Source organism: Streptomyces sp. NPDC044061, from assembly GCF_056434305.1.
Genome location: NZ_JBWKFL010000031.1, coordinates 1,765 through 108,204, shown reverse-complemented (window position 1 = coordinate 108,204; position 106,440 = coordinate 1,765). Strand labels below are relative to the sequence as shown.

At 68.7% G+C, this 106,440-nt stretch carries 107 protein-coding genes and 6 pseudogenes; 57 read left to right on the top strand and 56 right to left on the bottom strand.

Annotation, left to right across the window (positions count from 1 at the left end; all coding sequences use genetic code 11):
- The first annotated feature begins 394 nt into the window (after positions 1-394).
- The 3 genes and pseudogenes from AC07CM_RS37055 (at position 395) to AC07CM_RS37045 (ending at position 1,162) form a co-directional block, all read left to right on the top strand.
- Complete coding sequence (locus tag AC07CM_RS37055; protein WP_478880888.1) at positions 395-670, top strand: zinc ribbon domain-containing protein; 276 nt, start codon at positions 395-397, stop codon at positions 668-670.
- On the top strand, positions 628-852 hold the full coding sequence (locus AC07CM_RS37050) for a hypothetical protein (RefSeq protein WP_478880893.1): 225 nt from the start codon (positions 628-630) through the stop codon (positions 850-852). Before AC07CM_RS37055 ends, AC07CM_RS37050 begins: the two co-directional genes overlap by 43 nt.
- Before the next feature lie 211 nt (positions 853-1,063).
- A pseudogene (locus tag AC07CM_RS37045) lies at positions 1,064-1,162 on the top strand.
- Between the two features lie 335 nt (positions 1,163-1,497).
- On the opposite strand, the gene AC07CM_RS37040 reads toward AC07CM_RS37045, so the two are convergent.
- From AC07CM_RS37040 to AC07CM_RS37030, 3 genes are all read right to left on the bottom strand, one after another.
- Positions 1,498-2,169, bottom strand: a complete 672-nt coding sequence (locus AC07CM_RS37040; RefSeq protein WP_478880887.1) for a hypothetical protein — start codon at positions 2,167-2,169, stop codon at positions 1,498-1,500.
- Between the two features lie 561 nt (positions 2,170-2,730).
- On the bottom strand, positions 2,731-3,045 hold the full coding sequence (locus AC07CM_RS37035) for a hypothetical protein (protein ID WP_478880886.1): 315 nt from the start codon (positions 3,043-3,045) through the stop codon (positions 2,731-2,733).
- A gap of 166 nt (positions 3,046-3,211) precedes the next feature.
- Positions 3,212-3,337, bottom strand: a complete 126-nt coding sequence (locus AC07CM_RS37030; RefSeq protein WP_478880885.1) for a hypothetical protein — start codon at positions 3,335-3,337, stop codon at positions 3,212-3,214.
- Positions 3,338-3,448: 111 nt separating this feature from the next.
- Here AC07CM_RS37030 and AC07CM_RS37025 point away from each other — a divergent pair, with 111 nt between their 5' ends.
- Positions 3,449-3,898 (top strand): hypothetical protein, encoded by a 450-nt coding sequence (locus tag AC07CM_RS37025; RefSeq protein ID WP_478880884.1) that lies wholly within the window; start codon positions 3,449-3,451, stop codon positions 3,896-3,898.
- 221 nt (positions 3,899-4,119) lie between these two features.
- Here the strand turns inward: AC07CM_RS37025 and AC07CM_RS37020 are convergent, their stop codons facing one another.
- Both AC07CM_RS37020 and AC07CM_RS37015 read right to left on the bottom strand, forming a co-directional pair.
- A complete protein-coding gene (locus AC07CM_RS37020) occupies positions 4,120-4,569 on the bottom strand; it encodes an RICIN domain-containing protein (protein ID WP_478880883.1) in 450 nt (149 codons plus the stop codon).
- A 146-nt stretch (positions 4,570-4,715) separates the two neighbouring features.
- Positions 4,716-6,539, bottom strand: a complete 1,824-nt coding sequence (locus AC07CM_RS37015; protein ID WP_478880882.1) for a PQQ-binding-like beta-propeller repeat protein — start codon at positions 6,537-6,539, stop codon at positions 4,716-4,718.
- A gap of 206 nt (positions 6,540-6,745) precedes the next feature.
- Here AC07CM_RS37015 and AC07CM_RS37010 point away from each other — a divergent pair, with 206 nt between their 5' ends.
- A complete protein-coding gene (locus tag AC07CM_RS37010; RefSeq protein ID WP_478880881.1) occupies positions 6,746-7,375 on the top strand; it encodes a class I SAM-dependent methyltransferase in 630 nt (209 codons plus the stop codon).
- A gap of 19 nt (positions 7,376-7,394) precedes the next feature.
- Here the strand turns inward: AC07CM_RS37010 and AC07CM_RS37005 are convergent.
- The 3 genes and pseudogenes from AC07CM_RS37005 to AC07CM_RS36995 all read right to left on the bottom strand — a co-directional run bounded on the left by AC07CM_RS37005 (position 7,395) and on the right by AC07CM_RS36995 (position 9,535).
- Positions 7,395-8,397: pseudogene (locus AC07CM_RS37005) on the bottom strand (IS5 family transposase).
- 84 nt (positions 8,398-8,481) lie between these two features.
- Positions 8,482-8,748 carry a hypothetical protein gene (locus AC07CM_RS37000; RefSeq protein ID WP_478880880.1) on the bottom strand — a complete coding sequence of 89 codons (267 nt, stop codon included), beginning with the start codon at positions 8,746-8,748 and terminating at the stop codon, positions 8,482-8,484.
- 163 nt (positions 8,749-8,911) lie between these two features.
- Positions 8,912-9,535 (bottom strand): TetR/AcrR family transcriptional regulator, encoded by a 624-nt coding sequence (locus AC07CM_RS36995; protein WP_478880879.1) that lies wholly within the window; start codon positions 9,533-9,535, stop codon positions 8,912-8,914.
- Between the two features lie 126 nt (positions 9,536-9,661).
- Between AC07CM_RS36995 and AC07CM_RS36990 the strand changes: the two genes are divergently transcribed.
- From AC07CM_RS36990 to AC07CM_RS36980, 3 genes are all read left to right on the top strand, one after another.
- A complete protein-coding gene (locus AC07CM_RS36990; RefSeq protein ID WP_478880878.1) occupies positions 9,662-10,336 on the top strand; it encodes a hemerythrin domain-containing protein in 675 nt (224 codons plus the stop codon).
- Entirely contained in the window at positions 10,333-11,019 is a 687-nt protein-coding gene (locus AC07CM_RS36985; RefSeq protein ID WP_478880877.1) for an SDR family oxidoreductase, read from the top strand. Before AC07CM_RS36990 ends, AC07CM_RS36985 begins: the two co-directional genes overlap by 4 nt.
- Positions 11,020-11,458: 439 nt before the next feature.
- A complete protein-coding gene (locus tag AC07CM_RS36980) occupies positions 11,459-12,415 on the top strand; it encodes an IS481 family transposase (RefSeq protein WP_478880876.1) in 957 nt (318 codons plus the stop codon).
- A gap of 643 nt (positions 12,416-13,058) precedes the next feature.
- Here the strand turns inward: AC07CM_RS36980 and AC07CM_RS36975 are convergent.
- On the bottom strand, positions 13,059-13,403 hold the full coding sequence (locus AC07CM_RS36975) for a hypothetical protein (protein WP_478880875.1): 345 nt from the start codon (positions 13,401-13,403) through the stop codon (positions 13,059-13,061).
- A 92-nt stretch (positions 13,404-13,495) separates the two neighbouring features.
- On the opposite strand from AC07CM_RS36975, the gene AC07CM_RS36970 reads away from it, so the two are divergent.
- Positions 13,496-13,957: a MarR family winged helix-turn-helix transcriptional regulator gene (locus AC07CM_RS36970; RefSeq protein ID WP_478880874.1), complete on the top strand. Its 462-nt coding sequence runs from the start codon at positions 13,496-13,498 to the stop codon at positions 13,955-13,957.
- Between the two features lie 230 nt (positions 13,958-14,187).
- On the opposite strand, the gene AC07CM_RS36965 is transcribed toward AC07CM_RS36970, so the two are convergent.
- Positions 14,188-14,655 carry a hypothetical protein gene (locus AC07CM_RS36965; RefSeq protein ID WP_478880873.1) on the bottom strand — a complete coding sequence of 156 codons (468 nt, stop codon included), beginning with the start codon at positions 14,653-14,655 and terminating at the stop codon, positions 14,188-14,190.
- Positions 14,656-15,278: 623 nt separating this feature from the next.
- Positions 15,279-15,620 (bottom strand): hypothetical protein, encoded by a 342-nt coding sequence (locus AC07CM_RS36960; protein WP_478880872.1) that lies wholly within the window; start codon positions 15,618-15,620, stop codon positions 15,279-15,281.
- 153 nt (positions 15,621-15,773) lie between these two features.
- Between AC07CM_RS36960 and AC07CM_RS36955 the strand changes: the two genes are divergently transcribed.
- Positions 15,774-16,121: a hypothetical protein gene (locus tag AC07CM_RS36955; RefSeq protein ID WP_478880871.1), complete on the top strand. Its 348-nt coding sequence runs from the start codon at positions 15,774-15,776 to the stop codon at positions 16,119-16,121.
- Positions 16,122-16,777: 656 nt separating this feature from the next.
- Here the strand turns inward: AC07CM_RS36955 and AC07CM_RS36950 are convergent.
- Complete coding sequence (locus tag AC07CM_RS36950; RefSeq protein WP_478880870.1) at positions 16,778-17,854, bottom strand: fatty acid desaturase family protein; 1,077 nt, start codon at positions 17,852-17,854, stop codon at positions 16,778-16,780.
- A 450-nt stretch (positions 17,855-18,304) separates the two neighbouring features.
- Between AC07CM_RS36950 and AC07CM_RS36945 the strand changes: the two genes are divergently transcribed.
- Both AC07CM_RS36945 and AC07CM_RS36940 read left to right on the top strand, forming a co-directional pair.
- Positions 18,305-18,679: a roadblock/LC7 domain-containing protein gene (locus AC07CM_RS36945; RefSeq protein ID WP_478880869.1), complete on the top strand. Its 375-nt coding sequence runs from the start codon at positions 18,305-18,307 to the stop codon at positions 18,677-18,679.
- A 195-nt stretch (positions 18,680-18,874) separates the two neighbouring features.
- Entirely contained in the window at positions 18,875-19,261 is a 387-nt protein-coding gene (locus AC07CM_RS36940) for an ArsR/SmtB family transcription factor (RefSeq protein WP_478880868.1), read from the top strand.
- Between the two features lie 288 nt (positions 19,262-19,549).
- Here AC07CM_RS36940 and AC07CM_RS36935 read toward each other — a convergent pair.
- Positions 19,550-19,821, bottom strand: a pseudogene (locus AC07CM_RS36935) (restriction endonuclease); the annotation flags it as partial.
- A 456-nt stretch (positions 19,822-20,277) separates the two neighbouring features.
- Here AC07CM_RS36935 and AC07CM_RS36930 point away from each other — a divergent pair.
- A complete protein-coding gene (locus AC07CM_RS36930; RefSeq protein ID WP_478880867.1) occupies positions 20,278-20,820 on the top strand; it encodes a DUF4328 domain-containing protein in 543 nt (180 codons plus the stop codon).
- Positions 20,821-22,330: 1,510 nt separating this feature from the next.
- Here AC07CM_RS36930 and AC07CM_RS36925 read toward each other — a convergent pair.
- Positions 22,331-22,969 (bottom strand): VOC family protein, encoded by a 639-nt coding sequence (locus tag AC07CM_RS36925; RefSeq protein ID WP_478880866.1) that lies wholly within the window; start codon positions 22,967-22,969, stop codon positions 22,331-22,333.
- Positions 22,970-23,901: 932 nt separating this feature from the next.
- Here AC07CM_RS36925 and AC07CM_RS36920 point away from each other — a divergent pair.
- Positions 23,902-24,021: pseudogene (locus AC07CM_RS36920) on the top strand (IS5/IS1182 family transposase); the annotation flags it as partial.
- 94 nt (positions 24,022-24,115) lie between these two features.
- On the opposite strand, the gene AC07CM_RS36915 reads toward AC07CM_RS36920, so the two are convergent.
- Positions 24,116-24,286 (bottom strand): hydrophobic protein, encoded by a 171-nt coding sequence (locus tag AC07CM_RS36915; RefSeq protein ID WP_478880865.1) that lies wholly within the window; start codon positions 24,284-24,286, stop codon positions 24,116-24,118.
- 517 nt (positions 24,287-24,803) lie between these two features.
- On the opposite strand from AC07CM_RS36915, the gene AC07CM_RS36910 reads away from it, so the two are divergent.
- On the top strand, positions 24,804-25,844 hold the full coding sequence (locus AC07CM_RS36910) for a vWA domain-containing protein (protein WP_478880864.1): 1,041 nt from the start codon (positions 24,804-24,806) through the stop codon (positions 25,842-25,844).
- 552 nt (positions 25,845-26,396) lie between these two features.
- On the opposite strand, the gene AC07CM_RS36905 is transcribed toward AC07CM_RS36910, so the two are convergent.
- Positions 26,397-27,242, bottom strand: coding sequence for an SDR family NAD(P)-dependent oxidoreductase (locus AC07CM_RS36905; protein WP_478880863.1), 846 nt, complete (start codon positions 27,240-27,242; stop codon positions 26,397-26,399).
- Positions 27,243-27,438: 196 nt separating this feature from the next.
- On the opposite strand from AC07CM_RS36905, the pseudogene AC07CM_RS36900 reads away from it, so the two are divergent.
- Together AC07CM_RS36900 and AC07CM_RS36895 are read left to right on the top strand one after the other, a co-directional pair.
- A pseudogene (locus AC07CM_RS36900) lies at positions 27,439-27,516 on the top strand (IS5/IS1182 family transposase); the annotation flags it as partial.
- 486 nt (positions 27,517-28,002) lie between these two features.
- Positions 28,003-28,554: a hypothetical protein gene (locus AC07CM_RS36895; RefSeq protein WP_478880862.1), complete on the top strand. Its 552-nt coding sequence runs from the start codon at positions 28,003-28,005 to the stop codon at positions 28,552-28,554.
- Positions 28,555-28,989: 435 nt separating this feature from the next.
- On the opposite strand, the gene sigJ is transcribed toward AC07CM_RS36895, so the two are convergent.
- Positions 28,990-29,907 (bottom strand): RNA polymerase sigma factor SigJ, encoded by a 918-nt coding sequence (gene sigJ, locus AC07CM_RS36890; protein WP_478880861.1) that lies wholly within the window; start codon positions 29,905-29,907, stop codon positions 28,990-28,992.
- A gap of 97 nt (positions 29,908-30,004) precedes the next feature.
- Between sigJ and AC07CM_RS36885 the strand changes: the two genes are divergently transcribed.
- Positions 30,005-30,379 carry a hypothetical protein gene (locus AC07CM_RS36885; protein ID WP_478880860.1) on the top strand — a complete coding sequence of 125 codons (375 nt, stop codon included), beginning with the start codon at positions 30,005-30,007 and terminating at the stop codon, positions 30,377-30,379.
- Positions 30,380-30,603: 224 nt separating this feature from the next.
- Here the strand turns inward: AC07CM_RS36885 and AC07CM_RS36880 are convergent, their stop codons facing one another.
- Genes AC07CM_RS36880 through AC07CM_RS36870 form a run of 3 tightly spaced genes read right to left on the bottom strand, consistent with a single transcriptional unit; the run spans position 30,604 to position 32,894 of the window.
- Positions 30,604-31,323, bottom strand: coding sequence for a L,D-transpeptidase family protein (locus AC07CM_RS36880; RefSeq protein ID WP_478880859.1), 720 nt, complete (start codon positions 31,321-31,323; stop codon positions 30,604-30,606).
- Entirely contained in the window at positions 31,316-31,822 is a 507-nt protein-coding gene (locus AC07CM_RS36875; RefSeq protein ID WP_478880858.1) for a SigE family RNA polymerase sigma factor, read from the bottom strand. The genes AC07CM_RS36880 and AC07CM_RS36875 overlap by 8 nt, the downstream gene beginning before the upstream one ends.
- A gap of 58 nt (positions 31,823-31,880) precedes the next feature.
- Positions 31,881-32,894: a L,D-transpeptidase gene (locus AC07CM_RS36870; protein ID WP_478880857.1), complete on the bottom strand. Its 1,014-nt coding sequence runs from the start codon at positions 32,892-32,894 to the stop codon at positions 31,881-31,883.
- A 506-nt stretch (positions 32,895-33,400) separates the two neighbouring features.
- Here AC07CM_RS36870 and AC07CM_RS36865 point away from each other — a divergent pair.
- Positions 33,401-34,192, top strand: coding sequence for an alpha/beta fold hydrolase (locus AC07CM_RS36865; RefSeq protein WP_478880856.1), 792 nt, complete (start codon positions 33,401-33,403; stop codon positions 34,190-34,192).
- Here AC07CM_RS36865 and AC07CM_RS36860 read toward each other — a convergent pair.
- Positions 34,134-34,925 carry a bestrophin-like domain gene (locus AC07CM_RS36860; protein ID WP_478880855.1) on the bottom strand — a complete coding sequence of 264 codons (792 nt, stop codon included), beginning with the start codon at positions 34,923-34,925 and terminating at the stop codon, positions 34,134-34,136. The two genes, AC07CM_RS36865 and AC07CM_RS36860, sit on opposite strands and share 59 nt — an antisense overlap.
- A gap of 139 nt (positions 34,926-35,064) precedes the next feature.
- Between AC07CM_RS36860 and AC07CM_RS36855 the strand changes: the two genes are divergently transcribed.
- Both AC07CM_RS36855 and AC07CM_RS36850 read left to right on the top strand, forming a co-directional pair.
- Positions 35,065-35,202 (top strand): hypothetical protein, encoded by a 138-nt coding sequence (locus tag AC07CM_RS36855; RefSeq protein WP_478880854.1) that lies wholly within the window; start codon positions 35,065-35,067, stop codon positions 35,200-35,202.
- A gap of 1,067 nt (positions 35,203-36,269) precedes the next feature.
- Positions 36,270-36,623: a hypothetical protein gene (locus AC07CM_RS36850; RefSeq protein ID WP_478880853.1), complete on the top strand. Its 354-nt coding sequence runs from the start codon at positions 36,270-36,272 to the stop codon at positions 36,621-36,623.
- Positions 36,624-37,109: 486 nt separating this feature from the next.
- Here AC07CM_RS36850 and AC07CM_RS36845 read toward each other — a convergent pair whose 3' ends face one another.
- The 6 genes from AC07CM_RS36845 to AC07CM_RS36820 all read right to left on the bottom strand — a co-directional run bounded on the left by AC07CM_RS36845 (position 37,110) and on the right by AC07CM_RS36820 (position 44,141).
- Complete coding sequence (locus AC07CM_RS36845) at positions 37,110-40,214, bottom strand: CHAT domain-containing protein (protein WP_478880852.1); 3,105 nt, start codon at positions 40,212-40,214, stop codon at positions 37,110-37,112.
- Positions 40,215-40,972: 758 nt separating this feature from the next.
- Complete coding sequence (locus AC07CM_RS36840) at positions 40,973-41,737, bottom strand: DUF3592 domain-containing protein (RefSeq protein WP_478880851.1); 765 nt, start codon at positions 41,735-41,737, stop codon at positions 40,973-40,975.
- A gap of 443 nt (positions 41,738-42,180) precedes the next feature.
- Positions 42,181-42,354 carry a hypothetical protein gene (locus tag AC07CM_RS36835; protein WP_478880850.1) on the bottom strand — a complete coding sequence of 58 codons (174 nt, stop codon included), beginning with the start codon at positions 42,352-42,354 and terminating at the stop codon, positions 42,181-42,183.
- A gap of 18 nt (positions 42,355-42,372) precedes the next feature.
- Positions 42,373-42,720, bottom strand: coding sequence for a hypothetical protein (locus tag AC07CM_RS36830; protein ID WP_478880849.1), 348 nt, complete (start codon positions 42,718-42,720; stop codon positions 42,373-42,375).
- A gap of 407 nt (positions 42,721-43,127) precedes the next feature.
- Positions 43,128-43,658, bottom strand: a complete 531-nt coding sequence (locus AC07CM_RS36825; protein ID WP_478880848.1) for a GNAT family N-acetyltransferase — start codon at positions 43,656-43,658, stop codon at positions 43,128-43,130.
- A 276-nt stretch (positions 43,659-43,934) separates the two neighbouring features.
- The gene (locus AC07CM_RS36820; RefSeq protein ID WP_031174240.1) at positions 43,935-44,141 is read right to left on the bottom strand and encodes a cold-shock protein; all 207 of its coding nucleotides are present in this window, start codon (positions 44,139-44,141) and stop codon (positions 43,935-43,937) included.
- A gap of 1,305 nt (positions 44,142-45,446) precedes the next feature.
- On the opposite strand from AC07CM_RS36820, the gene AC07CM_RS36815 reads away from it, so the two are divergent.
- Together AC07CM_RS36815 and AC07CM_RS36810 are read left to right on the top strand one after the other, a co-directional pair.
- Positions 45,447-48,365 (top strand): SpoIIE family protein phosphatase, encoded by a 2,919-nt coding sequence (locus tag AC07CM_RS36815; RefSeq protein ID WP_478880847.1) that lies wholly within the window; start codon positions 45,447-45,449, stop codon positions 48,363-48,365.
- A gap of 45 nt (positions 48,366-48,410) precedes the next feature.
- A complete protein-coding gene (locus AC07CM_RS36810) occupies positions 48,411-48,869 on the top strand; it encodes a type II toxin-antitoxin system Phd/YefM family antitoxin (RefSeq protein WP_478880846.1) in 459 nt (152 codons plus the stop codon).
- 446 nt (positions 48,870-49,315) lie between these two features.
- Here AC07CM_RS36810 and AC07CM_RS36805 read toward each other — a convergent pair whose 3' ends face one another.
- The 6 genes from AC07CM_RS36805 to AC07CM_RS36780 form a co-directional block, all read right to left on the bottom strand.
- Positions 49,316-50,539 (bottom strand): esterase/lipase family protein, encoded by a 1,224-nt coding sequence (locus AC07CM_RS36805; RefSeq protein WP_478880845.1) that lies wholly within the window; start codon positions 50,537-50,539, stop codon positions 49,316-49,318.
- A gap of 412 nt (positions 50,540-50,951) precedes the next feature.
- Positions 50,952-51,236 (bottom strand): hypothetical protein, encoded by a 285-nt coding sequence (locus AC07CM_RS36800; RefSeq protein ID WP_478880844.1) that lies wholly within the window; start codon positions 51,234-51,236, stop codon positions 50,952-50,954.
- Positions 51,237-51,893: 657 nt separating this feature from the next.
- A complete protein-coding gene (locus AC07CM_RS36795; protein WP_478880843.1) occupies positions 51,894-52,310 on the bottom strand; it encodes a DUF6233 domain-containing protein in 417 nt (138 codons plus the stop codon).
- 38 nt (positions 52,311-52,348) lie between these two features.
- Positions 52,349-52,552: a hypothetical protein gene (locus tag AC07CM_RS36790; RefSeq protein WP_478880842.1), complete on the bottom strand. Its 204-nt coding sequence runs from the start codon at positions 52,550-52,552 to the stop codon at positions 52,349-52,351.
- Between the two features lie 188 nt (positions 52,553-52,740).
- Complete coding sequence (locus AC07CM_RS36785; RefSeq protein ID WP_478880841.1) at positions 52,741-54,201, bottom strand: FG-GAP-like repeat-containing protein; 1,461 nt, start codon at positions 54,199-54,201, stop codon at positions 52,741-52,743.
- A 510-nt stretch (positions 54,202-54,711) separates the two neighbouring features.
- Entirely contained in the window at positions 54,712-55,980 is a 1,269-nt protein-coding gene (locus AC07CM_RS36780; protein WP_478880840.1) for an MFS transporter, read from the bottom strand.
- A gap of 134 nt (positions 55,981-56,114) precedes the next feature.
- Between AC07CM_RS36780 and AC07CM_RS36775 the strand changes: the two genes are divergently transcribed.
- Positions 56,115-57,050, top strand: coding sequence for a LysR family transcriptional regulator (locus AC07CM_RS36775; RefSeq protein WP_478880839.1), 936 nt, complete (start codon positions 56,115-56,117; stop codon positions 57,048-57,050).
- A gap of 90 nt (positions 57,051-57,140) precedes the next feature.
- On the opposite strand, the gene AC07CM_RS36770 is transcribed toward AC07CM_RS36775, so the two are convergent.
- The gene (locus AC07CM_RS36770) at positions 57,141-57,575 is read right to left on the bottom strand and encodes a contact-dependent growth inhibition system immunity protein (RefSeq protein ID WP_478880838.1); all 435 of its coding nucleotides are present in this window, start codon (positions 57,573-57,575) and stop codon (positions 57,141-57,143) included.
- A 181-nt stretch (positions 57,576-57,756) separates the two neighbouring features.
- Between AC07CM_RS36770 and AC07CM_RS36765 the strand changes: the two genes are divergently transcribed.
- From AC07CM_RS36765 to AC07CM_RS36750, 4 genes are all read left to right on the top strand, one after another.
- A complete protein-coding gene (locus AC07CM_RS36765) occupies positions 57,757-58,293 on the top strand; it encodes a cysteine hydrolase family protein (RefSeq protein WP_478880837.1) in 537 nt (178 codons plus the stop codon).
- 143 nt (positions 58,294-58,436) lie between these two features.
- Positions 58,437-58,661 carry a hypothetical protein gene (locus AC07CM_RS36760; RefSeq protein ID WP_103778748.1) on the top strand — a complete coding sequence of 75 codons (225 nt, stop codon included), beginning with the start codon at positions 58,437-58,439 and terminating at the stop codon, positions 58,659-58,661.
- 364 nt (positions 58,662-59,025) lie between these two features.
- The gene (locus AC07CM_RS36755; protein WP_478880836.1) at positions 59,026-59,898 is read left to right on the top strand and encodes an LLM class F420-dependent oxidoreductase; all 873 of its coding nucleotides are present in this window, start codon (positions 59,026-59,028) and stop codon (positions 59,896-59,898) included.
- Positions 59,899-59,981: 83 nt separating this feature from the next.
- Positions 59,982-61,070 (top strand): MerR family transcriptional regulator, encoded by a 1,089-nt coding sequence (locus AC07CM_RS36750; RefSeq protein ID WP_478880892.1) that lies wholly within the window; start codon positions 59,982-59,984, stop codon positions 61,068-61,070.
- A gap of 191 nt (positions 61,071-61,261) precedes the next feature.
- On the opposite strand, the gene AC07CM_RS36745 is transcribed toward AC07CM_RS36750, so the two are convergent.
- Together AC07CM_RS36745 and AC07CM_RS36740 are read right to left on the bottom strand one after the other, a co-directional pair.
- On the bottom strand, positions 61,262-62,392 hold the full coding sequence (locus tag AC07CM_RS36745; RefSeq protein ID WP_478880835.1) for a hypothetical protein: 1,131 nt from the start codon (positions 62,390-62,392) through the stop codon (positions 61,262-61,264).
- A 337-nt stretch (positions 62,393-62,729) separates the two neighbouring features.
- The gene (locus AC07CM_RS36740) at positions 62,730-63,593 is read right to left on the bottom strand and encodes a LysR family transcriptional regulator (RefSeq protein WP_478880834.1); all 864 of its coding nucleotides are present in this window, start codon (positions 63,591-63,593) and stop codon (positions 62,730-62,732) included.
- Positions 63,594-63,647: 54 nt separating this feature from the next.
- On the opposite strand from AC07CM_RS36740, the gene AC07CM_RS36735 reads away from it, so the two are divergent.
- From AC07CM_RS36735 to AC07CM_RS36725, 3 genes are all read left to right on the top strand, one after another.
- Positions 63,648-64,250: a nuclear transport factor 2 family protein gene (locus tag AC07CM_RS36735; protein WP_478880833.1), complete on the top strand. Its 603-nt coding sequence runs from the start codon at positions 63,648-63,650 to the stop codon at positions 64,248-64,250.
- A 9-nt stretch (positions 64,251-64,259) separates the two neighbouring features.
- Positions 64,260-64,682, top strand: coding sequence for a VOC family protein (locus AC07CM_RS36730; protein ID WP_478880832.1), 423 nt, complete (start codon positions 64,260-64,262; stop codon positions 64,680-64,682).
- A gap of 81 nt (positions 64,683-64,763) precedes the next feature.
- Entirely contained in the window at positions 64,764-65,237 is a 474-nt protein-coding gene (locus AC07CM_RS36725; protein ID WP_478880831.1) for a cupin domain-containing protein, read from the top strand.
- Positions 65,238-65,461: 224 nt separating this feature from the next.
- On the opposite strand, the gene AC07CM_RS36720 is transcribed toward AC07CM_RS36725, so the two are convergent.
- The gene (locus AC07CM_RS36720) at positions 65,462-66,826 is read right to left on the bottom strand and encodes a pyridoxal phosphate-dependent decarboxylase family protein (protein WP_478880830.1); all 1,365 of its coding nucleotides are present in this window, start codon (positions 66,824-66,826) and stop codon (positions 65,462-65,464) included.
- Positions 66,827-66,939: 113 nt separating this feature from the next.
- Between AC07CM_RS36720 and AC07CM_RS36715 the strand changes: the two genes are divergently transcribed.
- The 6 genes from AC07CM_RS36715 (at position 66,940) to AC07CM_RS36690 (ending at position 71,942) form a co-directional block, all read left to right on the top strand.
- On the top strand, positions 66,940-67,431 hold the full coding sequence (locus AC07CM_RS36715; protein WP_478880829.1) for a MarR family winged helix-turn-helix transcriptional regulator: 492 nt from the start codon (positions 66,940-66,942) through the stop codon (positions 67,429-67,431).
- Between the two features lie 229 nt (positions 67,432-67,660).
- Positions 67,661-68,311, top strand: coding sequence for a carbonic anhydrase (locus AC07CM_RS36710; RefSeq protein ID WP_478880828.1), 651 nt, complete (start codon positions 67,661-67,663; stop codon positions 68,309-68,311).
- A 320-nt stretch (positions 68,312-68,631) separates the two neighbouring features.
- A complete protein-coding gene (locus AC07CM_RS36705) occupies positions 68,632-69,327 on the top strand; it encodes a DUF899 domain-containing protein (protein WP_478880827.1) in 696 nt (231 codons plus the stop codon).
- 529 nt (positions 69,328-69,856) lie between these two features.
- Positions 69,857-70,267, top strand: a complete 411-nt coding sequence (locus AC07CM_RS36700; RefSeq protein ID WP_478880826.1) for a hypothetical protein — start codon at positions 69,857-69,859, stop codon at positions 70,265-70,267.
- Positions 70,268-70,572: 305 nt separating this feature from the next.
- On the top strand, positions 70,573-71,187 hold the full coding sequence (locus AC07CM_RS36695; RefSeq protein ID WP_478880825.1) for a DUF1326 domain-containing protein: 615 nt from the start codon (positions 70,573-70,575) through the stop codon (positions 71,185-71,187).
- Positions 71,184-71,942 carry a DUF2182 domain-containing protein gene (locus AC07CM_RS36690; RefSeq protein ID WP_478880824.1) on the top strand — a complete coding sequence of 253 codons (759 nt, stop codon included), beginning with the start codon at positions 71,184-71,186 and terminating at the stop codon, positions 71,940-71,942. Before AC07CM_RS36695 ends, AC07CM_RS36690 begins: the two co-directional genes overlap by 4 nt.
- 58 nt (positions 71,943-72,000) lie before the next feature.
- On the opposite strand, the gene AC07CM_RS36685 is transcribed toward AC07CM_RS36690, so the two are convergent.
- From AC07CM_RS36685 to AC07CM_RS36675, 3 genes are all read right to left on the bottom strand, one after another.
- Positions 72,001-72,480 (bottom strand): nitrilase-related carbon-nitrogen hydrolase, encoded by a 480-nt coding sequence (locus AC07CM_RS36685; RefSeq protein WP_478880823.1) that lies wholly within the window; start codon positions 72,478-72,480, stop codon positions 72,001-72,003.
- Positions 72,389-72,862, bottom strand: a complete 474-nt coding sequence (locus AC07CM_RS36680; RefSeq protein WP_478880822.1) for a VOC family protein — start codon at positions 72,860-72,862, stop codon at positions 72,389-72,391. Before AC07CM_RS36680 ends, AC07CM_RS36685 begins: the two co-directional genes overlap by 92 nt.
- Positions 72,863-73,102: 240 nt before the next feature.
- Positions 73,103-74,008 carry an NmrA family NAD(P)-binding protein gene (locus AC07CM_RS36675; RefSeq protein ID WP_478880821.1) on the bottom strand — a complete coding sequence of 302 codons (906 nt, stop codon included), beginning with the start codon at positions 74,006-74,008 and terminating at the stop codon, positions 73,103-73,105.
- Between the two features lie 547 nt (positions 74,009-74,555).
- Between AC07CM_RS36675 and AC07CM_RS36670 the strand changes: the two genes are divergently transcribed.
- On the top strand, positions 74,556-75,008 hold the full coding sequence (locus tag AC07CM_RS36670) for a MarR family winged helix-turn-helix transcriptional regulator (protein ID WP_478880820.1): 453 nt from the start codon (positions 74,556-74,558) through the stop codon (positions 75,006-75,008).
- 176 nt (positions 75,009-75,184) lie between these two features.
- Positions 75,185-75,928, top strand: a complete 744-nt coding sequence (locus tag AC07CM_RS36665) for an SDR family oxidoreductase (RefSeq protein WP_478880819.1) — start codon at positions 75,185-75,187, stop codon at positions 75,926-75,928.
- Between the two features lie 598 nt (positions 75,929-76,526).
- Here AC07CM_RS36665 and AC07CM_RS36660 read toward each other — a convergent pair.
- The gene (locus tag AC07CM_RS36660; protein WP_478880818.1) at positions 76,527-76,739 is read right to left on the bottom strand and encodes a hypothetical protein; all 213 of its coding nucleotides are present in this window, start codon (positions 76,737-76,739) and stop codon (positions 76,527-76,529) included.
- A gap of 291 nt (positions 76,740-77,030) precedes the next feature.
- Positions 77,031-77,981 carry a helix-turn-helix transcriptional regulator gene (locus AC07CM_RS36655; protein ID WP_478880817.1) on the bottom strand — a complete coding sequence of 317 codons (951 nt, stop codon included), beginning with the start codon at positions 77,979-77,981 and terminating at the stop codon, positions 77,031-77,033.
- A 71-nt stretch (positions 77,982-78,052) separates the two neighbouring features.
- Between AC07CM_RS36655 and AC07CM_RS36650 the strand changes: the two genes are divergently transcribed.
- On the top strand, positions 78,053-78,439 hold the full coding sequence (locus AC07CM_RS36650) for a VOC family protein (RefSeq protein WP_478880816.1): 387 nt from the start codon (positions 78,053-78,055) through the stop codon (positions 78,437-78,439).
- A 119-nt stretch (positions 78,440-78,558) separates the two neighbouring features.
- Here AC07CM_RS36650 and AC07CM_RS36645 read toward each other — a convergent pair whose 3' ends face one another.
- A complete protein-coding gene (locus tag AC07CM_RS36645) occupies positions 78,559-79,209 on the bottom strand; it encodes a CatB-related O-acetyltransferase (protein ID WP_478880815.1) in 651 nt (216 codons plus the stop codon).
- A gap of 292 nt (positions 79,210-79,501) precedes the next feature.
- On the opposite strand from AC07CM_RS36645, the gene AC07CM_RS36640 reads away from it, so the two are divergent.
- Positions 79,502-80,236, top strand: coding sequence for a DUF6082 family protein (locus AC07CM_RS36640; RefSeq protein ID WP_478880814.1), 735 nt, complete (start codon positions 79,502-79,504; stop codon positions 80,234-80,236).
- A gap of 302 nt (positions 80,237-80,538) precedes the next feature.
- Here AC07CM_RS36640 and denD read toward each other — a convergent pair whose 3' ends face one another.
- Complete coding sequence (denD, locus tag AC07CM_RS36635; RefSeq protein ID WP_478880813.1) at positions 80,539-81,540, bottom strand: D-erythronate dehydrogenase; 1,002 nt, start codon at positions 81,538-81,540, stop codon at positions 80,539-80,541.
- 220 nt (positions 81,541-81,760) lie between these two features.
- On the opposite strand from denD, the pseudogene AC07CM_RS36630 reads away from it, so the two are divergent.
- Positions 81,761-81,861: pseudogene (locus tag AC07CM_RS36630) on the top strand.
- Between the two features lie 102 nt (positions 81,862-81,963).
- Here the strand turns inward: AC07CM_RS36630 and AC07CM_RS36625 are convergent.
- Complete coding sequence (locus AC07CM_RS36625) at positions 81,964-82,887, bottom strand: NADP-dependent oxidoreductase (protein WP_478880812.1); 924 nt, start codon at positions 82,885-82,887, stop codon at positions 81,964-81,966.
- Positions 82,888-83,019: 132 nt separating this feature from the next.
- On the opposite strand from AC07CM_RS36625, the gene AC07CM_RS36620 reads away from it, so the two are divergent.
- A complete protein-coding gene (locus AC07CM_RS36620; protein ID WP_478880811.1) occupies positions 83,020-84,069 on the top strand; it encodes a GlxA family transcriptional regulator in 1,050 nt (349 codons plus the stop codon).
- Positions 84,070-84,111: 42 nt separating this feature from the next.
- On the opposite strand, the gene AC07CM_RS36615 is transcribed toward AC07CM_RS36620, so the two are convergent.
- Positions 84,112-84,786, bottom strand: a complete 675-nt coding sequence (locus AC07CM_RS36615; protein WP_478880810.1) for an HAD family hydrolase — start codon at positions 84,784-84,786, stop codon at positions 84,112-84,114.
- A gap of 115 nt (positions 84,787-84,901) precedes the next feature.
- A complete protein-coding gene (locus AC07CM_RS36610; protein ID WP_478880809.1) occupies positions 84,902-85,252 on the bottom strand; it encodes a PadR family transcriptional regulator in 351 nt (116 codons plus the stop codon).
- Positions 85,253-85,472: 220 nt separating this feature from the next.
- Between AC07CM_RS36610 and AC07CM_RS36605 the strand changes: the two genes are divergently transcribed.
- Both AC07CM_RS36605 and AC07CM_RS36600 read left to right on the top strand, forming a co-directional pair.
- Positions 85,473-86,030 carry a pyridoxamine 5'-phosphate oxidase family protein gene (locus tag AC07CM_RS36605; protein WP_478880808.1) on the top strand — a complete coding sequence of 186 codons (558 nt, stop codon included), beginning with the start codon at positions 85,473-85,475 and terminating at the stop codon, positions 86,028-86,030.
- 225 nt (positions 86,031-86,255) lie between these two features.
- Complete coding sequence (locus AC07CM_RS36600) at positions 86,256-86,702, top strand: hypothetical protein (RefSeq protein ID WP_478880807.1); 447 nt, start codon at positions 86,256-86,258, stop codon at positions 86,700-86,702.
- Positions 86,703-86,808: 106 nt separating this feature from the next.
- On the opposite strand, the gene AC07CM_RS36595 is transcribed toward AC07CM_RS36600, so the two are convergent.
- Positions 86,809-88,536: a SpoIIE family protein phosphatase gene (locus tag AC07CM_RS36595; RefSeq protein WP_478880806.1), complete on the bottom strand. Its 1,728-nt coding sequence runs from the start codon at positions 88,534-88,536 to the stop codon at positions 86,809-86,811.
- A 237-nt stretch (positions 88,537-88,773) separates the two neighbouring features.
- A complete protein-coding gene (locus tag AC07CM_RS36590; RefSeq protein ID WP_478880805.1) occupies positions 88,774-89,307 on the bottom strand; it encodes a MarR family winged helix-turn-helix transcriptional regulator in 534 nt (177 codons plus the stop codon).
- A 248-nt stretch (positions 89,308-89,555) separates the two neighbouring features.
- Between AC07CM_RS36590 and AC07CM_RS36585 the strand changes: the two genes are divergently transcribed.
- The 4 genes from AC07CM_RS36585 (at position 89,556) to AC07CM_RS36570 (ending at position 94,121) form a co-directional block, all read left to right on the top strand.
- Positions 89,556-90,626, top strand: a complete 1,071-nt coding sequence (locus AC07CM_RS36585) for an alkene reductase (RefSeq protein WP_478880804.1) — start codon at positions 89,556-89,558, stop codon at positions 90,624-90,626.
- Between the two features lie 83 nt (positions 90,627-90,709).
- Positions 90,710-91,615, top strand: a complete 906-nt coding sequence (locus AC07CM_RS36580; RefSeq protein WP_478880803.1) for an NADP-dependent oxidoreductase — start codon at positions 90,710-90,712, stop codon at positions 91,613-91,615.
- Between the two features lie 446 nt (positions 91,616-92,061).
- Positions 92,062-93,780: an aa3-type cytochrome oxidase subunit I gene (gene ctaD, locus AC07CM_RS36575; protein ID WP_478880802.1), complete on the top strand. Its 1,719-nt coding sequence runs from the start codon at positions 92,062-92,064 to the stop codon at positions 93,778-93,780.
- Entirely contained in the window at positions 93,777-94,121 is a 345-nt protein-coding gene (locus tag AC07CM_RS36570) for a cytochrome C oxidase subunit I (RefSeq protein WP_478880801.1), read from the top strand. The genes ctaD and AC07CM_RS36570 overlap by 4 nt, the downstream gene beginning before the upstream one ends.
- A gap of 221 nt (positions 94,122-94,342) precedes the next feature.
- Here AC07CM_RS36570 and AC07CM_RS36565 read toward each other — a convergent pair whose 3' ends face one another.
- Positions 94,343-94,687, bottom strand: a complete 345-nt coding sequence (locus AC07CM_RS36565) for a helix-turn-helix transcriptional regulator (protein ID WP_478880800.1) — start codon at positions 94,685-94,687, stop codon at positions 94,343-94,345.
- A gap of 87 nt (positions 94,688-94,774) precedes the next feature.
- Between AC07CM_RS36565 and AC07CM_RS36560 the strand changes: the two genes are divergently transcribed.
- From AC07CM_RS36560 to AC07CM_RS36550, 3 genes are all read left to right on the top strand, one after another.
- Entirely contained in the window at positions 94,775-95,560 is a 786-nt protein-coding gene (locus AC07CM_RS36560; RefSeq protein WP_478880799.1) for an anti-sigma factor antagonist, read from the top strand.
- 808 nt (positions 95,561-96,368) lie between these two features.
- Positions 96,369-97,337, top strand: coding sequence for a ligand-gated ion channel (locus AC07CM_RS36555; RefSeq protein ID WP_478880798.1), 969 nt, complete (start codon positions 96,369-96,371; stop codon positions 97,335-97,337).
- Between the two features lie 61 nt (positions 97,338-97,398).
- Positions 97,399-98,334 carry a hypothetical protein gene (locus AC07CM_RS36550; RefSeq protein ID WP_478880797.1) on the top strand — a complete coding sequence of 312 codons (936 nt, stop codon included), beginning with the start codon at positions 97,399-97,401 and terminating at the stop codon, positions 98,332-98,334.
- Positions 98,335-98,378: 44 nt separating this feature from the next.
- Here the strand turns inward: AC07CM_RS36550 and AC07CM_RS36545 are convergent, their stop codons facing one another.
- Together AC07CM_RS36545 and AC07CM_RS36540 are read right to left on the bottom strand one after the other, a co-directional pair.
- Positions 98,379-98,825, bottom strand: a complete 447-nt coding sequence (locus tag AC07CM_RS36545; RefSeq protein ID WP_478880796.1) for a cupin domain-containing protein — start codon at positions 98,823-98,825, stop codon at positions 98,379-98,381.
- Between the two features lie 30 nt (positions 98,826-98,855).
- Positions 98,856-99,587, bottom strand: a complete 732-nt coding sequence (locus AC07CM_RS36540; protein ID WP_478880795.1) for an SDR family oxidoreductase — start codon at positions 99,585-99,587, stop codon at positions 98,856-98,858.
- Positions 99,588-99,800: 213 nt separating this feature from the next.
- On the opposite strand from AC07CM_RS36540, the gene AC07CM_RS36535 reads away from it, so the two are divergent.
- On the top strand, positions 99,801-100,367 hold the full coding sequence (locus AC07CM_RS36535) for a hypothetical protein (protein ID WP_478880794.1): 567 nt from the start codon (positions 99,801-99,803) through the stop codon (positions 100,365-100,367).
- 20 nt (positions 100,368-100,387) lie between these two features.
- On the opposite strand, the gene AC07CM_RS36530 is transcribed toward AC07CM_RS36535, so the two are convergent.
- Together AC07CM_RS36530 and AC07CM_RS36525 are read right to left on the bottom strand one after the other, a co-directional pair.
- Complete coding sequence (locus tag AC07CM_RS36530; protein WP_478880793.1) at positions 100,388-100,816, bottom strand: VOC family protein; 429 nt, start codon at positions 100,814-100,816, stop codon at positions 100,388-100,390.
- Positions 100,817-100,968: 152 nt separating this feature from the next.
- A complete protein-coding gene (locus AC07CM_RS36525) occupies positions 100,969-101,976 on the bottom strand; it encodes a sigma-70 family RNA polymerase sigma factor (RefSeq protein ID WP_478880792.1) in 1,008 nt (335 codons plus the stop codon).
- A gap of 147 nt (positions 101,977-102,123) precedes the next feature.
- Between AC07CM_RS36525 and AC07CM_RS36520 the strand changes: the two genes are divergently transcribed.
- A complete protein-coding gene (locus tag AC07CM_RS36520; RefSeq protein ID WP_478880791.1) occupies positions 102,124-102,441 on the top strand; it encodes a hypothetical protein in 318 nt (105 codons plus the stop codon).
- 76 nt (positions 102,442-102,517) lie between these two features.
- Here AC07CM_RS36520 and AC07CM_RS36515 read toward each other — a convergent pair whose 3' ends face one another.
- Together AC07CM_RS36515 and AC07CM_RS36510 are read right to left on the bottom strand one after the other, a co-directional pair.
- Positions 102,518-103,666, bottom strand: a complete 1,149-nt coding sequence (locus AC07CM_RS36515) for an RNA polymerase sigma factor (protein ID WP_478880891.1) — start codon at positions 103,664-103,666, stop codon at positions 102,518-102,520.
- An 8-nt stretch (positions 103,667-103,674) separates the two neighbouring features.
- Complete coding sequence (locus AC07CM_RS36510; protein ID WP_478880790.1) at positions 103,675-104,082, bottom strand: YciI family protein; 408 nt, start codon at positions 104,080-104,082, stop codon at positions 103,675-103,677.
- 815 nt (positions 104,083-104,897) lie between these two features.
- Here AC07CM_RS36510 and AC07CM_RS36505 point away from each other — a divergent pair.
- The 3 genes from AC07CM_RS36505 (at position 104,898) to AC07CM_RS36495 (ending at position 106,383) form a co-directional block, all read left to right on the top strand.
- A complete protein-coding gene (locus AC07CM_RS36505) occupies positions 104,898-105,389 on the top strand; it encodes a DUF2975 domain-containing protein (protein ID WP_478880789.1) in 492 nt (163 codons plus the stop codon).
- A complete protein-coding gene (locus tag AC07CM_RS36500; protein WP_478880788.1) occupies positions 105,389-105,610 on the top strand; it encodes a helix-turn-helix domain-containing protein in 222 nt (73 codons plus the stop codon). Before AC07CM_RS36505 ends, AC07CM_RS36500 begins: the two co-directional genes overlap by 1 nt.
- A gap of 191 nt (positions 105,611-105,801) precedes the next feature.
- Positions 105,802-106,383 (top strand): hypothetical protein, encoded by a 582-nt coding sequence (locus AC07CM_RS36495; protein ID WP_478880787.1) that lies wholly within the window; start codon positions 105,802-105,804, stop codon positions 106,381-106,383.
- The last annotated feature ends 57 nt before the right edge of the window (positions 106,384-106,440 follow it).

The following is a 106,440-nucleotide window of genomic DNA, read 5'->3' as shown; positions in this document are numbered from 1 at the left end:
CCCGATCTTCGACCTCGTCGACTACGGCGTCGTCGGCGACCTCTTCGACGTCGTCCCGCAGCTCACCGAGGAGATCAAGACCCGCAAGGGCTGAGGCCTCATCAAACTCATCGGTTCTCGGCAGGAGCCCTTCGGGCGACACCGCGTCTCAGCGGCGCCTCGGGCTCCTCGGAGGCGCCGTCACGTGCCGACGGTCGGCGCTGGACCTGCCGAGAACTTGCCGACGGCGTTGAAGCCGTGACGCCCCGGCCTCTTCGAGTTCGGTGTGCACCAGGGGAACTCGGTGGGCGTCGGTGGTGAGGAAAGGGCTGTGCGCTGACTGTGCTCCCGGCCTCGCCCCCCTGCGCACATAGACATACGACACCGGCAGCTCCCCGAGGTGACATACGTGTCCATGATGTCCCCCATTGAAATCGTCAGCATGTTCTGTGCGCCTCTGATCGCCAAGCGGTCAGCGGTGAGCGTCGCCCCAGGCCGACCGACAGAGACCGAACTCGCCGACGGTGGCCGGCGGAACTGGTTCGGCGGACTCCAGGACGGTGCCCTGTACTTCCAGCGCTGTCGCTGGTGCCGGTCACCCGCCTTCCGGCGCGTCTTCTGCCCTGCCTGCAGCTCTTCCGACCTGGAGTGGAGCGCAGTCACGGCACCGGAACCGTCAGCCGCTCGTTGAGGCGCCGGAACAACGCCTCCCACAAGCTCTTCCTGATCGACATGCGCGAGGGATTCCGGCTGCAAGCCAGCATCGTCGGCGTGGCGCCCCACACGGTGCGCGGCGGGACCCGGGTCCGCGTAGTGGCGGACGTCGATACCGGCTCCGGGGACCTCACCTTCATACTCGCCGGCTTCTGCTGAAGCCGTAGACGGCATCCGAGGTCGATCCCGCATCTCGCCGCCCCCGAGCTGCTGGATTCGACCACGCCGGCATCCCACCGGCTTCTTCCACCTCGAGGCACCGGCGTCGAGTGACCGGCGACCGCGTCAGGAGCACATCAGAGACCCGTCAGGGGCTACTGCCAGTCTTCTTCACGTGAACGGTCCGGCACAGACATCGGGCCGGGAACGAGGAGAGGTGCCCGGAGTGGTTGATCGGGGACCAGCGAGCTCGCCTCACGGTCGGGCCCCTCGGGGGCCCACGCAGGTTCGAATCCTGCCCTCTCCGCCACAGGGATCGCCGGCCAACTTCGGGAAACCTTCTGCGCGCCGGTCACGGGTCACGGCGCCCGGGTGGACGTACAGGCGCGTCCAGCGGCACATCGACGCCGCTCAGGACGTCCATGAACCGCACCGGCTGATCCCGCACGTGCCAGCGCGTCGCCTACTGGCCGGGGTCGCGGCCGACGCCATGTTGTCCCACGTCCAACGTCGGTGCGGGCAGCACCGACGAGGACCTGGCGCAACTCGCCCTTCAGCGTGACGGCGAGATTCTCGCCGGCGGCAGCACCGCACGGACAATGCAGCGGAGGGTGCGCATCCACCCATGTGCACTCCTGCGCTTACTCACCACCGGTCGCGGCCACGGCCCGCATCGGTCACCCAGAAGCTGGCCAGTGCGCCGTTGGGCGTCACGCCGAAGGCGTCGTCGTGGGGTCCCACCGTGGCGATGGGGGCACCGTTGTCGCACACAGGTCCGTCGAAAACTTCGACGGCACGGCGGCTGTCGTTGCGGATGTTCAGACTGTTGGCAGAATTCAGGAGGACCACGGCGATGCAGTCGCCCGGGTTACTGGAGTACGTCCGCTCGTTGATCTGAATCCGGCCTTCCTCCTCCTCATGGCCCCTCTCACCCCGGTGGCCCTCGTTGTTGTTGCGACCCACGTTGCCCAGGTTGCCGATATTGCCCGAAACACCTCCGATGGCGACGGTGCCCTCGTTGCCCTTCCCAGCGGTGCCGGTGCCGGGGGCGATGCCGATGCCGGTGCCGGTGCCGGTGCCGAGGAAAGATCCGTTGGGGGCCACCGGTTGCGGGGCGCCCGGCCCCCCGGGGGCCGGCGGCGGGACATCCCCTTGCTGGGCATCCGGCTGGGCATCTCCTTGCTGGGCATCCGGCTCGGCGGCCGGTGTCTGGGCGGTCGGCCGGGAGGACGCCGAGGCGTAGGTGATGCCGCCTGTGGCCAGGGCCACGACGGCGATGGCGGCCGCGGTGACAGTGGTGGACCGGGTCTTGCGCATGCATCTCTCCCGTCTGAGAGGGGTCGGCCGGGGCAGTCGGCACGTCATTGAACGTACTAACTATCTCCGGAAAGGGCATATCCCACATGTCAGGACATGCCCTCCCCAGGGGCCGAACGAGGGACAGAGGCGCACCAGCCTCCTGGCTGAATTTCGATCAAATCCCATGGAAGTGGGGTGAGTTGTTCCCCACCCAGCCCGAAGAGTGATTATCTGACTTATCGTCACCCATTCGGAGCTGAGCGAATGTCAGGCCCGGGACGTTTCAAGGGCAGAGCCCTGACCCTTCGGGTGCGCGCCAAGTCGGCGCAGTGGCCGTTCGCAGGGAGCTCCCGGAGAGGCCGCCGACAGCAGGACTGCCGCACAGGGAGCGGCTGAGGTCTTCGTCGTGGGCCGGCTGCCGGCCTCCCGGTCGGCACCGCCCGTACAGCCGCTGCCGGCGGCCGCTCCTTTCCGGGAGCAGATCCCGGAAGGATGACTATGCAAACTACTTGCGCGCCGGTGCCGCACCGGCGCAGTGAGGTGCGTTTCTGGAGCAGGTGGGCAGTGGGCCGAAAAGGGTCAGGCGTTCGGCGTCAGCGGTCCCGCAGCGCGCGGAACCGGCCAGTGCGGCGCCCGAGGCCTTTCCGGCCGAGGTTCCCCCACCTTGATGTTCGCCTTCAGGGTGGCGTAGGCGTCCACCACCTTCTTGATCACGCGGACAGCGGGCTGTGCGGCGAGATCAAACGTGGCCTTGGTGTCGTAGTACACCGCCTCCTGCAACTCATTCCGGCGGAACAGGCCCCGGGCGTATGCCGTTTCGGACACCCAGTTCGCGGCCTTGCAGGCGCGCAGGGTCGCTGCCAGTGCGTCCGCGTCATAAGCGGACGCAGGCACCAACTTCACCTACGCAACAATTTCCACACAGGTCACACCAGGAGGACTGATCACGAGAGGACAAGTTGCCCTACAGACACAACGAAGCGAACTCCGCCGCTGCGCGGCTCCGCACCGAGGAAGCCATTCTTCCCGGGGCTGAAGCCCCGGGCTTCCTGGCCAGAAATCAGGTGAAGATCGTCGACGAGTACGGCGACGAGAGCGACTGGCTCAACGGCCGCGAATACGGCACCCGCGGCATCACCATGGCCTTCAGGCGGGTCAGGCCGAGCAGACCATACGCGTCCGGCACAAGGGCCAGTGGACGCTGCGCCTGCTCCCCGAAGAAGAGGCGCCCCTGCTCACCGGCCCCACCGAGGGCAAGGGATCCGCGGTCCTGCGTTATCAGGGAGCTCCCACTCTGATGACCGTTCGGCGCACATCACTGGGCGAGGACGACAACCTGGTCGCCGTCGCCCTGAACCACCCGTACGGAAAGTGGGCGGTCATCGCCGACACCAACCGTCGCCGCCGTCCCGTCCTCGGCCCCGTATGGGTCGATCCGGGCGGCTCCTGCTTCGTGGTCGTCAAGGCCGTCGAGGGCACGAAGTGGCGTCTTGAGCCGGCACCGCTCAGCACGGCCCCGGTGCTCGGCGCACGCACCCACGGGGCCTGGTACGAAGTCGTACGTCACACCGGGCCGGAATGCGAGCTGGTGACCGCCGGGTCGGGCACCATGTTCCATGTCTTCGTACTGGACGAGAACCTATTCCCTCACCGCAAAATCACCGCAACGTCCGGCCCGTACCGCATATCGAACTCGCTCCTGCACGTCAGATCACTCGGCGAATGGACACTCGAACTACGCAACTGACCGGAACACACATCCGCTGTCGGGCACACCACTTGGACGCACCAGCCGAGACCTCAACTCCCTCTCCAGCAGCCACTCCCGGGACAACCTCTCCCTGCTGGAAACCCCGACGCACTCGCGCCGACGGGCGGGCGCCGGCAGCCCCTTCAGGGGGCCGCCTGTGCGATTGCGGGACTGCATCAGCGGCGACGGTGACGACACGATCAGCTCGTGTGTGTTCGTCAGGCGATCTTCCAGCGCTGGGAGTTGCCTCCAGTGCAGTTCGCCGCCGAGACCAGATGGTTCGCCAACTGCGCGAGGCAGTAGCCGGTGTCCATGTTGACGATCATCGGGATGGAGCTTCCCGTCGTGTACCGCAGGATCCACTGCTGGTGCGACCCGCCGCACTTGGACAGCGTCGGCCTGTTGTTGCTCAGCCCGAGGCACAGACCGCTCGCATCCTGCTTGAGCGGGGTGGAAGTACCGGCGTCACGGTTCCACCACCACTTCTGGTAAGCGCCGGTGTTGCAGCCGGTGACGTAGACGCCCCAGTCAGCCCGGTAATCGAGGCACAGCCCTCCGACCTGGTTCTGGAACCTGCTGCTCCCCACTGTCGCGTTGGCCGGTGTGCTGACTACACCCAGGACCAGCGCGGCGGCAACGCCCACGGACGCCAGTAATCTCGACAGCATGGATCCGCCTCCAGTTGCCCCAGTAACCATGTGTTACCGGAAGCTAACTGGTAGGGAACAATGGCTGTCAACCATCGCGCGGTCCGGAGTCTGCCGTGGCCGCCGCAGAGACCTCGACGTGCCACGGCCTTCCGTGCAGGAGTTCGTCAGACAGTCGAGCAGTCCAGGAGTCGCCCGTCGGTGGTGCCGATGAGCAGCCGACCGGGATCGGCAACGGTCAGCGTGGTCGCCACGACGGGCACTCCGGCAACAGCCAGGTGCCGACGCCGGCGAACGCTGCCGTCACGGAGGTCGAGCCCGACGATCTCGCCGTCGTCGTACGTGACATAGGCGGTCTCCGTGTCGTGGTCGAGATCCGTGGCCTTGCGGTCTGTCCGAAAGACCCAAGTCGGCTCTGCACTGGTCACCGCGCGCCGCACGACGAACGAGCCGCCGGGCTGCAACCCGTGGCCGTGGTAGACGGTGCCGGCGTATATCAGGTCACCGTCTGTGGTCTCCACGCCGGGGCCGGCGAAATGTGTCTCACCTGGCTTCCAGGAGTAGGGAAACAACCGATTGACCTCCGCGCCAGTCGGCTCACACGGACGTTCGGCGACCGGTATGGACTTCAGTTCCGCTGCCGCAAGCCAGGCTTCACCCGGTCCAAGGTTCTGCCCGTCCTTCGTACAAACGGTTTCCCTAAAGTAGATCCGGCTGCCACGCCGGATACGCAACCTGCTCCGCTCCCCGTTGCGCCCGGCGGGTGCGAGGGCGGGCAGGCCGTCGGCACATCGCACCAGGGACACCGGGCCGGAGGGAGTGAGGTGGTCGAGCTGCGCCCCGTCCTGGAGCGCGAGCCGGACCACGGCCTGGGCATCCTCCCCCCAAGGAGGCCGCACCAGACCGACCCAGGCCGATCGCCCATCCGCGGCGACGACAATGTCACGGCCGCCCCCATCGTCATCCCGGACAGACCACTGCCGTCGCCCCGAGGGCAGCCAGGACTCCAGCTGGACCCCGTCGAGCGTCGCCACGATCCTGCCGTCGGACAGTTCCTCGACCGCGCGGACGTTGCGGCGTGGGTCCCAGCTCGTACTCAGACCGGAGACCGTCCGGCGGGCGTCCTCTCGACGGTCGGTTCGCGGGGCCGCTACCCGTGGTCCGGCCAGGTCAGGTCCGGTGATCGACCGAGGCGGTACGACCCTCCAGTCAGCACGACGAACCACCGCGACGTGCCCCTCGCTCCACGCCTCCTTGTCCTGCCAGTCGTCAGGCGGTGCCATCAGCACGCGCATTTCCTGTTCGTCGAGCCATTCCAGGCCCAGGACCTGGCGGCCCAGCTCGTGTTCGATGAGCGACGTGGCGCCACCCGTTTCCAGATCCAGCAGGAGCAGTTCCCCTTCGAAGAAGTAACCGCCGTCGTAGCCGCCCGTGCCGACGGCCAGGAGGGGGAGCGTGGGGTGGAAAGCCATCGCGTGTACGGGGTAACGCGCACGGAGAAGGGCACGGCAGGCCAGATCATCGGTGCCGTAGACACCAACCGGCGCAGTACTGCCGAACTCGGGCACGCCCGCCACTGCCACGTGCGTGCCTGCCACTGCCAGCAGGCCGCGGCCCTCGTCGTCGACGGCGAGGACGGGTTCACCGACCTCAGCGAAGGCACGGTCACCGAGGATTCGGGCGATGCGGAACGAGATGGTCATGGTGGTGATCTTCTCAACGGTCAGAAACGGCGTGAAGTCTTGGACTTCAAGTAGCCGCACAGCGCTTGGCCATGACGACCAGACCCGGCCCGCTTCGCTCATCCGTAGGGAGCCGCAGTTCTCGGCAAGGCAGGCGGTCACCGTTCCGGGCCCGCGGCCGACGTCGAGGCCAGGCCCGAGCCCGCGCACGCTGTCAGCGAAGGTCGATTGATGCCTTTTGAGCCATGGAGGCTGCGGAAGTCGCCAAATCCCGTCGTCACCACCATGGTGGGCATAGTTGTCGGCCACACGGTCAGAGGACTCACGTACCGCGTCGAGATCGGCTGGGCGGTCGATATGGTGTGCGCACATCACCCAACGATGGGACTGTGCAACCGCCTTGAGGCCGGGGCCAGTTCCCGTGATGACGTGACCGGACACCCATTCCCCAAGGGATGCGGGCGGCACAAGGCCGGAGAAGCTGCGAACGTGCGCGGATGCTAGCTTCCTTCCCCGTGATGGAGCACCAGGACGAGACCAGGGCGGCCTACGACGGGGTCGTCGAGCTGTATGCGTCGATGTTCGCCAATCAGTTGGAGACGCGGCCGTTCTCGCGGAACATGATCGGCACCTTCGCCGAGCTCGTGCGCGGGACGGGGAACCCGCGTGCGGTCGACGTCGGGTGCGGGCCTGGACATCTGACGGCCATGCTGCATGACCTGGGGGTCGACGCCTTCGGGCTCGACCTCTCCCCAGCCATGATCGACCACGCCCGGCGGTCCCATCCGGCGCTGCGCTTCGACGAGGCGCGGATGGAGGCCCTGCCGGTCGAGGACGGCACACTCGGCGGCGTGCTGGCCCACTACTCGATGATCCATACCCCGCCCGGGGAATTGCCCGCGCTGCTCGCCGAACAGGTACGTGTCCTGGCGCCAGGGGGCCTGCTCCTGGTCTCGTTCTTCGCGACCGACGGACCGGAGCCGGTCCGCTTCGACCACAAGGTGACGCCCGCCTACAGCTGGCCGGTGGACCGGTTCGCCGAGTTGCTGGCCGGGGCCGGGCTCGTTCCGTTCGCCCGGCTGCTCCACGATCCGGCCTCCGAGCGGGGCTTCCTCGACGCGCACTTGCTGGCCCGCCTCCCCTAGGGCCTGTGTGATGTCGTGATCAGCCAGTTGCCTCCAGGAGGTCGCTGATCCAGATCATCGAGGCACGGAGGTGGAGGCCGGCGAGGTAGCTCTCGGGCGTCTTGTCATATCGAGTCGCGATGCCCCGCCAGGCCTTCAGCTTGTTGATCAGATGCTCGACAGTGTTCCGCTCCTTGTAGAGATCGGCGTCGTGGCAGACGGGCCGACCGCCCGTGAAGTCCTTCTTCTTCCGTTTGGCGGCCTGGTCCTTCTTCTCCGGGATGACCGCTTTGATGTTGCGTTTACGCAGGTAAGAGCGGTTGGCGCGAGATGAGTAGGCTTTGTCTGCGGCCACAGCATCAGGCCGGGTTCGGGGCCGGCCGACGGGAAGACGGATGCGCACCTTCTGCAGCACGGGGACGAACTGAGGGCTGTCAGTAGCCTGTCCTGCGGTCAGCACGAGGGACAAGGGACGGCATTTGCGGTCTGCGGCGAGATGAACCTTGCTCGTCAGCCCACCACGGGATCTGCCGAGCAGAGCTTCCTTCAAGCGGAGCTTGCGCCGTCGCCTGATGTGCCGCCGCTCTTCCCGCTCGGGCTCGGCACAGCCGTCCTGACTGTTCTGTTCCGGCGGGCCGCCCCCTTTTGCCGGTCCGCTCCTGCTCGGCAGCGGCTTCCGCAAGGGCGTCCATGACCTCCTTGCCGACAGCCATCCCCGCGGCGTCGTGGTGGGCGCGGGCGGTGGTGGAGTCCACGCTGACCAGGGACAAGTCCGTCTTGCCCTGGCGGGCGGCCTCGGCGATCACGCCTTCCAGCAGTGCGGTGAAGACACCGGCGTCCCTCCACACCCGGAAGCGGCCGTAGACCGTCGGCCACGGGCCGAACTCGCCGGGCATCTCCCGCCACTGGCTGCTGGTGCGGAACCGCCAGATCACCCCCTGGAACTGCTCCCGCAGCCGCTCGGGATACGGGCCGTACTCGCCAATCGGCAGGAACGGCTCGATCAACTCCCACTGCTCGTCGGTAAGTTCCCTGCGCGTCACACCTCTCTCCCTACCGGACCCACCCTCCATGCGGATCCGGTTCGGCAAGATTGATCACGACATCACGCAGGCCCTAATCCGGCCCTACAACCGTGGGTCTCTTCGGGGAATGCTTTCTCCGCGTCTGCGGTCGGCGAGGAAATACCAGAGCGGCAGCGGGACCATATAGCGGAACGCGGCCAACAGCAGGTACCAGCCACCGCCGAAGGTGGTGACAGCCCAGGCGAGGACGGCCGTGAAGAGAACCAGGGCCGAGGCCAGGATCCACAAGAATCCACGGGCCAACCACGTGCCCACGGTTCGTCTCTGCTGCAACTCAGTTTCGGGCTGGTGGAGTTTGTCGTCGACCATTGCGTACCTGCTTTTGCCTCACCGCGGAAGGTGTCCGCCACTTGCCGGAGAGGCGATCTCTCCTTGCCCCGCAACAGTGGCTTCCCCGAAGAGGCCCCGCAAGGACATCGGTTCGGATTAAATCGACCGACTGTCGGAATAAATCACCTTCCCGGACAGGAAGTCAGCCGAAGAGAATCTGCCGCAGTATCCGGGTAAAGTGCTCGGTGAGTCGGTCGGGCGGCATCGAGGCGAGCGGTTCGGTGCGCGCGATATAGCGACTGAAGGCCACTCCGATCATCTGCGCCCCCACCAACGCCACGCGCGTGTCCAAGTCGTCGTCCGGCAGCTCGGATTCACCGGGTGACAGGACGGAGCGGTAGACGATGGCACTGTGCTCCTGCATCGCCACAAGGAGATGGGCGGCGGAGCGTTCGTCGGACGCGGCACTGCGCAGAAGGGCGATCAGCGGGTCGTTGACGGCGCCGGTCTCCAGGCGCCGTACGAAGGCGTCGGCGATCCGGTCCGGCAGCGTCTCGGGGTCACCTGCCGCGACTTGCTCCAGGTCACGATTGCCCGGCACCGCCGCGAGGAAGAGCCGTTCCTTGGAGGCGAAGTGACGTGTGATCAGGCCGTGTGTGACTCCGGCCCGGCGCGCGATCTCCCGGAGCGTCGTACGGGCGTAGCCGCGCTCGGCGAAGGTGTGGCGGGCCGCCTCGATGATGGCCGCCCGGTGCCCCTCGGGATCCCGACGGCGCCTGCGTGGCGGCTCGTCGGCCGACTCGCTCGCTGGCTCTGCGTCGTTCACGGCGCCTCCTTCATGTGATCACTCTACGGCGCTGCGACACGTCGCCTGTCGCCACTGCTACGTTAGTATCCATGTGGATATTAACGAGCGGGGAGGGAGCCCATCGTGAGCGTTGGGGAGACTGTGGTGAGCGTTCAGGGGCCGGAATCAGCGGCGGCCGTCGAGACCCGGCTGCTGCACAAGATGCATCGGGCGGCGACGTCCTTGCTGGCGGAAGCGGCGCAGAGGCCTGCCGCGCCCTCCGCCGCGCTGGAGGAGTTGCGTGACTTCGTCGTTGCGGCGCTGCGGCACCATCACGAGAGCGAAGACGACGTGCTGTGGCCGCAGTTGACTGCCGCCGATCCCGCTGCCGCCACCAGACTGGCCGGGCTCGAAGCTGAGCACGACGCACTGGATGCGTCGCTGGACGCGCTGGCCGCCGCTCCCGTGCGCGACGACGCCGGCCGGGCGCCGCTGATCTCCGCGGCCGTGGCCATACGCGACCTGGTACACACCCACCTCGAACATGAGGAGCCGCTGCTCCTCCCTGCCCTTGAGGCGCACATGTCCGACGACGCCTGGGCGCAGTTCTCCCGTGCGGTCATCGCCTCGGCCCCACCTGTGGGCGCGCACCTCAACATCGGCTTCTTCGAGCAGGTGGGCTCCCCCGCCGAACTCGCGGTGGTCACGGCGAATCTGCCACCGGCCGCCCTGGACCTCGTCCCGGCCATGCGCGAGCAGGCCGAAGCCACCCTGAGAAGCCTGAAGGCCACCGAGCAGGATCTGAAGGCCACCGAGCAGGAAAGGACGGTCACCGCATGACCAGCACCCTCATCGTCGGCGGAAGCGGCGGGCTGGGCAGTGTCATCGCCGAGCACTTCGCAGGCCGTGGCGACGACGTCATCGTCACCAGCAGGGACAAGGCGCGCGCCGAGGTCGTGGCCGCCCGGATCGGGGGCAGCACCCGCGGGCTGGCCCTCGACCTCGCCCACCCCGAGACGATCAGCGCCTCGCTGGCGGACGTGACGGAGGTGGACCACCTCGTGATCACCGCTGTCGGCCAAGCGGCAAACACCCTGGCGCAGTTCAGCATCACGGATGCGGTTTCCGCCGTGACCATGAAACTCGTCGGCTACGCGGAGACCGTCCGTGTGCTGCGCGACCGGTTCGCCCCGCACGCCTCCGTCGTACTCTTCGGCGGACTCGCCAAGGAGCGCCCCTACCCCGGCTCGACGATCGTCTCCACCTTCAACGCCGGGATCACGGGCCTGATCAGGACACTCGCGGTGGAAATCGCGCCGCACCGCGTCAACGCCCTCCACCCGGGCCTGATCGGCGACAGCCCCAAGTGGCGCGACGTCCCCAACCCACCCCACTCGGCGCAGACGCCGATCGGACGGCTGGTCACCATGGCCGAGATCGCCGACGCCACGGACTTCCTTCTCCGCAACACCGGTATCAACGCCCACGACCTGCACATCGACGGCGGCCTGCTGGCCACCTGAGCCCACAGGACGACCGCTACTGAAGCGCGCGGGCGGCTCCGCCGAGGACCCTGCTGCCTCGAAGCAGTGGGCTCTGGGGCCCGGCGGCAAGGCCTGTGTCCAAACGGTGGCATCGACGACGGCAGTGCTCGGCGCCTACCGTCCCGCAGCGGGCCTAGCGGAGTTGGCGGTGATCGCTCATTCCAACAGCGCCGGATTGGCCAGCACGTCGGAGTAGCTGCTCCATCGCCCACCGCTGTTGGTGCACTCCGTGGCCGGCGACGCGAGATCGGGGTCTGCTCGGGCTCCTCCGTCATCGATCACGGCGGACTCGTCCGGGTAGTCACCCCGGACCTAGGTGTATTGATCACGAGCGTTGTTAACAGGGCCGGGGTCTTGATCATGGCGAAGACCTCCGGTGTGGTGGAGCTGTCTAGGACTGCACCACACGGAGGTCTTCGTGTCCCGCCGTAATGCCCGGCTGACCGCGTTTGGCAGGCGACTGCTTGTCGAGCGTGTCCGCTCCGGCCGAGCCGTGGCACATGTCGCGGCAGAGATGGGTATTTCCCGCACCACGGCACACAAGTGGGTGCGCCGGTTCAGGCAGGAAGGGGAAGCCGGACTGACCGACCGTTCCAGCCGTCCGCGCAGGACACCGCACCGGACCGCGGCCGCCACCGAGGCGCGCGTCTGCCGGCTGCGGCGGGACCGCAAGCTGGGCCCGGCCCGCATCGGCCCGATTCTGGGCCTGCCCGCCTCCACTGTGCACCGCATCCTGACCCGGCACCGGCTGAACCGTCTTGCCTTCCTGGACCGGCCCACCGGAGAAGTGATCCGACGCTACGAACGGGCCAGGCCCGGCGAGCTGGTCCACGTGGACGTCAAGAAACTCGGCCGCATCCCCGAGGGCGGCGGCCACAAAGCTCTCGGCCGCCAGACAGGCCGGGCCAATCGCAACGGCATGGGCTTCGACTACGTCCACTCCGCCGTCGACGACCACACCCGCCTGGCCTGCAGCGAGATCCACAGCGACGAGAAGGCCGCCACCTGCGCAGCCTTCCTGCGGCGGGCGGCCGTCTTCTTCGCCACCTGCGGCATCGACCGCGTCGAAGGGGTCCTGACCGACAACGCCTGGCCCTACCGCAAGAGCTTCGCCTGGCAGCAGGCACTTGCCGACCTCGGCGCGACCGGCAAGCTCACCCGCATCTACCGGCCGCAGACCAACGGCAAGGTCGAACGCTTCAACCGCACCCTGCTCGACGAATGGGCCTACGTCCGCCCCTACACCAGCAACACCGAACGAACGACGGCCCTGGCAGACTTCCTCCACACCTACAACCACCACCGCTGCCACACCGCACTCGGCGGCCAGCCACCGATCAGCCGTGTGAACAACGCTTCAGGTCAATACACCTAGATCGTGCCCGTGGTCTTTGGGCGCGGGCTGGTGCAGATCATTCCTGTGGACGAAGGGCTGTGGTGCCGGAATCCATCCGCGTCCGTCGTCGGGGCGTCGGCCGTCCCCGCAAACGGCCTGCCCGTGTCCTGGCCGACAAGGCGTTACCCCTCCCGTCGTAATCGCGCTGCCTGCGCCGACACGGCATCAAGGCCGTCATCCCTTAGGGAAGGACCAGGCCGTCCACCGGCGCAACCGCGTCTCCCAAGGAGGACGCCCCCGGTCTTCGACCGTCCGGCCCGAGCCACTGGCACCGAGCCCTACGCGCTCAACCATCGGTGATGATCTCTCAAGTTCGCTGCGAAAGGTCACCAGACAACCGTGGGCTACCGGCCGGGCACCTGACGCGGCCCTATTCCGCCACCTCGCGAACCCAATTCGCCGGTGACCTGGAACGGGGTGACGGGCCGTCGGCGCGGGGCGCACCCGACCGCCGCGAACGCGTTCACCCGAAAGTGAGTAGCAGGGGTCTCCAGCGATGGGAGTGAGGGGCAGCCGGCGGCGTATCGAGATCGCGTCCCCGACCCGGCTTGCGGCCTGGGGCTCGACACGCGAGACGGCCCGGGTGCCCGGGCCACACGGCGCGCCGCTCTCTGCTGAGCGTTCAGTGCGCGTGGAACCAGCTCGCCGACGTCAGGTGAAGGATGCCAAGGACGCCGGCACTGACGGCCATGCCCTTGTTGCGCTGCTGCACGCCGATCGCGGCGTCGCCGATCTGGGCCAGGCCGGCGACGGCGAGCACGGGGGCGACGGTGGAGCGGTCGGCACCCATGGCGAACAGGGCGAGGGTGACAGCCGCAAGGGGGATCGCCCGGGCTCCGTAGGCGTTCGCGTAGAGATGGGTGCCTCCGTTGACGGCCGTGCCCCCGGGCAGGGCGAGGCCGGGCCTGATCATTCCGGCGAGGCAGAAGCCTGCCGAGATGAGGGTGGCGAGGCTGTTGGCCGCCACGAGGACACTCTGGACAGTGGACACACTCACAGTTACATCACCCCGTGAATCATTCTGGCCGTGAACGATAATGAGAAGTTACCATTCTCCGCATGAGCGATGTCAACAGGGCGGCGACCGCCGGTACTTCGGGCCTGACCTCAACCATGGTGTTCAGGCTCGGCATTCTGGGCACGAGGGCCACCGAGCGGTTCGCAGAAGAAGTCGAAGAGCTGGGACTCAAGCCCAAGCACGTCGGCCTCATGACCGCTCTCAGCCTCGCCGCCGCGGCATCCCAGCAGCAACTGGCCGCACGGATGGGCATCGCGCCCAGTCTCGTGGTCTCCCTGGCCGACCACTTGGAGAACCTCGGCGCGGTTCAGCGAGTCCGCGATCCACAGGATCGCCGACGGCAGGTACTGACGCTCACCGAAGACGGTCAGGGCCTGCTGGACCGGTGCTCGATGCTGGCGCAGGACCTGGACGAGGAGCTCATGACCGGTCTGACGCAGGACCAGCGCAGCGCGCTGGGCGAGGCGCTGCGGGTGATGGCCAAACGTGCCGGCCTGCCATAGACCAGTGACGTTCGCTCCATGTTCCTCGACCAACCGGTGGAAGATTCCGGTGACGGTGTGCCGCTGCCTGTCCGGCGTATGAAGGCCCTCTCGGAGCATCTCGTCGATACAGTCGCACACCGGGCCACCCTGGCTTCGGCACCCCACCGGCCTCTGACCCAAGGGAGCAACGCGCACCGCTGTGACGTTGGACTGGACGGCTGCACTTGGGTTTCCTGCTGAGGCGTGAGTCAGATGTGCGCTCTGATCTGCTTCACGGGGTGCCCCAGCGCGCCGGCGATGGTGGCCAGTTCCTCGTTGCCGAACCAGGCACGCTCGGGGTTCCAGATGGCGATCTCGAACCGGGCGAAACCGCACGGCCAGTCGTAGTCCAACACGTCCAGCGATGTCGCGGCGCCACAGCAGGGCACTTCCACGGCCAAGGTGGTGAAGCCGTCCTCACAGTGGATTTCGAGCAGGTCGGCGTACCACTCGGTGTCGATCGAGGCACCGCAGTGCCGGCAGCCGATCCGTTTCAGGTTGGCGCCGCAGTCGACAGGGGCGAGGGTGTCGTACCAGGTGACGTCGATCTCGACCTCGGCGCCATCGGGAAGGCCGGGAGCCAGGTCTGTGACGAGGGCAGCGGTCCGCTCGGCCGCCGCCCGGTCGGGCTGCCACTGGGGGTCGGTCGGAATGATCGACAGAACGTCATCGCTCATGGGCTCACTCAATTCGTCCGACACAAGCGTTCGGCTGGGCGCCGCGATCGTAGGGCCACTTGGCACGCTTATTGTTCCCAGGGCTCGTGACTCATGGACGGTGAGGCCCGGTGCCGGCGAGGCAACCGTCGACCAGTGGCCTCGCGACAGCATCGGCCGACAACCGGCGTCGGCACATCCCCCAGCCCCGGGCCGACTCGCCTCTCCCGTCTCGCTCAGGGACTCTCGTGGTCGCAGGCGCAGGCGGCCAGGACCTGCTGCCGCGTACCTGCTGCGTGCAGGAAGCGCTGGTCGAGCACTGTGGCGAGGTCGTCGAGGTCGGTGGCGAGCACGCCCGCGATGCTCCTGGCATCGGGGCACTGTGTTCGCTTTGCCCGTTGAAGGCGATCGCGTCGATCGCCTGAAGGCAATCCCGCCACCGGCCACCCCGCTTCGACGTCCGGGACGGGAGCAACGGCTCGATCCGCACCCATTGCACGTCCGTCAATGGCACGTCCGGACGAACGACCGATCCAAACGAAACTACCTCGGGCGTGTTGTGAAAGTGCTGGTCACGCGGTGGCGCCGCCGCCCTGCCAGACGACGACCCCACCCGCCTGGTCCCGCTGCGCTTCGTGACCGGCCTAGGCGTGCCCGGAGGCGCGTTTGTACTCGTTGTACTTGCCGCCCAGCAGGAGCCGGATGTCCTCGTTCAGCGCAGCCACCACCTCGCGCGGTGGCCTTTCCGGGCCCTGCCCTGCGACCGTGGCGAACCATTCCGCCAGCACATCTCCTACGCTGGGCGAGCGGCGCACCAGGCAGGGCCAGGCGGGAATGCAGATCGGATCGTCCGGGGCTGCCCCGAGTTCCTCGAACTTCGAAGCGGGGTAGGTGAGATGGACGTTCCACCCCCCGGGCATCGGCTGGGCGCTGTAGATACGGATGCCGTCCCGCTCTGCGAGCCGCTGTAAGGCCTGTGAAGACATGGCGACCATGATGGCATCGGCGCGCCGTGGGCTGAAGGGATTGAGCCGACCGGTCGTCAACTCTCGCTCTGCAAAACGGACTTGGCCGCGACCGGTTGCAACCGTCCCCACCCGCCGCCCAGACTGTGATCGGCCACCAATGGGGTGGACCCGGTGAGCCTGGTGGTGCTTGCAATGGCAGCAGTGGACGTGTCGAAGATCGATCGTCGGGTGCGCGACGAGGTGGATCGGAGGGATCTGTTCCTCGTCTCGCCCGATCCGGAGCCCGGCATGCTGCGGAATACCAACTTCGTGTTCGTGTGCACCGACCCGGACCCGGGAGACTGCGGCTTCACCAGGGTGGGACACGTGTCCACAGAGACGTCGTTCAACCACGTCGTCCACGCGATGGACGGTCGCGATCGCCGGCAGGCGGTATCACTCTCCCAGATCCGGGGCTTCTTCCCCACTTGGGAGGATGGGATCAAGGCTGTACTTGCCGCGTTCGATCAGTGGTCCTGAACGCGGTACGACAGTGGCGGGTGAAGGATCCCCTACCACCGGGGCACCATCGTTCAGGACCGTGACGAGTGAGTGTCTGCTCCGCAGCACGGTCGAACGGTGCACCAATCGCCTGAAGCAGTGGCAAGGCACCGCGCCCCGCTACGAGAGGACCGCGATGATCTACCGAGCCGGACGGACTCCACATCGCCGGCGGCTTCCTCTGGTCGGCCCCGTGATCCAAACGAAGGATCCCAGTGCCGATGCTGTCCGGGATTGCTGCTCGTCCTGGCGGGGGGGTGGAAGCATCTGCGCGCCCAGAGCGCTGTCGGCGGCGGCCGGTGCGCACGCCGGTCGGTGTCCTTGTACAGTGCAGCGCCGACGTGTGGTGCACAACTGGGCGGTGAGGACAGGGACGGCGTGAGGGCGCAGTCATGGCGCAGCGGCACACGCGGGATGTCCCACTCCCCCGGCTCCACGGGCAGGAAGGGCGCGGTGTGGTCGGCGGCCGGCCGGCCTCCGGTTGCGGCTGGGCACGGAACCTGATGCCCGGGAATGCAGCGGGACGGTGGCCACTAGCGGGCGGTGCAGCGGCGGTAACCGGCCGGACGGGATTGCCCGCACCCGTAGGAACCCGTCCCCCGCAACGAGGTTTCTGACTCACTCGGCCCGACGTGTCACCGTGCCCTGCGCTGCTGCCTGATCGGCTCTCCCACCCGGTGCAGGTGGGTCAGGGCCTCTCGGTAGGAGCGGATCAGTCCGGTCTCGTGGTAGGGCACCCCGATTTCGGCGCAGTACTGCCGCACGATGGCCTGGGCCCGGCGCAGATGGGGCGTGGGCATGCTGGGGAACAGGTGGTGTTCGATCTGGTAGTTGAGGCCTCCGAGCATCACGTCGGTGAACAAGCCGCCACGCACATTGCGGGAGGTGAGGACCTGGCGTCGCAGGAAGTCGGGCCGCTCGTCACCGGTGAAGGTGGGCATACCCTTGTGGTTCGGGGCGAAGGTGCAGCCGAGATACACACCGAACAGGCACTGATTCAGCGCCAGACACGCCAACGCCTTGCCCGGCGAGAGAACCAGGAACAGGGCGGACAGCAGACCCGCGATGTGCAGCAGGAGCAGGGCTCCCTCCAGCGCTCGCTTCTTCATGTACGGCGAACGCAGCGCCCGCAGGCTCGCCACGTGCAGGTTGAAGCCTTCGAGGGTCAGCAACGGGAAGAACGACAGGGCCTGGTGGCCACCGATCACACGCGCCACACCATGGCTGGCACGCGCCTGGTCGGTGGACCACACCAGGATGTCGGGGGCGACATCGGGGTCCAGGTCCTCGTGATTGGGGTTGGCGTGGTGCCGCGTGTGCTTGTTCATCCACCAGCCATAGCTCATGCCGACGCCGAGATTCCCGAACAGCCTGCCCATGATCTCGCTGGGCCGGCGCCGCCGAAAGACCTGCCGGTGGGCCAGGTCATGCGCAAGCAGGGCGACCTGGCCGAACACGAAGGCCAAGAAGGCCGCCACGGCCAGTTGCCCCCAGGTGTCACCCAGAACGAAGAAGGTCCCCCAACCTGCGGCGTACAGTGCGCCCACCAGGCCGATGCGCGCTGCGTAGTAACCGGAACGCCGACGCATCAGGCCGGCCGCGGCTATGCGTTGCGAGAGCCGTGCGAAGTCGCTGCCGCCCTCGGCACCAGACCCCTCTGTGAAGGCAGGAGCAGACTGGGGCGTCAAGGAGACATCGGGCGTTGTCGTCATGCCCGAAAGTCTTTCGTCGGCCCCGCGACCTGAAGAAGCCTGCCAGCCACCCTCTGCGTGCGAGGCATTCCCCAGGGCCGCCCGGGGGTTATCCCCCGGGTGCGACAGCAGCCCAGGCCCCTGCCCGGGCTCCCGCCAACCGGCCCTCGACGAGCGGCATCAATACGGGAGCACGGCACACCGACGCCACCCCCTCCGCAGCCCGCCGCTACAGATTTTCCGGCGGAGAACTGTGACCCTCACGGCGTCGAACCCAACGGCAGCCCCATTCCCCACCCCCGGACGATCCGACAATTCCGATCGCCGGATTACCGCATTAGAAGTCTCATCGATCATCTTGGGCCGTTCTTGATCAGGTTTCTCCCGCGACGGGCCGGTGCGCATACGGTGCGATCACGGGCGGGCCCGGAAACGGAGCCAGCCGCAGCCGAAACCAAGGGGAGGGCGCCAATGGCGACTGTGGAAGTGGCGTTGAAGGAAATGGTGACCGGGGTCGAGGGGGCGCTGGGGGCGGCTGTCGTCGACTACACCAGCGGCATGGCCCTCGGCACCCTGGGCGGGGGCAAGGACCTGGACCTGACGGTCGCCGCGGCCGGGAACACGGACGTGATCCGCGCCAAGGTGCGCACCATGGAGCTTCTCGGGCTCAAGAGCCAGATCGAGGACATCCTGATCACGCTGGATGGGCAATACCACCTCATCCGACTGGTGACCGGCCGGGACGGAAACGGCCTGTTCCTCTACCTCGTGATCGACAAGGCCCGCTCGAACCTGGCCATGGCACGCCATCAGCTCAAGCGGATCGAAGAACAACTCGAGGTCTAGGCCCCCTCCTGGAGGCCGGGCTGACGCACGCTCACAAATTGAAGACTTCTTCAAGCCATCATATGGAGAGGACGACAATTGATGAACGGGAGCCGCCCGGACCGAGAAAAATGAACAGGCAGGACTCATGGCGCGGCTGCGTCCCCGGAGCACGGCCGCGCCATGAGAGGCCACTAGACAGGCAGGAAGAACGCTATGCAGGTTCCTCTTTATCAAGCCAAAGCAGAGTTCTTCCGCATGCTTGGGCATCCGACGCGCATCAGGGTCCTGGAGCTGCTGCAGCACGGCCCAGTGCCTGTACGGGACTTGCTCGCCGACATCGAAATCGAGCCCTCCAGCCTCTCGCAACAGCTGGCCGTCCTGCGTCGTGCGGGCATCGTCGTGTCCACACGGGAGGGCTCCACCGTCACGTACGCGCTCGCCGGTGGCGATGTAGCCGAACTCCTGCGTGCGGCTCGCCGCATCCTCACTGAGCTCCTGGCCGGACGGAACCAGCTCCTGGCCGAACTGCAGCAGACCGACACCTCCCCGCCACGAGCGACAGAGGCAACCAGACCCTCCATTGAGTCCGGCGCCCGCTGAAGGGGCGCGCTGCTGCAACTGACGCCCTGTCTGTGGGGCCGAGGTGCCGGTTGGACGCGTCCATGCGGGTTGTCCGTGCGGCGCGAACGAACCGAAAGTCGGACCGTCACCGTTGTCCACGGCAGCCAAGACCCACGTGAGAAAGGCCGGCCGATGCACCGCAACACGTTCTTCCTCTCCCTGTGTGCCCTTATCACTGCCGCCGCGACAGGATTCCTCGCGACCACCGCTCTGCGCAGTCGTTACGACATGCGCTGACGGTGGCTCAGCCAAGGGTTGTTCACCTTGGGAGGGCTTGGGCAGGGGCGGCACGGCCCACAGCGGACAGGAGTCGGCCGCCCACAGCCCGAGTGTCTGCCCCTCCACCACATGCAGCCGCTGCTCCTGCGCGAAGACCACGGCCGGCACCGCCACCCGAGTGACCGTGACGATCACTGCGACGTCCGCGTGTACACCTGGCGGGCGGTGCCGTTGAGGACCTGCAGATCCGGGGTGCCCACGGCCGAGCCGCTGGCACCGTTACGGCGGTGCTTGCACTGGATCACCCAACGCCGCCCGTATCACGGCGCCGTTCCCTCACCGCCCGCCGAAGCAGTGTTCCCGCGGCCCAACCCAGCCACGGCATCCGCACTCTCGCGAGCCGCATGCCTCCGGTCGGCCCACCAGCCCTCCCAAGGGCAGCTCCGGCGCGACAGTGCTTGAGCGGCGGTCCTGGACGGGAGGGCCGGTGCTGAGGCCAGGATTTCAACGAGGTGTGATCGGCACGGAGAGGCAGGGCTGGGCGCGCGGCGCCTCGGTCGGCACGGCTCGGTATGCCGGCCCGTGACTTCCGCAGCCCCGTGAGGTTAAGATCCCCCGCCGACCTGCAGGAAGTTCCAAAAGGCGGCTCCAGGAGGTGTGGGGTGGGCAGGGCTGCAGGGACACGGAGCGGGCTGACCCGATGGACGTGCGGCATACTCGCCGCCTACGCAGTGCTGACTGCGGCGGCCGCGATAGCGGCGTGGCACAAGTACCAAGTGCTGCACGCACCGCCACTGCCGGCTCAGCCGGACGGCAGCGAGGCGCTGCCGCTGATCAACGCCGACATATGGTTCGGAAATCTGAGGGGCTGGTGGAACGGCGCCACCCTCGTGACGGTGCTGGTCTTCAGCATCTGGATGTCCCGCATGCGCGACCTCGCGGAGCTCCTCTGGCCTGAGGGACAGCGACGCAGCCGTGCCTGGTTGTTCTTCGGCTGGGTGGTTCCCATTGCCGATGTGTTCGTGCTGAAGATGTTCGTCAACGACCTGTGGGCCGCCGCCCGGCCGGCGACACGGCGTGAGCGCGGTCACCCACTGCTTACCTTCTGGTGGTTCTCCGTCCTCGCCGCGGGCGCCGCAGGCACCGACGCCCTGTCCGCGCTGAAGCAGGCACACACTGTCAGCCAGACCAGCCAGGCATTGCAGCAGGTCATGGAGAGCAATCTCCTGTACATCTGCGCTGCCGCCCTGTCAGCCGCCGTAGTCTGGCAGCTCAGCGGCAAGCTGAAGAAAGCCATGCAGGCGACTTTGGCGTCGTAACACCTGAGGTCGGTCCTCAAAAGATCCTGCTACGAAGACGGCCGCCTGGTGAAGGCCAGGCTCGGCGCGGTCGACCCCGACCCGGCGCGGCCCCAGCCTTCGACACTCCCGTGGCCTTACCGCGGCGACAAACGTCATCTACTGCGTACGCACCACAGCCACTGATTCACGTTGCCTACGCTCATCGCCGTTCCTGCGCAAAGTCCCACGATCCCCGATATCAGGCCAAGCAGCAGACCGGCCCAGTGCGGTACGACACCCAGTAGGTACGGGATGGCGAGGAGAGCGCCGACCGCCGCAACGCCAAGGGCGGGGAGTGTGCATTCTCGGGGAGTACCGGGAAGGCCGAGGAAGCGGCCCGACGGAGAGCGTGGTGTCGGTCTCCCGCACGGATGCGGCACCGGCACGCAGATACTTCCCGTGGTCCGTGTCCGGCGTCACACCCCAAACGACTTGACCGGAGTCGGAGACGAAGGCGGCCGCGGCCCTGCGCTGCCTGTCGGTGCCCGCACTGCCCCGCCAACGGGTGGGCCAACACAGCCAGCCGCTGTGACCCACGAGCCGGGCAGCAGCCTGAGCGAGGTGTTTGTCGCCGACGGCTGTGCGGAAGTTGGCGCCGGGCATGGCCTGTAGCCGGATGGTGCGTTGCATGTCGGCGTCATTCTCGGGCTCCGGTTCGATGCAGTAGGCGCCGCTTTCCCGTGCCGAGCCACGGAACCGAACCCGAATCGCGTGCACGCTGCCCGCGGCCGCGTCGCGCCTGAGGATGCGCTGTCCTGGACCGAGCTGGTTCCTGAGCAGGACGAAGGCGTACAGGGACAGTACCGCGCCAAAGGCCCAGATGAGCAAGACGTACAGGTCTCCCAGGATCGCCATATGGCTGCCGTTGGCGGTGCAGGCGGCCACGAACGGTACCCAGACGGTCAGGTAGGCCGCGACGACGTATCCCCAGTCGCGGCACCGCCCCCAGCCTGCCCGGAACCCCCTCTCGGGGAGGATCGGTGGCCGCTAGCGGCTCCACGGGGAGCGCTGACCGAGAGGCCGGCAGCCAGCCCACGACGAACAGCCCCGCCATGGCCAGCGGCACCAAGAGGTCCAGACGCGGGGCGTCCCCGCCGGATCGATACCAAGCCGTGCCCCATGCCGCGGCTGCGGACAGCAGGGCCGCCGCGCCCAGAGTCGTGGCGAGCGGTGTAGATCTGCGCTGCATGCGATCTCCCCCGACCGTAAGGTGAAGACCTTGTGCCAGGCGAGGAGATTACGCGCTGTTGATCAGTTGCCCGAAGCCGAGGCGAACCGCGGTGGGGTACTGCTGAAGATCTTCGTCATGTCTCTGGCCGAGGAAAGCCCGGGGTGAGGGGAAGGGTGTTCGGGATGGAGTCCCGCACGTCGACGGGCGTGACCGCCTCGGCCTCGGCTCGACGCCGAAGGTCCCAGGACCTGTTCAGCTGTTGGACGTCGGCAGTGCTGATCCGGACGCTGTCCCGCAGCCAGGAAGTGGTTGTTCCGCTCAGGCCGTAGCGGTCAGCGGGGTACTGGCGCCGGCTTCCCAGACGAAATCGTCCAGATCTCTGCAGGGGCCGGCAGCGCCTGAGAGCGCGAGCCGGTGCGAGCCGGTGCCCTCGGCGGAGACGCCCGCGTCCTTGGCAAGAGCGCGGCGCTTGTACAGGGCGAGCTTGACATGGCTCGGGTCCGTCGCGAACTCGACGTACTTGCCGCCGAAGCTCTTGCCCACACTCAGGCCCCGGTCGCTGTAGAACTGCTTGCTGGCCTTCACGTCCTCGACACCCAGCAGCAGCACGAACTCCTCGAAGTCCTGGGTGACCGGGCCGATGTCCTTCTTCGCGGACGTCGCGATCTTCACAATCGCACCGTCCGGGGCCTGGACGACCCCGCCGTAGCCCCACAGCGACTTCGCGGCGGCCTTGAGGGGGGTGGCACCGGCATCGAGGGCAGCAGCGATGAGGGCGTCGACGTTGCCTGGCTGGGACACCACCAGCGACAGCGTGAAGCCGCGGAAGCCGGCCGTGGCGTCCCCCGACGCGCGAAGGCGCAGGTGCGGCGAGTCCGGCCCGAGGAGAGTGGAGTAGAAGCGGGTGGCGACCGTGAGGTCGGCCACCTCCAGGATGACGGCGTCGATGGAGTTCATGCCTACGACGGTAGGGGCGGCCGGGTGACCGGCGCTTCTCGAAAACTGACCAGTTCTGACGGAGTCATCCACCGGAAGGCGCAGGACGGCGACACCCGCACGGATGGCTGTTGCACCTCGACGGCTCATGGGCCGCGCCACGGCCACCGGGCCCCTCGACGTCCCGGTCGCACACGAGGGCGGTCCCCGGCGACTCGGGTCGGAGCTGCGCATTCGCAACCGTCTCAACCGTGAAGGCGTCCTGCCCGTACACGGTGCCCAAGCAACCATCGGCCCGGACTGCTCCACCACCCTGACGCACGGATACTGGAAGACCATGTGTCGGACCGCAGTTGCCGGCCTGGTTCAGGCTCAGGATGTCGGCGAAGCCGTCGAAAGGCTCAATCGGCCGCTGCGTCGGGAACGCTCGGGTGTCGGCCGCGTGAGGACAGCGGGAAGCGCAGGTGAGTGCGGTCTGTGTGCGCTCGTGTTCCCCGCGGTGAGGCCGGCTCCCAGGGCGCGGGAGCCGATGCACCGGTCCCGCAGGCATTGGAGGTGCAGGTTCCACTGCTGAGCCTGCGGGGCCGGCACTCTGTGCGCGTACCCTGCGATGTGCCCGATACGCCCGATCTTTCCCCTCCTTGTGAGGAGAGTGAGCCTTTTCCAACCTCGGCTCGAGGTGTTGAGTGGACGCCTTGAGGCTTCCGGGCCAACGGCCGTTGGATGCGCGAAGGGAGAAAAGTTGCACATCGAGTGGATCTGGGTGCTACCGGTGGGTGCGCTGCTCCTGGTGGCGTGCGACTACGGGGGTGTGGCGCGGCTCATGTGGGATTTGCAGCCGGCGGCCAGGCGGCGCACATGGCCCGGTCCGACGGGGTTCCGTGTGATCGCCGGGATCTTGGCGGTCGTCGCCATCGTGACTTGTCTCATTCAGCCGGCCCACGGCTGAAGGTGAGCAGGCCATCGCCACCCTCAAGGCCTGGCGACTCTTGCGCAAACTCCGCTGCTCGACCACGCGCATCACCGCCCTCGTCCAAGCTGTCCTCTCCCTGCATCCGGCCGGCTCGGACTGAGAGTGGAAAAGGCTCAGTGTCTTTTCCCGCGCACGTGGGGCCCGGCCGTTTCCGGCCGGGCCCCTCGTCACATCCCTCGTAAGGCGCCTGGTGCCTACCAGCGGTACCAGCGACCCCTGCGGCCACCGCTACCAGCGGGCCGGACCACGAAGCCCAGCAGCCACAGCGCCAGGACGATCACAGCGATCCACCACAGCGCCTTCAACGCGAAGCCCGCACCGAAGAGGACCAGAGCCAGAAGAAGAACCAGAAGCAGGGGAACCATTGTTATCAACCTCCTGGCCACCGAATGCCCTTACTCAGCCCCCACAAGCTGGCAAGAGTGGAGTTACTTCCGCGAGTTGCAGGGCATACGGGCGCTCATTGCGCTTCCCCCTTACTCCCTCGCGCAGTCTGTGCTCTGTTCGCCAGGACAGTGCCCAGTGCTCCTCCACGGCACGGAACCGCTCCACCGCCGCACTCACCCACGCTCTCGGTGACTGTGCCCCGACGAGATGCAGCGGCCGGTGCGGCCCGCTCGAACCACACCACTCGCCGGACGCCCGGAGCGCGGCCGGGTCAGGCGGGTGCTCGCGGCTCAGCCGTACACCGGCGCGTCCGGCAGGCCGATGCACCTGCCGGACAGACCGGTGCACAGACAGGCCCAGGACCGCGAGAGCGCCCGGGGTCGCCCGGCCGCGCCCATGGTCGGGTGAGCTCCTCATGCGGCCTGGCAGCCAAGATCCATTGTCAGTGGTGGGTGAGACAGTAGGAGCATCAAGTCGGAAAGAGGGGGAGCTGTCATGGCCGGAAACCAGAACTACATCAATCACGTTGCTCTTGTACTGGATGCCAGTTCGTCCATGTCACACCTGAGCCGCAAGGTCGTCGACGTCGCCGACCAGCAGATTGCGTATCTTGCCCGCCGGTCCAGGGAACTGGACCAGGAAACCCGTGTCACGGTGTACGTCTTCGCAGACAAGGTGGAGTGCGTCATCTACGACAAGGACGTGCTGCGGATGCCGTCGCTGAAGCAGCTGTATCGGGTCGGTGGAATGACGGCTCTGCTGGCGGCCGCATTGAAGTCTCAGCGGGAGCTGGCGCAGACGGCTCAACTGTACGGCGACCACAGCTTCCTGACGTTCATACTCACCGACGGGCAGGAGAACGCAAGTCACCGCTGCCCGGATGCCCCTACCAAGGACCCGCGTGAACTGGTTGAGGCAGTGGCGGAGATGATGAAGACCCAGGAGGACAACTGGACCCTGGCTGTCCTCGTGCCGGACCAGATGGGCAAGCGCGAGTCCATGCAGTGCGGTTTCCCCAAGGACAACATCGCCATTTGGGACGCCACGAGCACACAGGGCCTGGAGGAGGCCGGACAGGTCATCCAGGAGGCCACCGAGAAATTCATGGTGGGTCGCACCCAGGGCATCCGAGGGTCGCGCGCGGTGTTCTCCACCAGTGCGGAGGCGGTCAACAAAGACACCATCAAGGCGGCCGGCCTCACCCCGGTGAATCCGTCGGAGTATCAGCTGATCCCGGTGACTCGTGACGCGGCGATCCGGGACTGGGTCATCGAATCCGGACACACCTACCGCACCGGTGGAGCGTTCTACCAGCTGAGTAAGTCGGAGAAGATCCAGGCGCAGAAGCAGATTGCCGTGCTGGAGAAGAAGACGGACCGGGTGTACACGGGGCCCGAGGCCCGTGCCCTGCTCGGCCTGCCAGACGCGGAAGTTCGCGTCAAGCCGAACCACAACGACGACTTTACGATCTTCGTCCAGAGCACCAGCGTGAACCGGAAGCTGATACCGAACACGCGGCTCCTGCTTATGCTCTGACGACCTGAAAACACCCTCGGGTCCTGAGGCTTCGTAGTCCCGACACAACACCAAAGACGGAATCGGCGGCTGCGGGCACGGCACAGGCGAACGCGTTGCTGAGACCGCCGCCGCCCGCACGCCGACCTCCTCAACAACCGCGCTCTGGCGCCCAACACGCATACCGTCAACGCGGGGAACAGCAAGAGTGCGGGCCACGATCTCTCCCGTCGGTATGGCTATGGCCCTTTCTTCGGGACCAGGCACATCTGCCATGGCGCTCAACATCGCCGGTTCGGTCAAGTCTCGAGCCCCGACCGAGCTGCTCGACGAGGCCGTGCCGACACCACCGGGCAGCGACAGCCTCCTCGCTTGGAAAATGAGGTTCGGCAGCGCTACGACGAGGCCCGCTCGACGAGGCGCCGCGGGCAGATCCGTGACACCCGCGGGGAGTCGAAACACTGCTGGAGTGAGCTCATGGCCGTCGAAGCTCCGTCTGCCGAGGACGCCTCCCTGCTCGCCGGACCGCCGACGAGCTACGACGGACTACGGGCCCTCCTCCAAGGCTCGCTCTCATCCTCGAGCTTCCCCCCGCCGAGGGGCGCCGTATCCGATCAGGACGTGGGTCAGCTCCATGAGGCGCCGACGGGCCTCGTCGTCGTAAGCCTGCTCGTGCGCGCGAGTGTCCGTGAACTGATCGAAGTAGCGGCCGGTGGTGGATCGCAGAGCCGGATCGGTGATCAGCCGCACGGTCGGCCGTACACCCTCGTCGATGCTTGTCACCGGGGTGAGGCCGTATGCCCGTACGCCCTCGGTGTCCATCAGGTGAGCTGGGTGGAGGGCATTCACGGTGACACCGGCGCCGTCGAGCTCGGCTGCCAGCTCGAAGGTCGCCATGATCATCGCAAGCTTGCTCCTGCAGTAGGCACGTAGTCCCTCGTAGTCGCCTTCCAGCATGACGTCGTCGAAGTCAATGGCGTCCTGCCCGATCGAGGCCACATTCACTACACGGGCGGGCGCGGATGCGGCGAACAGCGGCAGCAGATCACGGGCGAGGGCGTATGGGGCGAGGTGATTCACAGCGAACCGCAGTTCGTACCCCTGTCTGCTCAGCTCCCTCCGCAGGGGCTCGGAACCGCCACCGGCAACCGCGTTGTTGACCAGGACGTCGAGCCGGGGCTCCGCCGCGCGCACTTGGGCGGCCATCGCGTGCACCTCGTCGAGGTCGGCGAGATCCGCGAGGTAGGTGCGGACTGTGGCATCAGGGGCGGCGGCGCGTACCTCGTCCGCGACCGCTTGGAGGCGGGTGCGATCGCGGCCATGGAGCAGGACGGTGTCGCCGCGGGCGGCAAGGCCGAATGCGATTCCACGACCCAGCCCTTGGGTCGCACCGGTGATCAAGGTTGTGCGTCGGTTCATGTCCGCGATCCTGGCAGGCGTACTGCAGGACTCAGGAGTGTGTGCTGAGCCTGGTGTTGTCACCACCAGCCGAGTTTGCCCGGCATAGTCCGGGCTCCGAAACGGTGGTGCCTCAGTAGCGACTCAAAGTCACGCACGACGAGAACCTGCGGATCGGCGCGTTCACGTAGCCACGGTGCAAGCACGACAAGATCCTCGCGACTGCTGCCGGCACGGCGACGGTCTCCATCACGCCGTCCGGGCCGTCGCCCATTCGCACCACCTCGCCCTGGCCTCATGGCCAAGCGGCCCCGTTCATCGGCCCTGGCTTACTTGGGCACAACCTTGTGCGGGACTGGCAGCGCGACAGCAGTCTTGAGGGCGCCGGCGTCCACGACCCCATGCACGGCATCACCCGCCTGTACGACCTCCTGAAAGTCGCATTGGCGGACGGCGGCTTCGGCACCTTGGCATGCTCCGGCACGCCTGAAGAGCGATTGGGGGACGGACCCCAGCGGTATCACCGCCCCGATTGCCACCCGCTACCATGCAGGCTGATTGCCGTAACGGCGCAGCGGATCTTGGATGCCTTCCCAGGGATGCTGCCCTCGGGTCGGCCCGGCGTCGTGTTCCGTTCACAGGAAGGCGCAGCCGACATCGCAGCGGGAGCCCGGACCGCCACCTCGTTGCAGAGTCCCTTGGCGTGGACGGTGGAGATTCGCTCTGACATTCGAATGCCTCCCGGCGGGCGGGTACACCTTTGCTGGGTGATGCTGAAGGCGTGAGCATCATCAGCGAGCACCCGGTCAGCGCTGACCAGATCTACGCGGCGCTGACCGCCCTGGCGGCGGAGCCAGAGGCAGAGCCGGAGAAGCGCCCCAAGGGGCCGCAGGAAGAAGACCGCCTGCACCTGCTGGGCAGCCTGCTGGCGAAAACAGAGCTCGAGATCACCGCCGCGACACGCCTGACCGAGGAAGAGGAGGTTGAGGACGTCCTCGAGACGCTGCTCGGCTGGGGGGAACAGATAGGAGCTGATCCCGGCCTCGCGGTCAACGTCCTGACGAACCGGTTGCAGCGCACCGCGCTGCAGGTCTCCGAACCCGAGGCGGAGGAACTACCACCCGGCCGGGAGGCCGCCTTCGCCGCCGTCATGACAGCGGTGTACGCGCTCAGTGCCCAGCTGCACGCCGAACGTGGTGACTCGGAGGGAACCCGACGCGCTCTGAGCGGGGCGGAAGAAGCCCTTATCGACATCCTGCAAGGTATGCACGACCTGCGCGTCGCCATCGGTGACGCGCCCGGGCCGGAGGACGAGGCCGAGGCCGACGGCTGACGGCTGACGCGCTCGGCACCTGCCCCACAGGCCTCATGGCCATCGGGTCAGCCAGAGGGACACGCCACCGTCGGACCGTCGGCGAGTCGCCCTGGCCTGAACGTACAGCGCCCGCATCGGCGGGCGGGCCGGCCGAGATCACTTCGCCGACCGTGCGTCACGGCGCACTGCCGGTGACTCCGAGGTCCGCCTGTTCCCAGCTCGACGGCGGTCGCCACGGGCGATCGGGTCAGGCCGATGACCCCCGTCGCAACGCCGGGAGGCCGACGCCTGCGGCCTCGGACGGCATGAGCGCGCCGGCACCTCCTGCGACTGCACACTCTGCCGGGCGAGGGCCGGCCAGGGGCTTTCGGATCAGGTCGGATCGTAGCGACGGCGCCTCAATGTCCGACCCGAGCGGGCCCCGCGACCCCGGCAAGATCCGAAAGAGGGGTCCTAGCCCTGCCGCGCCCACGGGCGCAGCTTCTCCGGGTTGCGGATCACCCAGATGCGGGTGACGCGTCCGTCGGAGATGTCGAACGAGGCCACCGTCATGACCACGCCGTCGCGCTGGGCCACCAGGCCCGGCACACCGTTGACCGACCGTTCCAGGAGTTCGAGGCCCGGAGCCTTGTCGGCGATGGCGACCATGTACTGGGCGATGCGCCCGCCGCCCTCGACCGGGCGCAGGACGGTGCTGGCCATGCCGCCGCCGTCGGCGGTCATCACGGCGGCCGGGTTGAGAAGGCCGACGAGGGCCGCGATGTCCTTGCTCTCCCATGCCTCTTTGACGTGCCTCACCACGTCGGCCTGGCCGGTCGCCGGCACCGGAGCGCGCGCGGCGCTCACCCGCCGCCGGGCGGAGGCCGCCAGTTGCTTGCAGGCCGCAGGGGTCCGGCCGAGAACGTCGGCGATCTCGGCGAACGGGTACCGGAAGACGTCGTGCAGGACGAAGGCCACCCGCTCGGCCGGCGTCATCGACTCCAGGACGACGAGGAAGGCCATGGTCACCGACTCGTCCCGGACGATCAGGTCGGCGGGGTCCGCACGGCCGGCAGGGACGGCGCCGCCCGCGTGGTCCCACTCGGTGCGGTCTGGCAGCGGCTCGGGCAGCCACGCGCCGACATAGCGTTCACGGCGGGACCGCGCCGAGCCCAGCAGGTCCAGGCAGATGCGACTGGTCACCGTCGTCAACCAGGCGCCGGGGGAAAGGATCTCCTCCTGCCGGCTTCGTGCCAGCCCGTACCAGCGTGCGTAGGCGTCCTGTACGGCGTCCTCGGCCTCGGTCACCGAACCGAGCAACCGGTAAGCGACATTGATCAGTTGGCGTCGCTCACCAGCCACCTCGTCCGTGCTGGTCCTGACCGTACCCATGGTGCCGCCCCCCTCGCCTTACCTTTCGCAGGCCCGCGTCGTCGGGCTGGTGAGACCTTATCGATCTACTGCCGGACGGCGGAAAAAGGGGAGTGACATGGCCACTCAGGTGACGACGACGGCGAACGCACGGCGCAGCACCTCGTTCCTGCAGATCGCGATCGCCCTGCAGACCCTGACCATATTCCTTCAGGCGGTCTCCGCCGGGCTGTTGATGACCGCGTCCTACGGAGAGACGCTGCACAGCGTCGGAGCCCGTGTGATGTACGGGGCGTCGATGCTGTACGTGCTCGCGGCGGTGCTGGCGTGGAGGCCGGGTGGCGGCTCGCTCCGGCCTGTCTGGCACGCGTCCGGTTTCCTCGTGCTCGCCTCGGTCCAGGTCGTACTCGGCATCGCGCACGTCCCGTCGGTCCATCTCCCCCTGGGCGTCTTGATGTTCGGTCTGAGTGTGCTGGCGCTGGCCCGGCGCTGAGGTCCGGTACCGTGCCCGCCGGGATCAGCTGGGTAGGGAACCGCGACGCCGCAGACGATGACCGCGAGCGGCAGCAGGTGGACGCGGAGGGCCGGTATCCGCACCGGGCGGCGACGTCCCGCGATGCGGTCGTGTCGGCGCCCGGTTCGCGGCCGCCTCCTCGGGGCGGACACGTTGCGCGCGGCCCGTTCCTTCTTCCCGGGCGACGCGTCGGCGGTTCGGCGTCAGCGGTTGCCGTTGATCGGTTGGCGGTCGGTGCACGTGGTGTCCGGGTCCGCGTCTTTCACCTGCCGGCCCTTGATCTCTACATGTGCGCCGGGCTTCATGGCGTCGTACACCCACTTCCCGGCCTCGGGTGCGAGGGCGATGGAACCGGCGCCTGCGTTGTTGCCGATGCTGTTGAGACCGGCGGCGGGGTCCAGCGCCCACATCAGCAGCCGCTGGTGGTGACTGCGATCCGTGAAGGTGACCGCCCACTGCCTGATCCGCGCATACTTGGTGATCTTGTCGGGGCGCAGGGTGAGGGTGGGGTACTTGGCGGTGACCGTGACCGTCGTCTCGCCGATCGGGCAGTTTTCCTGCGGAGCGCTGATGGGGAAGGTCCTGCCCTCCATGGTCAGTGTGTGGGCGTCCAGATCGATCGTCACCTGCTGGGCGCGCGCCGGGGACGGGACGGGTTGAGGGGTGTGGGACACGGACGTCGCGGGGGGTACGTCCGGCTTGGTGGGGGCGCCGAGGGCGCCGGAGGTGACGGCGGTGAGGGCCGCTGCCGCGAGCGCGGTGGTGGAGACGACAACGCGTCGGCCGCGGCGACGGCGTGCCGCTCGGCTCCTCACCTGTGCCCCGGTGGCCGGAGCGGGTGCCGCGCCGCGCGCGGCCAGGCCTCGAAGCCGGGCGGACAGCTCCGCCTCGGTCAGGGGATGCGGTGGCGGCTGATCAGACACAGGCTTCCTCCGTCGGGTGGGGTTCCTCGCTCACCAGGTGCGCGGCGAGTGCCGAACGGCCGCGTGACAGGCGTGCCTTGATGGTGCCGACGGCCGCGCCCGTTTCGGCGGCTATCTGCTCCACGCTCAGATCGCACAGGTGGTGCAGCACGATCGCGGTCCGCTGGGATTCGGGCAGGCGCCGCAGAGCGGCGACCAACGCCACGTGGTCGGGGCTGGGTTCGGGCACCGGCCGCGGCGCGGGCTCGCCTCGGATCAGCTCCCACCAGTGGCGCGCCCGCCGCCAGCGGCTCATCGCCAGACGGTGTGCCACCGTGCGGATCCACGCCTCGGGAGCCTGGTCGCCGGTCAGGACGGACGAACGCCGGTCCCAGGCACGTACGAACGCCTCCTGCACCACGTCCTGGGCTTCGGCGTAGTCCCCCGTCAGCGCGTACAGTTGGCCGACCAGACGCGGGTAGGCAGCCGTGTAGAAGAGGTCGAACTCGTCCTCGTTCACCTTGTCGTGCTCTCTCTCACGGCGCGGGGCGCGTGCTGTGCGGCCGGTGCGGTGGGGGTCATGCGGTCGTTGTCTCCCCGGCGGCGCTGTGCGCGAGCCACTGCTTCCAGGTCAGGTTCCAGTCGCCGTAGCCGTTGCCGACGGCGACCCTGTCCTTGTTCGACCCGGTGACCGTGACGACGTCGCCGACCCGTATCTCATGGTAGAAGCGCTTGGCGGTGCCATCGGTGGCGAGTCCGACGCAGCCGTGGGTGACGTTACGGCGTCCGGCCTCGGTGTCCGCCCGCGGGTTCTGGTGCACGTACGTCCCCGATGTCGTCAGGTGCACGGCCCAGTAGTAGTCGCCGCGGTACTCGTTGCCGAGGCCCACGGTGCGGGAGTCCATGCGCACCTTGGGCTGTTTGTCCATGACGACCATCGTCCCGTTCCAGGTGTCCAGCCCCGGCTGCCCGGTGGTGACCGGGATCCGATGGGTCGTCCCGCCGGTGCGCACGGTCATCTGGTGCGTCCTCGCGTCGACCGTGGCGACCAGCGACCGGCCGATGGTGAAGTGGCGGACGCCGTGCGAGCCGAGGCGCAGAGTGACCTTGGTGCCGGGCTGCCAGTAGGTGGTCATGGGCCGGAAGTCGACACGCTGTCCGTCCAGGCGGCTCTGGTCCTTCACCCAGCTCCACGCGCCGGTCGTGCCGGAGGAGGTCTGTACGCGCAGCCAGCTCTCCACGGCCTTGCGCTCGGCGGCGAGGACCGGCCGGGAGAAGGTGACGGATATCGGCATGCCCACACCGACCGTCTGCCCGTCGGACATGTTCACCTGCGCCTGCGCGAGCACGGCGGGCTCCGGCATGGACGGAGCGGGGCGCGCGTCGGACGCCTTGCCCGTGCCGTCGTTGTTCCCGCCCTTGGCCTTCGCGGCCGTCGTGGCGGAGGCCTGGGCATCGGGTGCGTTGGCGGACGTCCGTATGCCGGTACCCGCGTCCGTCGAGCAGCCGACGGCCGAGAGCAGGGCGATACAGGCGGCGGCAGCGGCGCCGAGATGGCCGGCGGTCCGACCGGCCGAACGGTCCAAGTGCATGAGGTCCCCCATGTGATGTGCGGTATCGCCTCCTATACGCACGGGCTCGAGGCCAGGTTGCACGGCGTCGCAGACTTTTTCGGGCGCGATGAAGCCCGAAGCTCCCGACCGCTGCCCCACGTGCGAACGCTTCCGTCGGTCAGGCGCAGGGAGACGACGGAACAGGGCTCGGTGTCCTCGGTGTTCGCGAACCAGGAAGGCTCGAAGGTCTCAAACCGGCGAGGCCCACAGGTCAAGTCCCTGCCGGGGCCCAGGTGGTGGGTCGGATCCCCCATGCCGTCGTGGGCGAAGGGGACGTCTCGACCGGGGTCGTGTCCGGAGCAGAACGGCGCGGGCAGCGAGGTGGTCGGCACAGCTGTCAGGACGTCAGGACATAGCCCGCACTACGTCGCCGATGAGCGTGTCGGGATCCATCGGCCGGACCGTACACCGACGTTGATTCCCTGGCGGATTGGCCGCTGGTGAACGCCAGTCTCCCGGCAGGACCTACCGCATATCCTCCGGACATGGTTGATCACCACTCGATCCACCTGGGAGGGATCCGGCTGGCCTATCAGGTGTCGGGGCCGCCGGATGCCGCGCCGCTCGTCCTGTTGCACGCGCTGGGCGAGGATGCCACCGACTGGGAGCCGGTGGTGCCCGTCCTCGCGCGCAGTTGGCGGGTGTACGCCCTCGATCTCCGCGGACACGGCCGGAGCGACTGGCCAGGAGACTACTCGCTCGAACTCATGCAGGCCGATGTGCTCCGGTTTCTGGACACGTTGGGACTGCGCACAGTGAACCTGATCGGCCACTCCATGGGTGGGATCGTGGCCTACCTGCTCGCGGCGGACCATCCGCAGCGAGTAAGACGACTCGTTTTGGAGGACGTTCCGGTTCCGCGCCCACGGGAGCCGGCCACCCCGACCAGGCCGTACGGCGACCTGACCTTCGACTGGGAGATGGTGCCGGCCCTCAGGAGGCAGATCGACGTGCCCGACACCGGGTGGCTGGAGCGTCTCAGCGAGATCACCGCCGAGACCCTCGTGGTGGCCGGCGGTCCCCCCGGCTTCGTGCCTCAGGACGGCATCGCCGAGCTGGCCCACCGCATCCCTGGTGGGCAAGTGATCACCATCCCGGTCGGCCATCTGATCCACGCCGCGGCACCAGAAGCATTCACGGAGGCGGTTTCGGCGTTCTTGAGGTGGCCGCCTACGTCGGTACTGCAGGGCAAGGGTTACGAGCGGTGTCACGAGGGGTTCACGGGGTCCAGTACTGAGCGAGGGCTCCCTCCCGGTACGGGGCCGGGCTCACACTGAGTTCGCCGGCGAAGGGGCGGTCCAGGACGAAGACCAGGAGCAGGCTGAAGCCGACGAGGCCTGCCACCGAGGCGACGAAGAGGAGCTGGACCCGCAGCTTGCGCATGCCGTACAGGAAGGTGAGCGGGATCAGAACGATCGCACCGCCGAAGGCAAGGACTTGAAGCAGGGGCGGGAGCTCCTGCCCCGCCATCGTCAGCCGTGCGCGGCGCTGGGAGGCGACGTCGTTGAGGTGGGCCACGGCCTGCTCGTAGAAGACCTCCTCGCGCTGACTCTTCGGATCGTAGGCCTGCAGCGCCTCGAAGGCTCCTCGGAGGTGGCTTTCTGTGGCCCCGTAGCTTGGATGTCCCGCGCGCATCCGGGGCCACTGGTTCTCGACGACGGCGTGCACGTAGCCACTCAGGCTGGAGTCGAGGCGGGCGCGGACCGGTGCCGGGAACGCGGCGGCGTCACGGGTGATGAGCGCCGCGTCGGTGGCCTCGGAGGCGACGATGGTCTGGGTGTCCTCCAGCTGCGTCCAGAGGGTGACAATGACGAACGCCAGGATGATCCCGTAGATGGCGCCGAACATACCCAGCGTCACACCGACCATGTCGTTGTGCTCGCCTCGGGCCACCGACGGGTATCTGCGGCGCAGCAGCACACTGCCGGCAACCGCCAAGAGAACGCTCCCGCCTACGGTGATGACGGCGAGGGTGAACGTGCTGAAATGGTTGAGCAGCCAGAGCGACATGAGTGCGGAGTCTAGGGCTGCCACGACTGCCCACCATCTCGCCGACGAACCGCAGGCAAGGGGCTGCGGAGGCAGTTCACACCACCGAGTGAGGGGCAGACCCGGCCTCCCTCATCACACTTTGCGGCCCCATGGGTATGTGACGCGACAGCGGCCCAACGGCGACGCCGTCATCGTCCTGCTCGGTGTCCGAGAGCGGGTGCGAGCAGTGGCGGGTGTGGAGGCGGGGGCCGGCGACGCCGATGAGCAGACCCGTACAGCCGTCGCGGAGTCCTGAGGTTGCATGCCGCTTGCGGCAGCTGAGTCAGCCTGCACGGGTATCTGAACCGCAGAGCCACTCCCAGGTCCATGGAAGGTCGGGGCGTCGTTGGACGAGCAGCCGTAACCTCACCTCTGGCTGCACAAGCCGGTCAGCTGGTCCGACACGCGGCGGTGACCGTCAGCCGAGCGGGCGGACTTCGGACCGGGCCCCAGCGCCGCCGCGGAAGGGGCCCAGGAGCGCTCCGCCTCCCGTATCCCTCGTGTCGGCAGGCGCTCGAACGGGCACATGGTCCCGAACCCTTACCTGAGATTCGGCATTACCGCGCTGCCGGATGCACCACCGCTCTTCGGTGGAAGCAATCACGCTCGCCCCAATCCGGAGCGGCGTTCCGATTCCCCGGGCGGCTGGCAGAGGCCCCGGCCGAGTCCTGGGCATCAGGAGACCCGGGTGCGGAGTGGCTGAGGTAGGGAAACTCGGGCAGCAGGTCGGCGTGGCGCCGATGTGGTCGTCCGTGATCTTGCCGTCAGAGATCTCAGCCAGCCGGGCGGCGCGGTTGCACCGGTCCAGGCAGCACTGACACCCAGGCACCTGTGGGCTCGACATTGCGCACCCGGCCGGGGCGCGGCCTTCGACGTCACTGCCGGTCAGGCAACGCCGGCACCACAGAACGTCAGGGCCCGCTGTGCTCGCGCCAGGAACGAGAGGGTGGGTTGAACTTCACGGCCTCCCGTGCCCCTGCTCGCCGCGGCCCACCTGCCTCCCACCGGTCCAGTGCCGACCAGGCACCCTCATCGCCCATGGCAGACCGCGCTCGCCGAAGGCCTCGCCGGCCGCCTCGATCGGCCCGTCGCCGTCAACCTCGCCCGCTGTCGGCGGACGCGACGGGGCTCGTGGCGTCGATGACCCACTTGTCGCTGACAGGGCCACCTCCCGGCCACCCCGATGACCACCTTGGAATAGCCGAGGCCGTGCGGCACGGTCACGGCACAGACCGGTCGGTTCAGCGGTATGACACTTGTCATGCGCAACGCTGGACGGCGGGCACTAGGGGCTCATGTACCGCCGCGCCTACGGTACTTCCCATGACGAAGAGCAGCGGAGAGGATCCGCAGAAGACCGACGTAAAGGTGAGCCTGATCGGTGGTCACCGCCTGGTGGGAGCCAACCTCCACGAGCGGACCGTCACCGCCTCCCTCATCGGCGGGGCCGACATCGATCTGACGGACATCGACATCCCGGACGGCGCCGAGCTGCGCATCACCAAGCTGAGCCTGATCGGCGGCGTCAGCCTCAGGGTCCCCCACGACGTCCGGGTAGAGGTCCACGGGCTGCGCCTGGGCGGAGTGAGAGACGACGGTCCGAGCGAGCCGGGCGGCCCGACGGTCCGCATCGACGCCTGGGGTCTGGTCGGCGGCGTCACCATCCGCCGCGCCTAGGAGCTGGCTGCCCGAGCACGTGACTGTTGCTCGGCGGATTTCGCTGACCGGGCCTGTGCCGTTCAGGCCTTCGGCGGGACGACAAACCACCTGAGCACGACCAGCGACTACGGCGACTGCCCCACCCTGGACGAGATCGAGGGAACCGATGAGATCCTCGTCCAGGACGAGCGTGCGGCCGTCCGAGATGTTCGTCCGCGTCCCGCGCAGCCTGCTAACCCGGTACACGCCGCGTGTGCCTGGTGGACGGACCGCCCGCGCAGGCGCAGCGGTTCCTCCTCGCGAGCGGGCCCGGCAACTGGCGGCCGACGAGGACATCCGCAACCTCCCCTCCCCCCGGTGCAGGCCGAGCAGCTGCGGCGATCTTGTGCAGCACCAGGCTCCAGCCCGAGGCACCTGGGCCCCTCCCGTCGACCACCGCGGATGGCGAAGACGGACCCTTCCAGCCCGTCCATGTCTCTCCGGCCAAGGTAGAGGGCATTTATGTCATACCTGCGGGTGAGCAGCGCGTGCTGCCGGACTGCCGTACACGGCGTACGCCAGCCAGGTGGGGTCCCCACCCTGGCCGCGGATGGCCTGCCGCGCACGCAGGGATGCTTGGCCCAGCGTCTGCCCCTGTGTGACCAGGTGGTTGTAGAAAGTGTCGGCGAATGTGAGGGCCGAGTCCGAACGCACCGGCCACAGCGTGCCGATGAATGCCCCGGCTCCGGCGCGCAAGAACTGGGGAGCCCATCCCAAGCTCGTCGCGAACCAGTCGATCTCACCGGCACTGCGGCATGCGTTGAAGAAGACCAGCGGGTGAGTGGCCCGCAGGGCACCAGACTGCGTGGCGTAAGCGAGGTCGATGGGATCGAAGCGGCCATCAGCCATGGCGACGTGGGAGCCAGAGCTGCTGAAAGCGTTGTGGCAAGCAAAGTGCAGCAGGCCGACTTCTCCTTCATCAATGAGGTCACTCACCACGCTGCCATGAGTCAACGTGCCGAGATCGGCCACCGCAGGCCCAAATCTGGTGCGCAGGGCAGCCACCTCACCGTCCGCCTCCGGCGGTGAGCCCGGGGGCACGACGAAGGCGACTTTGTGTAGCGACAGTTCGCGTACTCGTTCCTGTCCAAAAACCCGGCGTACCACCGGCAACCATTCGGCGAGGAAGCCCTCACCTTCGTGATCACGGTCACGGGGGTACAACAACTCCCACGGCACTGCATCGTGCTCGCCGAGCACAGTCAATGCCGTAATTCGACCGGCCTCCTCCCAAAATTGCCGCCGCACGGCATCCGGTACAGCACTCGCCCACAGTTGCACCCCAAGATTACGGAGCCGACGACGAGCCTGGCCCTGGTCACCTCCACAGCCAGGCCCAGCCGCCGCGGCGGTGCGCCGTAGCTCGTCATAGACAAGCTCCCGAGCGCCGAGCGCATCACCCGCGATCAAGCGAAAAGACTCAGGGGCATAGGTTGTCTCGCTGAGCAGCTGGAAACTGTGGGCCCCGTCCCGTCCCTTCAGGACTTGCAGGGTCACTTCGCCTGGGTCAAAGGCCATGGTGGCCAACGAAGTGCTGCGGGTGGGACCGTCTCGGGCCGGGGTACCGGTCTGCACTGAGATCTGGGCGCGCAATTCACCAAGGAAGGTGCCGCCTCGGAAGGCCCTTACCGTGACCGTGTGCAGCCCCGACGCCATGGTCTTCAAGCCGAAACGTAAGACATCCGAGTCTCGCCCAGGCATCACTGTCAGCTCCTGTTGAAGATCCCCGAGCGCCAATAGCCCCGGTGCATGCACGGCGATGATCAACCGTGCCCCTTCAACCGGTACGTGAAACTCGCGCAGCGCTACACCCGTCACCGCGCCCCCCGGGCCCCGCGTGACCTGCACTTGCAACGGCACCTCCCGGCCTGGCGGCGCCTGCTCTGCCAGTTCGGCTACCATTCTGTGCGGCGCAACAGGTTCCACATCTGACGGATCAGCTGGACGTTCAGGCGGAGTAGCAGTGTGATGACTTGCGTAGCCGACCGTCTGGGGATCGGTGTTGCCGTCCTGGCTGCCATCGCCGATCGCGGGTCCCGCAGCGCCGGCAACTACCGGCCCAGGCGTGCCCGTGGCGGACTGTTCCCTGCGCAGCTCACGCAGCCGGAAGAGCAGGTCCTGGATGGCGGGAATCGGCAGTGCCTGAACGTATGCGGAAATATCTCCGCCGATATACTGGGGGACTTGAAAGTCGGCGAGCTCGCGGACGATGCGGATCATCGCCATGTTGTCCCCGCCAAGCGCTTCCACTTCCGCCTCGAGTTCGAGGCCAGCCCGGCGGGCCTCCACGCGCGCCCGGTAGCCGTCGACGAGGTCGTCCAGCTCGGCGTTCTCGGCCGCCACGCCGAGCTCTTCCCCCCGGCTCTCCTCGATCAACCTCGCCTTGAGGGCGTCGAGAAGAGCCGGATCCGTGGGCGTGAACCGACCGAGGCTGGTGTCCAGCGCCTCCACGCCCCACTTTTCCAGCGCGTTTCTGACCCGGTCGCCGAGGTCCTTACGGATGTGCTCGTAGCCGGCGAGGACCTGAGACGCTGAGTGGCTCAGGGCGATTTCGTTGAAGTACCCGGCGACGACGACGCGGAGGACGTTCCGCACGAACCGCCTCATCGGGGCGGGGTCGTCGATGAGGCCACCCAGCCCGGCCGTGCTCACTTCGCCGAACCGACTGACCAGCGTCGGCGCCGCCTCCGGCGGAATCCGCAAGCTCTGCCAGAGGTCCACGGACAGGTCGAAACCTTGGACGTTGACGATGATCTGCCCGAGGTCGGCATCGTAGGTGTCTGCTTCGGACTCCTGAGTGTCGTGCCACTTGAGGATCAGCATCCGGGTCGGAATCACCATCACCCGTACGAACCATGGGTTGAGCGCACGGGCGGTGCCCTCGCCGAGCGTCTGCTCCTGCACGCCCCTGCAGCCTCCGTTTGCCAGGAACACCCAGGGGAGGCGGAAACCGTGGTGCCCATCCACTCGCGGGGCGACCGTGCCGGTGGTGTCACCGTTGGGCTCGGCCCCGTCCAGGGCGATAACCACTCCGGTGTAGCCCTCCCCGATGGAGATCTCCTTCAGGTGGGCTTCGGTCAACCCCTCCTGGGAGGCTGACACGTTGTCAACGGTGATGACTTCGAACAGTTCCGGGTTGATGTCGTAGTACGCCCCGCCCACGAGGATGGCGAGTTGCTTGCCCTGCTGGCCTCCACCCGCGAGGAACGCCTCACCGTCCTGAAAGCTGTCGCATTCCACATGGCGACCAAACCGCTGGTCGAAGGGCCGCTTGGCACCCGCCTTCGCCCAGACCAAGCCGATCGTGCCGGCTGGGACACGTACTTGGGGTACGAACTCCACCGAGTGAATCACCGGCAACAACCAGTGGCACCCGCCGGGGAGCAGAGTGCGGGCTGACACCCCACGCCCGTTGGCCGAATTGACGCCTTTGAAAGCGGAGTTGGAGTGCTTCAAGCCGAACCGGCGGGTGACGATGCCGACATGGCCAGCAGGCACCACGACACGCCCGGCCCAACCGAGCCAGGTGAAAGCTGAGAGCAGCACCACAAGCAAAAGAGTGATCAGCATGGGCGTGGGCTGGCCTTCCGCTCTCGTAGCCGTGCACGCACGGCCGGCACTGTCGCGTTCCAACGGGTCGTTCCAGCCGGGACGGCGTAATCAACTTATCGCCTGCGTTCATCAAATGACAGAACGTCAGGATGCCTCTGGCTTCTGGGCACTGTTCGGACTGTCGGAGTGCCAACTGGAGCCGCTGGTGACCAGGCTTCAGACCGCAGAGGAGGTAGGTCGACTCGGCTCGGACGGCGGATGTCGGCGACGGCCGAGCATTGGTTCTGAACCACATTCAGTGTTGAAGCCACGCAGTGTCACCACGACCACGATCCAGCGCGCCCCTGTGCCAGATCCTTCGTTTACCGCGTCCCGCCGACAAAGAGCAGGAGCCGCCAGGGATGGCCGGTCTCAGTCTCACCTTTCTCACATGGCGGTCTGCAGCCGGTCCGTGGTGCCGCACCAAGAACAGCTGCCCTGGCACGCGGAGCGGTGTGCTCAGCACGCCGCTCTCCCCATGGCCGGCGGCCTCGCCGTTGCCGACCGGAGAGAAGAAGGCGGGGGCGGGGCCGACAAGCACGGCGTGACCGTGAGGCCGAGGCCCCTTGGGCGTCCCTGAGCAAACGGTAAGCGGGTGATGCACTGCCCGGGTGGACGGGCAGGTGGTGCCGGGAAGCAAACACGCCGGAGGCGGCCTGGGAAGCGAGAGCATCCGTGCTTGAGAACGTTGAATTCATCTTTGCGAGACGCATCATCGGCCGGACAAGACCCAGTACTCATCCATCGACGGATAGCAGGCCATCTGTTTGCCCCTTGATACGCACCGCCTCCCAAACGGCCCCCACGAGCAAGACCGCAGCGAGCAGGCCGATCACGATCGAGCCCTTTCGGATTCCGTCGGCGTCGCGTCCGTCGAGGTACTCGACGTGGACGACCTCGGTGGGGTCGGCCGGGTTGTACGCGACGGGTATCTGCGCTCCCGACCTCGTGTCGCTTGCCGAGCTGAGCGCGACATCGACATCCGCTCGGACGGCGCCGGAGGGTGTGCCGAAACGCACTGTCACGGCGGTCGCCTGGCCCTCCTCCGACCTGCTGGTGATCTCGACTACGGTTGCCTCGACCCTGTGGCCCTGGTCCCGGAGGTTCGCCAGCATCTGGTACTCCTGAGCAGCGTTCCATGCCATGACTCCGACTACGACGGCGCACACCAGGAAACCCCCAGCAGCCAGCCGGGCTCTGATCCAGCGCGGGTCCAGCAGCCACGATTTCGGACCGAGTCGCAGCAGCCTCGCCGCGAGGCGGCCCGGCGAAGGAATCCGGCCGGCCCAACGATGAGCCCAGCCTCGGCGGCGTGCCAGCCAAGAGAGGCCGTCCGCTGCGGCCAGCGCGACGGCCCAGCAGAGAAAATAGAGCCAGAACGGCCCAGGCGGCCTGAATGCCATCCACACCACGATGGAGATGACGACCGCCAGTGCCCTCCACCCGAAAGGAGAGCCGTGCTCATGGGGGTCGCCGCTCAGCAAGGACTTGCGCTCATCCACCTGCGCCTCCACTCCCCGTTACGAGATGAGACTCACGGGCTGCCGCGTTGGTTGCGGTGGTATCCGGCTGTTCCATGCCGGACGGTCCCTGTCCAGAGGCCCGTCGTCCGGTTCCCGGACTTCAGCCTCGCTGATGCCCCAATCCCGTCCCAGCTCGTCCACGACCCCGGCACAGGGCAGCCTCGGGCGGCATACGCCTGCCCATGTACGAAGACCCCGGCCTCAGCCTTTCCGCTGAGGCGGGATCTTTGGGCACCTCATTTGAGTGGCCCCCGGCAGCATTCGGATCTGCGCACACGGGCCCGAAGTGATTACGCAGATCGCCGAAGAGCTCTCTGACCTGCGGTGGAGTTCGTCAGAGCGTGCCACCGGCGCGATTGGCGCCGGAGGTGTGCCGGGCTTCCGCCGCACGCGGACGCGAACCAGTCGCGCTTCCGACATGGTCAGCGCTTGAACGAGTCTTTGGTCCTCTCCTTCGCGCCCCGCGTCTTGCCACGCGCTTCGAGGGCGGCACCCTTTGCTGCGAGGGTATCTTTGTGCACCGCGTGGGCCACCTTTCGGACGGCCTTTCCTACAACCTGTTCGGCCTTCGCCTTGGCTTTCTCTCCGGTACTCATCCCAGTACCTCCGCACACTCACTGGCCGAGTGCCCTTGAGGCCGGGGCCGCGGCGGTGGCCACGGCGGCGATGTCTGCGGTGTCGGTGGAGCGCATCAACCGCAGGACCGCCCTGACGCCCGCGATGATCTCCTGGTTGTCAGTGAGGCGTTTCACCGTGGCGAGGAACGATGAGGACGACCACGGAATGTACAGGCCCAGGCTCGTGACGAGTGACGAGAAAGTTGCTGCTACGACCCTCCACCGGCACAGCAGCGGGTTCGTCCAGAAGTCACTGCCGACAACGCGAGGATCTGGTTGATCAGTGCGCTGGTCGAGCGCCAGGGCGACGTCATCACCAGAGTTGCGATTCATGGCGATCAGCACCGCCTGTTCAACGTCGAGCCAGGGCGGTTCGAGGGGGGTGGTTCTCGTGCTTTCCCGTGCCTCGCGAAAGCTCGCGAAAGAATGCGCAGTACGGATCGTCGGCGAACATGTCCATCGATCGGGACGCCAACTCCATCTGCCCCGGGCCCGACACGAAGACAAGCGGGTCCTTGAACCATGGGATGGCTTCCTCCGGCACCGCATCGCCCGGGTGACGCCGAAGGCCGCGATCGATGAGGGACGTCAGTTGGTCGGGCAGAGCGAGTCCACGGACTGTCGAAGGCGCCCTGGCAGCACAGCTTCGCAGGCCGGATGACTGCGCCGTGGAGGCCTGACACCACCAAGAGAAGGGGCCTGGCACCGCATCCTCGTCGTGCAGGATGATCAGCGGTGGCCGCTCCTGCCTGTCAGGCAACCCCACCAGTAACATCGCGGTCTACGGCTGGAGTACCAAGTCGGCGCTCGAACCAGCTGCCTGGCTTACCGCCGAGGTCGGCCGGGTCAGCTGGTCCGACCAGGACGAACCCGGCTTTGATCAGCACCTTCCGGGACGCGGCATTCCCGTGCGCGGTGGCCGCCCGCAGTGTGCGCAGCCCGTGCCGCGACGCCGCCAGCCGGCACAGCTCCCGAACGGTCGAGGTTGCCACCCCACGGCCGGCGACGTGCTGCGCGACCCGGTACCCGAGCTGCGCAGTGCGGTCCTCGATGTCGACCAGGTTGAACCTGCCGAGTACCGAGCCGTCCTCGGCGACGAGCAGGTAGAACACGCAGATGCCGGCCTCCTGCTCAGCCAGCAAGGCGTTGTACCGGTCGTTGAACCGGTCGAAGAAGTCGTCGCCGCGGTCGGAGACCGAGGCAGCGAAGTAGGTGCGGTTCGCCAGCTCGAAGGTCAGGACCGCCGGGGCAAGATCAGCATGCAGCCGTTTCAGCTCGGGCACCGTCCGACTCTACCCAGCTGGCACGCTGGGGCCACCTGAGTTTCTGCCGGCGGCAGGCAGCCTCGAGACCAGGGCGCCCAACGATCTACGACTGGAGTACCAGCTGTCGGTGGTTCGTGGTGGAAGGCACAGCCGCATGTCGTGGACCTTGACCGAGCCGATGCTGATCCTGGCCGTGGAGAGCCCCGCTTTGCCCACCGGGACCGCGAAGAGACATGGCCACCGACACGCGTGGCCCCCCGAGAGGGCTCGGGGGGCCACGCGTAGAGCGTCGGTTCAGGCGACGACCGTGATGTTCTCCGCCTGCGGGCCCTTCTGGCCCTGCGTGACGTCGAACGTCACGGCCTGGCCTTCCTGCAGCTCACGAAAGCCGGAAGAGTTGATGTTGGAGTAGTGCGCGAAGACATCCGGGCCCCCGCCGTCCTGCTGAATGAAACCGAAGCCCTTCTCGGCGTTGAACCACTTCACGGTCCCGCTGGCCATGCATCTGCCTCTCGGTCGAACCGGGTCCGCACCGTGCAGACCCGCAGTGATCGCCCTGGTCACGCCCGTACAACGAAACGCCCGCACCTGGCGGTGCGGGCAGGAACGGCGGACCACGACAACCACCGTGACGCTACACGGCGCATTCGATCAATGCCAGAGAGAAACAGACTCTCATGCCCACGCCTCCCTGAACCACGTGATCCCGCGGCCTCTCGAGGCGCCGGACGTGAGGACGCCGGGTCGGCACAGCCATCGCGCATCTGGCCTGGTGCCCGAAAGGGACAGCCCCCTAGGTTCTCCTGATCCCTGGTCAGCCCGAGCCACACCGGGCAGCTTGCCTTCCCGCTGAGCGCGTGGTTCACGGACGTGTGGGCACTGGACACCGAACTCGACATGCCACAGATGGTTCGCGTCAAGGCGATCACCGCCCACGCGGCCCACATCAAGACGGCAGTGCCGGCGACGAAAGATCCGCGCCCCGAGCCGGACAGCTTCGAGGTGATCGTCACCGGCGACGTTCCACCGGCTCCGCCCCACCTTGATCGCCGGACGCGCCCACCCCTGGCTGCAGCACCCCCGGCGGCCGCCCTCGCGCTGTGCTGGTCGGCCTCACCGCAGGCAGGCCCCCCGGAAGCTGACAGCGCGCTCTGCAGCCCTCCCCGCACATGACACAACTCCGGAGAGGAAGAGGTGTGGAATGACCGTGCAGGCATGAGGGCAATGTCAACTCCCCCGGCTCCTTGCCATCGTGAACGCAACTCGCGTCGGTTCGTGCGGACGGTACGAGGTTGGATCTGCGGGGAGTTGAGCATGTGTCAGTCGACAGCGGCATCCGGTGCTTGAAAACAAGCGGGTCAGCGGCCGACCTGTCGCGCCGTGCCGCACCACTGGCCCGGCGAATGGCGCCACGTTTGACCGCGAGCGCGCTCCCACGACCACCCCATCGGCGTGAATGCCTCTGCCCTTCTTTTGCAATGTCCTGAGCGCTTCGCTGACAGAATCTCAGTGGTAACGGAGAGCGAGCTGGCGCCACATACGGTTGTACCGTTGCGAAAAATCACCAGGCCAGCTTGAATCGCCTAAATTTGTTCGTATCGGGATGGATCTGACGGATGCAGATCGCTGCGATCCACACCCGATCACATGCAGCCCAGCGAGTAGCCGAGCGGTGAGCGGAGGCGACAGTCGGCCGTGGTGAATACCAGAGGCAGCGATGCGAACGGCATCGGCTCGTCCATACCCCGCGCTCCCCGTCCGCTTCACCAGCCGAACAGCCTGCGGACCATACGTAGCGCGCGGCCCGTGGAGCGACACCGCATGCGGATGCGGCTGCTCGACGCCGTGGACGAGGACCGGCGCGATGTCGAGGTGCTGCTGACCGCGCTCCAGCAGGCAGTGGCCGAGGTGCACGGCCTGGGCGGCATGGTGCATCTCCCGGGCGGGGGCATGAGCGGCATCCTCTACCTGGTCGCCGACAGTGGCCTGCCGGAGTCGATGACCCGGCCCTGGCTGATCATCCCGGCACGGGGCACGGCGCCGCCCAGCAAGGCCGCCCGCGACGACACCATCACCTGGCAGCCCGAGCTCACCCCACCCGACCCGGTGCCCGGCCGGGACCCCGCCGCCCTGTGGCCTTCCCGGCTTCCCGCCGGCATCGGCCACCTCGCCGTCCCCGTTCCGGGCGGTGGCCGACGGCGCGGCGCGCTCTCCGTCCTCTTCGCCCCAGGCGACGAGCCCGCCGCGCCGGAGTGTGCGTTTCTGAATGAGGTCGCTGCCTGGATGTCCGGAAGGCTCAGGTCCTCCGGGATCCTCAATCCGTCCCCCACCCTGCTGCGCGCCCTGGAGAACGAGCCAGGAACGCGGGAGGCCCCCCTGTGGGACCTGGGTGGGGTACCCACCGTCACGTACACCTGGGACCTGTGCACCGGCGAGCTGACCGCCGACCGGCCGGTCGAGGAGGTGCTGACCGGCGTCGATCCGAAGGTGATGAGCGGCGGCATCGAGGCGTGGGCGGCCCTGATCCACCCGGACGACCTGCCGGGGGCGGTCGCCGGCTTCGACACGGGCATCCAGCTGCGCGGCGGCTTCCAGAACGAGTACCGGATCCGGCGCCAGGACGGCGCGTACCTCTGGGTCGAGGCCTGTGCCCGAACGGTCACGGACGAGGAGGGGACGCCGCTCAAGGTGATCGGCACCCTCAGGGACAGCAGCGAGACGCACGCCGCCGCCGAGTCCGTGGGACGGGCGCTGCAGCACATGAGCGACGGCTTCGTCTCCCTGGACACCGACTGGCGCATCGGATTTCTCAACCAGGCCGCCGAACGGCTCTTCGGCGCCGCAGGGGATGTGGCCGGAGCCCTGCTCTGGAACATTCCCGCGGTACGTGGCATACCGGGGCTGGAGGAACGGTGCCGGGCCACGGCGACCGAGGGCCAGCCGACCGGATTCGACGTACCGGGGCCGGACGGGACGTCCTGGTACCACCTGCGGCTGGTGCCGGTACCGGAAGGCCTCACGCTCTACATCACCGACACCACCGAGCGGCATCTGCGGGAGGTCGAGCGTGCCGCCTCGGAGCGGGCAGCCGTGGAGCGGGCAGCCCTGGTGCAGCAGGTCACGCGGGAGCTGGCCGAGGCTGTCACCGCGCAGGATGTGATGGCGGCGGTGGCCGACGGCGTGATGACACCCCTCGGGGCCACCGGACTCATCATGCTCGGCGTGGTCGACGACCGGCTGACCGTGGTCGGCTCCCGGGGATATTCGGAACGCTTCACCCGACTGCTGGACGGCAAGTGGACCGTGGGCGACGCCACGCACCCGGTGGGGGACGCCCTACGCACCCGTACTCCCCTCTGCATCTCCTCCCCGGAGGAGATCCTGAAGCACTACCCGGGGACCGAGATCCTGGTCCGGGCAGACGACAAGCAGGCGTGGGCCTTCCTGCCACTGGCTGTATCCGGGCGCGGGATCGGCGCGGCGGTGATCGCCTTCGGCCAACGGCGAGTACTGGACGATGACGAACGCACGCTGCTGACCGCGCTCAGCGGACTGATCGCACAGGCGTTGGAACGGGCCGGACTCTACGACGATGCGACGACCCGGGCCCGCACCCTCCAGCGCAGCCTGCTGCCGCAGGCACTGCCCAAGCTGCCCGAGGTGACCACGGCGGCGCGCTACCAGCCGGCCAAACAGGGAGCCGACGTCGGCGGCGACTGGTACGACGTGATCCCGCTCTCCGCGGCCCGGGTGGCGCTCGTGATCGGCGACGTCATGGGCCACGGCATGGCCGAAGCCGCCACCATGGGCGGGCTCCGTACGGCGGTCCGCACCCTCTCGGAGCTGGAGCTGCCGCCCGACGAGATCCTCGGCCACCTCAACGACATCGTCGGCGAGCTGGGCACCGATGCCTTCGCAACCTGCCTGTACGGCATCTACGACCCGGTGACCCAGCGGTTGTCATACGCAAGCGCCGGCCAGCCGCCCCCGGCCGTCGCCCACCCCGACGGCACCGTCACCTTCCTGTCCATGGCCCCGGACCCTCCACTCGGAGTGGCCGCTCCACCCTTCGAAACCCTCGAGACCCTGCTGCCCGCCGACAGCCTGCTCGCTCTCTACAGCGACGGCCTCGTCGAGAGCAAGGACCGGGATGTCACCACCGGCATGAGCCACCTCGCCGAGCTCCTCTCGCAGTCCATGAAGACCATGCCGACCTCGCCGGCGGACGCGTGCGATCTGGACGCCCTCTGCGCCACCCTCACCTCCGCCCTCCTCCCCGCCCACGGCGCGCTGATCGACGACGCCGCCCTGCTGCTGGCGCGCACCCACCCGCTGGACGCGGAGAACGTCGCCGAGTGGCCGCTGCCGGAGGACCCGGTCGCGGCGGGCCAGGCCCGCGACCTGGTCCGCGCCCAGCTCACCGACTGGGACCTGGCCGATGAGGACCTGCTCATGACCACCGAACTCCTGGTCAGCGAGCTGGTCGGAAACGTCGTCCGGCATGCCTGCGGGCCCATCCGGTTGCGCATGCTCCGCAGCCGCGCACTGATCTGCGAGGTCTCCGACGCCAGCCTGACCACACCGCACATCCGCCACACCTCCGCCACCGACGAGGGCGGCCGCGGCCTGCAGCTCATCTCCGCCCTCTGCCAGCGCTGGGGCACCCGCCACACCACCACCGGCAAATCCATCTGGACCGAACAGCCCCTGCCCATGCACGGCTAGGAGCTCTCCTACGGATCAACGACGTCGCGGGTAGTGTCGGTGCGTATGGACGTGGAACTGGTAGAAGGCGCACCCGAGTTCGGGCGCCTGATCGCCCAGGTCGAGGAGACCGGTGAGCGCGTCCGGCTCACCGCGGACGGCGAGCCGGCGAAAGTGCTGCTTCCAGCGGCCGAGATGGCAGCACTGGAATACTGGGCCGCACGTCACGCCAAGGGCGCGCGGCCAGAGGACGAGCCGGCCGACGAGTGCCCGCCGGGGCCGACGGCATACGGGCCTTACATCGGCTACAGCCATCCGCACGGCGGAATGACGATCACTCGCGGCCGGGAGGTCGTAGCCGAGCTGCGCGAGGCCGAAACGCTGGCATGGCTGGAGGACCAGGCGATGCACGGGCGTCAGGGGTACATGGGGCCGAAGCAGTCGGCGGCGTTCGCCGAGTTCCTCGCCCGTCAGGCACCGGTCGGCGACGAGCACGGAACGACAAACGGATCGCGCGGCACTTGAGGAGCGATCCCGCGGGCATGGTGCGGCCGGTTGGGCAGTGATGGCAACGACTCAGCGGCGCGGGAAGGGCGTTGAGCACAGCACGTGCGCCGACATTCCCGCGGGCGCGCGCGCAGAAGAGTGCGTGGCGGCTTCGCCTTGGGCTGCTCCATACCTCAAGTGGGGCCCGGCGTGCTTACGGTCCGCCTTGACATATCCGTGGTGCGGCTGCCGCCATGAGTGCCCGGCGTAGGGCGCGTCGGCAGTGCTTTCCCTTCAGGCCGCTCTCAGCGACTGCCGGGGCGGCTGCGCGTTGTGGTGGTTGCTGTACAGCAACCACCGGTGGATGCTTGTGAACTGCCGGTTCAGCAGCCCATGTACCGCGCCGGCGATGACCCGCGGAAACTCCAGCCAGCTAGTTCTCGCGGGTCGACGCCGCTTCCCGGACCGCCGAGGCGGTCCAGGGGTCAGTCAGGCAGCCGGTCCAGCAGCCAGGTGCACAGTTCCTCTGTGATGGCGGTGTGGCCGGTGTTGGTGGAGGAACAGATGAAGTCGTCGACGTCACTCTCGCCGGGGTCGAGGTCGTCGATGTTGACGTAGAGGTCCTTCTGCTGGTCGATGTCGCGGATGGAGACCGCGCTCACCGACGGGACGAAGCAGACGTGCTCGTGGTTCAGGGCGACCTGAGCGCCGAACTTCTTGAGCATGTCGGCGAGGATCCCGTACGACCGCAGGGTGCCGCCCGGCGCCCCGTCGGTCTCGGGGAAGCCGCTGGTGGTGATGGTCTTCTCGGCCTTGGGGAAGCGCCGCTTCAGCTCGGCGACGACGACGTCACGGCCCTGGGCCTGGGTGGAGAAGGTGGTGCCGGGGTAGATCCCCTGGACGCTGAGGGCGGTGTCGCCGGGCCTGATGTCCAGGCCGGTGCCGTCACCGCGGCCGTTGGCGATGGCCAGAATGCGCGGGATGCGCGGCCACGAGCCGACCTGTTCCAGCTTCTGCAGGAATTCCTTCCGTTCGGGGGCGACACCGATCTCGCCGGTCTTGGGGTCGTAGTGCCGCCAGAGCATCTGCCGGGCCGCGGGACTGTTCATCTGCCGGGCGAAGTCGTTGGCGACCGGGATGAAGTGCGCGAACGCCTGGAGCCCGACGGGGACGACACCGCCGCGGTGCGGGCTGTCGTAGGAGAAGTAGAGCCGGGTGCGGTGGTCCATGCGCTGCATCTCGAGCCTGGCGAGCGCATAGCGGGTGATCATGCCACCCATGCTGAACCCGCCCACCGTCAGCCCCGCGCCGCCCAACTGCTCGGCGAGCGTCCGCTGGATCGCGGCCGTCGCGGCCTGGGCGTTGTCCAGGATCGAGGCCGTGCGCTCCTCGAAGCCGAGCAGGATCACGTCCCGGCCGCGCCGGCGCAGCTCGCTGATCAGCGGGTAGCCGCCGTCGGCTCCGTTCAGGCCCTGGTAGAGCCACCTCAGGTCGCTGCGGCCGAGGTTGAAGCCGTCGGCCATGATCACCGGCCGCACGATGCCCTGGTTGCGCTCACCGTAGTAGACGTGGGCGAAGCCGTTCGGCAGCTGCCACTGGTCGTCGGGCTCGGGGACCTCTACCGTGCTCTTCGGCGAGGTGGCGATCGGATCGCCGATGGTGAACTCGCCGACCTGCTGCTCGGCCGTCTCTTCGGACTGTGGGGACACGGGGTTGCTCCTCGTGAAGGTGGGGGGTACGCCAGGGCGGCCGACAGCACGCGGGTCTGCCGGAGCGCGGACGGCGTGGGGACATTCTGATGATCACCAGGCGCGGTTGCCCTCACTCTGGAGCAGACGTGGATTCACTCGTTCGTGGGCGTGCCGGACGGTCGATGAAGCGGCTGGTCAGCAACCGTGTACGGCAAAACCGACGTGTGACATGCAGTGCAGCTGCCCGCTTGGTCCCCAACGGGGGGTGGTACGCCAACTAGGCACTGCCGCAGAGGCGTTCGTCGTCTTCGCCGGCAAGGTCTTCCGCTATCCGCGCAGACAAGCGGAATGCCTGGCGGAGCACGCTCGCTACGGCGGGTGCATCAACCGATCAGGCGCGTGCGCGTCTCACTCCCGGGCGTCCGGGCGGTCAGGCAGGCTTTGTCTCCCTCACCAGTGGGGGCAGCTCGCCCGGCACTGTCCAGCACTCCGGCCCACCACCCTGGCGCGGCCAGACCTCCGGCCCCCCGCCGTGCCACTCGATGAGGTCCGATTCGACCACGTCCAGCTCATCCCCGCCCACCAGCCCGGCCTGTCGCAGGAACAGCATCAGCTCGTGCAACGAATACGCCGTGCCCAGAATCTCGTCGCCGAGGCACACGCGGCGGCCCCCAGATCCACAGGGTGCCTCCACGCTTGCGTAACGCTCGACCATGGGCTCAGCTTCTCACCAGCCAAGCTCCCATCGCATGTCCGAGGGTGATCGTGGTGGCCTCAGACCGGGTGCTTCGGCGTGGCGGTGCGGGCGCTGAATGTCCAGACGGCTGCCCTGCCGTTGGCGGTCGGGGACGACTGTCACTGATGGTTGTCACAGGTGGTTACCGATGGCACACGGGACTCGTCAGGCGAGGCTTGAAGGACTTCGACTCGAAGCCGGGCCAGCGTGGTGCGACGGTAGGCGCATGGGTTTGTGGATGTCGTGGACGCTGGAAGGCATAGGAAGCGCCGGCCAGTCAGTGGCTGATGTCGCGGCGGCAGTCGAGGCCCTGGACGGCTCTGTGAAACGGTCCCGGCGGGCCTTCGGCTCCGATGAGCTGGCATGGAAGCACCTGGTGGATGCGGCAGATCACGTGCGGGCTCGCATACTCGATGAGGGGCGTGAAGCCTTGGAGCTCGGTCGGCCATGGTCGCTGGCTTTCGGCGGTGTGGACATCGAGCTCGTCCCACGAGGTCGCCCGGCCACGTAGGTCGACGTACAGAGCGGCTGTGGCCTGAGCTGCTTCGGGGCGAGCGATCACTGCCCCCTACGGTTGCCCGCGGATCAGGCGGACTTGTGGGCCTGCCCGTCAGTGATCGATGGGCGGCCGGGGGCTCATGCCAGGTCCATGCCCAGTTCGGTGTCCGGTCGGCAGAACGTGCACGGCTGGATGTTCGGGTCAGTGAGCGCCGCCCGCGCCTCGTCGGCCCTGATGGGGTGTGGGGTGCCCTCGATCATGGTGCAGTCGGCGAGGTGGATGAAGGCGGGCTCGGGTCCGGCCGGTGTCCGCTTCTGCTGGACGACGTAGCCGGACCGTGCGGACGGCGGGGTGAAGCCGGGCAGCGAACCGCCACCTTTCACCCTGCGTCTCGACCGCTGTCGCCTGGGCCGTTCGGCCTCGGCGAGGGCGGCGAGTACGGCGTCCCGCTGGAGCCGGAGGTAGATGGCGAGGGTCTCGTTCTCGGCGAGCCGTTCCTCGAGGTACGCCAGGATCGCCCGCAGCCGACGCGGGTCAGGCGGCAGCAGGGACATGGCGCACACCATCCCCGCACGAGACGAGGCCGCTCACCTCAGCTCCCTCCTCCCCGCCGCGGCGCGAACAGCGACGACCGGGCAGCGGTGTCGCGCCCCTCCCAGTACGGGTGGAACAGCACCTCCGACGACAAGTGGATCAGCCGGCGTCGCAGTGCCGTGCCCGGACGTACGGCGAGCTGCCGGTAGGTCGCGTGCCAAGACTCCTGGGCCTGGGCGAGGTCGTCGGGAATCGATCGCATGACTGAATTCAATCATGTGTTCGATTTTTGGCGCGAGACGCGCCCCGCGATGCAAGACGCTCGGGCGGCGACGGCGGCGACGGTGAGATCCGCATGGCCGTCGCCGCCCAGGTTCTGCCGCACGGCCTACCCGGGGTGTCGCCACGGTTCGCGGCAGGGCGGTCGCCGAAGACGGGATCCGGCGGCCGTCACTGGCTGCTGAGGTACCTGCCGTACGCGAGTGCGCTCGACGGGGAGGGCAGGCCCAGCTTGGCGGGTGTGAAGGCGGAGGCGCCGTTGACGCTCGCCCGGGGCAGCAGCCACACGCCGCCCGAGCCGGCGTTCTCACCCGGGGAGCCGACCGCCACGTCCGCCCCTCCGTCGTGGTTGTAGTCGCCCGTGGCGACGGCCGCACCGAAGGCGTCGGCGGCCTCCGCGACCCCCGGCACGCGCGGAGTGTCCTGCTGGTACCCGACGGAGTGGCCTTCGCCCCACGCGTCGACGAGGCCGGTCGGGCCGCCGAAGAGAAGGGTCGCGGCGCCCGCGTCCGCGCGAGTGCCGATCGCCTCGCCGGGGGCGCCGGCGATCAGGTCGTCGCGGCCGTCGTGGTCGATGTCGGCGACGGCGAGGGCGGCGCCGAAGTGGTCACCGGTCTCCGCGACGCCCGCCACGCCGACCGTGTCCTGGTTGAGGGTCTGCTGACGGGACCCGAAGGCGCCGGGTGCGGCGTCGCCGTAGTGGACGTGGATGCCTCCGCCCTTGGCCAGCTCCTCCGGACCGCACGGGTCGTCGATGTTCTCGTCGGCGATCTCCCGGCACTCGCCGAAGGCCAGGTCGTCGTGGCCGTCGCCGTCGAAGTCACCCGCGGCGAGGGCGGAGACGCCGGCGTTGTCGGTGTTCCAGGTGTTCACCATGGCCTGCTCGGCCGCGTCCCAGGCCCACAGGCGTACGTGCGACTGTGTGAACGGGGTCTTCGTCCAGTACCCGACCGCCAGGTCGGCGGTGCCGTCCCCGGTGAAATCGCCGGTGGCGAGGACGGGGGCGTGGCCGCCCATCGGAGCGGCGACAACGGTGGTGACCATGCTGTCTTCGCCCTGGGCGACTCGAGCGACGACCTTGTCCTTGCCGCCGATCACGATCTCCTTGTTGCCGTCGCCGGTCACATCGGCCGCGGCGACCGACAGCCCGTACTCCGCCGACGCCGACGGTCCGTCGAGGACGACGGACCCCGAGCCTGGCGCGCTCTTGCCGCCGCCCACCGCGAGGACCATGCCCACGTCCTTGCCGCGGCCGGTGATGTCCTCGCCCGGGGCGCCGACGAGGAGCTCCGCGCCGCTGTTGCCGTTCAGGTCCACCAGCGCCACGGAGGCACCGAAGCGGTCGCCCACCTCGGGGGTGCCGGGCACCTCGGGGGTCGACTGGCTGATACGGATGCTGCCATGGGCGCCGATGCCCTTCGGCCCGCCCCAGACGATGTTGACGTAGCCGGCCTTCGCCTTGCCGCCGACGGCACCGTCGGGCACACCGACGGCGAGGTCCGCGTATCCGTCGCCGTTGAAGTCGCCGGCTGTCTGCGCGGGAACGACGGCCGAGGCCGGCAGGGTCAGCCCGGCGGTAGCCGCAGCGACGACGGTGGCGGCTGTGGCGTACGTCCGTATCCGTGTGCGCACGGGGGCTCCAAGGTGTTCGAGGTGCTCGAGGTGTCCGAGGTGTGGAGTTCACCTGTGGGACACCCGTAGGGCGCCGAGGGTTGTGCTGGTACGGGACGGTGCGCGCCCGGCGCCGATACGAGCCGGCAGGGGCGGCAGGGGCGGCGTGCCCCTCGCAAGCGACCGGATCCGTGGCCGGCCTAGGAAGCGTGCGCCTTTCTGGACTCGCGCTGACTCGCGGATCGCCACAAGGGCGGGCCGCCCGATGGCCAGTCAGCACCCGGGGCGTGGTGGCCGGTCCAGCCTGCGCGTAGTCGCTCAGTCGCGTAGCGAATCGCGTGAGCGAGGCCGACGGCGCCCGTGACGTCTGTAACCGCCAGAAGGCCGCACGTGTGAGAGGCGCGTGGCCTTGCGCCGTAGGTGCCTCACAGCTGTCTGGGGGCCGTTGCGGCACATCGGGCACGTGAGCCAACGATTTCGCTTCGCCGAAGGGCGGCGCAGTCCGATCGCGGTGACGGCCGAGGTGGGCCGTCAGGCACGGTCCGGTTCCGGCTCCGGCTCGGCGAGGGGCGCTGTGGTGCGGCGCGGGAGCAACAGCGGGGTCGCCAGCAGGAGCACGCCGGCTAGGCCGATGGCCGTACGCGGGCCGAGCAGGCTGCCCAGCACGCCCCACACGGCAGTCAGGAGCGCGGTCGAGGTCTTGGTCGTCACCGCCCACGCGGTCAGCGTGCGGGCGACCCGGTCGGTCGCGGTGCGTTCGAGGCGGTACGTGGTGTAGACGGGGTTGAAGACCCCGCAGCAGAAGATGAGCCCGAGTTCGACGCCCATCACCAACAGCAGCCCTCCGGTGCCCGGTCCCAGGAAGGCCAGGCCGACGGGCCAGAGCGCGCGCAGCGCCCCGGTCACGACCAGGACCTGGTGTTGCCCGAACCGGGTGACGAGCGGCCGGGCCAGCCGCGATCCGAGCAGCCCGCCGATCGAGGGCGCGGCGAAGGCGAGGCCGTACTGCCAGGGTGCGAACCCGAGGCGGCCGAGCATCAGGACGGCCAGCAGCGGTTCGGCGGCCATCACCAGGCCGTTGAACAAGGCGGTGTTGAAGAACAGCGGACGCAGCGTCGCGTCGGCGAGGATGTAGCGCCAGCCATCGAGCAGGTCCCCTGCCCGCATGCGTGCGGCCTCCCGGCGCTCGGGCCGCGGCTCATGTCCGCCCGTCGCGCGGATGCCCAGGGCCGAGAGCAGGTAACTGACCGCGTCGGCCACGACCGTCGCCACCGGGCCGAGGAGCCCGATCGCGGCGCCCCCCAGCGGCGGTCCGACGATCGTGGTCGTCCAGGCCGTGGACTCGAACCGGGCGTTGGCGACGAGCAGGTCCTCGGCCGGCAGCAGCGTCTTCAGGTACGCGCCGGAGGCGGCGCGGAAGGTGATGTCGGCCGCCGCGACGACGACCGAGACCAGCAGGAGCTGAAGAAAGGTGAGCACGCCGAACGCGAATGCGGTGGGGATCGTCAGCAGCGCAGCGAACCGCACCAGGTCCATCACGACCAGCACCGGCCGCTTGCGGCGGAACTCCACCCACGGGCCGAGCGGCACCGCCACGGCAGCGCCCACCGCGACCCCCACGGAGGAGAGCGCGGCGACCTCCGCCGGTCCGGCGTGCAGCACCCGGATGGCGATCAGAGGGAACGCGCCGAAGGCGAGCCAGGTGCCGAGCGCGCTGGTGGCATACGCTCCCCAGAGCCACCCGAAGGGCCGCCCCAGCCGATGCCCGAGCAGCTGTCCCAGCCGGTGCCCGCTCCTCATGCTCCAAGCTCCTCGCCACTCCACCCGCACAACCGATCCGCGATCGGAAGCATCAAAGCGAGCACCATCCCCGGGGATCAAACAACCGCCGGACCGTCAGCCACAACCAACCGTTGTGGCCATAGGGTGTCGGCATGGACCTCGAGACCGTCCGGACCTTCGTCGCCGCCGCCGACGCGGGACAGTTCCAGGAGGCCGCCGCCGAACTGGCGGTCACCCAGCAAGCCGTCTCCAAACGCGTCGCCGCGCTGGAGCGCAACCTCGGCGTGCGGCTGTTCACCCGCACCGCGCGCGGTGCCGAGCTCACCATCGACGGGCAGGCCTTCCTGCCCCACGCACGCGAGCTCCTGCGCATCGCCGAGCGCGCGGTCGCCTCCGTGCGCACCGGCCGCCGTCCGCTGCGCATCGACGTGATCGCCTCGCGCGGCGCGGCTACGGGCGTGATGCGGAGCTTCCACCGCGCGCACCCCGAGATCGAGCTCGACGTGGTGATGCTGTTCGACATCGAGACGGCCGTCGCCGCCATCCGGTCCGGTGCGATCGACGCGTCCTTCCGCGCCGTCGCCGCGCCCGGCCGGCCCCTGCCCGAGGACATCGAGGCCGTCCGGGTGCTCGACGAGCCGCTCCAACTCCTCACCGGCCCCGCCCACGCGCTGGCGGGCACCCGGTCGGTGACCGTCGCTCAGCTCGCCGGGCACCGGATCTGGATGCCCGGCATCGTTCCCGGTACCGAGTGGGCCGCCTACTACGACGACCTCATCGCCGAGTTCGGCCTCACCATCGAGGCGACCGGCCCCAACTTCGGCTCCGACGCACTCCTCGACACCATCGCCGACACCCCGGCCCTGGCCACCTTCATGGGCGCGCAGAGCCGCCTCGTCTGGCCCGCCGGCCACGGCCTGCGCCGCATCCCGGTGACCGACCCGACGCCCGTCTACCCGCACTCGCTCCTCTGGCACCGCGACAACCCCCACCCAGCGCTGGCCACCCTCCGCGGCCACCTCGCCGCCACAACGGCCGACCACGACGACGCCGGGACCTGGGCACCGAGTTGGGTGATTCCACGCTGAACGCCACCGCTTCACGCGGTGACCGTCACCGGATCTCCTGCTGCCGACGCTGAAGACGCGAACAAGGCACTGAACCGCGGCCCATCGTCGCTAGACCCGATCTGCGAAACCACCGAAGTGTTCGACAAACCTGCTGAGTTCCTCAGCAGCGCCGCGCGGCAGGCCGGCAACTGCCGCCTCCGGCAGGGTCTCGACTACGGCTCGCAGCTGCACGGCGAGGTCCGGCAGCAGGGCCCAGGCCGATGCCGGGGCTCCGACGGCAGCGAGCAGCAGGTCCCCTTCGTAGAAGTATGAGTCCAGCATGGGCTCTGTCAGGAGCAAGCGGGCTGCCAGAGGGAGGACGTACGGCAGGGCCACCCGCTGGGTGGTCAGCGTACGCAGATCCGCGGGGCGGAGTTCTTTCAACGGCTCCCTCCGCAGCTCATGGACTTTCCTGACCAGATGAGTCGCGTCGGCGGGTGGAGCCGACCAGCGAGGCGGGTCCAACTCGTCGAGGGTGCGCTCAAGGTGTAGCAGGCGGTCCATAAGGTTCATTCTCCGTCTCGGGCAGCAGCCATCGGGCCGCACGCCGCAAACCGCGCCTCCAGCCAACCGAGCCCTCGTGTGACGACGCAGGCCATCGTATGCGCCCTGAGGCGGCTGTGGCGGGCAGCCCGCACGGGTGACGGTGCGAACCGTGCCATCGGAAAGGTGGAACGCTGACCGTATGAGCAAGACCGCGCTGATCGTCATCGACATGATCAACACCTACGATCACAAGGACGCTGAGCTGCTGCTCCCCTCGGCGCGGCACGTCGTACCGGTACTGACCGATCTGCTGCGCCGTGCACGGCGCCACGGAGCACCGGTCATCTACGTCAATGACAATTTCGGAGAGTGGCGCTCGCACCATGGCGAGCTGCTGGAGCACGCTCTGACGGGTCCCCATGCCGACCTCGTCGAGCCACTGCGACCCGACGCCGACTCCCTCTTCGTACTCAAGGCCCGGCACTCCATCTTCTACGAGACACCCCTGACGTACCTGCTCCAGCAACACGAAATCCAGCAACTGGTGCTGTGTGGCCAGGTGACCGAGCAATGCGTGCTCTACTCCGCCCTCGACGCCCACATCCGCCACCTCGAAGTGATCATCCCCCGTGACGCCGTGGCACACATCCACGAAGACCTCGCCGAGGCGGCACTGCGCATGATGGAGAGGAACATGGGTGCACGCGTGTGCGTGAGTCAGGAACTCTGGACATGACTCCGGCACCTGGTGATGGGCCGTCACCCCCCCAGAGGGAGGTGTCTGTCGGCCTCGCCGGGAGGTCGTGCTCCTGCTCGTGACCGGGTACGAGGCGACGGCTGCGGATCCGTCCCGGCCGCACCGTCTCCTAAACTCACCGGATGAACAACTACACCTGCACCCACTGCGGCACCGTCGGCCTGATGGAGGGCTTCATCGAGGACGCCGGCGAGCACTCGCGCGGGTACGCGCGCTGGATCGAGGGCGCGTTGGAGCGGGGGATCTTCGGCGGTGCCAAGCGGCTGGGCCGACCCCGGCGGCAGATAGAGGCGTACCGCTGCCCCAAGTGCGGGCACCTCGAACTGTTCGCCACCGGCGAGGTGTAGTCGGTTCTCGCGGTCCTGTACGCCCGTCTTGTCCTGCCCCGGTGCGCAGACCCCCCGGCGCGCATGAAAAGCAGGTCCCCGGGCCGTACGCCACTCGCTCCCGCCCTCCCGTTCCTGCGGTAGCGGGACGGCATGGGCACGTACCTCCGATCGGGCCGAGAAGCGGGGTCGGCACCCTCGTGCCCGGCACGTCGCACGGGCACGCCCACAGCCCGCTGCTACGGTCGGACCGCTCTCTCGGTCCCGCTGGTTCGTATGCCGTCAGGGCCGGCAGAGGCGCCACAGGACGCGGACGGGGCGATCACCTCCCCGTGGCCCCCGATCACGTGGCGGCCGGCACGGTACGGGTGTCAGGAGGCTGCGTATGCAGGTGGCACTGCATGCCCTGGGCATCGGGAACGGTGCCCGCCCGGAGATCGTCCGGGCGGTCGCGCAGGCCGCGGAGGCGCACGGATTCGCTCGGCTCTGGGCGGGCGAGCATGTGGTGCTGGTCGACGCGCCGCTCTCCCGGTACCCCTACTCCGAGGACGGCCGCATCGCCGTTCCGCCCGACGCCGACTGGCTCGACCCGCTGCTCGCGCTGAGCTTCGCGGCGGCGGTAACCGGGAGGATCGGGCTGGCCACGGGCGTGCTGCTGCTCCCGGAGCATCATCCCGTCGTGGTGGCCAAGAAGGCGGCGACGCTGGACGTGCTGTCGGCCGGACGACTCACTCTCGGGATCGGCATCGGCTGGTCGGCCGAGGAGTTCGCCGCGCTCGGTGTCCCGTTCGCGGCGCGTGGCCGACGGACGGAGGAGTACCTCACCGCGATGCGCACGGTGTGGCGGGAGGACGTGGCCACGTTCGAGGGTGACTTCGCCCGCTTCCGGGACATCCGGGTCAACCCCAAACCGGTGCGGGATCGGCGGATCCCGGTTGTGATGGGCGGCAACAGCGACGCGGCCCTGCGCCGGGCCGCGACGATCTCGGACGGCTGGTACGGCTTCAACCTCTCCGCGGCGCAGGCCCTGGAACGAGTCTCTGTTCTCGCCGGGTACTGCGCTGAAGGGCACCGGCCCTTCGGTGAACTGACCGCGGCGGTCGCCCTGACCGATGGCTCCCCCGCCCTCCTGCCCGAGCTGGCACGAGCCGGGATCACCGAACTGGTGATCGTCGGCGCACCGCCTGCGACGCCGGACGAGGCCGAGTCCTGGGTCGCAGATCTCGCCCGCCGGTGGGTCACGGTCAGCCACGCGTAGTACTCCGGAGTGCAGCGCTTGACCCTCACGTGGCGTGATGCCGCATTGTCGGTGGCGTGGAGGAGCACCTGACCGTGGGACGTGTGGCCGAGCTGGCCGGTGTGAGCGTCCGCACGCTGCATCACTATGACGAGATCGGCCTCGTGCAGCCGTCTGCGCGGACCGCGGCCGGATACCGGGCCTACTCGGCGGGCGACGTGGAGCGTCTGCGGGAGGTGCTCGCATACCGGCGGCTGGGCTTCGGATTGCGCGAGATCGCGGATCTGGTTGACGACCCGACCACCGACGCGGTCGCGCACCTTCGCCGGTTGCGCGGCCTGCTGCTGGAACAGCGTGACCGCGCTGCTGCCATGGTGACGGCCATAGACAGGGAACTGGAGGCACGGGCAATGGGGATCAGGACGACGCCGGCGGAGCAACTGAAAGTGTTCGGCGCGCAGTTGTACGAAGCCATCGGCTCCGCTTACCCGGCGACGCGGCGCACCGAGCCGCGGATCGCCTCGAGGGTCTGGGATGCGCTCGGGGACGCACGGACGGTGCTGAACGTCGGGGCCGGCACTGGCTCCTACGAGCCCTCCGATCGTGAGGTGACCGCGGTGGAACCGTCGGCGGTCATGCGGGCGCTGCGTCCCGCGGGCGCGGCGCCGTGCGTGGCCGCCGATGCGGAGAGCCTTCCGTTCGAGGATCAGTCCTTCGACGCCGCGATGGCCTTCAGCACCGTTCATCACTGGCAGGACCCGATCGCAGGGCTGCGTGAGATGCGGCGGGTGGCCCGGCGCGTGGTGGTGTTTACGCACGACGCCAGTGACGCCGGCTGGCGTCAGCGGTTCTGGCTCACCCGTGACTACCTGCCTGAGGTCGCCGGCCTGGTCGCCGGTCGGCCCTCAGTGGACCAGCTGGCCCGCGCGATCGGCGCCCGCATGGAGCCGGTGCTCATCCCGTGGGACTGCGCTGACGGCTTCTTCGAGGCCTACTGGCGCCGGCCCGAGGCCTACCTGGACGTGCATGTGCGCCGCGCGGTATCGGTGTGGACCAGAGTCGGTCCGGAGGCCGAGCAGCGGGCAGTGAACGGCCTCCGCGATGACCTTTCCTCAGGCCTGTGGGCCGAGCGCAACCGCGACCTCGCCGCCCTCGACGCGGCAGAGCTGGGCCTCCGCCTGCTCATAGCCTGAACCATCGTGCACGAGAAGGCCGCAGAGGAGCTGACCTGAAGGGTGCTTGCGGGCGGCCGGGTTCGGCGAGGTGACCTGCGTCCCGCCAGAGGTTTCCGACATCGAAGTCCGTGAGTTCGGTGCCGGTTTCCTTGCCGATCCCCCACTGCAGGTGCTGCGCTGCCGCGCCTGACCACCCGCCGGAGTGGTCGTCAGGCTCCCACTGTCCGGCTTGTGTCGCGGCGCTCGGTCAGCCGCAAGGCAGCAAGGGCCGCGGCTCCCGCCATGACGCCGAAGGTGAGGGCGGCCGGGACGCCGTCGCCGAGCTTGGAGAACAGGTACACCGGCCCCCACACGCTGCCCGTGTCGTCGATCGCCATGTGCAGAACTTGACTCGCCAGCAGTCCCAGCACGGTGGCGCAGACCGCGCCCAGCGCCATCGCCGGAAAAGTGGTTCGGGTCAGAAGGCTGGGCAGCAGCCGCAGCGCCCACCACACCACCGCCAGCATGACCGCGTCGGCCGCCCGGTACAGCAGCCAGTGGCCCAGCGGCGTGGTCGTCGGGCCCGTCCAGGCGCCGAGCAGCAGCCATTCGCGCAGCAGGTCGCCGGGCTCGGACAGCAGTCCACTGCCGCCAAAGGAGGTCTGGATCCAGGCCGCCACCGATTCGTACGAGAGGACCACCAGAGACAGCGCGATCACGGCGGTCCCGGCGCTCGCGGCCAGGCGGGCGGCACTCGGCGGCACGCTGTGCCGGGGCAGCGGTTCCTCGCCCTTGGCCGTGACACGCGCCACGAGCACCGTGATCAGGGCGGTCGGCAGCGCGGCGAACACCATGACGGGTCCGCTCGATGCGATCACTCCCGCCAGCTGCGGAAGGATCCGGTAACTGCCGTGCCCACGGGATGCGAGCAGCCACGGCGCGGATACCGTCACAGCCAGCGTTCCTGCCACCGGTCCCCAGGCCCACAGTGCGAGCAGCGTGGCCGACGTGCGGCCCTGCGTCGGCGGGATCCGGCGGATGAGGAGCAGCGCGCCGGCCAGGAAGAACACGAAGACCGCCACGAACCTGATCTGCATCGCGGTGCTGTACAGGTCGGCGTACTGGGTGCCTGCGCTCAGTGCCGTGTCCCCGCCCGCAGGTCCGTCGGACAGCAGTGCCGCCGGGGGGTCGTACGACCAAGGTGCGAGCCATCGCCGGAGTTCACCTGCGGACTGAACGTCGAACACGCTGGTAGTGCCGCGCAGTTGCAGTACCTGATCGCTCGCCCCCGCCCACCACAGCAGCAGCGTGATCAGCAGGCCACCGGCCAGTGCCGGTATCACCGCGCGCCGATATGTCATGTGCCTTCCCCCGCCGTGTTCCTGGATCCATGAGCGTTTCGATCAGCGGAAGAGTAGAGCTCGTTGATCGTTGTGTCCTGAGTACGGGTACTCAGGACACGCGCGCCGCACGATGGCCGTAGGACGGCGGCGAGCATGAGTGCCGCCCGCCTCACCGTACCCGTGGGTGCCTGAGCGGGGCGATCCTGGCTTGCCTGCAAGGAGGCCACCGCGGTCATGGATCCGCCGGCCGTTGGAGATGCGAGACGGGAAACGGGCTCAGCACAAGCCTGCCGTACAGCCATCACGGCTTGATCACCAATGGTGCACACGCCGATGGGGGACATCCGAGTCGTTGTCACGCCGTGGTGCGGTTCAGGTCGTGGGCGGCCTGGGCGAAAGCGCGGACGCGTGCGGTTGCGCCCTCGGAGCGCCAGACGAGGCCCCAGCTCAGGAGCGGAGCGCCGTGGAGCGGGACGTAGACGACGTCTGGGCGCGGGTGATAGCGCCTGGCATGGGCGCCGACGGGCAGCACGGCCCGTCCGGCGCCCACGAGCGTCAGAGCCTCCTGGAATGTGGCGGCAGACGGGCCGCCGGCGTCGACGTCCATCGGGGTACTGGCGGCCGGGGGCTGCAGGTGGATCAGCTGCGTTCCGGTGAGGTCCTCGGCGGCCACGGCTGTCCGGCGTGCCAGCCGGTGTCCGGCCGGGACGGCGAGCATCTGCTGCTCCGTCACCAGGGCAGGTCCGGCGGTGAGGCCGGGCTCCTCCACCGGCAGGGCGGCCAACAGGATCTCCACCTCTCCCCCGTGCAGCCATGGCACGCCGTCGCCCGGTGACACCTCGCGGACGCGGACCTCGCAGTCGGGATGGCGGCGCTCGAACAACTCCGCTGCGCTTGACAGTAGTTGCCCGCCTGCCGCGTCCACGAAGCCGACGCTCAGGGTGCCGGTGACTCCTCGGCCGGAGGTGACCGCTTGCTGGAAGGCGGCCTCGATCCGGTTCCAAGCGGGCCGAATGTCGTCGTACATCTGATGGCCGATGGCGGTCAGCTCCACCTGACGACTCGTGCGCCGGAACAGGGGCGAGCCGACGCGTCGCTCGAGCTTGGCGATCGTCTGGCTGATCCGCGAGGTCGAAACGCGCATCCGCTCGGCGGTCCGGCCGAAATGCAGTTCCTCGGCGAGCGTCAGGAAAGCCACGATCTCGTGCCGCTCAAGCATGACCGTCCTCCCCGATCGTTGAGCCTGGCTTCACGATCGTTGCACACATCCGCGTTGATCGTTCTTACGGTCTACACGAAGGTGGAGATGACCGAACAGCCCGAACAGCCCGAACAGCCCGAACAGCCCGATCTGCACGGAGGGAATCGTATGTACGTCACCCGGGATCACGCCCTGTCCGCCCCGCCCGCCGACATCGACGCCGTCGTCCAGGAACTGCGCGACCGGACCGAGATCGCCGACGCGCTGGGGCGCTTCGCCCTCGGCCAGGACCTGAAGGACAAGGACCTGTTCGCTTCGTCCTTCGCCCTCGACGCCGAACTGGACTTTCGGCCCGCGGCCGCCAGGTGGGGCGCCACGCCGCCGCTGATGAGGGGCCGGGACACCATCGTCACCACGATCCTCGGCATGTTCGCCGACCGGGTGGACACCACCCATCAGGTCACCAACATCCGTATCACCATCGACGGCGACACCGCTCACCTCACCGCGCTCGTGGAGGCGCAGCACCTGCTGGCCTCGGATGGCACGCATGCCCTGCTGAAGAACCTCTACGACGTCCAGTTGGTGCGGGAGGGTGGGCGTTGGGTCATGCGCCGCGTGCGTATCGACAACGCGTGGTACACCGGCGACCCTGCCGCAGTCTTCGCAGGGTGAGGACCGGACGTGACACCTGAATCCCTCCCCACTGTCGGTGCACAGACGCGGATCCGGATCGCCCGGCCGTCCCGCGGCCTCGCCGACGCCGAACGCTTCTACGTAAACGGACTCGGCCTGAAGGTGCTGTGGCGTACGACCGAACGCGTGCCGGGCGAGCATGACCTGCTCATGGTCGGACCGCCCGGCGCCACCTGGCACTTCGAGTTCACGCACGACCCACTGCGGCCGCTGGAACCGACCCCCACCGTCGACGACCTCTTCGTCCTCTACCTCGACGCGCCCGTCGACAGCGACCTGGTGGACCGCCTGCTCGCCGCCGGGGGCACCCTCGTAGCCGCGCACAACCCCTACTGGGACGAGCACGGCGTGACCGTCACGGACCCCGACGGCTATCGCCTGGTGTTGTGCACACGCGCATGGAACGCCTGAGAAGCGGGGCCTGGGGCGGCGGTCCTGCGCATGCCCGTCTGCGGCTCCGGCGGCACCCATCAACCCCTTCCAAGGAGAACGATGATGCCTTCCCAAGCTCCTTCCGCCCTACTGGTGCGTGCCGCACAGGCCGAGACCCCCGCCGACGGGCCCACCAGCCTGATCACCCTCCTGGCCGACGCCGATGCCACACGCGGGGCGCTCACCGCGAACCGCGCAACGCTGCGGGCGGGTTCACCCGGCACGCCCGCGCACTTTCACACCCGCGCCAGCGAGTTGCTGTTCGTCCTCAGCGGCTCGCTGCGGGCCTTGGCCGCAGATCAGGTGCACACCCTGGGCACAGGTGACTTCCTCCTGATCCCGCCCCGCCTGACGCACGCCTTCGCGTCCTCTGCGGGACGGGACGCCGACGTCCTCGTGCTGTTCACCCCCGGCCTTCCCGGACTCGACTACTACCGGCTGCTGGAACGCGTCGCGAGGGGCGAAGCCACGGTGCAGGAGATCCGCGATTCCTCCGACCGCTACGACAACCACTACTGCGAGAGCCCCGCATGACACGAAGCACTCGAGGCCCACTGAACAGTTGCCGACGAGGTCCCGCCGATCGGCTACGGCGAACGAACATGTCGTGGTGCGTCGTGCTCGGGGCTGGAGCCGGCCCCGAGGACCACTGGTGCAGCGGTGAGGACGCCCCGGCAGCAGGCGGTGCTTACGGGGTACTGCCCTCACCCTGGATTCATCTCGGGTGAGGCTGGAGGGCCGCGACGCGTGGCGCCTGCCTACCGGGAGCGGGCGATCCGTTCGACTCGGGCGTGCAGGTGCTCGACGTGGTGCTCGGATTCCGGCTTCATCAGCACACTGCGGAGGATCCGGGCGCCGTCGGCGTCCGCGGTGACCTTCGGGTGGCGGGCTGTGAAGTCGTCACGGCCGGCCTTGAGAGTGCTCAGGAACACCGGGTTCTGGCTTGTCATGCCCTCGGCCAGGATGCGGGCGGAGGTGGCGTCGATGCCGGTCAGGGTGGCGGGTTCGACGACGGGGTAGTAGCTGACGATGTCCAGCTCGGGTGCCTGGTAGAGCTCCAGGACGTCCGAGCCGGCGATCAGTTCCGCCCACTTGAGCGCGGCGCGGCGCCCGGCTGCCAGGATCCGGCCGAGTCCGTCCGGGGTGGGCGGCAGGAGCTGGAACGTGAGCCAGAGCGCGGCGGCGGAGGCGCCGGCCCGCGAACACTCCAGGCTGATCTCGCCGAGGTGAAGCTCGTTGGAGGTGAAGTACGTGTACGGCGAGTCGTGGAGGTAGAAGCGGCCCACCTCGGGATCGCGGAAGAGCACGGCGCCGCAGCCGTAGGGCTGGAGGCCGTGCTTGTGCGGGTCGACGACGATCGAGTCGCACTGTGCGAGGGCCTGCCAGGGCTCGGGCGGGAGCCCTTCCGCGCCGTCGGCGCCCGCGAGCAGGGCGAAGAAGCCGCCGTAGGCGGCGTCGACGTGGAGGCGGACGTCGTAGCGCTCCTTGAGTACCAGGGCCTCGTCGACGGGGTCGACGACGCCGAGTCCGGTGGTGCCGGCGGTGAGGACGACGGTGCCCACGTCGCCGGTGCGCAGCAGGTCTTCCAGTGCGTGCAGGTCGAGGCGGCCCCGGTCGTCTGTGCGTACGGGGTGGCCCTTGACCCCCAGGAGGTGGCACATGCGGCCGTGGGTGTAGTGGGCGTCCGCGCTGTAGGCGACGCCCCGGCCCGGGTGAAGTTCCCGGGCGACGAAGAGGGCTTCCAGGTTGGCGATCGTGCCGCTGGTGGTGAGGTGGCCGAGGTGGGTGTCGTAGCCGAACATCGCGGCGAGCTGTGCGACGGCCTCCCGTTCCATGCGGGCGGTGGCGGGGCCGCCGTCCAGGGCGTGGTTGTTGGGGTTGATCAGCATGGCGGTGAGGTAGCCGACCACGGCGGCAGGGTGCGGGGGCTTGAGCATCTGCCCCGCGTAATGCGGATGGAAGAAGGGGTAGTTGTCCTTCAGCCTGCCGGTGAACTCCTCGAAGGCAGTGGCGAAGCGGTCGTCGCCGACCTCGAGGGACGGGTGGGGCTCGTAGGCGCCGAAGGTGTCGGCCCAGTCCTGTATCGCGTGGGTGGCTCGGTCGAGCCAGTGCTGCAGGTCCACTGATCTCCCTCTCGCTCGGGGCGGCGCCCACTCTAGGATTTTGCTGACTAGTCAGCAATTGACTGCTCAGCAATTGAGACAGCAGTAGGTGAGGAAGCAGTAAAGTCGGCCAGGTGAACGCCGCGAACCGAGAGCACGACCAAGCCGCCGCCCGCGCCGCGAGCAGCCCGCTCGTGCGTGACTTCGGGCTGCTGATCAAGTCCGCCACCCGCCTGGAACAACGGATAGACAACGCCGTACGGCGGGAGTGCGGGATCAGCCACACCATGCTGGAGGTGCTCATGCGGCTCTGCCGGCAGCCCGGCGAGGAGGTCTCACAACGGCAGCTGGCCGACGACCTCACGCTCACCAGCAGCGGCACCACCCGTCTGATCGACCGCATGGAGAAATCCGGCCTCGTGCGCCGCCTGCCCTCTCCCGAGGACCGCCGGGTGGCTCTGGTCGAACCGACCGAGGAGGGCCGCACGGTGTTCCTCCAGGCGGCCCAAGTCCACGCCCGCGTGGTCCAGCGGTACTTCGTCGACCCTCTGGACGCGGAGACCTACGCCCGGCTGACCCGTGCACTGGACGAAATCAACGGTGCGCTGCGCGAAGATGCCGGGTGACATCTCCACCAGCACGGGCCGGCCAGTGATCGGCGGGACCCGGCATCACGCCGCGACGACCGCCCTGCTGCCCCAGCATGAGGGGTGCTGCACCCTCTCCCCGCGAACCGATCCAAAGACCGCCAAAACCCGGGCATACTCGCGCCGACACGCCCGGGACCGCGTTCTCCTGCCTGGCCCAGCGGACCCCGCCGGGCGGTGACCAGCGCCTTGGCCTTACCCTGCCGCCATGAGTGACGCTGCCATCCCCAGTCCGCGTGAAGCCTTCGAGATGCTGCTGGCCGGCAACGACCGGTTCGCCGCAGGCATGCCCCAGCACCCGAACCAGGACGCCGCCCGCCGCGCCGAGATCGCCCCTGCGCAGCAGCCTTTCGCCGTCTTGTTCGGCTGTTCCGACTCCCGCCTGGCCGCCGAGATCATCTTCGACCGCGGGCTGGGCGACCTGTTCGTGGTGCGCACCGCCGGCCATGTGATGGGCTCGGAGGTGCTGGGCAGCATCGAGTACGGGGTGAGCGTGCTGGGCTGCCCGCTGGTGGTGATCCTCGGCCACGACGCGTGCGGTGCGGTCGCGGCCACCCGGGCTGCGGTCGAGGACGGTGCCACCGCCGACGGATTTGTGCGCGATGTCGTCGAGCGGGTCACCCCCAGCGTGCTGGCCGCCCGCGCGGCCGGCGCCACGGCGGACGCTGAGTTCATAGACGAGCACGTACGGGCGACCGTCGCCCTCCTCACCGACCGCTCCCGCGTCATCGCCGACCAGGTCGCCGCCGGGAAGACGGCCGTCGTCGGCCTCTCCTACCAGCTCGCCGACGGCCGCGCCCGCCTGGTCGCCGCCCACGGCCTCGACCTGCCGGCCGACCAGAAGGCCACCATCGGCTGACGGCTCCACGGCGCGATGCAGCGCCCGGGCGGCCGCCACTGTCGACGGCCGCCCGGTCAGCCTCGATGGGTGGGTTGATGCGGCCGGCCGTCTGGAGCGGCCCTGCCCCGGCAGATTCGCTGCCGTAGAGCTCGGATCTTGCCACCGGCCACGGCGCCACCCGTCGCCAGGACGCCCCTGGGTGGCGGAACAGGGCGCCACCTTCGGCACTGCGCCGTCAGAAGAAGTCCCTTCCGCTGTGGCAAGCGATGAGTTCCGGGGCCTGGTGGGGTCTACCTCTGCGCAAGCAAAAGGCTGCGCACGACCTCTGTGAGGGGACCATGACCACCCACGCACTACCGTCCGTCGTCGACGCCGCTACCTGGGAGCGGCAACTCCAGGCGCTGCGGGCGCGGGAGAAGGCCGCGACCCGTGAGCTTGACGCCATCGCCGCCGAGCGTCGTCGGCTGCCGATGGTCGAGATGCCGGACTACATCCTCGAGGGCGAGGACGGCCCCGTTCGGCTGGCGGATGTCTTCGAAGGCAAGAGGCAACTGATCGTCTACAACCACATGTGGTTCGCCGGCAAGGAATGGCAGTGCCCCGGCTGCACGGGGTTCACCTCGCAGTACACCCGCCTGGAGTTCCTGGACAACTACGATGCGCGATTCGTCATCGTCACCCAGGGCCCGATCAAAGAGGCACTCGCCTACAAGCAGCGGGTCGGCAACCGGATGACGTGGTACTCGACGGCCAACAGCTCATTCGGGGCCGACGTCGGCGCACCGCCCGACGGAGGATTCGCGGTCAACGTGTTCCTGCGCGACGGCGACACCGTCTACCGCACGTGGCACACCAACGGCCGGGGTACCGAGCAGCTCAGTCACTCCTTCGCGCTGATCGACGTCCTGCCGTACGGACGCCAGGAGGAATGGCAGGACTCGCCCGAGGGCTGGCCACAGTCGCCCACCTACAGCCGATGGGCAACGTCGCAAGACATCGCTGCGCTGTACGGCCCGGGCTCCGACGGCGGCTGATCGGCCCGCGTCACGGCCGCCTTCCCGCACAGATGGGCCGGCGCTGAGCCTGCCGGTGTCCACATGCATTCGCGGCGGGCGGTGCAGCAGCGGTGGGCCGTCGCTCCGGGGACTCGGCGAGCACCTCACGCAGGGTGTCCTGCAGGGCGGGCCGCGTGGCCGACAGCCTCAGCCCGCCCTCGATGGCCGCCGCCGGCTCTGGAGCGAGCAGGTGCGGCGGCACAGCGCTCGCCATGCGGAGGCGTCCGGTCTTCTCTCTCGCCTCCGGCCACCGCTGTGCGGTTCTGCGCTGCCTGGTCGCTCGCCCGGCCCGCGGCGGCCGGTGCCGAGCGCGGGCCGACTGAGCGGCCGTGCAGCGCGCGCCCACGCCAGGGGGTCGCCCCTGCTCCTGGAGCAGAGCCCGGGCCGCCTCGTCGTCACGTCACGCTCCAGCGATAGAGGGCGCGCACCACTCACCCTCTGGCGTAGCGTGCCGTATCCGAGCTTCCGGGATGTGATCCGCGAGCAGGCACAGTGAGGGGGGCGGAGCGTGGGCGCGTTGTCGTGGAGCGACGATCTGGTGCGTGGCCTCAAGCCGTGGCAACGGGTGGTGCTCGTCGTGTGCCTGTGCCTGCTCGCGCTGCCGTTGTGGTTCGCCGCGAAGAACGTCTACCGCTTCTTCGACGGGCACTACACCAAGACGGAAGGGTACGTGCACTGCGAGTGGGACGGCCCATGCAGGGGCGTGTGGCGTCTGCCCGGCGGAGGACAGGGCCGCGGTGAGATCGACGGTCTGTCCTTCGCCGACGATGAAGAGCTCTTGACGGACATACCGCTGTATGCGGGCCGGGACTGGGCTGTCACCTCCCGCTCTCATCTGATGGTTCACGCAGCCGGTGAATTCGCAGGCACTGTGGCCGGCGCGGCTTTGGTCCTTTGGGTCGCTTGGCAGAGGTCCTAGGCGGCAGGCCTGATGTTCGCCGGCCCTGCCGCGCATCCCGTCGCGACTTCAGGGAGGCCGTTTGGCAACGCCTGAGCCGAGGGCGACCAGCCATGAAGAGGACGTCGTCGATGACGAATCCGAAGCCGCGGGGTTTCCCCCTCCCCCACGACCCAGTACCAGGACGCTGCGCTGCGCCGGCAGCGGCGGATCTGCGCGACGGGGGTGGTCGGGAATAGCCTGGAGAAGAGCGGCACCGGGACGCAACCGCCCTCCCGATGCAGCCCCTTCACCGAGGGGGACGTAGAAGAGGGAGGCGAAGAGCCATGCCCTGGAATCTGAACGGCACGTACCTGGAAAGCTGCAACTGTGACACGGTGTGCCCCTGCACCACCTCTGGCCTCACCGCACCGGCCGACCATGAGCGCTGCCAGGTGACCTTCGCGTTCCACGTGGACAGCGGGAACGTGGATGGCGTGGACGTCTCCGACCGCAGCGTCGCCGTCTTCATCGACGCGCCCCGGGTGATGTCCGAGGGCGGCTGGCAGGTGGCGCTGTACCTCGACGCTTCGGCCGACGACGGCCAGGCGGAGGCGCTGGGCAAGGTCTTCTCCGGCCAGGCGGGCGGGCCGATGGCGGCGCTCACTCCGCTCATCGGCGAGGTCCTCGGCGTGGAGCGCGTACCCATCGACTACCGCGACGACGGCCGCCGTCACGCCGCGCGGGTGGGCGACGCCATCGACATCGAGATCGAGGACCAGGTTGCCCCGCAGTTCGGCGAGGACGGTCCGGTCATGGGCCTGACCGGCATGTTCCACCCGGCGAACAGCACGCTGACCATTGCCCGCTCCACCCGGGCGACGGGCGACGGCGTGTACGGCCGGTCCTGGGACTTCTCCGGCGGCAACGGACACTCGGCACCCTTCACGTGGACCGCGTGACCGGTCGGCCGGTCACCGTCCGCCACAGGGCGGGCCTCGCCGGACTGCTGCTGGTCGCGGCGGCTGCCGCCTGGGTCTGGGTGGTGACGCGCTGGGGCGGCATGCAGGCGATGCCGGGCACCATGGGCCTGGGCCTGCCCGCTTTCCTGGCCGTGTGGACGCTGATGATGGCGGCGATGATGCTGCCCGCGACGGCGCCCGTCGCCGCGCTGTACGCGCGCACCATCACCGCGCACCGGGCGCCGCGCATGGTCGTTTTCACGATCGCCTACCTGATTGTCTGGGCCGCGGCGGGGCTGCCGGCGTACGGGCTGGCCGCCGGCCTGGGCCGGGCGGTCAGTCTCCCCGCCGTGGCGGGGACCGCAGTGGCCGCGGCCGTGTTCGCGGTCAATGGCGTCTACCAGCTCACGCCCCTCAAAGACCACTGCCTGGCGAGGTGCCGCTCGCCGATCGGACTGATGCTGCGCTACGCCTCATACCCGGGGCGCTCGCGCGATCTGCGTGCCGGAGCCCACCACGGGGCGTTCTGCCTGGGCTGCTGTTGGTCGCTGATGGTGCTGCTGGCGGCGTTTGGTGTGATGAACCTGTGGGCCATGGTGGTCCTGACCGCCGTGATCACCACTGAGAAGCTGGCTCCGGCCGGCCGCGTGGTGGCCCGTGCCGTGGGGATCACCTCGATCGCCTTGGCCGTCGCCGTCTTCTGGGTACCGGCGCTGGCTCCGGGCCTCACCGGTGGCGGCATGGCCCGGATGTAGGGACGAAGGTCGTGCCCGCCGGGAAATCACGCGCCTGGCGGGCACCTGAGGGTACGCCTCACGGGACCGCCGGAGGGCGTAGGCCAGCGCCCTGCCGATCTGCGTCGAGCCAGGCACTGGAGTTGACCACGAAGCAGGCCGACTCAAGCGCGTGCTGACGGATGTTGACCTCGATCTGGTCGGCGAACTTCGGGCCTCCGAAGGAGCCGGGGTACATCGCGGCGCGGATCTGCTCGCCGTCGGTCATCAAGGCGTAGCGCACCAGCGGCAGGTGGTGCTCCCAACATGCGAGCCGACCGATTCGTCCGACGGCGCTGTCCACAGCACGCAGGCCTGAACCGTCACCCTGCCCCCGGATCATCCGCTCGTGACAAGTCGGAGATGAACTGCCGGAGCCTGCTGCAGGCCCTTGTGAAGGTGGTGGTGCCTCATGGGTGCGGGCGCGGTCAGCGGCCGGGAGCTCGCTGCGTGATTTCCTGAAGCACCCAGCCGTTTCCGTCGGGGTCTTTGAAGGTGGCGTACGAGCCGTAGCTGGCACGCTCCGGGTGCGGGCCGGTGATCCGTTCCTGGCCCTGCCCGTTGTGGACGACTTCTGCGGCGTCGTGCCCGTGGAAGAAGATGCCCTTGCCGTCGTGGAACACCTCGCTCACCTCGACACCGCGGCCGATCAGCTCCGCGCGGGCCTCTTGGATGTCCGTGACGACGAGGTACAGGCCCTGGGCCGAGCCTGGTGCGGCCGTGGTGAGGCCCTTGCCGAAGATGACCGAGGCCTCGGATCCGGGCGGCGTGAGGTGGGCGACGCGGTAGTCGTCGGTGGCGTCCTTGGCGACGTCGAGCCGAAATCCGGCCTTCTCGTAGAAGGCCCTGGAGTGGTCGACGTCCGAAACGGGAAGGACGAAGAGCTCTAGTTTCAGGTTCATTTCTCTGGCTTTCCTTGTTGTCCGAGTCCCGCACGTGGCGCGGCACATAGGGGAAAAGGGGGTGGCACAGTCCTCCGCTCGGTGAGCGCAGGCTGGTGGTGCTGGGAGCCTCGAGAGGGAAGCGGGCGCCTGTGGGTGCGCGAGGGTGCGGGGTGAGGCCGTGGTTGCGGCATCATTGGGCACCGCGCCGGTGCGCCATGCACGTTGTCCCAGGAGCGGCGAGCCTTCCTGGGGAGCTTGTCAGCCCAGGTAGAGGTCCTTGCGTACCGCCACGAACTCTTCGATCGTCTGGGCGGGGGCACCCGTCAGGCGCTCGACGTCGTCGGAAGCGCGGTCGTACCGGTTCTGCTGGTGGAGGCGGCACATGGTGACGATGTGCTGCTCGATGTGTGGCGGCAGGCCGATCGTGGAGAGCACGTCTTCGCGCCACTTTTCGAGGGGTACGTCCACGTACGAGACCGGCCGGCCCAGCGCCTTGGAGAAGGCGTCGGCCATCTCCGTCATGTCGACCGTTCGCGGGCCGGTCAGCTCGTAGACGTGCCCCACGTGGTGGGCCGGGTCACGCATGACGGTTGCGACCACCCTGGCTACGTCGTCCACGGCGATCGGTGAGGTGCGTCCAGCTCCGAACGGCAGCTCGATGGTGCCGTTCTTGCGGATCGTCCGGGCCGGAAGCGTGGTGAACAGCGGGTTGTCCAGGAAGGACGTAGGACGGATGTGGACCACTGGCAAGCCTGACCAGTCGAATACCTGTTCCGCCAGCCAGTGCAGCCGCTGCTGGTGGGACTCCGCGGTGCTGGTGGCAGTCATCTGCGACACGGTCATCTGCGACATGTCGATGAGGGCGTCCAGTTTGCCGTGGTCACGCGCGACGCTTGCCACGACGGTCGCCGCGAGGAGGTGGTCGGGCGACACAGGCATGGCGAAGTACAGACTTCGGGCGTCCTCCAGGGCGGACGCGACGGTCTCGGGTCGCGTGAGGTCACCGAGGACGACTTCTGCACCGAGTGCACGCAACTGTGCGGCCCGGTCGTCGTCCCGGCGCACCATGACGCGCACGGGCACGTCCTGCGAGCGCAGCTTCTCGAGGACACTTCGGCCCACGCCGCCAGCGCCTGTGATGAGGGCGAGGTGACTGACAGCCATGGATCTGTCTCCTTCTTTGTAACCAGACAAGATCGGATTCGCATCCGCGCACGGAACCGGAGGCACTCGGCCGTTCGACGGGGCGCTTCCGCGGGTGCCACAGGAAGGGCAAGGAAGCAGGGTCACCACCGTCGAATTACGAGCATATGCTCCTAATTCTCGAGGTGCAAGAGTCCGCCGTCCGGCCCCACTCGCCACCAAGGGATGGGGCGCCGGCCGACGACTCTTACGAGCATATACTCCTATCGTGCGGTTCGAGCCCCCGCTCAGCCCCCGACCACCGTCTCACGACGCCGATCGCCCCCGCGGGAGCCGCGCCTGCGGCGGCCAGACCCCCGAGAATGCCGACGCCTGTCGAGCGTACGTCCCGGCTGAACGGTCGTCGCGAACGAGCGGCGAGGAGCCCGGACCGGCACCGCACCGGTGCCACCCGCGTGACGCCTGCGCACTCTCCGGCAGTGGCTGCCGCTTCGGCGACGCCACCGAGAGTGGGACCGGCGCAGTTAGGTGCATATACTCGTACATTGATCCGGAACTGGAGGAGATCATGGCCCGCACCGGCAGGGACACCGTCGATTCCTGCAACAACCTGGTCCTGCGCAAGGCGGCCCGGTACCTCAGCGCCACCTATGACAAGGCGCTCGCTCCGACAGGCCTTCGTGCTACTCAGTTCAGCATCCTGCAAAAGCTGAGCACCCAGGAGCAGACAACCATCACCAGCCTCGCCGAGTTGATCGCCATGGACCGCACGACCTTGGCCGCCAATCTCAAACCACTCGCTCGCGAGGGCCTTGTCACTGTCGAACCTTCGCCGACAGACCGCCGCGCTCGCATCGTCGCCATCACCCAGGACGGCCTCGCCCGGATGAAAGCCGCCCTCCCGTACTGGCGCACCGTGCAGTCCGAGTTCGAAGAGAGCTTCGGCGTAGACAAGGCAGCACGGCTCCGTGCCGCTCTCGATGACGTCCTCAGCACCGGATTCCATCCCTGGGCCGAATGACGGGCAGCTGCCTTCACGGGCCTCGACTCGGCTGACCGCGAGCACCTCTGCTGTGACACCGGCCGTCGGGATGCGGTACTGGCCGCTGAGAGTGACGCTGAGGGAGGTCTGTACCCATGGCCGCTCACCCCTTACGCCGACAGCGGAGGAAGACGAGTGGCACAGGAGGGATCACCATGCGAGTCGCCGTCGCCGGAGCAACGGGGAACATAGGGGCCCGCACCGCCGCAGCCCTGGAACGGGCCGGACACGACGTCGTGCGCATCAGTCGCTCGCTCGGTGTGGACCTGATCACCGGGAATGGCCTCGACGCGGCCCTGACCGGAGTCGATGCCGTCGTGGACGCCACGAGCCACGAGGCAGCCGACCGAGACGAGGCGGTGGCGTACTTCGGCGCCACCACCCGGAACCTGCTCGCCGCCGAGGAACGGGCCGGTGTCCGTCACCACGTACTGCTCACGATCGTCGGCGTCGGCCGTGTGCAAGGAAACGCGCACTACGCAGGCAAGCGTGAGCAGGAGCGTCTCGTGAGCGAGGGCCCGGTACCGTGGACGATCGTTCCGTTCACGCAGTTCCACGACTTCGCCGCCACGGTCGCGAGTTGGACAGAGCGGGACGGCGTCGCCACGATTCCACCGCTGCTCATCCAGCCGATCGCACCCGCGGACGTGGCCGACATCCTCACCGAGATCGCCACGGGGACACCGCTGGGTCGTTACCCCGATGTCGCCGGCCCGGAGCCGCAGGATCTGGTGGACATGGCCCGGCGCACCAACGATGCGCGTGGGCACGCGGTCAAGCTCGTGCCGACGTGGTCATCGCTGTTGGGTCCGGAGATGGCCGGTGAGGTCCTCCTGCCCGGTGAGGGCGCCCGCATCGCGCCCACCACCTTCGACGAGTGGCTCGCGAAGCCGCAATAGCATCGTCGCGGCCCAACACTGTGCGCCGCGCTTGCGGCACTGGTAAGGGGCAGCGGCCGAAAGAACGGCCGGGTTATCGGTGAGGCCGCGCCGCTCCGTCCAGCGCCGCAGGCCTACCCGACGTGCTCGCTGAGTGGGGGTGTGCAGGACACCGTCGCACCGGAAGTGTCCGCCGCCCCCTTCCGAGGCGCGGCAAGGACGCGCATTCACATCCCTTCCGCAGGTCTGCAGCTCGTCAAGGTCGGGGCTGGTGCCGCATGAGGCAGACCGAGGTCCGGGCGAAAAAAGGGTTCCTCGCGCGGTGCCGACGACCACCCCGGCCCCCCAGACGGCTTGCGATGGCGGGCGCCGAGGGCGGCGTAACCTTCCTGCGGGTCGGGCGTTGAGCAAGGTACGCGCGCGGACGTCACCCCCTCCGTGGACGCGTGCGCAGACGAGGGGCCCGAACCATGCCCGGCATCGGGCCCCTCCCCCACCACCCCACCCGCGTCCCGTTGGACACCGCGGCGCTGTCGGCGATCGGGGAGCCCGCCGGACGCCGGCGGGCTCGGTCTCGGTCTCGGTCTCGGAGCTATGGGTAGCGGACATTGGGGAGGTCTCACGGTGCGGTGGGGTCGTCCTCCTGGCCGTCCTGGGTCTTGGAACTCTTGGACAAGGGGTGCAGGCCCAGGAGATCCCTGGCTGCCTTCCCCCTCGCGCTGCCGGGGCTGATCAGCACGATCAGGACGAGCAGCACGTAGGAGCCTGCCATGGTGCAGGCAAGGATGAGCGCGGCGTGGGCGCCGCCGTGGAGAAGTTCGTAGATGGACATCGTCGCTTTGCCGAGCAGCCCGTTCGAGAGGCGCCCGGGGCAGCGTCAGGGCCGGGGAGGGGAGCGACCGGGCGCCGGGTCGGTCGTGGCCATGAGGAAGGTGAAGCCTGTATTCGCTCGGAGAGTCATTTCGGGGTCCTTAAGCGGTTGAGGGCCGGGCCGGGAAGGGGGGCGGCGGGCGGGCTGCCCGCGCTCTTCCTGCGTCCATGACTCCATTGCGCCCCGTCGGCCGCATCGGGTCACGTCACGGAACCTCGGGACTTGACAGCCCCGCTCCGGGGATCCCGCCTCCTACTCGTTGGCCTCGAGGAGGTCCCGGGTGCGGCGCAGCAGGGCTTGCCGTACCGACTCCGGAGCGAGGACGCGCAGCGGGGTTCCCAGGCCGAGCAGGTAGCGGGCGAGGCCGTCCGGATCGGGGCCGCCTATGTCGACAAGGGTCGCCTCCGGGCCGTCGCAGCGGTGGGTGCCCACCGTTGCGGGGACGAGTCGTAGCGCCGCGTCCATGGGGAGGGGGAGGCGAATGGTCGCGGACAGGGGGTAGGGGCCGTTGGCGATGTTGCGGGAGACCAGCCGTGCCGCGTCGGGCGGGTCGGTGAGGTCCGCCGGCCGGCCGGTGAGCTGGAGCCGGTCGACCCGGTCGGCCCGGAATGTTCGCCACTGGCCTCGTGTCACGTCCCGCGCGACGAAGTACCAGCGGCGTCCGGTACGGACGAGACGGTAGGGGTCCACGTCCCGGAGCGTGGCCCGTCCCTCGGCGTCGACGTACGACAGCCGGGCGCGCTCGCCCCGTCGGCAGGCAAGGGCCAACTCGAGCAAGAGGCCGGTTCTGATCTGCGGTCCGTCGGCCGCGGGGAGGCTGACGAACGCGTCGTCCAGCTCCCCCAGCCGCTCAGCGATCCGCCCGGGCAGCACCTGACGCAGCTTCAGCAGGGCGGACAGTGCGGCCTGGTCACTGCCCACGGCGTCGCTCTGCGCCGCCTCCCGCAGTCCGACCGCCACGGCCAGCGCCTCCTCGTCGTCGAGGATCAGCGGTGGCACCCGGGAGCCGGCGCGGAGGCGGTATCCGCCCCAGGGGCCCGCTTCGGAGTCGACGCTGTAGCCGAGCTCCCGGAGCCGGGCGATGTCCCGGCGGACGGTTCGGTCCGTGACCTGGATGTGCTCGGCCAGTTCGGCGCAGGTCCACGACGGCCGGGAGGACAGCAGGGACAGCAGTCGCAGCAGGCGGGCGGAGGAGCTGATCACTCGGGGAAGTTTTCCACACCGCGCCACAACCAGGACCGGAACTGTCCGGGTCACGGTCTAGCGTTCTTTCCATGAGCACGGACACCACTTCCGCACCCGCGTTCCGCTACGCCGCCGTCACCTTCGACTGCGCCGACCCCGCCGAAATGGCTCACTTCTACGGCGAGTTGCTCGGCATGTCGGTCCTCTTCTCCAGCGACGACTTCATCCTGCTCGGCAAGGAGGGAGCGACCGGTCTCGGCTTCAACCGCCTGGCCGACTACCGCCGGCCCACCTGGCCCGACCCCGCCCAGGAGAAGCAGGCCCACATCGAGCTGGGCGTGGACGACCTGGACATCGCCGAGAAGCACCTGCTCGAACTCGGCGCCGCCAAGCCCGACTTCCAGCCGCAGCCCGAGCGCTGGCGGGTGCTGCTGGACCCTGCGGGCCATCCGTTCTGCATCACGACGTTGGTCTGACGGGGCCTCGACCGAGTAGAAAGGCAGGCATCGCCTGACCTCCGCGGCGCCACCGGTCACGCCCGGCACAAGCGTGTCTCACCGGGTCACAGCTACTCCCGGAATCCGGTCCGTGGCCCCTAGATTCGCGGGGCGTCCGGAGCGGCGGCTTCGAGGTCGGCGATGCTGCCCGACATGATCGTGCGCACGTGCTCGGTGACGTGCTCCGCGGGCCAGTCCCACCACGCCACCGCCAGCAGCCGGGCGGTGTCCTGGTCGTTGTAGCGGGTGCGGATGAGGCGTGCCGGGTTGCCGCCGACGATGCCGTAGTCGGGCACGTCGCCGGCCACCACGGCGCCGGAGGCGATGATCGCGCCGTGTCCGATCCGTACGCCGGGCATGACCGTCGCGCCGTGGCCGAACCAGACGTCATTGCCGACGACGGTGTCCCCTCGGTTGGGCAGGCCGGTGAGCAGGTCGAAGTGATCGGCCCAGGAGCCACCCATGGTGGGAAAGGGAAAGGTCGAGGGACCGTCCATGCGATGGTTGGCGCCGTTCATGAGGAACCGTACTCCCGTGCCCAGCGCGCAGAACTTGCCGATGATCAGCTTTTCCGGTCCGTAGTGATAGAGCACGTTGCGCGTCTCGAACGCCGTCGGGTCGTCCGGGTCGTCGTAGTAGGAGTACTCCCCGACCTCGATCAGCGCGGACGTCACCAGCGGCTTGAGCAGCACCACTCGGGGCTGCTCGGGCATCGGGTGAAGGACCGTAGGGTCGGCAGGCACAGGCATGGCGGGCGATTCCTCATGGGTTGAGTGTCAGTGACCGGTCCATGATCGCGCCGCCGAGCCGGGCGGAACACAGGTTTTCCCTTTGCACGAACACGCGCTGTCCCGTGTTGCTCAGTGCCGCGAACAGCCGAGGGGAACGGGAGATGAACCTCTCCCACGGCCGCGATCGTGTCGGCAAGCAACTGCTCCATGACGGCATGGGCCTGGTCCACCTCTCCCATGCTCTGCAGGATCAGGGCGTGGTTGGCGGACATCTGCTATGAACGGATGTCCGGGTAGAACATGCGGCAGTTTGGCCGACATCGCCACCGTTGATCGGCTGCCTGCCAGTTGCCACCATGTTCAGGTCGGCTGGCAATTCACAGCGGGGGGAGACATGCTCAGTCTTCGGGGAAGGCCAGTTCAGAACACTCGGACAATCGTCGTCGCCTCCATGGCCCTGTCTACCCTCGTGCTCATCCTCGCGACCCCATTCATTCTGAACATACTTGCCCCGGACGATCTGGACTGGGGGCGACTGAGCAATGTCAGTCAGACCTACGGTGCATTGTCCGTGCTCATCTCCGCAGCCGCGTTGGCAGGAGTCGCTGCCTCGCTGTGGTACCAGGCTCGGCAGACGCAGATAGCTCAGGAAGCCGCGCGGCGAGATGCGCATCGAGAACTGATCGTCCTGGCGCTCGGCGACCCTTCGCTCCTGGCGTGCTGGGAGCCGCCGCATACGCCAATGACGGCCACCCGGAGGAAGCAGATCCTGTTCACCAACCTCATCGTGACCAACTGGGAGTCCGATTTCAGGCTCGGGAACCTCGGCGGGGCCGCACTCCGGGACATGTTCGACGGCCACTTCCAAGGCGAGATCGCACGAGAGCACTGGTCGAACGGCGGTCCTGGGTGGCGCGTCTCGGCCGAGCTTTCCACCGACCCGACGCGACGCCAGTTCGTCGAGATCGCTGACGAACGCTACGCCCGCGCCATCGCCGACGGCCCTCCGGTCCCCGCTTCTGACTACTTCGAGACGGCACCGTAGCGAGCCGGGTTGATGGTGAGCCGCCGGCGAAGCTCTCACCCGGGGCGGTACCTGAACCTCGCCGTCCTGCCAGCACCGATACGAACGGCCGCGATCCCACCCACCGCGAGCAGTCCGCAGCCCGGGTGCCTCGCCATCGGCCGGCACCCACCGGCCACGACACCATGCCTTTCTCGTAACCCGAGCCGTCCCCGCCTGCCGCACATCTCCGGGCTCCGGGGCTGCGCCGTCGCCGCCGATACTGTCCCGGCGACACCGCCCCTTTCGGCGGACATGCAACCCCGGCCACGCCCGTACGCCGGTCAGGATGCGGCCCTGTGCTCCGCAAGGTAGTCCCGCACGACCGTCAGGAAGTCCGGGTCGGGTTCCAGACCGAGTGCGGCGGCACGGGTGGTGTCGAACACCGCGGGCCACGAGCCCACGATGGCCTCGACTGCCGGGTCGGGCCTGATGCTCACCAAGTCGGCGGCGGCGTCGCCGGCCACCTGCCGTAGCGTGGCGAGCATCTCGGCGACCGATACCGTGAGCGCGGGCAGGTTGACCGGCAGCGGGCCCTGCAACTGCCCGGGCCCGGCACCGCGTTCCGTCTGTGCGATACGCAGGAGTCCCTCGATGGTGCGGCGTGGCGAGGCCAGGGCCACCCGCAGGTCGGGGTGGACCGGGCAGGTCGCCGGCAGTCCCGCGAGGGGTTCGCGGATGATGCCGGACAGGAAGCCGGAGGCGGCCGCGTTGGGTGTGCCGGGCCTGACCGCGACGGTCATCAGGCGGGCGGTGCGTCCGTCGACAAAGCCATGGCGGGTGTAGTCCGCGATCAGGTGCTCGCAGACGAGCTTCTGGGTTCCGTAACTCGACTGCGGCAGAGGCAGGGTCGACTCGCTGACCACCGGTGGCAGAGGCAGCGTCGGGTGGGTGCCGTAGACGGCGAGGCTGCTGGAGAACACCACGCGCACTCTTGGCCCGCCGGTGGCCGACTGTGCCCGGGCGGCGTCGAGGAGGGTGCGGGTGGTGTCCACGTTGGCACGCATGCCGAGGCTCATGTCGGCCTCGCACTCGGCCGAGACCGCGGCTGCGAGATGGAAGAGCACATCGACCGGCTCGGCGAAAACGTCGCCGAGCCGGTCGATCACATCGCCGTGTACCACGTCCACGCGGGGGTCGGTCGCCATCGGGGCGCCAGGCTGTACGACGCGGTCGGCGAGCACCAGCCGCCGGATCGGTGTGCCGGCGAACGTTCCCGTCCGCAGCAGTGCGTCGGCGAGCCGGCGTCCCAGGAAGCCGAACGCGCCCGTGACGACGACCCTCATGACATCCCCCCTTGCGTAGTGGGTCAGGCCAGCGGTGACCCTTCACGACGGCCTGCCCTGTTAAACCTCACGGCCGGAATCGTGTGGCGCCGGGCGAGGCGTGCACCGTCCGGCAAGGCGTGGCCGGCCGGCCGCATCAGGCGCACGTCAGTCGCCCGTCAGGGGGTCCTGCCAGTCTTGTTCACGTGAACGGGCCGGGACAGCAGCGGGCCGGGAGCGAGGAGAGGTGCCCGGAGTGGTTGATCGGGGACCAGCGAGGATGCCTCACGGTCGGGCCCCTTTGAGGGGCCCACGCAGGTTCGAATCCTGCCCTCTCCGCCACAGCAGATCACCCAGGCCGGCCGAGGCAATCCGCCCGCACGGAGCATCGGGCCCGTGCGGCCGGCCGGTGCCTGCTCGCCGCGGCAGACCGGTGGCCGTGGATCAGGCGACCGTCAGGACGATCTTGCCAGTGGTGCGGCCCTGCTCGCCGATCTCGTGCGCCTTCGCGGCCTCGGCCAGCGGCAGGACCGTCTCGACGACCGGCTTCAGCGCGCCCCGCTCCGCCAGGGCGGCGATCTCGCGCAGGCCCAGGTGGTCCGGCTCGACCAGCATCCACACCGCCCGCACCCCGTCCTGGGCGGCGGGGACGTCGTCCGGGCCGGGGAGCGTGATCAGCCGGCCGCCGGGCTTGAGCACCGTCAGGGAGCGTTCGGCCGTCTGTCCGCCGAGGCCGTCCAGCACCACGTCGACGTCGCTCACGACGTCCTCGAACCGCACTGTGCGGTAGTCGATCACCTCGTCCGCGCCCAGCTCACGCACCAGGTCGTGCTTGCCCGCGCTGGCCGTGCCGATGACGTACGCGCCGCGGGCCTTGGCGATCTGCACCGCGAAGTGGCCGACGCCGCCGGCGGCCGCGTGCACCAGCACCCGCTCGCCGGGGCGCACGTCAGCGGTGTCCACCAGGGCCTGCCAGGCGGTCAGCGCGGCGAGTGGCAGCGCTGCCGCCTCCACGTGCGTCAGGCCTGCCGGCTTCAGGGCGAGGTGCCGGGCCGGTGCCACCACGTACTCGGCGTAGGCGCCCGCCTGGCGCGGGAACAGCGGCATCCCGAAGACCTCGTCGCCGGGGCGGAACATCCCCACGCCGGGCCCGACGGCCTCGATGGTGCCGGAGATGTCCCAGCCGACCGCCGGGACGGTGCCCCACTCGATGAGGGCTCCACCGGCGCGGGTCTTCCAGTCCACCGGGTTCACTCCGGCCGCGTGCACCCGGACCAGGACCTCGTTCAGTCCCGGCTCGGGGCGCTCGACCTCACGCTCGATGAGGTTCTCCGGTCCGCCCCACTGCTCCACGACCACCGCACGCATGCTTCTGCCTCGTCATTCTTCGTCTCGGTCGGCTTGTCCCCGGGAATCCCCCGGTGACGACGCAGTCCACGATCCGGCACCCCGACCCGCCGTGGTGTTGGCCGCTTGGCCACTATGTGACAGGATCTGGCCATGAGCGAGACGCGGGAAACGGCCAGGCAGGACGAGCGGGACGGGGCGCCGGCAGCGACGGCGCCCCGGCGGCACCGGATCGCCGTGCTCGCCCTGCCCGGGGTCCCGCCGTTCGAGCTCGGCATCCCCTCCCGTGTCTTCGGCAGCGTCTGGGACGACGAGGGCCGCCCGCTCTACGACGTCACCGTCTGCACCGCCGACGGCGCCCCCGTACTCAGCGACGCCGGCTTCTCCGTGCAGCCCGCGGCCGGCCCCGAGGCCCTGGCCGCCGCGGACACCGTGATCGTCCCGCCCACGCACGCCATGCCCGAGCTGGGTCGCGGCGGCCCGCTGCCGCCCGAGGTCACCGCGGCCATCGCCGGCATCCGGCCCGGCACCCGGCTGGTGTCCATCTGCACCGGCTCCTACGTGCTCGCCGCGGCCGGGCTGCTCGACGGCCGGCCGGCCACCACCCACTGGAACCTGGCCCCCGAATTCCGCCGCGCCTACCCCACGGTCAAGGTCGACGAGGACGTCCTCTTCGTCGACGACGGCGACGTGCTGACCTCCGCGGGCGTCGCCGCCGGCGTCGATCTCTGCCTGCACATGATCCGCCGCGACCACGGCGCGGCCGCCGCCAACCGGGCCGCCCGCATGTGCGTGGTACCGCCCTGGCGGGACGGCGGGCAGGCCCAGTACATCGACCGCCCGGTGCCTGAGCCCACCGTCGCCAGCACCACCGACACCCGTGCCTGGGCCCTGGAGCACCTGGGCGAACCGCTCTCCTTGAACCGGCTCGCCGAGCACGCCCGGATGAGCCTGCGCTCCTTCACCCGGCGCTTCCGCGACGAGGTCGGCATGACCCCGGTGCAGTGGCTCACCGCGCAACGCCTTGAACTGGCCAAGCAGTTGCTGGAGACCACCGATCTGTCGATCGACCTGGTCGCACACCGGGCCGGCTTCGGCTCCGCCAACTCCCTGCGCGCGCACATGAGAACGGCCTTCGGCGTCTCGCCCGCCGCCTACCGCCGCACCTTCCATCCCAACGACCTCGCCGGGACTCGCGGTTGATGGGTGTCGGGGCGACGAGTACGCCTCGTCGCGCGATCACCCTCAGGCCGCGGCGTCCTCCTGCGGCTCGGACGCGAAGGCCAGGATGTGCGGGACTGCCTCGCGCAGACTGGCGAAGTGCCGGTGCACGCCTTCCACCGGGACGGCGGCGTTCACGCCCCACACCGTCATCCCGGCACTCAGCCCGGACTGCACCCCGGACGGGGCGTCCTCGATGACCAGGCAGTTTCCCGGTGCAGCGCCGAGCTGCTCAGCGGCCCGCTGATACGGGACGGGCGAGGGCTTGCCCTTCTCGACAGCGGCCGCGTCCACGATCACGTCAGGCACCGGCAGGCCCGTCCGCAGGAAACGGCCTCGCACCCGGTGCTCGTAGTTCGAGGTCACCAGCGCCCAGGACCCGGGCGGCAGGCCGTGCAGCAGCTCCGACGCGCCGTCGAAAGCCGCATAGACGCCGGACCGGACGTCCTCGTCCTCCAGTTCGTGCAGCGCGGCCAGACACTCACGCGGATCCTGATCCGCGGCAACCTGAGCGAACGTCTCCATGGGCCGCGTCCGCAGCGCCACCTGGTACACCTCGTCCGCGTCCAGGCCGTACCGCTGCGCCCAAATGCCCCAGACCCGGCGCTGGTTGTTCACCGCGTCGATCAACGTGCCGTCGACATCGAACAGGACGTACTTCGCGCGGCCGCGCCCCGCAGGTTCACTGGTACTGGTCACGCCATGATCATGCCAGGCGACGACGGACGGGGGGCCGCCGGCGCCGTCCATGCTGCCGACGAGGAAGGCTTCCGCCGGTCTCTGCCAGGTGCCGGCTCATCCGGAGGGCCGCGTGTCAGCCGTCGTCTCCCCCGTCGGCGGCCGGTCGGGCGGCTGCCCATCCCGGCAGCGGCTGCTTGCGGGAACGGTATGCGCGCACCAGTGCCTCGCGGGCCTGTTCGGCGCCGTCTTCCGTGATGCGGTAGAAGCGGCGGCGCGGCCTGCCCGCCTCCTCGTGCACAGCCGGATCTTCCCAGGTGCTGTCCACCCAGCCGGCCTGCTCCAGCCGGGCGAGGATCGGATAGATCGTGCCCGACGGCAGTCCTGCCAGCTCGCACAGCTCCAAGCCGTAACGCTGCTGGGCGGGATCCTCCAGCAAAGCCCGCAGCACCAGTTGAGTCTGCAGGGTCATTCGCAGCATTGCCATACTCGTACTCTACATAGCCTATATATGGGCTGCCTAGGGAGAGTTGCGGTCCTTCAGCCTGGGGTCGGACGTGCCGTTCATTCCTCAGACCTGCCAAGGCGGGGGCGTCGGGCCCCAGTTGCTCCTCATCGAGCGCGTAGCGGAGACCCAAACGGATGCGCCGATGATTTCGGCGCGGGATCACGGTCGTTACAGGGAATGCAGAGGAAGGAGATCCGCCATGCCACCCCACAACCGCTCCCAGCAGCCCACGGCCGAGCTCGACGCCCGCTACAGCTCCGCGCTCAACCCCCGCCCAGGCGCCCCAGACGTCACCGCCACCGAATGGGCCGAGGCCCAACGGCACCTGGAGACCGCCGAGATCTTCTGGGTGTCCACGGTGCGGCCCGACGGCAGGCTGCACGTCACGCCGGTGATCGCCGCCTGGCACCGCGGGGTGCTGTACTTCTCCACCGGCCCGGGCGAGCAGAAGGCGAGGAACCTCGCTCATGATGCGCACTGTGCGCTGACAACCGGGAGGAACTCGCTCACCGAAGGGCTCGACCTGGTGATCGAGGGCACGGCGGAGCCGGTTGCCGATCCGGCCGTGCTGGAGGAAGTGATCGCGGCGTACGAGGCGAAGTACGGGCCGCACATCACCTCCTCCGAGGGGACCTTCCACGGGATCGGGGATGCGTTCCGTACAGGGAACGCAGTGGTGTTCGCGGTGGCCCCGGTCACCGCGTACGGGTTTGGCCGGGACAACGGCGTGTACACCCACACACGGTGGGTGTACTGAGCAGCGGCACACACCCCTGAGGTCGTGTCCTCGCCTGTGGTGTGCTGCCCTGGCGGCCGGTGACCTGCGCGGTCTGCTCACACCAATCTCGCCTTCTTCCGCGGCGAGGGCGTCAGCGCCGAACAGATCGCCCTGCTCCACGGATCCGACCCCGCACAGACCGCCACCGGTACGCGCCTGTCGGACCTGCGCAGCACGGACGGCGCCGGCCCCGACTACTGGGACATGGCGTGGGAGACCTGCTGCTTCGGGCAGGCGGGCGACTGGGCGTTCTTGATGTACCACGAGACTCCGTCCGGCATCCGGACCGACCACGCGGCGCTCTCCCGGCTGGGCGTCACGGAGACCGTGCAGCTGAGCGCTTGCGCCGCGAAGGCCATTTACACCTTCGACTACACGCTCGACGGCCACCGCGTCGACGACGACTGGGGGGCGCTGGAACTGATCTGGTACGAGCGGGGTCGCGCCCCCTACTACCGGGGCGGTGGGCTCGACTTCCTCAACCGGGCCATACGCAGGGCCGAACTTGACCGCCCCGAACTGACCTGGGAGTTCGAGCTGTACTTCCACGCCTTGGAGAGCGCATTCGGCATTCAACTGCCCCGGCAGGACATCCAGGAGGGATCGGTCCGAGCCGCAATGTGGGCGCCCGGCACCTCGGGCCGTGGATAGAAAGCCCGGTTGCCCGACCCGGTCCACCAGTTCCTGACCCCGTTCCCCGGCTACCCGGACGCGGTGCCCGGGTTGCCCGCGAGACCGTCGGTCGACCGCCCTCCGCTCAATGGGGTGTTTGCACCGCCAGCAGGGCGATGTCGTCGTAGCCGGCCGGGCGGACCCGGCGCAGAAGTTGGTCGGTGAAGGACGGCAGCGGACGGTGGGCAAGTGCGGCGGCGTGCTGGCGCAGACGGTTCAGCCCCTCGTCGAGGGTGTGGCCCGGGGTTTCGATCAGGCCGTCGGTGTAGAGCAGGAGGGTGGAGCCGGGCGGCAGCAGGACGGTCGCGTCGGGGCGGGGTGTGCGGATGCCGGTGCCCAGCAGGATGCCGTGGCCGTCGGTGAGGTAGTCGGCCAGGCCGGCGCGGGTGATCATGAGAGGCGGGGGGTGGCCGGCGTTGGTCCAGGAAAGCTGCCACTGGCCTTCGTCTGTCTTGGTCAGCCGGGCGAAGATCAGGGTTGCCATGGTGACGTCCGTGATGGGCATGATCGCCTCGTCCAGCCGGTCGACGATCCGGCTGGGAGGGTGTTGCTGCGACCAGGCGTAGGCGCGGAGCATGTTGCGCAGCTGTGCCATGCCGGCGGCGGCCTCCAGGTCGTGGCCGACGACGTCTCCGATGGCCAGGGCGGTGGCGCCGTCGGGCAGGGTGAAGGCGTCGTACCAGTCGCCGCCGACCTGTGAGGCGTCGGGCACGGGCAGGTAGCGGACGGTCATCTGCAGTCCGGGCACGCGCGGCATCTGCGGCAACAGGTGGTTCTGCATGGTCTCGGCGACCTTGCGCTGGCGTTGGTAGAGGCGGGCGTTGTCCAGGGCGAGACCGGCGCGGCGGGCGATGTCCTCGAGCAGGGGAAGGTCGGCCGGGGTGAAGTCTCCCGGCTTCTCGGCCCGGCCCAGGGTCAGGGCTCCCAGGACTTCCCGGGTGCTGCGGATGGGGGCGATGGCCGCGGAGTGGATGCCGGTGGCCTCGAACAGGCGGTGTTGTTCTACCGCGATGCCGGAGTCCGGTGGCCGCTGGTAGGTCTGCGGGCCCGCCAGGGTCGAGGCGGCCCCGCGCAGGGCCTGCGACAGCGGCATGGGGGATTCCTCGGGAACGGGCGGCATCGGGCCCTGCAGTTGCTCGTGCTCCACCAGGGTGTCGCCTTCGGCATGGACCACGGCAGTGCGCCAGACTTCGTCGCGCTCGGTGATGAGGTCGATGACGGCCCAGTCCGCCAGTCGGGGCAGGACCAGGGCCACGAGTCGGCGCAGCGCCTCGTCGACGTCGAGCGTGGAGGTCAGTTGCGTGGTCGTCTCGGCCAGCAGGGCCAGCCGCTCGAGTTCGGTCAGTGCCCCGGCGACCGGCTTCGGCTCCGTCCGCGGACCGGTGGGGGGCGTGTGCGACGTGTGCCGGGGGGTGTGGAAGACGACGAGCGTGCCGGTTGTGTCCTCGTCGAAGGTGTAGGGGGTGATCAGCCAGGAGATGGGCAGCAGGGAGCCGTCCGCGCGGGCGAAGTAGTCCTCACCGCCCTGGGCCGGACGTCCCGCGTGGAACGCCTGCCGCATGCTGCACTCGGTCGCGGACAGTGGCCGGCCCTGCGGCCCGCGGTGCAGCAGATCGTGCGCGTCCTGGCCGACGAGATCTGCGGCAGGCCGGTCCAACAGGCGCTCGGCGTGGCTGTTGACGGCGACGATGAGGCCGTGCTCGTCCACCACGTAGGCTCCGGCCCGGATGGGCTCCAGCACGTCGGTGAGCACGCCGCTGTGCACGGCCAGGGGCCGCTCGGTGCCGGTCTCCGTATGGTCGGGCCCCGCCATTTCCTGCGCCTCCTCACGATCGACCCTCGCCCTGCCTGCGCTCTCCTCTGCTCTGCTGCCGCGCATCCTGACCGCCTTCTTTCCCGCACCTCATGATCGGAAAGAAGCTGCTGCCCACGGCTTCCCCCATGTGACCGGGTAGCCGCTACGACCCCGGTGCACACCCACAGGGTCATCCGTCATCCCCGTCCTCTGGGCCATCGCCGGCCGGGCACGGCGCTCCAGGCGGCTGATCCGTCAGGGCTGCGTGATGGTGGCGGCCCGGGTGGCAGCGGCCTGTACGAGGTTCTGCTCCAAGCGTTCCAAAGTGTGCAGGGCCGTGGTGCGCTCGTCGTCCGTGAGGCCCGCTGTCGAGATGTCCTCGAGTTGAGCCCAGACCCGCTCGACCTCGCGGCGCAGGGCGTGGCTTGCCGCTGTGGGTTCGACGAGTGAGGCGCGCTTGTCGGTGGGGTCGGGGCGGCGGCGGACGAAGCCGGCCTGTTCCAGGCGCCGGACGGTGCGGGTCATGGTGGCGGCGTCGGAGTCCATCAGGCGTACCAGGTCGGCCTGGCGCTGGGGACCGAGCTCCCACAGGTGCATCATGACCAGTTCCTGGCCAGGGTGCAGGCCGATGCGGCGCAGCAGTTGTCCGGCGAACATGCGGTGCAGGCGGGCGAGGCGGAAGATCGCGTGGCTGATCGGGCCGCCGCCGGCCGCGGCGGGCAGCGGGACGGTGGCCTCCTGCTCACTTTCCGCGGAACCCCTCCCGGCCTCCGGGGTGGACTGCGCCATGTTCGTTCCCTCACTTTCCTGCCCGAGCAACTTAACTCTACCTCTCGGTACGCGGCCCGATGGCACTTCCGCGCTCGGGCAGGGATACGACCAGTTGAGACGGCATGACCTGGTTCACATCCGACTCCTGGAATGAACTCGCGTAGTTACCTGTTCGGACAGGTGATTTACTTGTTCGGACAGCTAAATGCTGTGGTGCGGGCCCGGGGCCCGGGCCGCAGAGCAGCACTCACCCCGAGGGAGAAGCCATGACCACTGCTTTCGATCCGATCCTGTTGGGCGGCAAGCACCTGACCAACCGCGTCGTGATGGCGCCGATGACCCGCAGCCGTGCCTACGGACCCGGCGCCGAGCCGACCGAGCTGATGGCGACGTACTACGCGCAGCGCGCCGGCGCCGGGCTGATCGTCACCGAGGGCGTCCAGCCCTCGCCGGTCGGCCAGGGCTACCCCGACACCCCCGGCCTGCACACGCCCGGGCAGGTGCTGGCGTGGCGGAGGGTCACCGACGCCGTGCACCGCGAGGGCGGCGTGATCTTCGCCCAGCTGATGCACACCGGCCGTATCGGCCACCCGAGCCTGCTGTCCGAGGCTCTGGTGCCGGTGGGGCCGTCGGCGGTGGCCGCCAAGGGCCAGGTCTACACCCACGAGGGCCCGAAGGACTTCGTGACCCCGAAGGAGCTGAGCGAGGCGGAGGTTCGGCTGACGATCGACGACTTCGCCGCCGCGGCCCGCAACGCCGTCGAGGCCGGATTCGACGGCGTGGAGATCCACGGTGCCAACGGATACCTGATCCACCAGTTCCTCGCCCCCACCACCAACCGGCGCACCGACGCCTGGGGCGGCGGCACCGGGGGCCGGATCCGCTTCGCAGTGGAGGTCGTCACGGCCGTGGCCGAGGCGATCGGCGGCCATCGGGTCGGCCTGCGGATCTCACCCGGAAACCCGTACAACGACATGTCCGAGGACAACCCGGGCGAGACCTACTCCGCCCTGCTGGACCGGCTCGCCGACCTGGAGCTCGCCTACCTGCACCTGATGGAGGGGCCGGACCGCGACCTGACCGCGTCGCTGCGCAAGGCCTGGCCCGGCACGTTCGTCCTGAACCCGTTCACCCACCCCGACGCCACCGGCCCGGCCGCACTGAAGCTGGTCGAGGACGGGAGCGCGGACATGGTGGCCTACGGAGCACTCTTCCTGGCCAACCCCGACCTGCCGCGTCGTCTCGCCGCCGGCGGTCCGTTCAACACCCCTGACCCGTCCACCTTCTACGGCGGCGACCACCGCGGGTTCACCGACTACCCCGCCCTCACCGCCTGAGCGGCGAGGCCGCCGACGGGCCGCACGATGAGCCACAGCGCCCGCGGTTCCCTTCTCCGCCTGCCTCTGCCTGGGAGTTCCAGATGTCCAAAGCAATCACCTTCTCCGCATACGGCACGCCCGAAGTGCTGCAGTTCTCCGAGGTCGCCACACCGGAGCCGGGTCCGGGCCAGGTCCGCATCCGGGTACGGGCCGCCTCTGTGAACCCTCTCGACATGAAGATCCGGTCAGGTCTGATGGCCCGCACCGCGCCGGCCCGCCTTCCCGTGGTCCCCGGCCTGGACGCGGCCGGTGTCGTCGACGCCGTCGGCGAGGGAGCCGACGCTGCCGTGGGCGACGAGGTCCTCGGCGCCGCCGTGGGCGGCGGCTACAGCGAGTACGCACTGCTGGATCGCCCCGTGGCCAAGCCCGAGGCCCTGTCCTGGGAGGTCGCCGCTTCGCTGGTGACGGTCGGCCAGACCGCGTCGCGCGTCCTGGGACAACTGGGTGTGCAGGCGGGTCAGACCCTCCTCGTCCACGGCGCCGCCGGCAGCGTGGGCTTCCTCGCGGTGCAGTTGGCCGTCGCCCGTGGCATCACCGTCGTCGGAACAGCCGGTGAGCACGACCTCGAGCGCGTCTCCGCGCTCAACGCCACCGCGGTCCGCTACGGCGAGGGCTGGGTACAGCGGGTGAAGGCCGCGGCTCCCCAGGGAGTCGACTTCGTCATCGACGCCTCCGGCGCCGGAGTGCTCGCCGACTCCGTCGCCCTGACCGGTGACAGCGAACACGTCATCACCATCGCCGACATGTCCGCCGCACAGCACGGCGTCCGCTTCAGCGCCGGGAGCACCGACCAGGCTGGGGAGGCCCTGCCGGAGCTGGTGCGGATGGCCGTCGCCGGCCGACTCACCGTGCCGGTCTGGCGCACTTATCCCCTGGCGGAAGCGGCACAGGCGCACATCGACCTGGAAGCCCACCGCAACCGCGGCAAGGCCGTCCTCCTGCCCTGACCGTTTTCGCAACGGGCCGGCGCCGCCGCATGACAGGGCGAGCCGGTCGGCGTCCCGACCGGAGGCCGGCCGAGCCCACCTGCTGTCCATGACGGCGGCGCCCCGTTCGGCACATCCGCACCACGACCAACACAGACACTCCCCCGTTCGATCCGAGGACAGGACCACGTCCCCCTCTCCTTCAGGACCTGGCCGGTCACCTGCCCATGGTGGAACGCCCCGAGGAATGGATGAAGCTCGTCACCGACTTCCTCAACCAGCCCCGCGCCTGACAGCAGTCCTCACTCTGCCCAGATCGCCCCGCTGCTCCGTTGGTGTGCATCCGTCATCCGTTCGGCCGCGCGCCGGGCGCTCAGGGCCCCGGGCCCCGTCCCCGCACCGCAAGGATGACCGGTGACCGACGTCATTGCGTGAGCGGACCACGAGCAGCAGGAGACGGACGACTTGTGAGCATCCTCAACGAACCCCAGGGTGCCGCGGCAGCCGAGGACTCGTACGCCAACGAGCTGCCGCTGAGGCGCAGGCGGCCCGGCAACGTCGTGGTGAAGTGGCTGACGACCACCGACCACAAGACCATCGGCACGCTGTACCTGACGACGTCGTTCGCGTTCTTCCTCATCGGTGGCGTGATGGCGCTGCTCATGCGCGCCGAGCTGGCCCGGCCGGGCCTGCAGATCATGTCGAACGAGCAGTACAACCAGGCGTTCACGATGCACGGCACCGTGATGCTGCTGATGTTCGCCACCCCGCTGTTCGCCGGTTTCACGAACTGGATCATGCCGCTGCAGATCGGCGCGCCCGACGTGGCGTTCCCGCGGCTGAACATGTTCGCCTACTGGCTGTACCTGTTCGGCTCGACCATCGCGGTGGGCGGCTTCCTCACCCCGGAGGGTGCGGCCGACTTCGGCTGGTTCGCCTACTCCCCGCTGTCGGACGCGGTGCGCAGTCCCGGCATCGGCTCCGACATGTGGATCATGGGTCTGGCCTTCTCCGGCTTCGGCACCATCCTCGGCGCGGTCAACTTCATCACCACGATCATCTGCATGCGTGCCCCGGGCATGACCATGTTCCGCATGCCGATCTTCGTGTGGAACGTGCTGCTGACCGCCGTCCTGGTCCTTTTCGCCTTCCCCATCCTTGCGGCAGCCCTGTTCGCGCTGGAGGCGGACCGTAAGTTCGGCGCCCATGTGTACGACGCAGCGAATGGCGGCCCGATCCTGTGGCAGCACCTCTTCTGGTTCTTCGGCCATCCAGAGGTGTACATCATCGCGCTGCCGTTCTTCGGCATCGTCACCGAGGTCATCCCGGTCTTCTCCCGCAAGCCGATCTTCGGCTACATGGGTCTGGTCGCCGCGACCATCGCGATCGCCGGTCTGTCCATCACCGTGTGGGCGCACCACATGTTCGTCACCGGGGCGGTGCTGCTGCCGTTCTTCTCCTTCATGACGTTCCTGATCGCCGTGCCCACGGGAGTGAAGTTCTTCAACTGGATCGGCACGATGTGGAAGGGCAGTCTGTCCTTCGAGACGCCGATGCTCTGGGCGGTCGGCTTCCTCGTCACGTTCCTCTTCGGCGGCCTGACCGGCGTCATCCTCGCTTCACCGCCGATGGACTTCCACGTCTCCGACTCCTACTTCGTGGTGGCCCACTTCCACTACGTGGTCTTCGGTACGGTCGTGTTCGCGATGTTCGCCGGATTCCACTTCTGGTGGCCCAAGTTCACCGGCAAGATGCTGGACGAGCGCCTGGGCAAGATGTGCTTCTGGACGCTGTTCGTCGGCTTTCACGGCACGTTCCTGGTCCAGCACTGGCTGGGTGCCGAGGGCATGCCGCGTCGTTACGCCGACTACCTGGCGGCCGACGGCTTCACCACGCTGAACACGATCTCGACGATCAGCTCGTTCCTGCTCGGCCTGTCCATGCTGCCGTTCTTCTACAACGTGTGGAAGACGGCGAAGTACGGCAAGCCGGTCGGCGTGGACGACCCGTGGGGCTACGGCCGTTCGCTGGAGTGGGCGACCTCCTGCCCTCCCCCGCGGCACAACTTCCTCACCCTGCCGCGGATCCGCAGCGAATCCCCGGCGTTCGACCTGCACCACCCGGAGATCGCGATGTCCGAATACGAGGGCCACTTCCCGGCGACGACCGACCGAGGGCACGGATGAGCGGTCCGCCGGAGCAGAAGGCGCCCGGAGACCTCGGCACCGAGGTGGAGGGATACCTGCTGTGGCAGGCCAGGGTCGCGGAGGCCGAACACCGCGCGCACGAGTTCGTCCGGCCGATGGACTGGCTGACCACGGCACAGCGCACGGAGATCGAGCAGCACTACGTCGCCGACAGCCTGCGCCGCGCGCGCCAGGACCTCGAACGGCTCGCGGCCCGGTGTGTGTCCTTGCGGGCCGAGTACGAACACCGCTACCGGAGGCTGCGGCGATGTTGCGTGGCCTGGACGCTGGCGGTGTGGGCCGGCCTCACCACGGCGGCCGCCCTGCTGATGATCCTTTGATCCCCCCGATGTCGGCTCTACGGACGGCCGGCAATCGGGGTGGCCACAGGTCCCGGCGTTCCGGCGGGCGAGGAGCACCGCAGCATGGGGCATTGACGGTGCAGGCATCGCGTGGTCGTCCACCCCACCCAGCCCGTCTCTCGCGCACAAGGCGGTTGGCGTCGCGTTGTCCAGCCGGGCCACGCCGACGCCCCACGCCCTCTCGGCCGGGGCCTGCCGGGTCAGGGTGTGTCGTGACCTTCGGCGGTCGCAGCCCTGGTGTGTCCGGACTCGTGGTGGACCAGGATCGACAGCAGCTCCGCAACGGTGGTCGGGGCATCCGCGGGATGCCGTAGGAGCATGCCTGGGGCGATGCGATAGACGTTCGAGCGACCTTCCCGGACATGGGTGAGGTACCCGCCGTCTTCCAGGTCGGCGATGATCTTCTGCACGGCCCGCTCGGTGAGCCGGCAGCGGGCTGCGATGTCACGGACGCGGGTGGTGTGGTCTTCGGCGATGGCGGCCAGCACCCGCGAGTGATTGGTCACGAAGGTCCAGCCTGCATGCGGTTCCGGCGCTCGGTCCATGCACCCGAGGATACGGCCTCTTGTTCACGCATTCAAAAGGCTGAATCACGTTTCATGTTTTGGTTGACGTGAAAGCCGGGTGGGGTGATGCTGGGTGTGGTCGAGAAGACGGCATGTGCGGAGCTTGAGATGTCCCATGACGCGGCTTTTCACCCTGGTGAGGGGTCCTGCCTTGAGTGCGGCAGTGCGTTCGAGCAGCCGCAGCCACCGGCGTCGGCGCCGGTGACCTTGAATGTCGACACGATCGGCGACCGGCTCGTGGTCACGGTGTCCGGTGAGCTGGATCTGGAGTGCGACCAGTTGCTGCAGCAGACGCTGAGCGATGCGCTCGATGACGCCGAAGGAGGCCTGGAACTGGATCTCGCGGGCGTCGATTTCTGTGACTGCTCCGCCCTCAACGTCCTGCTGCACGTGCACCATCGGGCCCGAGCGAGCGCCAAGAGCCTGATCCTGCGCGCCACCAGCCCGGCGGTGGAACGCCTGCTGACCCTCACCGGTGCCCTCCCGCTCTTCGCGGCACGGTCTGCGGAGGCGGATGAGCCTCCGGATGGCGACTCAGGGCCCGCGCACCCTGAAAGGGCAGATGCAGCGGATCCGTCCGGCGCCGATCTCGCAGCCGAGAACGCGCAGCTGCATCGGGCGCTGGAGACCCGTGCAACGATCGACCTGGCCCGGGGCATGCTCATGGCGTCGTTCCACCTGACCGCCCAGCAGTCCTGGCAGGTCCTGGTGACAGCGTCCCAGCACAGCAACACCAAATTGCACCTCATCGCCGACGCCCTCCTGCAGACCGCGAACGGCCGGGCGCTGCCGGAACCCCTTGCCGACCACCTGGCCACGGCGGTGCAAGTGCACGGCAACGCGGCAGGTTAGACCCCGACCCCGACCTGGTCCGCACGCAGGCGAGTGCTGGGCAAGGAGTCTGTGCACATCGGGCTTTGCGCCCGCATGCCTGAGATGCTGGAAAGGTCAGCTCGTGCGGGCCAAAGAGGTCAGGGCGTGGACACGGAGCGCATGCTGCAGGGAGAGCCACCTGGCGGACTTCGACCAGTTGCGGAGCTGATTGGCCGGAACGCCGGGGAAGCCGAGCCGGGCGACGTGCGGATCCACCTGGAATGGCACGGCCCCAGCCGCAACACCGAACTCCGCCCACCTGCCTTCCGCCTCGCGTGAGGCCGGCCGGCCCGCATCGGGGCGCGCGTCCCTCGCGGGGGATCAGTGGTGCGGGGAGGAGAAGCGGGCTTGCTCCGCACGTCGTTCGTTCATGTCTCTGTCACCTTTGCGGCAGGGGCTTTTCCACCAGTGGCGGAGCAGAAATCGAATCATGGTCTGTCTCCTTCGCCTCGCGGCGGTCGGGGAGGGTGTCGTACGTGCCCTCCAGCGTCCGCACGCAAGGCGGCGCCCGCGTCGACCGATCGGTCCATGGGCCGGGGGACGGACTTTGTCGCTTCGGTCGGTCGGCGGCAGCGAGCGGGTGCGCTTCCGGCCGGACCCCGCTGGACCACACGGCCGAACACCACCGGGCGAAAACGCATTCTTTAGGGGTGTGTCACCGGGAAAACGCTTCGGCGGGCTCCGGTAGTTTGAGATTATGGGAAAGTCTGACCGTCCATGCCCTGACCGCCGCACTGCCAGAGGATTCCGAAAAGGCAAGTCGGGAGGCCGGATGCGTCGGAGGCTGGTGACCCTACTGCTGTACACGATTGCGATCACGGCCGCCGCGGGACTGTCGGCCCCTGCAGCCATGGCGGCGACGCCCAGCTGCCGCGTCGGGGCCTACATCACCGACCTCTATGGACTGGACGTTTCACCGCGGACCATCAACGCGAATTTCTGGCTGTGGAGCGTGTGCCCGAGCGCCGCCCTGGACGCCACTCAGCGCCTGGAGTTCGTCAACGCCACGGATGTCACCCAGGGCAACAGGTCTGTGGTGAAGGTCGGCAACGAATACTGGTCCCAGGTGAAGGTGTCCGGCACTTTCCGGCAGCAATTCGATCTGAGCGAGTACCCTTTCGACAAGCAGGATGTACAGATCCAGATCGAGGACTCCGAATACAACGCCTCCCAGTTCACCTACGTGCCCGACACCAAGAACTCCGGATACGATCACGCCATCAGCCTGGGCGGGTTCAAGATCAGGGACTTCGGCGTCGGGGTGGTCACACACACCTATCAGACGTCCTTCGGGGATCCGCGAATCATCCGCGGCAAGAACAGTCAGTACAGCCGATTCGTCATCGATCTCAAGCTCGAGAGGGACGATGTGGCCGGCTTCATCAGGCAGGCATGGCCCGCTTACGTCGCTTTTCTCATCTCTTTCATCTCATATTGGATCTGGGCGGCCGATTTCGTCACCGTACTGGGGGCACGTTTCGGAATTCTTGGCGCATCTCTCTTCAGTGTGGTCGTCAGCATGCGTGCCGTGAGTCTGACGGGAACTTCCTTCGGGGTGACTCTGGTCGATCAGATCCATTTGGCCACTTTGCTCTACACGTTGGTCGGCGTGGGCTGCACCACCTACATCCTCTACAGGTGGACCAATCCCGAGAAGAGAGCCGCGGTGCGGCGGACGAACACGTTCGTCGCCGTGTCGACCACGGCCATGTACCTGATCGCCAACGCGATCAGCATCGGTTTCGCGGTCACCTGAGAATCCGTCGGCGATGCCGCCCACTCACCCGGCCGGCGCCCGCACCCTCTATGGTCTGGGCATGCGGCGCACGGATGTCACCCGGGACGACGGCACGTGGACGGGCTTGTCCCTGGAGGTGCACTCACCTCGCCGGCCGGGTCTGTGCCTGTTCAGCGCCGAGCGGCGGCTGCTGGTCGCCCAGCAGTCACGGCCCGTGCTCCTGGCCGCCGTCGACGAGGACCACTGCGGGGTCGAGTTCCGGCGCACCGACGCCTACCGCTCTCCTCTTCCACCGCTGCGGGCCGAGACGGGACGGGCCCTGGCCGGCAGCCCGGACCGCTGGGCGTACCGCTTCGCGCAGCACCTGCTCGAATCGCCGGAGAGCCCTGTGCACGACGGCCGGTGGCTGCTCACCTGCGAGAGCCCGCTCCTGCGCGGAAACCACGGCCGCCACCCGCCGGCCGAGTACTGGGACTCGATGCTCATCGAAGGCCATCGGGACGGATACATCGACTGGTTCATCCATTCCGGGTCGTGGGAGATCCTCCCGCTGCGCCCGATGCCCGACGCGGGGGACAGTCGGGTCAAGGCGCACCGAAAGCAGGCCCGCGAGGGAACGCTCCCGCCGGTGCTGCTGTGGTGGGTCAGCGGCCTTGACTGTCATCTGATCCTGGACGGTCACGCGCGGCTCGCCGCGGCGATCGCCGAATCGACCACGCCGGCTGTACTGGAACTGCGCCGCACCGCACCGGTCGATGAGGTGGCCGCGGGCACCGAGCGGGCGGTGCATCTCTACGAGGCCGAACTGGCCCGCTTCGCCGCACTCCGCGCCGCCCATGGCACCGCCGTGCCCGACGGTGCCGTCGGCGCGGGAGCGTCCCTTGCCCGCCGTCTGCGCGAACTGCACACCGCGCGGCGGCCCACCTGGGCCTGGCCGTTGCCGGGCGGAACGGACCAGTGGCATCGAGTCGCACGTGAGGTCGCAGCCGACCAGGAGGAGGCCTCAGACGGGTAAGTACTGGTCAACCCGAGTGCCGCAGGGCGCGGAGCCCCGCCGGATCAGGCGCCTGGACGGGGAGCTCGCAGGTGTTGACGCTGGGCCAGCTCTTCCTCGTCGACCAGGGTGAGCATGGGCTGACCCGGCGCACACATCATGGTGACGAGAAAGCGGCTCCAGGAGTCCGACCGGTTGTTCCCGTCCTGGTAGTGGATGACATCGCCGCCCGGCTCCCAGAACGTCTCCCCGGCCTTGATCACCCGTTCGGGCTCGCCCTCCAGCTCGAAGAGCATCTCGCCCTCCAGCATGTAGCCGAAAGCGGGTCCCGAGTGCCGGTGCGGAGGGGTCCCGGGGTCGCCGGGAGGGAACTCGATGAGGACGGTCATGGCGTCTGCCCCCTCCGGAACGGACGGCGGTTTCACCGACTGCAGCACAGTGAGCGCCGTCTTCCATGCTTCCGAACGCGATTGGCTCTCAGTGCTGTCTGCTGCCGACTCGTCGTTCGACATGGTGAGGCCTCCAGTGATGGGCCGGCTGGTTCAGGAGAGCCAGTCGCTGTAGTGAGTGGGGGCGATACGGGCCTCGCCCTTGGGGATCAGAGCATCGCCCGGAACGACGGCGAACATGCCGGCGGTGTCGTCGGTGACGACCGTGCGGCCGTCGGGATGGGCATCGAGGGTGATCCGGCCGAGTTCGTCGAGGGGGACGACGTCGGGCCCGGCGACGGCGAGGGTGCCGTTCAAAGGGGCGCCGGCAGCGACTTCGGCGACGGCGTCGGAGACGTCCTGGGCGGCGATCAGCTGGAGCGGGGTGGTGGGCAGGCGGACGGTGTCGCCGTCGGTGGTCCAGGACAGGACCGCGTTCATGAACTCCATGAACTGGGTGGCGCGGACGATCGAGTAGGGGATCGGCCCGGCCTTGAGGATGTCTTCCTGCAGGACCTTGGCCCGGTAGTAGTCGAGGCCGGGCACCTGGTCCGCGCCGACGATCGAGAGGATGACGACGTGGCCCACCCCGCCCTTCTGGGCGGCGGCCAGAAGGTTGTCCATCGACGTCTGGAAGAACGCCGGTGAGGCCTCGTCGAAGGTCGGAGAATTCGTCAGGTTGACGAGGACGTCGGCGCCGGCCACCGCCTCCGCCAGGCCCTGCCCTGTGATCACGTCGACACCTGTGGACTGCGAGTGCGGCACGGCCTCGTGCCCGGCCGCGTTCAGCTTCTTCACGACCCGCGACCCGATCAGGCCGGTACCACCGATGACTGCGAGCTTCATGGATCACCTTTCGTCGCGCCGCACCGACAGGTCATGCGTCCAGACTGCGACGGTGCGGTGCGCGGCGCACGCGGACCGCACCGTCGCGGGCCCAGTCCGTCGGCACTCTGTCCGGGTGACATCGCCCGTGTCGCTGTGGTTGTCGAGTGAGATGTTGCGACATTTTGATCCGTAGGAATTCGTATCTCCGATCTACCGCAAGAAAGGACTGCCATGAAAAAGGTCGGCATCTACGCAGCTCTGTCGTTCGCCGCTGCCGTGGCACTGACGGGCGCGACAGCAAGCCAGGCTTCCGCGGCGCTCCGCGATGATCCCGCATTCCCCGGGGGAGGTACCATTATCATCAACAACGGATTTTACGGTGACATCACCAATAAGGGGGACGGTAATACGAATAATATTCACATCGGAAATGGCCAGGGTGGCACGCAGGGTGGTGCCGGTATCACCCAGGGCGGCACCGGCAACGTCCAGAGCGCCATGCTGGGCGGCAAGAACAACACGCAGGGCGGTGCCCAGGGTGGCACCAACAACGTGAAGGGCGGCACGCAGGGCGGCACCCGCAACACCGACACCCAGGGCGGCACGCAGGGCGGCACGAACAACACTCAGGGCGGCACGCAGAGCGGTACCCGCAACACTCAGGGCGGCACACAGAGCGGCACCAACAACACGCAGGGCGCAACGCAGGGCGCCACCATCGCCGACGAAGCCGACAAGATGATCGCGAGCACGTTCAAGATGTTCAACGACCGGATGACGACGCAGCGTTGTCGGTGATCGGTCGCTGGATCAAATGCTCAGTCGATACAGAACTCGTTGCCCTCGATGTCCAGCATCGGGATGCACGAATCGTTGCCGTCATACAGCGTTCGCACGTGCACCGCGCCGAGCGGGACCAGTCGTGCGCATTCGGCCTCAAGTGCGGCAAGGCGCTCTTCACCCACGAGTCCGGTACCGACCCGCACATCAAGATGCAGCCGGTTCTTGGCGGCTTTCCCCTCGGGAACGCGCTGGAAGTACAGTCGCGGGCCCACACCCGAGGGATCACTGCAGGCGAACCATGAATCCCGCTCCTCCGGCGGCTGCGAGCCCTTGAACTCGTCCCACGTGGCAAACCCCTCCGGCGGCGGCGGTACGACGTACCCCAACACCTCGCACCAGAAGCGAGCGAGGCGCTCGGGTTCTGCGCAGTCAAAGGTGACTTGGAACTTCTTGATCGCTGACATCGGCGCACCATACCAGGGGGCGCTGCCGCTGTGCGGAGCCCCGAGGGGCAAGCCGGATCCGTGAATGTCGTCCTACCCAGACGATGCGACCAACGTTCCTGGAACCGCAGGCCCGGGGCCTGGTGCCATGTTGAACGGCGTAGTCGACTCCCCTACGCGTTGATGCGGGCAGGCAGGCCGAACAGCGGAAACAGGCGCTCGGTGTCGCGGAAGACACTGATGTCCGTGATCCGGTCGCCGCAGAAGTCGATGACCTGAAGCGCCCAGGGCTCAAACCTGGCGCCGTCGGTGCTGGGTCGGTACTGGCCGAACGCCGGCGAGCCGTTCGCGAAGGTGGGTATCAGCCGTGAGCCCCGACAACCGACAGCCGGCCCGGTCAGCCAGGCCCGGATTTCGGAGACACCTCGCATCCACAGGGCGTACGGCGGCAGAGACAGGGTGGCGTCCACATGGAGCAGCATGCTCAACTCCTCCATGTCGAAGCCGGAGAAGGCCGCCGCATACCGCTTCGCCAGTACCTGCTGGACGGTGCTGGGCGGCCGAACCCCCGCGTCGTCGGTCGCCTCGCGCCGAGCGGCCAGTGTGGTCCGGGCGCGCTGGAGCGCGCTGTTGACCGAGGCGACAGTGCAACCTTGCAGGTCCGCGACTTCCCGCGCCGAGAAGCCCATGACCTCCCGTAGCAGGAGAGTCGCGCGCTGCTTGGACGGCAGGTGTTGCAGCGCGGCGATGAAGGCGAGGTGCACCGATTCACCCAACTCTGCCGCCTCGGCGGGGTCGTCCGCCGTGCGGATCGCAGCAGCCGGACATGGTTCGATCCAGACACCGGCGTCCAGCGGACTGCCTGGTGAAGTGGCGCCGCTGGTCGGGCCGGAGAGGTCCATCGGACGGGCCCGGCGCTTCCCCGCGGCGAGTGCGTCGAGGCAGACGTTGGTGGCGATCCGATAGATCCACGACCGCAGCGACGACCGTTCCTCGAACCGGTCGAGGCTGCGCCAAGCCCGGACCATGGTCTCCTGTACGGCGTCTTCCGCTTCAAAGACCGAGCCCAGCATCCGGTAGCAGTAGCCGATCAGCTCAGCCCGGTGCTTCTCCAGCCGGGTCGCGCCCGCTTCGGTTCCGGCTTGGGTTCCGGCTTGGGTTCCGGCTTCAAGGTCGTTCATTCCCGCCCCCTGACGCGTCGGCTTCGTCCATCGAGCGGCACGCCCTGCCCGGGCAGGATAACCTCCGCAGTTGCAAGGGCCTTTGCGGCCTTGGCTTGCTCGCAGTTGGCAACGTGCTGGGAGGCGGCTCCGGATACCCTCCCGTTCATGGAGCAGGACCCTCCCCTCGTCCGCGAGGTCTTCCCCGATCTCATCGCGGAGTTGATCGCTCTCCTGGAGCACGAAGGGCAACGTGAGCTGGCCATCTGTACGTGGGATCTTCGGCTGGTTGACGAGTGCCGCTGCGGCGACGACTTCTGTCAGAGCTTCCACACCGCAGCTCATCCGGAAGGGCAGCCCTACGGCGCAGGCCACCGGTGCGTGCCGCTTCTGCCCTCGCGGGGCATGTTGTGCCTGGACGTCGTGGACGGCCGGATCATGTACGTCGAGGTACTCGATCGGCCGCCCATGCACCGCATGCGGTGAGCGGCTGTGAGGGCGGTCGGCCTTGGGTGGACTGTCAGGAGGGGTGCGGTGCGGGAAGTATCTGAAGCGCGGACCGTCAGCGGCCTCGGCGGGTGTTGAGCCGGGCGGCCTGGCGGGTCAGGTAGTCGCGTTCGGCGAGGTTGGGGGCGTTGTGGGCCGCCTCGGCGTACAGGCGTGCCGCCGTCGCCAGGTCGCCGCCGCGTTCGTGGAGGTAGGCCGCCACCGCCGCGTGGCGGGGCAGTGAGGCGTCGTCGAGTGCCGCGAGTGCCGCCAGGCCGGCGCGCGGGCCGTCGGCCTCGCCGACGGCGACGGCGCGATTGAGGCGGACGACGGGGCTGTCGGTCAGGCGGGTGAGCTCGTCGTACCACTCGACGATCTGCACCCAGTCGGTCTCCTCGGCGGTGGGCGCGTCGGCGTGGAGGGCTGCGATGGCGGCCTGGGCCTGGTACTCCCCCAGCCGGTCGCGGGCGAGTGCCGCCTGCAGGATCTCGACTCCCTCGGCGATCGCAGTGGTGTCCCACCGGCCGCGGTCCTGCTCGGCGAGCGGCACCAGGCTGCCGTCGGGTGCGGTCCTGGATGCGCGCCGGGCGTGGTGGAGCAGCATGAGGGCGAGCAGGCCGGCCACCTCGGGGTGGTCGATGTGGGCCGCGAGCTGTCGGGTGAGCCGGATGGCCTCGGCGGCGAGGTCGACGTCGCCCGAGTAGCCCTCGTTGAAGACCAGGTAGAGGACGCGCAGCACGGTGGCGACGTCTCCGGGCTGGTTGAGGCGCACGCCCGAGACGGTGCGCTTGGCTCGGCTGATGCGCTGCGCCATGGTCGCCTCGGGCACCAGGTAGGCATGGGCGATCTGCCGGGTGGTCAGCCCGCCCACCGCGCGCAGTGTGAGCGCGATGGCGGACGACGGGGTCAGGGTGGGGTGGGCGCAGAGGAAGTACAGCTGGAGGGTGTCGTCCGCGGCGGGCGCGGGCCCGTGCGCCGGCTCCTCCTCGAGGAGGTCCTCACGCCGGCGGGGGGGGGGGTCCGCCCGCCGCGCGTGGAGGGAACGGGGCCAAGGCACAGGGACCAACCAGCCCTTCGCATCCAGCGGCGGGTCGTCCGGCCAGACGCGGACCGCCTCGAGGAGCGCGTCCTGTACGGCGTCCTCGGCCGCCGCGAAGTCTGCTCCGCGGCGGACGAGGACGGCGAGCACGCTCGGCGTGAGGCTCCTCAGCAGGGCCTCGTTCATCTGCGGCATCACTCCGTGATGGTGGGCGGCGCGGCCAGGAACGGGCGCACCTCGAGCCACTCGTGGATCGGCTTACCACCCGCCCCGGGCGCGGCCGACAGTTCCCCGGCCAGCTCGACGGCGCGCTCGTGGCTGTCGACGTCGATGACCATCCAGCCGGCGATGAGGTCTTTGGTCTCGGCGAACGGTCCGTCGGTGACCGGCGGGCGCCCCTCACCGTCGTACCGGACCCAGGTCCCCTCCGGAGCCAGCGCCTGACCGTCGACGAACTCGCCGGTCTTCTCCAGCCGGGCCGCGAAGTCCTGCATGTACTGCACATGCGCCGAGATCTCCGCGGGCGTCCACTGGTCCATGGGCACGTCGTTGATCGCAGCCGGGGCGCCGCGGTAGTGCTTGAGCAGCAGGTACTTGGCCATCGTGATCTCTCCTCGGTCCTGGTGCGACCCCCATTGTGGTCGCCTTCACCACGGGGACGGAGCCGGTCACGGGTTTTCGACATCGTCGCCGAAGATTTTTTCGGGCTCTCGCGGATGAGCCGGGATGAGCCCTGGGCTGTCGTGGAGGAACGAGGGTGTCGGGTGGTGGCCAAGGCCGTGGCTTGGCGTGAGGTGAGGCGACGACGGGGATTCTTCTTCCCGATCAGCAGCGGGAGCTACGGCGCCTGGCGGAGATCGCGGCCTGGCTGCGGGTGCGGATGCGCCCTTGGACCGGCACCACCGGTTCTCACAGCTCTTTCGCTCCGTGCTCCGCCCAGCCACTCCGGGGGCGGCGGTGGCCCGCGAAGCCGCCGGGGCGGCTGGTGTGGCCGGGCAGGGTCGTCACACGGCGGCCGGTGCCGGCGGCCCCGTGGGGCCGGGGGGGGTGGTTGTTTGGCCGGTGGGCGGGGGGCGGTGCCGAGCTGTCGGGGCAGGGGTCTGGGGCTGAGGGCTTGAGGGCTGAGGGCTTGAGGGCTGAGGGCTTGGGGATCAGGGGCTTGGGGGTCGGGGGCTGGGAGTCGGGGGCTGGGGCGGTCATTCGTCCGCGTGTGGCCATGCCGACCGGCCGCGCGGCGCCGGTTGCGTGGCCGGTGGGTTCTGACCGAGCTTGCGGCGGCCTTCAGGGGGGCGCCTGAGCTGCGAGGGGCAGGGCTTCGACGTAGTTGAGCGGCGTCCGATTCGCCCTCCGTCCCGACCCTTGCTCCACCTATCGAAATTCGATAGATTTCCATCGCAACTCGTTAGAAGGATGGGTCATGGGAAAGCTGACAGTGCGTGCGCTGCGCGCCGTGCTCGTGGTGGTGCTCGCCGGCACCGTGTTCGTACAGGCATCGATGGTGTGGGTGTTGGCCGGCGGGAGCGACAAGGAGGACGGGGCACTCCCGTTGACCGCGCTGCGCGTGCTCACGATCCTGGGCATGGTGTCGGCCCAGGCCGCCCTGGTCTGCGTATGGCGGCTGGTGACGATGGTGCGACGCGGAACCGTGTTCTCCCACGCCGCCTTCCGGTACGTGGACGGGGTGATCGGCGCCATCGTGGCGGCCGCCCTCGTGTGGTTCGCGGTCACGGCCGTCAATGCACCCGGCCAGCGGGACGATCCGGGTGTCACCCTCATCATGGGCGGGGTCGGCGTGGCCATCCTCGGGGTCGCGCTCATCGTGCTCGTGCTGCGGATGCTGCTCGCCCAGGCCGTCGCACGAGACGTCGAAGCGGCGCAGATGCAGGCCGAGTTGGACGAGGTGATCTGATGCCGATCGTCGTCGACATCGACGTGATGCTGGCCAGACGCAAGATGTCCGTGGGCGAGCTCGCGGAACGCGTAGGGATCACGCCCGCCAACCTGGCGGTACTCAAGAACGGCCGCGCCAAGGCGGTGCGCTTCGCGACGCTCGCCGCGCTCTGCGAGGTGCTCAAGTGCCAGCCGGGCGACCTGTTGCGCTGGGAGGTCGAGGAGGTCGCGGGCGAATGAAACCGTGCCGGGCGGGGCCTTTCCCTGGCCTTCCCTTTCCTGGTGGAGGGGTGTGTCAGCCGCTTGGTCCGCTGGTCGGGGGACGTACAGCGGGGGCCTGGCGGGCTGAAATGGATTTACCGAAAGGGGATCCACCCCACCAGGAACTACCTAGAACTACGAGGTTTCTCATGATCAACGCTCGACGTCACATGGCCCGCATCGCAGGCATCTCCTGCATCGCCGCTCTGGCCGCAGGAACCATCGGTGTGGCCAGCGCCGAGGCTGCTCCCATGATGAAGCACCACCCGGCCGCGCACTCCACCAGCGCGCACCACCAGAACCACCACCAGCAGCACCACAGCAACAACAGCAACAAGGACAACAGCAAGAACAGCAGCAGGAGCACCTCGTCGAAGAACACCGCCATGCCCAAGGGCGGCAACACCCAGGGCGGCACGCAGGGCGGCGGCAACGGGAACACCCAGGGCGGGACCCAGGGCGGCGGGAACGGCAACACCCAGGGCGGCACGCAGGGCGGCGGGAACGGCAACACCCAGGGCGGCACGCAGGGCGGCGGCAGCGGCAACACCCAGGGCGGCACCCAGGGCGGCGGCAGCGGCAACACCCAGGGCGGCACCCAGGGCGGCGGCAGCGGCAACACCCAGGGCGGCACGCAGGGCGGCGGGAACGGCAACACCCAGGGCGGGACCCAGGGTGGCGGCAGCGGCAACACCCAGGGTGGCACCCAGGGTGGCGGCAGCGGCAACACCCAGGGCGGCACCCAGGGCTGACAGTTGATGGGCACGGGGGGAGCCGGAGAGGAAGCCCTCTCGGTGGGCTGTTGGTTT

Coding starts and splice junctions, on each gene's coding strand:
- AC07CM_RS36915 (WP_478880865.1), bottom strand. CDS start 24,286: ATGGTTCCCCTGCTTCTGGTTCTTCTTCTGGCTCTGGTCCTCTTCGGT.
- denD (WP_478880813.1), bottom strand. CDS start 81,540: ATGAGGGTCGTCGTCACGGGCGCGTTCGGCTTCCTGGGACGCCGGCTC.
- AC07CM_RS36810 (WP_478880846.1), top strand. CDS start 48,411: ATGGACGTGGAACTGGTAGAAGGCGCACCCGAGTTCGGGCGCCTGATC.
- AC07CM_RS37040 (WP_478880887.1), bottom strand. CDS start 2,169: ATGCGCAAGACCCGGTCCACCACTGTCACCGCGGCCGCCATCGCCGTC.
- AC07CM_RS36765 (WP_478880837.1), top strand. CDS start 57,757: ATGAGCAAGACCGCGCTGATCGTCATCGACATGATCAACACCTACGAT.
- AC07CM_RS36965 (WP_478880873.1), bottom strand. CDS start 14,655: ATGAGCGATGACGTTCTGTCGATCATTCCGACCGACCCCCAGTGGCAG.
- AC07CM_RS36725 (WP_478880831.1), top strand. CDS start 64,764: ATGATGCCTTCCCAAGCTCCTTCCGCCCTACTGGTGCGTGCCGCACAG.
- AC07CM_RS36695 (WP_478880825.1), top strand. CDS start 70,573: ATGCCCTGGAATCTGAACGGCACGTACCTGGAAAGCTGCAACTGTGAC.
- AC07CM_RS36580 (WP_478880803.1), top strand. CDS start 90,710: ATGTCCAAAGCAATCACCTTCTCCGCATACGGCACGCCCGAAGTGCTG.
- AC07CM_RS36820 (WP_031174240.1), bottom strand. CDS start 44,141: ATGGCCAGCGGGACCGTGAAGTGGTTCAACGCCGAGAAGGGCTTCGGT.
- AC07CM_RS36755 (WP_478880836.1), top strand. CDS start 59,026: ATGCAGGTGGCACTGCATGCCCTGGGCATCGGGAACGGTGCCCGCCCG.
- AC07CM_RS36560 (WP_478880799.1), top strand. CDS start 94,775: ATGCTGGGTGTGGTCGAGAAGACGGCATGTGCGGAGCTTGAGATGTCC.
- AC07CM_RS36770 (WP_478880838.1), bottom strand. CDS start 57,575: ATGGACCGCCTGCTACACCTTGAGCGCACCCTCGACGAGTTGGACCCG.
- AC07CM_RS36620 (WP_478880811.1), top strand. CDS start 83,020: ATGAGCGAGACGCGGGAAACGGCCAGGCAGGACGAGCGGGACGGGGCG.
- AC07CM_RS36795 (WP_478880843.1), bottom strand. CDS start 52,310: ATGTCCCTGCTGCCGCCTGACCCGCGTCGGCTGCGGGCGATCCTGGCG.
- AC07CM_RS36545 (WP_478880796.1), bottom strand. CDS start 98,825: ATGTCGAACGACGAGTCGGCAGCAGACAGCACTGAGAGCCAATCGCGT.
- AC07CM_RS36610 (WP_478880809.1), bottom strand. CDS start 85,252: ATGGCAATGCTGCGAATGACCCTGCAGACTCAACTGGTGCTGCGGGCT.
- AC07CM_RS36780 (WP_478880840.1), bottom strand. CDS start 55,980: ATGAGGAGCGGGCACCGGCTGGGACAGCTGCTCGGGCATCGGCTGGGG.
- AC07CM_RS36535 (WP_478880794.1), top strand. CDS start 99,801: ATGAAAAAGGTCGGCATCTACGCAGCTCTGTCGTTCGCCGCTGCCGTG.
- AC07CM_RS36710 (WP_478880828.1), top strand. CDS start 67,661: ATGAGTGACGCTGCCATCCCCAGTCCGCGTGAAGCCTTCGAGATGCTG.
- AC07CM_RS36705 (WP_478880827.1), top strand. CDS start 68,632: ATGACCACCCACGCACTACCGTCCGTCGTCGACGCCGCTACCTGGGAG.
- AC07CM_RS36675 (WP_478880821.1), bottom strand. CDS start 74,008: ATGGCTGTCAGTCACCTCGCCCTCATCACAGGCGCTGGCGGCGTGGGC.
- AC07CM_RS37025 (WP_478880884.1), top strand. CDS start 3,449: ATGACCGTTCGGCGCACATCACTGGGCGAGGACGACAACCTGGTCGCC.
- AC07CM_RS36665 (WP_478880819.1), top strand. CDS start 75,185: ATGCGAGTCGCCGTCGCCGGAGCAACGGGGAACATAGGGGCCCGCACC.
- AC07CM_RS36850 (WP_478880853.1), top strand. CDS start 36,270: ATGACGAAGAGCAGCGGAGAGGATCCGCAGAAGACCGACGTAAAGGTG.
- AC07CM_RS36910 (WP_478880864.1), top strand. CDS start 24,804: ATGGCCGGAAACCAGAACTACATCAATCACGTTGCTCTTGTACTGGAT.
- AC07CM_RS37055 (WP_478880888.1), top strand. CDS start 395: ATGATGTCCCCCATTGAAATCGTCAGCATGTTCTGTGCGCCTCTGATC.
- AC07CM_RS36670 (WP_478880820.1), top strand. CDS start 74,556: ATGGCCCGCACCGGCAGGGACACCGTCGATTCCTGCAACAACCTGGTC.
- AC07CM_RS36590 (WP_478880805.1), bottom strand. CDS start 89,307: ATGGCGCAGTCCACCCCGGAGGCCGGGAGGGGTTCCGCGGAAAGTGAG.
- AC07CM_RS37020 (WP_478880883.1), bottom strand. CDS start 4,569: ATGCTGTCGAGATTACTGGCGTCCGTGGGCGTTGCCGCCGCGCTGGTC.
- AC07CM_RS36625 (WP_478880812.1), bottom strand. CDS start 82,887: ATGCGTGCGGTGGTCGTGGAGCAGTGGGGCGGACCGGAGAACCTCATC.
- AC07CM_RS36510 (WP_478880790.1), bottom strand. CDS start 104,082: ATGGCCAAGTACCTGCTGCTCAAGCACTACCGCGGCGCCCCGGCTGCG.
- AC07CM_RS36950 (WP_478880870.1), bottom strand. CDS start 17,854: ATGACGACAACGCCCGATGTCTCCTTGACGCCCCAGTCTGCTCCTGCC.
- AC07CM_RS36845 (WP_478880852.1), bottom strand. CDS start 40,214: ATGCTGATCACTCTTTTGCTTGTGGTGCTGCTCTCAGCTTTCACCTGG.
- AC07CM_RS36585 (WP_478880804.1), top strand. CDS start 89,556: ATGACCACTGCTTTCGATCCGATCCTGTTGGGCGGCAAGCACCTGACC.
- AC07CM_RS36745 (WP_478880835.1), bottom strand. CDS start 62,392: ATGACATATCGGCGCGCGGTGATACCGGCACTGGCCGGTGGCCTGCTG.
- AC07CM_RS36520 (WP_478880791.1), top strand. CDS start 102,124: ATGGAGCAGGACCCTCCCCTCGTCCGCGAGGTCTTCCCCGATCTCATC.
- AC07CM_RS36495 (WP_478880787.1), top strand. CDS start 105,802: ATGGCCCGCATCGCAGGCATCTCCTGCATCGCCGCTCTGGCCGCAGGA.
- AC07CM_RS36565 (WP_478880800.1), bottom strand. CDS start 94,687: ATGGACCGAGCGCCGGAACCGCATGCAGGCTGGACCTTCGTGACCAAT.
- AC07CM_RS36925 (WP_478880866.1), bottom strand. CDS start 22,969: ATGAACTCCATCGACGCCGTCATCCTGGAGGTGGCCGACCTCACGGTC.
- AC07CM_RS36525 (WP_478880792.1), bottom strand. CDS start 101,976: ATGAACGACCTTGAAGCCGGAACCCAAGCCGGAACCCAAGCCGGAACC.
- AC07CM_RS37000 (WP_478880880.1), bottom strand. CDS start 8,748: ATGGTCGACGACAAACTCCACCAGCCCGAAACTGAGTTGCAGCAGAGA.
- AC07CM_RS36740 (WP_478880834.1), bottom strand. CDS start 63,593: ATGCTTGAGCGGCACGAGATCGTGGCTTTCCTGACGCTCGCCGAGGAA.
- AC07CM_RS36505 (WP_478880789.1), top strand. CDS start 104,898: ATGGGAAAGCTGACAGTGCGTGCGCTGCGCGCCGTGCTCGTGGTGGTG.
- AC07CM_RS36570 (WP_478880801.1), top strand. CDS start 93,777: ATGAGCGGTCCGCCGGAGCAGAAGGCGCCCGGAGACCTCGGCACCGAG.
- AC07CM_RS36600 (WP_478880807.1), top strand. CDS start 86,256: ATGGCGTGGGAGACCTGCTGCTTCGGGCAGGCGGGCGACTGGGCGTTC.
- AC07CM_RS36835 (WP_478880850.1), bottom strand. CDS start 42,354: ATGAGTACCGGAGAGAAAGCCAAGGCGAAGGCCGAACAGGTTGTAGGA.
- AC07CM_RS36940 (WP_478880868.1), top strand. CDS start 18,875: ATGCAGGTTCCTCTTTATCAAGCCAAAGCAGAGTTCTTCCGCATGCTT.
- AC07CM_RS36540 (WP_478880795.1), bottom strand. CDS start 99,587: ATGAAGCTCGCAGTCATCGGTGGTACCGGCCTGATCGGGTCGCGGGTC.
- AC07CM_RS36960 (WP_478880872.1), bottom strand. CDS start 15,620: ATGTCTTCACAGGCCTTACAGCGGCTCGCAGAGCGGGACGGCATCCGT.
- AC07CM_RS36645 (WP_478880815.1), bottom strand. CDS start 79,209: ATGCCTGTGCCTGCCGACCCTACGGTCCTTCACCCGATGCCCGAGCAG.
- AC07CM_RS36605 (WP_478880808.1), top strand. CDS start 85,473: ATGCCACCCCACAACCGCTCCCAGCAGCCCACGGCCGAGCTCGACGCC.
- AC07CM_RS36650 (WP_478880816.1), top strand. CDS start 78,053: ATGAGCACGGACACCACTTCCGCACCCGCGTTCCGCTACGCCGCCGTC.
- AC07CM_RS36985 (WP_478880877.1), top strand. CDS start 10,333: ATGACCAGCACCCTCATCGTCGGCGGAAGCGGCGGGCTGGGCAGTGTC.
- AC07CM_RS36860 (WP_478880855.1), bottom strand. CDS start 34,925: ATGTCGCTCTGGCTGCTCAACCATTTCAGCACGTTCACCCTCGCCGTC.
- AC07CM_RS36680 (WP_478880822.1), bottom strand. CDS start 72,862: ATGAACCTGAAACTAGAGCTCTTCGTCCTTCCCGTTTCGGACGTCGAC.
- sigJ (WP_478880861.1), bottom strand. CDS start 29,907: ATGGGTACGGTCAGGACCAGCACGGACGAGGTGGCTGGTGAGCGACGC.
- AC07CM_RS36515 (WP_478880891.1), bottom strand. CDS start 103,666: ATGAACGAGGCCCTGCTGAGGAGCCTCACGCCGAGCGTGCTCGCCGTC.
- AC07CM_RS36530 (WP_478880793.1), bottom strand. CDS start 100,816: ATGTCAGCGATCAAGAAGTTCCAAGTCACCTTTGACTGCGCAGAACCC.
- AC07CM_RS36760 (WP_103778748.1), top strand. CDS start 58,437: ATGAACAACTACACCTGCACCCACTGCGGCACCGTCGGCCTGATGGAG.
- AC07CM_RS36870 (WP_478880857.1), bottom strand. CDS start 32,894: ATGCACTTGGACCGTTCGGCCGGTCGGACCGCCGGCCATCTCGGCGCC.
- AC07CM_RS36790 (WP_478880842.1), bottom strand. CDS start 52,552: ATGCGATCGATTCCCGACGACCTCGCCCAGGCCCAGGAGTCTTGGCAC.
- AC07CM_RS36550 (WP_478880797.1), top strand. CDS start 97,399: ATGCGGCGCACGGATGTCACCCGGGACGACGGCACGTGGACGGGCTTG.
- AC07CM_RS36775 (WP_478880839.1), top strand. CDS start 56,115: ATGGACCTCGAGACCGTCCGGACCTTCGTCGCCGCCGCCGACGCGGGA.
- AC07CM_RS36970 (WP_478880874.1), top strand. CDS start 13,496: ATGAGCGATGTCAACAGGGCGGCGACCGCCGGTACTTCGGGCCTGACC.
- AC07CM_RS36945 (WP_478880869.1), top strand. CDS start 18,305: ATGGCGACTGTGGAAGTGGCGTTGAAGGAAATGGTGACCGGGGTCGAG.
- AC07CM_RS36905 (WP_478880863.1), bottom strand. CDS start 27,242: ATGAACCGACGCACAACCTTGATCACCGGTGCGACCCAAGGGCTGGGT.
- AC07CM_RS36500 (WP_478880788.1), top strand. CDS start 105,389: ATGCCGATCGTCGTCGACATCGACGTGATGCTGGCCAGACGCAAGATG.
- AC07CM_RS36800 (WP_478880844.1), bottom strand. CDS start 51,236: ATGGTCGAGCGTTACGCAAGCGTGGAGGCACCCTGTGGATCTGGGGGC.
- AC07CM_RS36595 (WP_478880806.1), bottom strand. CDS start 88,536: ATGGCGGGGCCCGACCATACGGAGACCGGCACCGAGCGGCCCCTGGCC.
- AC07CM_RS36660 (WP_478880818.1), bottom strand. CDS start 76,739: ATGTCCATCTACGAACTTCTCCACGGCGGCGCCCACGCCGCGCTCATC.
- AC07CM_RS36865 (WP_478880856.1), top strand. CDS start 33,401: ATGGTTGATCACCACTCGATCCACCTGGGAGGGATCCGGCTGGCCTAT.
- AC07CM_RS36885 (WP_478880860.1), top strand. CDS start 30,005: ATGGCCACTCAGGTGACGACGACGGCGAACGCACGGCGCAGCACCTCG.